Source organism: Pseudomonas sp. IT-196MI5 (assembly GCF_949767415.1).
In the GTDB taxonomy this organism is placed as follows: domain Bacteria; phylum Pseudomonadota; class Gammaproteobacteria; order Pseudomonadales; family Pseudomonadaceae; genus Aquipseudomonas.
Genome location: NZ_CATKPZ010000007.1, coordinates 1 through 115,343, shown reverse-complemented (window position 1 = coordinate 115,343; position 115,343 = coordinate 1). Strand labels below are relative to the sequence as shown.

Below are 115,343 nucleotides of genomic sequence, written 5' to 3'. Positions count from 1 at the left end.
GGACTGAAACCCGCGCTCTTTGCCGAAACGGTGGCGTCCCCTTCGCGGGCAAGCCCATTCCCACAGACTCTGTGACATGCACAAATTCTGTGGGAGCGAGCCTGCTCGCGAAGGCGGTCTACCTGCCGACGCTCAACTCAGCGCTTGGCGATGATGTACACCGCGTGCACGATCCCCGGAATGTAACCGCACAATGTCAGCAGAATATTCAGCCAGAACGCCCCGCCGAATCCTACTTGTAGAAACACCCCCAGTGGCGGCAACAGGATGGCGATAATGATGCGAATAAAGTCCATGGGGCAGCTCCTGATTGGGGTGGACCCGTTCGAGCCCTACAGCTAATCGACCTGTACCGTTTGTCAGGGTTCAGCCCGATTCCTCAGGCCAGTATCTCCAGACCGTGTTTGCGCACGATGCTCAGCAACTTCAACGCCATGCCACTGGGGTGCTTATCCCCTGCTTCCCATTGCTTGACCGTGGAAGCGCTGGTGTTCAGGTAGCGCGCGAACACCGGTTGACTGACATTGTTGCGCTCGCGCAGTGCCTTGATCTCCTGCGCGGGAATCGCATCCGGCACTCTTGCAAGACAGGATTCATCGAACTCACGCATGGTCGCCTTGCTGATTGCACCTATGGCGTACAAGGCACTGGCAGACTCATGTATCGACTCAAACGCTTCACTTTTGAACTTCTTACTCATCAGATATCTCCACAAACTCCTTCGTATCCAGCAAGTACTGGACTTGCACTTCTGTCAGCCCACAATAGGTCTTAGCCATCTTCCGAAATCCGATCAGTTCGGCCTGATTGATGTTGCTCTGGTCCTTCTTCGCATACAGGAACTGATAAATCCAGTAAGCACCGCCCTTGGCCAGGATAATCGAGCGATGGCGGTTGGCATTCAAACGCTTCTTCCAGACCCCGCCGCCCAAATTGTCAGCCTGACCATTGAGCATTGAGCATTTCGGTGAATGCCTCCCGGAGCTCGTCATTACCGATCCAGGCCTTGGCAGCCTGCATTGCGAAGCGCTTTGTCTTGAACAGCCTTGGTGACATCGGCATCCCTTCCACAAAACATACCACTTAGTGGTATAGAACTCAAAACCAACGCGACAGCAATACCGTTTCGCTGGCACCGGCACTCCCTGCCGATGCACGCTAGAAAGCCATTGATGTGTTAACCGCTCAAGCCGAAATTGCCTTTGGAAAAAACCGGCCACAAAAAAACGCCCCATGCCAAAAGAGTCAGGCATGAGGCGTGCGTATTACCGCGAGACGGTTCGGGAATGTGTGCGGGCGCGTCTGCTCAGACGGCAATACCTTTGCGGCACTGCAATTGCGCGGTGCGTACGCGGGAGAAGGCGCGCGCCAGGCGCAGGAGCATTTCATCGATGTTGGCGTTGCTGACATTCAGCGCCGGGGTAAAGCGCAGGCAGTCGGGTTGCGGGGCATTGAGCAGCAAGCCTTCGTACAGCGCGGCCTTGACCACTGCGTCAGCGGAACCGTCCGACAGCGTCAGCCCCCAAAGCAGCCCTTGCCCGCGCAACTCGCCGTGATCGTAACGATGGGCCAACCGCTCCAACCCTTCACGCAGGTGTTGACCGGCTTGTGCCACGTGCTTGAGGAAAGCCTTGTCCTGCACGGTATCGAGCACCGAAAGTCCTGCCGCGGTCATCAACGCATTACCGTGATGAGTGCCTGCCACCTCGCCAATGTCGAAGCAGCAAGCCTTGCCCCTCGCCAGCAATGCGGCCAATGGCACCCCGCCGCCCAAGCCTTTGCCAAGCACGACGATATCCGCCGTGACGCCGCAGGACTGTTCCGCGAGCAAGGTGCCACAACGGCCGATGCCGGTCTGCACTTCGTCAAGGATCAGCAAAATACCGAGTTCACGGCACAAGCGTTCGACGCCCTTGAGGTAATGCGCGGTGGCCGGGATCACGCCGGCTTCGCTCTGGATTGGCTCGAGCATGATCGCTACGGTCCGTTCATCCACGGCCGCATGCAGCGCTGGCAGGTCATTGAAAGGAACACGACTGAAGCCTGGCAATTGCGGCTCGAATCGGTTGATCAATGTCGAACTGTCCGACGCCGAAATCGTCGCCAGGCTGCGGCCATGGCAACCGTTGTTGGCCACAATGATTCGCGACGCACCGCCGCGATGCTGTTGACCCCACTTGCGCGCCAGTTTGATCGCCGCCTCACAGGCTTCGCTGCCGGTATTGAGCAGGTAGGCCTGATCACTGCCGGTGCTGGCACACAAGTGTTCGGCGAGGCTGAGCATTGCGCGGTTATGCAGGCCGAAACCCGGATTGATCAACGACTGAGCCTGGGCAGTGATTGCGTTGATAATTACCGAAGGGCTATGACCGAGACTGTTGGCCCCGCCGCCCTGGGAAAAATCCAGGTACGCACGGTCATCGCTGTCCCACAACCATGAACCCTGGCCACGCACAAACAGCTGTTTGGGCCGCTCGACACTGGGCATCAAGTACTCGCTGGAAAGGTTATCGCCTTGGGATGGCAGGGAGGCATCCATGACCAGATCATCAAGACAGGGAGGGCTGCGGCGCAGACTGAACAGATTCATTCGAAAAACACCCTTTTGAGGTTTTTTGTCTTACCTATGTAAACACCATCGAAGCAAAAGGTATTCATCGCACTCTGTGGCCCTGTAAGCCCTGTGAATGCGGTTAGACTAGGCTCAGGCGAGGCGTTCAGCCATTTCGATTTCCCAGCATTTTCGATAAGTAATACTTATGGATTTCAAGCAACTGCGTTATTTCGTCGCGGTCTATGAAGAAGGCCACGTGGGCCGGGCCGCCGAGCGCCTGTCCATCTCCCAGCCGGCGCTGTCCCAGCAAATCCGCCACCTCGAACAAAACCTCGATGTGAGTCTGTTTGAGCGCAGCAGCAAACGCCTGCTGCCGACCCTCGCGGCCCACACGCTGTACAACCACGCCCTGCCTCTGCTCGATGGCCTGCAACGGGCACGGGAAGCGCTCGGCAACTTCAAGGGTCAGGCGCTGCGCACCCTGGCCATCGGTGTGTTGCAGACCGTGCATACCAGCCTCGTTCCACAAATGCTCGAGCGGGTGCGCAAGGCGCAGCCGCATCTGGTGGTGCAGATCTATGAACTGACCGGCCTGGAAATCGAGCGGCGACTGCTCAACGGTTCTCTGGATATCGGCATCGGCTATCTGCCGCCCCGCCAACCTGGCTTGCATGGCGTGATGCTGTACGAAGATGAACTGACCCTGGTCATCCCCGCAGAGCATCCGCTGCGTGAATTCAAGAAAGTGTCCATGAGTCAGGCCGCCGAACTGCCGATGTTGCTGCTGGGCGAGGAATTTCAGATCAGGCAGATCTGGCAGGCACAGCTGACAAACCTCGGACGTCGCCCACAGGTGCAAGCCGAACTGAACAACATGGCCGGCATCCTCGACAGCCTGCCGCACACGCGCCTGGCGACGGTACTGCCCGGGCGTTCGCAAAAGACCCATGGCAATCACGAACTGCTGTGGAAACCACTGAGCGAACCACGCGTACCGCTGAAAGTCGGTTTGGTGTGTCGGGATGTGCAACGGCAGCAGGCCTCGCTGGCATTGCTGCGGACATTGCTGGAAGAAGTGATAAACGGCCCGGATGTACGCTTGGACAGCGCGCAGACTCTGGATGGGTTGGGCTAGAAACTTTTCTTTGGGCAAAAGAAAACCCCGCCGAAGCGGGGCTTTGCAGACTGTTTCCCTGACATCCATTTCACTCCGCCGTCCTGGCAGAATCCTACGTGTCCCTGTTGTTGCTTTGCGCTTCCTGCGCTACGTCCATGAGAAGTAGATTAGCTCTGGATCCAATTTGCATCTATGGGAGAACAGCAGCACGTTATGTAAGAGAATGCTTACAAAATACTACTGGCTCAGAATTGTCCTGCATCCAGCAGGAACAACGATTCGCTACCGGCCTTCACCGACGCGCTCAACGAGTGAATGCGTGGCAGCAGGCGAGCGAAATAGAACCGCGCCGTGCCCAGTTTGCTGGCATAGAAATCGTCTTGCGCTTCCTTGCCGAAAGCAGCCTTCGCCATCAGGGCCCACATGTAGGCGTACGCCACGTAACCGAACACCTGCAGATACTCGACCGACGCCGCGCCGATTTCGTTCGGATTGCTCTTCGCACGGTCCAGCAACCACGCGGTCAGTTCATCGAGGGTGGTCACCGCGTCGTTCAGCGGCTGGGTGAACTCGGCGAGGTCCGCACTGGCGGTCGCCGTGAAGTGACGAATCTCGTCGGCGAACAAGTTGTAGTACGCCCCGTCGCTACCCACGATCTTGCGTCCGACCAGGTCCAGCGCCTGAATGCCGTTGGTGCCTTCGTAGATCTGGGTGATGCGCACGTCACGCACCAGTTGCTCCTGGCCCCATTCACGGATGTAGCCGTGGCCGCCGAAAACCTGTTGGCCGTGTACGGTGGTTTCCAGGCCGAGGTCGGTCAGGAACGCCTTGGCCACCGGGGTCAGCAACGCCACCAGGTCTTCCGCACGCTTGCGGGTGGTTGCATCTTCGCTGAACTTGGCGGTGTCCAGTTGCATCGCCACGTAGGTGGAAAATGCACGGCCACCTTCGTTCGAGGCTTTCATGGTCAGCAGCATGCGACGCACGTCCGGGTGGACGATGATCGGGTCAGCCACTTTGTCCTTGTTCTGTGCGCCGGTTGGCGAACGGCTTTGCAGACGGTCGCGGGCGTATTCCACGGCGTTCTGGTACGAGCGCTCGCCCGTGGCCAGGCCCTGAATACCGACGCCCAGGCGCTCGTAGTTCATCATGGTGAACATCGCCGCCAGGCCTTTGTTCGGCTCGCCGACCAGGTAACCCACGGCCTCATCGAAGTTCATCACGCAGGTCGCGGACGCCTGGATGCCCATCTTGTGTTCGATCGAACCGCAGCTCAAAGGGTTGCGCGCGCCCAGGCTGCCATCGGCATTGACCATGAACTTCGGCACCAGGAACAGCGAAATGCCTTTCGGCCCCGCCGGTGCATCCGGCAGCTTGGCCAGCACCAGGTGGATGATGTTTTCGGTGAGGTCGTGTTCGCCACCGCTGATGAAGATCTTGGTGCCGCTGACCTTGTAGGAACCGTCGGCCTGAGGCTCGGCCTTGGTGCGAATGATCCCCAGGTCCGTACCGGCGTGTGGCTCGGTCAGGCACATGGAACCGGCCCATACTCCGGCATACATGTTCGGCAGATACGCGGCTTTCAGCTCTTCACTGGCGTGGGCGTTGATCGACAGGCAGGCGCCAGCGGTCAGCATCGGGTACAGGCCGAACGACAGGCTGGCGGAGTTGACCATTTCTTCGACCTGGGCCGAAACGGCTTTGGGCATGCCCATGCCGCCATAGGCCGGATCGCCACCGACACCGACCCAGCCGCCTTCAGCGTAGGTCTGATAGGCCTGTGGGAAACCTGCCGGCGTGGTGACGGCACCGTCCGCCCAATGGCAACCTTCTTCGTCAGCGGCACGGCTCAGCGGTGCGATGCTTTTGCTGGTGACTTTACCGGCTTCTTCCAGAATGGCTTCGACCGTTTCTGCATCCACAGTCTCGGCCAGTGCAGGCAGCTCGGCCCAGAGTCTGGTGACCTCGAAAACTTCATTGAGGACGAAGCGCATATCGCGCAGGGGCGCTTTGTAGTCAGCCATGGCAAACCTCGCAAGATCTATACAGGTGATTCACAGGAAGAGTGTTTTCGTTGGTTCGGAGTGTACCCCAACAACTTTTGCGACACATAGGGTCAACATGTGACGTTTTTGTTATTTTTAGTCACTGAAAAAAAGATCGCAGCCTCCGCCAGCTCCTACGCCATTTAAGGTCGGAGCTGCCGAAGGTTGCGATCTTTTAAGGATTGAAAATTAATAAAGCGCGAACAACTCCGCCGGCAGTTGCATCAGGCAATCACTACCCGCCTCTATGGCTGCCCGATGAGCGGCTGTGCGTGGCAATAGACGCTTGAAGTAAAACTCGTTGGTCGCCAGCTTGCCCCTGCAGAAGTCGCTATCGCCGCTACCCGCATCGAGCTGCGCTTGAGCCACCAGCGCCATGCGCAACCACAGGTAGCCGAGGATGATGTAACCGCTGTACATCAGGTAGTCCACCGACGCGGCACCGACTTCGTCCGGGTTTTTCATCGCCGCCATGCCGACCCTGGTGGTCAACTCACCCCACTGCTGGTTCAGTTGATTGAGCTGCGCCACATACCCGGCCAGTTGTGGATGCCCGGCGTTCGCCGCACAGAACTTGTGGACGATTTTGGTGAAACCGCGCAACAGCTTGCCCTGGCTGCCGAGGACCTTGCGCCCGAGCAGGTCCAGCGCCTGAATGCCGTTGGTGCCCTCATAGATCGGCGCGATCCGGCAGTCGCGAACCAGTTGCTCCATGCCCCATTCGCGAATGAACCCGTGGCCGCCAAACACCTGCATACCGTGGTTGGTCACCTCCAGCCCGGTGTCGGTCATGAAGGCTTTGCAGATCGGCGTGAGGAACGCCAGCAGGTCTTCGGCATCCTGACGCGCCGTTTCGTCCGCGCTCAGGTGTGCAACGTCGAGCAACTGCGCGGTGAAGTAGGTCAGCGCGCGATTGCCTTCGTTGAAGGCCTTCATGGTCAGCAGCATCCGCCGCACATCAGGGTGCACGATAATCGGGTCGGCGGCTTTTTCCGGGGCTTTCGGGCCGGTCAGCGCGCGCATCTGCAAACGGTCATTGGCGTATTTGATCGCGCCCTGGAAGCTCGCCTCCCCCAGACACAGCCCTTGCATGCCAGTGCCCAGCCGAGCGTGGTTCATCATGGTGAACATACAGTTGAGGCCCTTGTTCGGCTCGCCGATCAAAAAGCCCTTGGCCTCGTCGAAATTCAGCACGCAGGTGGCCGAGGCCTTGATGCCCATTTTGTGTTCGATCGAGCCGCAGGACACACCGTTGCGCTCGCCCGCTTCGCCCGTCGCATCGGGCAGGAACTTGGGCACGATGAACAGCGAAATGCCTTTGGTTCCGGCCGGAGCGTCCGGCAATTTGGCCAGCACCAGGTGAATGATGTTGGCGCTCATGTCGTGCTCACCGGCCGAGATGAAGATCTTGCTGCCGGAGATCGCGTAGCTGCCATCAGCCGCAGGCACGGCGCGGGTCTTGATGATGCCCAGGTCAGTGCCGCAATGGGCTTCGGTCAGGCACATGGTGCCGGTCCATTGGCCAGCGGTAAGCTTCTTCAAATAGGTCTGCTTCTGCGCCTCGGTGCCATGGGCGTGGATCGCCGACATGGCTCCGTGGGTCAGGCCGGGGTACATGCCCCATGAGGTGTTGCTGGAGCCCACCATCTCGCTGATCACCAGGCCCAAGGAGATCGGCAGCCCTTGACCGCCGTAAACCGGATCCGCCGCCAGGCCATGCCAGCCGCCCTCGACATATTGGGTGAAGGCCTGCTTGAAGCCCGCCGGCGTGGTGACCACGCCATTGTCGAAATGACAGCCTTCTTCATCGCCGCTGCGATTGAGCGGCGACAGTACGTTTTCGCAGAACTTCGCGCCCTCCTCGAGGATCGCATTGACCATGTCCGGGCTGGCATCGGTGGCCCCCAGCACGGCGTAGTTAGCGTGAAAGTCGAAGACGTGGTCGATCAGAAAGCGCATGTCGCGCAAGGGAGCTTTGTACTCGGGCATGGTCATTCTCCGTCGGCAGATTTCTTCAACCTACTGCCGCCAGCCGTGCCTCACAACCACCTACCACTCGCTGAATGCGCCATCATCACTCAACCGTAGCGGCGTCCATGCGTACGGCTCCACGGCGGTTCTGCCCGAACGCCATCACGCAGTTTCGCCCGGCACCCTTGGCGCTGTAGAGCGCCTGGTCAGCGGACTTGAGCACCTCTTCGGGGCTGCGTTGATCGATCCGTTCGGCAACGCCGATACTGACCGTCACCGACACACTCGACGCCCCGGAACCAGCACGCCACTGGCGCCCCTGATTATCGTCCTGCGGGCGATTTTCCTGATTGCGCAGCTGAATGTTGTAAGTGGCGATGGACTCACGGATGACTTCCAGATGCGGCAGGCACTCTTCGAGGGTCTTGCCGGCAAACACCAGAGCAAATTCCTCGCCGCCATAGCGATACGCCTTGCCACCACCGCCTATTTTCGACAGTTTGCTGGCCACCAGCCGCAGCACCTGGTCGCCGACATCGTGGCCGTGGGTGTCGTTGAATTTTTTGAAGTGGTCGACGTCGCTCATCGCCAGCACATAGTTGCGCCCCAGCCGCTGCATGCGTTCATTCAATGCACGACGGCCAGGCAGCCCGGTCAGTTCGTCGCGGAAGGCCATTTGATAGGCTTCGTGGGCAACGGCGGTGGCGATCATCAGCATCACCTGGCTGCACATGATGTTCAGCGTGAACGGCAGAATGAAGGTTTTCGGCAACATCCAGAACAGCCCGAGCAGCCCCACCAGTTGCGCGGCATGCAGAGGTCGCGGGTTGCGCCAGTATTGCCAGGCCAGCAGCACAAACGCAGCAATGAACACCGGATAGGACAACTGGATCAGGCTCATCCAGGCACCATGCAGGGCAGGCCAGCGAATCTCCGACAGCCAGTTCAGCAGCGCCTGCGGATAGCTTTGCTCAAGCCCCAGCGCCACGCTGCCAACGGCCAGCAGTACCGCGAAACGCGCCACCATGTCCTGGAACAGGTGGGTGCGTTCCTGCCACGCCGCGAACACGCCAAACAGCAGGGGCAGCAGCAGGCAACACAAATGAAAGACCACGGCGGCGTCGTCACGCACCTTGCCGTTGTCGCGGTAAAAGTCGGTCTGGGTGTCGAGCAGGAAGTAGGCGATGTATACCGTGACCATCAGGAACAGTTCACGCTGACGTCGGTAAACCGCGCAATAGGCGCCACCGAGCAACAGCACCAGAGTGGGCAGCACGTTGAACAGCGAGGTGAAGAAAACGTTCAGATCCTTGATGTATGCAGCCGCAAGCCCCGCCAGCAACAGCAGCAATGACGGCAGGAAATGACTGAAACGCACAGCGGAAGAGCGCGGCAAGGGTAAAGCTCCGACCGGTCAGATCAATAGATGGCAATGTGCCAACTACTGTAACGGCAGAACGCCCGAGTTGTTGAGTGAATTACTGAGGTACTTTTTAAAGGGCGTCACAAACATTTATTCCATTGGCAACCTTCTAAAGCAAAAAAGCCGCTGTTCCCGAAGGAGCAGCGGCTTTTTCAAGTGCTTCGTTAAGACTTAGTAGCCCAGGTCGAAGTTCTCTTCTTTCATGTCCATCAGGTTGTTGGCGCCCGACAGCATGGTGACAACGTGAGTGCGGGTACGCGGCAGGATGCGCTGGAAGTAGAAGCGCGCAGTCTGCAGCTTGGCGGTGTAGAACGCCTCTTCGGTGGTGCCGGCAGCCAGTTTCTCGGCAGCCAGACGCGCCATGTCAGCCCAGAAGTAGGCCAGACAGGCGTAACCGGAGTACATCAGGTAGTCCACGGAGGCCGCGCCGACTTCTTCGCGATCTTTCATGGCAGCCATACCGACCTTCATGGTCAGCTCGCCCCATTCCTTGTTCAGTGCCGCCAGCGGAGCGACGAACTCTTGAATCGCTTCGTTGCCTTCGTTGGTCTGGCAGAACTTGTGGACAATCTTGGTGAAGCCTTTCAGAGCCTCGCCCTGGGTCATCAGCACTTTACGGCCCAGCAGGTCGAGTGCCTGGATACCGGTGGTGCCTTCGTACAGCATCGAGATGCGGCTGTCGCGAACGTTCTGCTCCATGCCCCACTCGGCGATGAAGCCGTGGCCGCCGTAGATCTGCACGCCGTGGTTGGCCGATTCGAAACCGACTTCGGTCATGAAGGCCTTGGCGATTGGCGTCATGAAAGCCAGCAGCGCGTCGGCTTTCTTCTTCTCTTCTTCATCTACGCCGTACTTGACGATGTCGACCTGCTTGGCGGTGAAGTAAACCATCGCACGGTTGCCTTCGGCGAATGCCTTCATGGTCAACAGCATGCGGCGTACGTCAGGGTGAACGATGATCGGGTCAGCGGCTTTGTCCGGCGCTTTCGGGCCAGTCAGCGAGCGCATTTGCAGACGGTCACGAGCGTATTTCAAGCCACCCTGGAAACCGACTTCGGCGTGGGCCAGGCCTTGCAGCGCGGTACCCAGACGTGCGGTGTTCATGAAGGTGAACATGCAGTTCAGGCCTTTGTTCGCCGGGCCGATCAGGAAACCGGTGGCGCCGTCGAAGTTCATCACGCAAGTGGCGTTGCCATGGATGCCCATCTTGTGTTCCAGGGAACCGCAGGACACGGCGTTGCGCGCGCCGACCGAACCATCAGCGTTCGGCAGGAACTTCGGCACGATGAACAGGGAGATGCCTTTGGTGCCAGCCGGTGCATCCGGCAGGCGGGCCAGCACGATGTGGACGATGTTGTCGGCCATGTCGTGTTCACCGGCCGAGATGAAGATCTTGGTGCCGGAGACTTTGTAGGAACCGTCGGCCTGAGGCTCGGCCTTGGTGCGCAGCATGCCAAGGTCAGTGCCGCAGTGCGGCTCGGTCAGGCACATGGTGCCGGTCCATTCGCCGGAAACCAGCTTGGTCAGGTAAGCCTCTTGCTGCTCAGGGGTGCCGTGCTCGGAGATGGTGTTCATCGCACCGTGCGACAGGCCTGGGTACATGCCCCACGACCAGTTGGCTTCGCCGACCATTTCGCTGACCGCCAGACCCAGGGACTCTGGCAGGCCCTGGCCACCGTGCTCTACGTCGTGGGCCAGGCTTGGCCAGCCGCCTTCGACGAATTGCTTGTAGGCTTCCTTGAAGCCAGTCGGGGTCTTGACGCCGGACTCGCTCCAGGTACAACCCTCGATGTCGCCCACACGGTTCAGCGGAGCCAGTACCTGTTCACAAAACTTGGCACCCTCCTCAAGAATGGCGTCAACCATGTCCGGAGTTGCGTCGGCACAAGCCGGAAGGCTCTGATAGTGCGCTTCGTAGCCGAGCAGTTCGTCACGAACGAAGCGAATATCACGCAAGGGGGCCTTGTAGTCAGGCATAGCGATAAACCTCTGCTGATGTAACCGGGAATGAACGACCGCATTGATTCGTTGTTGCGATCAAACAGTTGTTTGAAACATACGTTTACGCCCAAATCTTGTCAAGCGTCGATCTTTTGCCGTTCGTCATCGCAGGCATGGACACACAGGCGCACGACAGCGCAGACGCGCTTTCGAAGCAGCCTGCAACACTGAAAAGATTAGTTGAGCAAGAAAGACTTACGCAGAAAAACGCCGCGAACAGGCGCGGCGCTGGGGGGGTGCGGATTCTTTAAAGAATCAAGCGAAGGTATCGATCAACGTTCCAAGCACTTCATCGGCTGCCTTGGCGACTTTCACGCCCAGCTCTGCCTGAATCTTGCCTTGGGCCATTTCGACCACGTTGCTGGCCAGGTCCGATTGCTGGCTGCGATCAACCGATCGCAGACGATCGACCTGCGCCTCGGAGGACTGGCTGGAGACCGATCGCTCGATCGTCATGTTGGCGATCTGCCCGGCGGCTTGATCGACACGGTTCTGCCCTGCCTGAAGGGTGCTCAGACCTGCATAAAAAGCGCTGTTTCCTGAGATTTCCATGGGAAAACTCGTCCTTTCAAAGGATCAACAGCGGCCATTGAAGCAGAGTGGCCGGCAAAACACCCGACAAAAACACTAATGGCATAGTGCCTCATCATAGGCAAAATCTGCATTGCAAAAACGTCAGTCCAACAGGTCCAGTTGCAAGTGCTCGGCCACTGCCTCGGCCGTAACGGCCTTGAGTTTAGGCACACGCCCCAGGCACGGCGCCGGGATGCGCTCGGCAAGGGTGGCCAGGTTTTCTTCCAGCCGCGACGTCTTCGGGTCGATGATGTTGGCCACCCATCCCGCCAGCTGCAAACCGTCCCGGGCAATCGCTTCGGCGGTCAACAAGGCATGGCTGATACACCCCAGGCGCACGCCGACCACCAGGATCACCGGCAACTGCAACGCGATGGCGAGATCCGACAGATTGTCCTGATCCGCCAACGGTACGCGCCAGCCGCCGGCGCCTTCGATCAGGGTGAAGTCCGCCTGCATGCTCAGAATCTGTCGCATCGGCGCCAGCAACGACTGCACCGTCAGCGCCACGCCCGCCTCTCGCGCCGCCAGGTGCGGTGCAATCGCAGGTTCAAAGGCCACCGGGTTGACCTGTGCATACGTCAGCGGCAGCGAACACTCCGCCAGCAAGGCCAGCGCATCGGCGTTGCGCAGGCCCTTGGGCGTCACGTCGCAACCGGAAGCGACCGGCTTGCCCGCCGCCGTGCTCAATCCCGCCGAACGCGCCGCATGCAGCAGCCCGGCAGCGACCGTGGTTTTACCGACATCGGTATCCGTGCCGGCGATGAAATAGGCTGCGCTCATAAGGGTTTCTCCAATACGGCGTACACCACTTGATAAGTCGCCGGCAGTCCCTGGGCCTGACGAAACCGCTCATAAGCCTCAATCAAACCCAAAATCCGCGCCCGGCCGGTCAAGCCACCCGGTCGACCGGGATTGAGGTTGTGCGCGCCCAGCGCCTTGAGCTCATGGGTCAGGCTGCGCACATCCGGGTAATGCAGCACATGCGGCTGGTTTTGCAGACTGACAACACGTAACCCACTGTCTGCGCACAACTGCTGATAAACACCAAACTCCCGGAAGCGGTTGACGTGCACCATGCCATCGACCTGCCGCCAGCTGTCGCGCAGTTCAAACAACGTCCCTGCACAAAGACTGGCAAAGGCGAAGATGCCGCCCGGTTTCAACACCCGAAAAGCCTCACCGAGCACCGAGTCGAAGTCCGCGCACCACTGCACCGCCAGGCTGGAAAAGATCAGGTCGCAGGTCGAATCCTGCAGCGGCAAACGCTCGGCATCGCCGGCCACGAAGTGCGTGGCACCGCCCAATGGTCGGGCGTGGTCAAGCATGCCTTCGGCAATGTCCAGCGCCACACCGTGACTGCCCGCAAACTGCTCACCCAGGGCGCGACTGAAATGCCCGGTGCCACAGCCCAGATCCAGCCAACGCTGCGGTACGAAGTCCTGCGGCAAGCGCCCGAGCAATTGACTGCCGACATCACGCTGCAACTCGGCCACGCTGTCGTAGCTTGCCGCCGCGCGGGAGAATGAGGCTGCTACCTGGCGCTTGTCAGGCAAACCGCCGGGCAGTTGGGGAAAGGATAAATCAGTCATCGCCGGACTCATGCAAAAAGGCCTGGATCGCCCCCGCCACACCGTGGGGATCCTCCAGAAGAAACGCGTGACCGGCCTGTTCAATCAGACCGATTTCGACATCCGGCAGCAATGCCAACAACTCGCCCGCCGCTTCCACCGGCACCAACCCGTCGAGGCCGGCGAACAGATGCAGTTGCGGACCGCGGAACGATTGCAATGCCTGCCGTGTATCCAGTTGCGTGAGCACCTGCAAACCACTGAGCAGCGCCGGCGCGGCGGTGTTCGGTGCGCCACCGAGCAACAACCGCGACAATCCGCGCGGGTCTTCGGCGCCTTGGGCGCAGAGCAGTGAAAAGCGCTTCAATGTCGCACGAGGGTCGGCTGCACACCCCGCCAGAAACGCATCGAAGGTTTCCCCGGGCATAGCGCTTGACCATTGTTCATGAGCGACAAAAGAAGCGTTGCTGGCCAGGGTGAACACACCACAACAATGATCGCCACGCCGGGCCGCCAACTCGCAGGCGAGCATGCCGCCCAATGACCAGCCACCAAGCCAGGCGTCCTGCGGCAAGGTCGAATCAAGCTCATCGAGCCACTCTTCAAGATCGCTCGACTCCAGCTCCGGCAACGGCTCGATCTCGACGAGCAGATGCTCATCCAGACCGCGCAAGGCTGCCGCCAAAGGCTCCAGCGGTGAAACGCCAAGGCCCCAGCCGGGCAGCAGAATCAGACGATCACGCATGGCTTGGCTCCGGCTGCAGCTGTTGAAAACAATCGGCCAGTGCGTTTAACAATAGCTGTACTTGGGCCTCGCTGTGGGCAGCGGTCAGCGTGACCCGCAGTCGGGCGCTGCCGGCGGGTACGGTCGGCGGGCGAATTGCGGTCACCATCAACCCGCGTTCGCGCAGCATTTGCGAAAGATGCACCGCGCGCCCGGCGTCGCCGATCATGATCGGCTGGATCGGCGTGGAACTGTCCATGAGTTCCAGGCCAATCTGTTCGGCACCGTGGCGGAACTGGCGGATCAGCGTCCGCAAATGCTCGCGGCGCCAGTGTTCGCTGCGCAGCAGTTCCAGGCTTTTCAACGTGGCGCAGGCCAGCGCCGGTGGCTGACTGGTGGTGTAGATGTAGGGGCGGGCGAACTGGATCAGGCTTTCGATCAGCTCTTCGCTGCCAGCCACAAACGCACCCGCCGTACCGAACGCTTTGCCGAGGGTGCCGACCAGCACCGGAACGTCATCCTGGCTCAAACCGAAATGTTCGACGATGCCGCCACCGTTGGCACCCAGCGGTCCGAAACCATGGGCATCGTCGACCATCAGCCAGGCGCCTTTGGCCTTGGCTTCTTGGGCCAGCGCAGGCAAGTCGGCGATATCGCCGTCCATGCTGAACACGCCGTCGGTGACCACCAGCGTATTACCGGTGGCTTTTTCCAGGCGCTTGGCCAGGCTCACCGGGTCGTTGTGCAGATAACGATTGAACCGCGCGCCGGACAGCAGCCCCGCGTCGAGCAGCGACGCATGATTGAGCCGGTCTTCGAGCACCGTATCGCCCTGCCCCACCAGCGCCGTGACCGCGCCGAGGTTGGCCATGTAACCGGTGGTGAACAGCAGCGCGCGAGGGCGACCGGTCAAGTCGGCCAATGCTTCTTCCAGGGCATGGTGCGGGGCGCTATGGCCGATGACCAGATGTGACGCCCCTCCGCCCACACCCCACTTCAAAGCGCCGGCTCGCCAGGCTTCGATCACTTGCGGATGATTGGCCAGGCCCAGGTAGTCGTTGCTACAGAACGCCAGCAACGGCTGGCCATCGACCACCACTTGCGGCCCCTGCGGGCTTTCGAGCAACGGGCGCTGGCGGTAGAGGTTTTCGGCACGACGGGCAGCAAGGCGTGCGGCGAGATCAAAAGACATGCAGGCCTCGACGTTCAGATCACAGGAATCAAAATGAATGCGATCCCTGTGGGAGCGAGCTTGCTCGCGATGACGGCGTCACATTCAACACTGATGTCGACGGACCTGACGCAATCGCGAGCAAGCTCGCTCCCACAGTGCTTTGCATTCCAACCAGAGAAGTCGGTGGAAGACTCAAACCGCCGCGTTATAGAACTGCTCGCTGCTCTTCTGCTCCACCAGCGCCTGCTCGATGGCGGCCTGATGCACTTCATCGGAGTGCTCTTCGCGGGCTTCCGGCAGGATGCCCAGGCGCGAGAACAGTTGCATGTCCTTGTCGGCCTGCGGGTTGGCGGTGGTCAGCAGTTTTTCGCCGTAGAAAATCGAGTTGGCACCGGCGAAGAACGCCAGGGCCTGCATCTGTTCGTTCATGGCTTCGCGGCCGGCGGACAGGCGCACGTGGGATTGCGGCATCAGGATGCGCGCGACGGCGAGCATGCGGATGAAATCGAACGGGTCGACGTCGTCGGCATTTTCCAGTGGCGTGCCGGCGACTTTCACCAGCATGTTGATCGGCACCGACTCCGGGTGCTCCGGCAGGTTGGCCAGCTGGATCAGCAGGTTGGCGCGGTCGTCCAGCGACTCGCCCATACCGAGAATGCCGCCGGAGCAGATCTTCATCCCCGATTCACGCACAAACGCCAGGGTTTGCAGGCGCTCGCCGTAGGTGCGGGTGGTGATGATGCTGCCGTAGAACTCCGGCGAGGTATCGAGGTTGTGGTTGTAGTAGTCGAGGCCGGCCTTGGCCAGCGCTTCGGTCTGCTCCTGATCCAGGCGCCCGAGGGTCATGCAGGTTTCCAGGCCAAGGGCTTTCACGCCTTCGACCATCTTCAGCACGTATGGCATGTCCTTGGCCGACGGATGCTTCCACGCCGCGCCCATGCAGAAACGGGTCGACCCGATAGCCTTGGCGCGCGCGGCCTCCTCGAGGACCTTCTGCACTTCCATCAGCTTTTCTTTTTCCAGGCCGGTGTTGTAGTGACCGGACTGCGGACAATATTTGCAATCTTCCGGGCAGGCGCCGGTTTTGATCGACAACAGAGTCGACACCTGGACACGGTTGGCGTCGAAATGCGCACGGTGCACCGTCTGCGCCTGGAACAGCAGGTCGTTGAATGGCTGAACGAAGAGTGCTTTGACTTCGGCCAAAGTCCAGTCATGACGCAGGGTTGCAGTGGTGCTGGCGCTCATGGGCGTTTCCTTTGAATTATGCTTTGGCAGGCGGCTGGGTAATGGAGTGTCACAGTCGCTTCACAGATGTTTCGGCATATTTAAGGAAGAGCGATGCGCTGTCAACCGCGATACAAAGGACCGGTTTACATCTGGTCAAAAAACAAACAGACATGTCTTTTGTGCGATGAAACGGCCGACGGCATCTCCCCTGTCTGCACGGCCTGCGAAACCGAGTTGCCCTGGCTCGGTGAACACTGCCAGACCTGCGCCCTGCCGCTCCCGGCGGCGGGACTGACCTGCGGCCATTGCTTGCAGCAGCCACCGGCCTTCGAACAAGTGATTACCCCCTGGACCTACAGCTTCCCGGTAGACAGCCTGATCACCCGTTTCAAACACAACGCAAAGTGGCCGTTTGGCCGCCTGCTCGCCGAACTTCTCGCTCAATACCTGCAACATCGCTTCGAAGACGACCTGGAGCGACCCGATTTGCTGATCCCGGTACCACTGGCCAACCGACGCCTGCGCCAGCGCGGGTTCAATCAGGCGGCGATGCTGGCTCAGTGGCTGGGTACGAGTCTCGATATCCCTTGCGACGAACGGCTGCTGCTACGCACCCAGGACACCGATGCCCAACAGGCCTTGAACGCCGAAGCGCGCCGAAAGAACCTGCGCAACGCTTTCGCCCTGGCGCCCGGCGCCGTCGTCAAAGACCAACACCTGGCCCTGGTCGACGACGTCCTGACCACGGGCGCTACGGCCCAGGCCCTGGCTCGCCTGCTGATGGACGCCGGTGCGGCGAGGGTCGACGTCTATTGCCTGGCCCGCACGCCAAAACCCGGCGAAACACCCTGACTTGACTCGCGCGGCCCAAGCGACCAACGTCCTCAGCATCGTCACCACCCAAAGCGACTTGTCATGTCTTTGCCCACCTTGCTGTCCCAGCACATCGTCCGCCGTCCGCAGCGCATCGCCCTGTTGCAGCACATCGCCGAACAAGGCTCGATCACCCGCGCGGCCAAAAGCGCGGGCATGAGCTACAAGGCCGCCTGGGATGCGATCGATGAGCTGAACAACCTGGCGCAGAAACCGCTGGTGGAGCGGATTGTCGGTGGCAAGGGCGGCGGCGGTGCGCGCCTGTCCAACGAAGGTGAACGGGTGTTGCGCCTGTACCAGAAGCTGCAAGCCTTGCAGGCCCAGGTGCTGGAAGCCGCTGAAGACGCGAGCGACCTCGACCTGCTCGGGCGCCTGATGCTGCGCACCAGCGCGCGCAATCAGTTGCACGGCAAGGTGATCGCAATCGAACCTCAGGGGCGCAACGACCTGATTCGCCTCGAAGTCGCCAAAGGCTTGATCGTCGCCGCGCAAATCACCCACGACAGCACCGAGCGCCTGGAACTGCAAATCGGCACCGACGTCGTGGCATTGATCAAGGCCGGTTGGCTCGACGTGCTGCAAATAGACTCTGTCGAAACGCCTGGAAACAATTGCCTCAGCGGCATCATCGAAAAAATTCTCGACGCCGACGACGGCCCCAGCGAAGTGCGCATCACCCTGCCCAACGGTCTGACCCTATGCGCCCTGGCCGAACCGAGTCATCTGCAAGCATCGCGGTTGACCTGCGGCAAACCGGTGCGCGTCGAGTTTTCGCCGTCCAGGGTTCTGCTGGGCACACCGCTATAAGCAAAACTGCAACAAAAGGTTCATTACTCACCATTAAGGTGTTTGCAAAATCCGCAGGGAGCCTGAAATGAGCCTATTAGAAGAAAACCAGTCCACCGACCTCGAAACCATGGTCGGCCTCAGTCGTCGCGGCTTCATCAGCGCAGGTGCCCTGTGCGGCGCCGCGATGTTCCTCGGCGGCAACCTGCTGAGCCGCAGCGTGATGGCTGCCAGCGTCAGCGCCGGTAACAGCCAGTTGCTGGGCTTTGACAGCATTGCCGCCGCCACCGCTGACTCCATCACCCTGCCACCGGGCTACAAGTCCTCGGTGCTGATCAGCTGGGGCCAGCCTTTGCACAAGGACGGCCCGGCGTTCGACCCGAGCGGCAACGGCAGCGCCGAACATCAGGAAGCCCAATTCGGCGACAACAACGACGGCATGAGCCTGTTCGAGTTTCCCGGGGAAAAAGACCGGGCGCTGATGGCGATCAACAACGAATACACCAACTACCGCTACCTCTACGCCCACGGCGGCATGCCGCAATCGGCGGAAGAAGTTCGCAAGGCCCTGGCCTGCGAAGGTGTGTCGGTGATTGAAGTGCAGCGCAAGAACGGCCAATGGCAATTCGTCCAGGGCTCGCGCTACAACCGCCGCATTCACGGCAACGCACCGATCAGCCTGAGCGGCCCGGCCGCCGGGCATGCCCTGCTGAAAACCAGTGCCGATCCCCACGGCAAGAACGTTCTGGGCACGTTCCAGAACTGCGCCAACGGCAAGACACCATGGGGCACCTATCTGACCTGTGAAGAGAACTTCACCGACTGCTTCGGCAGCAGCAACGTCGAGCAGAAATTCGACCCGGCGCAAAAACGCTACGGCGTGGTGGCCACCAGCAAAGAGATCAACTGGCACCCGCACGACGAGCGCTTCGACATGGCCAAGAACCCCAACGAACTCAACCGTCACGGCTGGGTGGTGGAGATCGATCCGTTCGATCCGAAATCGACGCCGGTCAAACGCACGGCCCTGGGTCGCTTCAAACACGAAAACGCCGCCCTGGCCGAAACCGGCGACGGTCATGCCGTGGTGTACATGGGCGACGATGAACGCGGTGAGTTCATCTACAAATTCGTCAGCCGCGACAAGATCGACCACAAGAACCCCAAGGCCAACCGCGACATTCTCGATCACGGCACCCTGTACGTGGCGCGTTTCGATACGGGGGACGGCAACGCCGATCACCCGAAAGGCCAGGGTGAATGGATCGAGCTGACCCACGGCAAAAACGGTATCGACGCCAGCAGCGGCTTTGCCGATCAGGCCGAAGTGCTGATCCACGCCCGTCTCGCCGCCAGCGTGGTGAAAGCCACGCGCATGGACCGCCCGGAATGGATCGTGGTCAGCCCCAAGGACGGCCAGGTCTACTGCACGCTGACCAACAACGCCAAACGTGGCGAAGACGGGCAACCGGTGGGCGGACCGAACCCGCGCGAGAAGAACGTCTACGGGCAGATCCTGCGCTGGCGCACCGAGCGTGACGATCACGGCTCGAAAACCTTTGCCTGGGACCTGTTCGTCGTCGCCGGTAATCCGGGGGTTCACGCCGGCACACCCAAAGGCGGATCGTCGAACATCACGCCGCAGAACATGTTCAACAGCCCGGACGGCCTGGGCTTCGACAAGGCCGGACGCTTGTGGATTCTCACCGACGGCGATTCGAGCAACGCCGGAGACTTTGCCGGCATGGGCAACAACCAGATGCTCTGCGCCGACCCGATCACTGGCGAGATTCGCCGCTTCATGGTTGGCCCGGTAGGATGTGAAGTGACCGGGATCAGCTTCTCGCCGGATCAGAAAACCCTGTTTGTCGGGATCCAGCACCCGGGTGAAAACGGTGGTTCGACCTTCCCCGAGCATCTGCCCAATGGCAAGCCGCGGTCTTCGGTGATGGCGATTTCGCGGGAAGATGGCGGGATCGTCGGCGCCTGACCCGGCCTCTTCGCGGGCAAGTCGAATCGTCGCACCGCCGCTCCCACAGGATTGCGCCGACTTGAAACCCGCGCATACCCCTGTAGGAGCGGGCTTGCCCGCGAAAGCGTCAGCACGGTCACCACCTATCCGCGCCCGTCTGCGCTACCATGCCTGGCCGGACGCAGCAGCCTGCTGCGCGCAGGAGTCAGCATGGCCCACCCGTTTGAAACCCTCACACCAGACCTCGTGCTCGATGCCGTCGAAAGCATCGGCTTTCTCAGCGACGCGCGCATCCTGGCGCTCAACAGCTACGAGAACCGCGTCTATCAGGTCGGTATCGAAGACGCCGAGCCACTGATCGCCAAGTTCTACCGGCCGCAACGCTGGAGCAACGAAGCGATTCTGGAAGAGCACCAGTTCACCGCCGAACTCGCCGACTGCGAGGTGCCGGTCGTGGCGCCGTTGATCCATAACGGTGAAACCCTGCACGAGCACAACGGTTTCCGTTTCACCCTGTTCCCCCGCCGTGGTGGCCGCGCACCGGAGCCGGGCAATCTCGACCAGTTGTATCGCCTGGGCCAGTTGCTCGGGCGCCTGCATGCGGTCGGCTCGACCCGGCCATTCGAGCACCGTGAAGCACTGGCGGTGAAAAATTTCGGCCATGATTCGCTGGCCACGTTGCTCGACGGCAATTTCATCCCCCGCAGCCTGTTGCCGGCCTACGAGTCAGTGGCCCGTGACCTGCTCAAGCGTGTGGAAGATGCCTACAGCAACACGCCGCACCAGAACATTCGCATGCACGGTGACTGCCACCCCGGCAACATGATGTGCCGCGACGAGATGTTCCATATCGTCGACCTCGACGACTGTCGCATGGGCCCGGCGGTGCAGGACATCTGGATGATGCTGGCCGGCGATCGTCAGGATTGCCTGAGCCAGTTGTCGGAACTGATGGACGGCTACAACGAATTCCACGACTTCAACCCCCGTGAACTGGCCTTGATCGAACCGTTGCGCGCCCTGCGCCTGATGCATTACAGCGCCTGGCTCGCCCGCCGCTGGGACGATCCGGCCTTCCCCCGCAGTTTTCCGTGGTTCGGCACCGAGCGTTATTGGGGTGATCAGGTGTTGGCGTTGCGTGAACAATTGGCCGCGCTCCAGGAAGAGCCACTAAAACTCTTCTGACCCATCCGGCCCCCCCTGTAGGAGCGAGCCTGCTCGCGATGGACGTCAACGATAACGCGTGCTGTCTGGTTAAACGCGTTGCCCATGCGTTCTTCGCGAGCAAGCTCGCTCCTACAGATACCGATGTTCACAAATACCCAACCTATTCAGTCAGGACATTCGTAGACAATTCTCCTTACAATCCCCCTCTTTGTGAGCTGCCTAAGCAAGGATTCTGCATGCAAGCCGCCAACCCGCGTCGCGGGTACATTCTGGGCCTGAGTGCCTACATCATCTGGGGACTTTTCCCCCTCTATTTCAAAGCCATCGCCAGCGTGCCCGCCGTGGAAATCATTATCCACCGGGTACTGTGGTCGGCGCTGTTCGGCGCCTTGTTGCTGATGGTCTGGAAGCATCCCGGCTGGTGGCGCGAACTGCGGGAGAACCCGCGAAGGATGGCAACCCTGGCCCTGAGCGGTACTCTGATTGCGGCCAACTGGCTGACCTACGTCTGGTCGGTGAACAACGGCCGCATGCTGGAGGCCAGCCTCGGTTACTACATCAACCCATTGGTGAACGTGTTGCTGGGCATGCTGATTCTTGGTGAGCGGCTGCGACGCATGCAGTGGATTGCCGTGGGTCTGGCGGCCGCGGGTGTGGCGCAACAGGTCTGGCAAGTGGGCAGCCTGCCATGGGTGTCGCTGGCGCTGGCACTGACCTTCGGTTTCTATGGCCTGATTCGCAAGCAGGCACCGGTCAAGGCGCTGCCGGGACTGGTGGTGGAAACCTGGATGCTGGTGCCGATCGCCCTCGGCTGGTTGCTGCTCAATCCGACGGCCAGCAGCGCCCAGGCCGAATTCTGGACCACCTCCCAGGCCTGGTGGCTGGTGGCCGCCGGCCCGATCACGCTGGTGCCGCTGGTCTGTTTCAACGCCGCTGCCCGGCATTTGCCCTACACGACACTGGGCTTTCTCCAGTATCTGGCGCCAACCCTGGTGCTGCTGCAAGCGGTCTTACTGTTTGGTGAGCACCTGTCGTCCAGCACCCTGGTAGCGTTCATGTTCATCTGGGCCGGCCTGGCGGTTTACAGCGTCGATGCGTGGATAAGTTTGCGCCGCCGCAGCTGATCAAAAAACACACAAAACTCTGCAGGCCACGTCTCCCGTGGCCTGCATCATTCCTTCCCAAGGTTATCCACAGCGTGATCCCCGCCGATTGTGCGCAAGTGGCTGAAACTGCTGGTTTTTTGATCAGATCCTGAAGAAGCCCGGCCGGTGTGGGTTGGCGGCGTGTCTCTACAGGTTATCCACAGGCGGGTGCACGTTTAACTTGGATAACCCGATCAGGGCTCACTGCGCAGCACCAGCTCGACCATCAGGTCGTCCGCCAAGGTTTCCAGGCGCGATTGCAGCACGTCCAGCGACAGCGTCAGCGGGACGGCAAGAATCGCTTCGGCATGGAACAACGGCTCGCTGCTCATCGGTGCCGGGCGCACTTCGGTGACCAGCCGCTCCAGGTTCACCCCCTGCTCGCTCAACAAGCGTGTGATGTCCCGCACGATCCCCGGACGATCATTGCCCACCAGCTCCATGGCGATCGGCTTCCAGGTGCAGGATTGTTCGATGCTACTTTCGGCGATCAACACGCGAATGCCCTGGACGGACAAGCCCTGCAGGGCATCGACCAATTCGTCGTAGGCCTCGGCCGGCACACCCACTCGAAGAATCCCGGCGAATTGTCCCGCCATGCGCGACATGCGGCTTTCCAGCCAGTTACCGCCGTGTTCAGCGATGCATTGGGCAATGCGCTCGACTTGCCCTGGCTTGTCCGGTGCGAATACGGTGAGTACGAGGTGGTCCATGGCGCAGCCCTCTGGTCATGACTTTTGTTATAGAGAACCAAGTATAGGCAAGGGCTGACTCGGTGTTGACCGGTCTGACGTCATCGCGAGCAAGCTCGCCCACAGGGATCGCGCAGGCCTTTGTGGGAGCGAGCTTGCTCGCGATAGGGTCGCAACCGATGAACCTGCGAACAACAAATCGTGTACAACTTTCAATATTTAACTGGAACAATCTACCGATTTTTTGAGAACATCCCGCTCCGCGCCGTGACCGCAATGCGTCATGGGGTCGCAGAACGACGTAATTAGTCTGATTTTCACAACCGCAATTCATCATGTAGTATGCCGCAGCGCGCACTACATAACGTTGGATCGATGTCTGCCGCAGGCACGTCCACAACCCTGAAAGCCCTGTCAGCAAGGCCCCAAGCCGTTGATCGGTCCCAGCCCAGCCGCCCGTAATGGGCATGTACTGGTAGAAGGGTTTGTGGTTTAAATGGCCAAAGGCTTCATTGTTAAATTGAAGAGCTGAAAAGCGAAATAGCTGAGCAGAGTGAGGCAAGCAATGACTGAACACGTTCAAGTCGGTGACCTGCAGGTCGCCAAAGTCCTGTTCGACTTCGTGAACAACGAAGCCATTCCCGGTACCGGCCTCACCGCCGATAAGTTCTGGGCCGGTGCCGACAAGGTCATCCATGACCTGGCGCCGAAGAACAAAGCCCTACTCGCCAAACGCGATGATTTCCAGGCTCGTATCGATGGCTGGCACCAGTCCCGTGCCAGTCAGCCACACGACGCCGTGGCCTATAAAGCCTTCCTGCAAGACATCGGTTATCTGCTGCCAGAAGCGGCCGATTTCCAGGCAACGACGCAAAACGTCGATGACGAAATCGCCCGCATGGCCGGCCCACAGCTCGTGGTACCGGTCATGAACGCCCGCTTCGCGCTCAATGCCTCGAACGCCCGCTGGGGCTCGCTGTACGATGCACTCTACGGCACTGACGCCATCAGCGAAGCCGATGGCGCGGAAAAAGGCAAAGGCTACAACAAGGTACGCGGTGACAAGGTCATCGCCTTCGCCCGTGCCTTCCTCGACGAATCGGCGCCTTTGGCAGCCGGCTCCCACGTCGACTCCACCGGCTACAAGATCGTCGACGGCAAACTGGTGGTCGCCCTTAAAGGCGGCAGCAACACCGGCCTGCGCAACGATGCGCAACTGATCGGTTTCCAGGGCGATGCCGCTGCACCGAGCGCGATCCTGCTGAAAAACAACGGCCTGCATTTCGAAATCCAGGTCGATGCCAGCACTCCGATTGGCCAGACCGACGCAGCCGGTGTCAAAGACATCCTGATGGAGGCCGCGCTGACCACCATCATGGACTGCGAAGACTCCGTTGCCGCTGTCGATGCCGATGACAAGGTGGTGATCTACCGCAACTGGCTCGGCCTGATGAAGGGCGATCTGTCGGAAAGCGTCGCCAAGGGCGGTCAGACCTTTACCCGCACCATGAACGCCGACCGCACCTATACCGCTGTCGATGGCAGTGAACTGAGCCTGCACGGTCGTTCGTTGCTATTCGTGCGTAACGTCGGTCACCTGATGACCATCGACGCGATCCTCGACAAAGACGGTAACGAAGTGCCGGAAGGCATTCTCGATGGCCTGGTGACTTGCCTGGCATCGATGCACAACCTGAACGGCAACACCTCGCGCAAAAACACCCGCACCGGCTCGATCTACATCGTGAAGCCGAAGATGCACGGCCCTGAAGAAGCGGCGTTCACCAATGAGCTGTTCGGTCGCATCGAAGACGTGCTGGGCCTGCCGCGCAATACCCTCAAAGTCGGGATCATGGACGAGGAGCGTCGTACCACGATCAACCTCAAGGCCTGCATCAAGGCGGCGAGCGAGCGCGTGGTGTTCATCAACACCGGTTTCCTCGACCGCACGGGCGATGAAATCCACACCTCCATGGAAGCCGGCCCGATGGTGCGCAAGGCGGACATGAAGGCGGAAAAATGGATCGGCGCCTACGAGAACTCCAACGTCGATATCGGTCTGAGCACCGGCCTGCAAGGTCGCGCTCAGATAGGTAAAGGCATGTGGGCCATGCCTGACCTGATGGCGGCGATGCTCGAACAGAAAATCGCCCACCCGCTGGCCGGTGCCAATACCGCCTGGGTACCGTCGCCGACTGCTGCTGCGTTGCACGCGCTGCACTACCACAAGGTTGACGTGTTCGCCCGTCAGGCCGAGCTGGCCAAACGTGCGCATGCCTCGGTAGACGACATCCTGACCATCCCGCTGGCGGTAAACCCGCAGTGGACCTTTGAGCAGATCAAGAACGAACTGGACAACAACAGCCAGGGCATTCTCGGTTATGTGGTGCGCTGGATCGACCAGGGCGTCGGCTGTTCGAAAGTGCCGGACATCAACGACGTCGGCCTGATGGAAGACCGTGCAACGCTGCGTATTTCCAGCCAGCACATCGCCAACTGGCTGCGCCATGGCATCGTCACCGAAGACCAGGTCATGGAAAGCCTCAAGCGCATGGCGCCAGTGGTTGACCGCCAGAACGCCGGCGACGCGCTGTACCGTCCGCTGGCCCCGAACTTCGACAGCAACATTGCCTTCCAGGCAGCCGTCGAACTCGTGGTCGAAGGCACCAAACAGCCGAACGGCTACACCGAGCCGGTCCTGCACCGTCGTCGTCGCGAGTTCAAGGCTGCCAATGGCCTGTAACTGAGCGTCTGCGCCGGACATGAAAAAGCCCTGATCGAAAGATCAGGGCTTTTTCTTTTTGGGCCGCCCGCGCTCTCACAGAGATTGTGCAAGGGCCGACACCTTTAAACTAAGGCTTTATCCCAAGTTCACGCTTGGCCAACTCAAGCAAATGCCCGACATCAATCGGCTTGAGCAAAAAATCCACCACGCTCAAATGCATCGCGGCGATTGCATCCTTCACGTCGGCGTCACCCGAGACAATGATGATCGGCAATGCCGCCCTTTCCGATTCACGTACCTGACGGATCAGATCCAAACCGTCGACGTGGCCCATTCGCAGGTCGGTGATCAGTAAACCGATCGTGGGCTTTTTGATCTCTGCCTCGGCCACCAGGATCTTGAGTGCCGATTCGCCACTGGCTGCTGTCTTGCAGCGAATACCCTCCGACGCGAGGATATCTGACAGCAGCTCGCGGGCGTCTTTATCGTCATCGACAATCAGCACCCGTTGCGGCGGCAGGTCAGGTTCCAGCATGACGGCGCTTAGCGCTTCGCGCTCGGCGTCACTCAAAATGTCGTGGTCAGGCATGGCTTTCCCTATATGTTCAATACAATTCCCTGGCACAGCGGTGAGACATCGCTCAGCGAACTATCAATGTGCACCCCGTCGGATATTTTTCCAATAGCAGGATAGAGAGGTTTTTCTCACAGTTGCGTAAGGTTTTTCCGACATTCCATCACCCTGATTGCCGACCTAGACTTACGTCCAATGGGCACCCCGACCGCAGGGGTCGACCATGTCCATGTCATCCGACTACAACAATTCAAAAAAGACTGCGGTAATGGTTATGAGTAAAGCGGACGCCTTCACACAGGCAGGGAAAACCGCGGTGTTGCAAAACATCCAGGGCACGTTGCAATTCCTTCAGCGTTTTCCGCCCTTCAACCAGATGGAACACGCTCACCTGGCGTATCTGGTCGAGCAATGTCAGCTGCGTTTTTACGCCCCCGGCGAGAGCATCATCAAACCCGCCGACGGCCCGGTCGAGCACTTCTATATCGTCAAGCAAGGCCGGGTCGTGGGCGAGCGTCCGCATACAGCAACAGGTGGCACCGAGACGGTCTTCGAGATCACCACTGGCGAATGCTTCCCCCTCGCGGCATTACTGGGTGAGCGGGCGACCCGCACAGAGCACCTGGCCGGCGAAGACACCTTCTGCCTGCAACTGAACAAACCGGCGTTCATCCGCCTGTTTTCGCTATCGGACACCTTCCGCAACTTCGCCCTGCGCTGCGTCAGCAGCCTGCTGGATCAGGTCAACCAGCAAGTGCAGCAAAAAGCCGTGGAAACCCTCGGCACCCAATATTCACTCAATACCCGACTGGGCGAATTGGCCATGCGCCACCCGGTGACATGCGCCCCGCACACGCCATTGCGCGAAGCCGTGACGTTGATGCACGAACAACAGGTCGGCAGCATCGTGGTGGTCGATGAACTCAAGGCGCCACTGGGGATTTTCACCCTGCGCGACCTGCGTCAGACAGTGGCCAATGGCAGCAGTGATTTCAGTGAAGCCATCGAAGGGTACATGACCCGGGCGCCGTTCTTCCTGTCGCCGGATCACAGTGCATTCGACGCGGCGATTGCCATGACCGAACGGCACATCGCCCATGTCTGCCTGGTCAAGGACCAACGCTTGTGCGGCGTGGTTTCCGAGCGCGACCTGTTTTCCCTGCAAAGGGTCGACCTGGTACACCTGGCGCGCACTATCCGCAATGCCCAGAAAGTGGAAAACCTGGTGGCGCTGCGGGGCGAAATCGGTCAACTGGTCGAGCGCATGCTGGCCCACGGCGCGTCTTCGACGCAGATCACCCACATCATCACCTTGCTCAACGACCACACCGTGTGCCGGGTGATCGAGCTGACCCTCGCCGAAAAAGGCGACCCCGGCGTGCCGTTCAGTTGGCTGTGTTTCGGCAGTGAAGGCCGTCGCGAGCAGACCCTGCACACCGATCAGGACAACGGTATTCTGTTTGAAGCCAGGGACGCGGCCCATGCTGCCGAGATTCGCGGCAAGCTGCTGCCCATCGCCCAGCAGATCAACCAGAGCCTGGCGCTGTGCGGCTTCACCTTGTGCAAGGGCAATATCATGGCCGGCAACCCCGAGCTGTGCCTGTCCCGGGCCGAATGGGCGCGACGCTTTGCGGCGTTTATCCGCGAGGCAACCCCGGAGAACCTGCTGGGTTCGAGCATCTATTTCGATTTGCGCGTGGTCTGGGGCAGCGAGCAAGGCTGTGAGCAGTTGCGCCGGGGCATTCTCGAGCAGGTCGGCGACAACCGTTTGTTCCAGCGCATGATGGCCGAGAATGCGCTGCGCAATCGCCCGCCCGTAGGGCGTTTCCGCGAGTTCGTGCTGGCGCGCAAAAATGGCGAGAAGGCCACCCTGGACCTGAAAATCCAGGGCCTGACACCCTTTGTCGACGGCGCCCGGTTGCTGGCCCTGGTCCACGGTATCGAAGCGAACAACACGCTGGAGCGTTTTCGCCAGTTGGTTGCCAAGGAGGTCATCGATCCCCTGGACGGCGCCGCGTACGAAGAGGCGTATCACTTCATCCAGCAAACCCGCATGCAGCAACATCAACTACAGACCCGGGAGAATTTTCCTTACTCAAACCGGGTCGATCCCGACAGCCTCAATCATCTGGACCGACGCATCCTGCGTGAGTCCCTGCGCCAGGCACAACGCCTGCAAAGCAGCCTGGCCTTGCGGTATCAGTTATGAGCCTGTTTTCATGGCTGCGCCCGGCGAGTCCCGCCCTCCCGGCTCATCTACAACATCGTCTGGACCAATTACCGACGGCTGCCGGCCTGTCTGAGTGCAGCCTGCGCGAGCAACGCTGGGTGGTGCTCGATCTGGAAACCACCGGCTTGAACCTGAACAAGGACCACGTGTTGTCCATTGGCGCGGTGGTGATCGAGGACGGGGCCATCGACTTTCGCCAGCAATTCGAACGCACCCTGCAGTATCCGCAAGTGAAACTCGGCCCCAGTGTGCTGATCCACGGCATTGGCCCCAGCGCCATTGCGGCGGGCAGCGACCCGGCAGAAGCGCTGCTCGACTTGATGGAGTACATCGCAGACAGTCCGGTGCTGGCCTTCCACGCGCCGTTTGACCAACACATGCTCGGCCGTGCGCTGAAAGATCATCTGGGCTTCAAGTTGCAGCATACGTTTCTGGACGTGGCGGACATTGCACCGCTGCTGTGCCCACAAGCGCACATTCGCGAGGCCGGGCTGGACGACTGGATCGACTGGTTCAAGCTCGAAGTCTTCGAACGCCACCACGCCAGCGCCGACGCCCTGGCCACCGCTGAACTGGCGCTGATTCTGTTCAGCCGCGCGCGGCAGCAGCAAATTCATAGCCCGTTGAATCTGCAACAGCGCTTGAGTCAGCGCAAACGACGGCAGCAGGCGCCGTCCTTCTAAAGCCTTGTGCAAACCTGTGGCGAGGGGGCTTGCCCCCTCGCCACAGGTTAGTGCGCTCCTACAGGGGCCATCGCCAAATTCCTACCCGACCAACGCCAATTGCTTACCTCCCTCGCCTCTGACACAATCGCGAACTGTTCTCGTTAGTTAATATTTCCCAATCGGTGTGCGGCGTGTCGTCAGTCCCAAGCCCTCAAAATGAGCTCATCGGTGCGTTATATCGCGACCACCGCAGTTGGCTATTGGCCTGGCTTCGACGCAACGTCGCCTGCCCGCAGCGGGCCGAAGACCTGAGCCAGGACACGTTCGTGCGCTTGCTGGGCCGCGAGGAACTGAAGGTTCCGCGCGAGCCCCGTGCATTCCTGGTGGCGATCGCCAAGGGCCTGCTGTTCGATTATTTCCGCCGCGCCGCGCTGGAGCAGGCTTATCTCACCGAGTTGATGCTGGTTCCCGAAGCCGAACAACCGTCGGTGCAAGAACAGCAAATGATCCTCGAAGACCTGAAAAACATCGATCGTTTACTCGGCAAGCTTTCCAGCAAGGCCCGGGCGGCGTTCCTCTACAACCGTCTCGACGGCCTCGGCCATGCAGACATCGCCGATCGCCTCGGGGTGTCGGTGCCGCGGGTGCGCCAGTACTTGGCCCAAGGCATTCGCCAGTGTTACATCGCACTCTATGGTGAGCCGACATGAGTCCGTTCAGTTCCAAACCGGTATCGGCCAACGTGCTGGACGCGGCGATTGCCTGGCAGTTGTCCATGGACTCTGCCAACCCGGTAGAGCGCGAAGAGTTCGCCAAGTGGCACGCGGCCCACGAAGAGCACGCCCGCGCGTGGCGCCAGTTGGGCATGCTCGACCAGCGTTTCGGCGTGGCCAGCGGCCCGGCCCGCACTGCCTTGCTGCAATCGCGCGAAGGCATTCGTCGGCGAGTGCGCACGCTGAGTAGCGGTGTTGCCAGTATCGTTGCCGTGATCGGCCTGGCCCTGTTCGCCGGGGATCGTTACCTGCCGATCGACTATTGGATGGCCGACCAGCGCACCGCCGTTGGCGAGCAGCGCACTCTGCGTCTGGCTGACGGCACGCTGATCAATCTCAATACCCACAGCGCGCTGGATCTGCGTTTCGATGAAAAGCAGCGCCGCATCGTGCTTCAGGAAGGCGAAATCCTGGTGGAAACCGGCCATGGTGATCCCCGGCCGTTCATCGTCGAAACCCGTGAAGGCAGCATGCGCGCGCTGGGTACGCGGTTTCTGGTCAAGCGCGAGAAAGACGGCACGCGCCTGAGTGTGTTGCAGTCGGCGGTGGCGGTTCACCCTGAATCCTCCCCGGACGAACAGATTCTGCGCGAAGGCCAGCAGGTACTGATCCGCGACAACGGCCTGGGCCCGGTTCAGGCGGTCAACCTCGGTGCGGATGCCTGGACCCGCGGCATGCTGGTGGTGGACAACACGCGGCTGGAAGATCTGGTGCATGAAATCGGCCGCTATCGAAACGGTTACGTCGGGGTTGCACCGGAGGTGGCCGACCTGCGCATCACCGGCAGCTTCCCGCTACGCGACACCGACCTGGCACTCAATGCCCTGCTGCCGACCCTGCCGGTGCAGATCGAACGGCACACGCAATGGTGGGTGAAGGTCGTGGCCAAGGCCGATGCCAAGCCCTGAAAAGCTTTGTGTCTGATCAACCGTCATCGCGAGCAATCGAGCGTCGACCGGCTGCTCCCACATTGGAATGCATTTCAACATGTGGGAGCGAGCTTGCTCGCGATGGCGGCGTTCGACTCCCCCGCAAAAAATCGGTTTGACCCAATACCCGCCGCAATCGACTTCTGAATCGAAATTATTTTCATCCAGCCCTATCACTTTTTGATTTTCGTTCGGCACACAGGCAATTGAGAAATATTTCCATTCAGGAGCCGCTGTATGCCCCGTTCGCTAGACTCCCTGTTGCGTCGCAGTTTGCTGGCGGTCGCCATTGCCCTTTGCACCCCGTTGGTCAGCAGCCAACTGGTCGCCGCTGAACAGGCGTCCAGCCTCCACGCCTACAACCTGCCGACCGCACCACTGGCCAACACCCTGAACCAGATCGCCAGCCAGGCCGGCTTGGCCCTGTCGTTGAATCCATCCTTGGCCGCAGGCAAGACCTCGGCGCCAGTCAAAGGCCAGTTCGACGCAGCCGGCGCCCTGCGCGAAGCCCTGCGTGGCACCGGGCTGCAACTGGAACAGAGCAGTGCAGGCACCTACAGCCTGGTGGCCGTGCCCGAGGGCGTGATGGACTTGCCGGCCACCAGCGTGATCGGTGTGCAAGACACTGAAAGCGCCTGGGGCCCGGTACAGGGCTACCTGGCCAAGCGCACCGCCGCCGGCACCAAGACAGACACCGCGCTGGTCGAGGCGCCACGTTCGATTTCGGTCGTCACTCGTGAGCAGATGGACGACCGCAACGCACACACCCTCGACGATGCCGTGCGCTACTTGCCGGGCATCACCTCCAGCAGCTTCGGCAGCGACACCCGCGCCGACTGGTTGCGCGTGCGGGGGTTCGAACCAACTCAATTCCTCGACGGCCTGCCACTGCCAAAAGGTGTGTACTCCAACCCGAAACAGGAAACCTGGAACCTCGACCGCCTGGCGCTGCTGCGCGGCCCGGCCTCCTCGGTGTACGGCCAGACCCCGCCGGGCGGCCTGCTGGACATGGTCAGCCGCCGCCCAAGCGCTGAAGCCAGCAGCGAGGTCCAACTGCAATACGGCAGCGACAATCATCGCCAGGTCAACTTCGCCAGCACCGGCAAGATCGATGACGAAGGCCAGTTCCTGTACAGCCTCAGCGGCGTACTGCGCGACGGCGGCACGCCCATCGACCACATCGATGACAAGCGCTACAACATTGCGCCAAGCCTGACCTGGAACATCGACGAAGACACCAGGTTCACCCTGCTCACGCAGTTCACCCGTGACGATACCGGTATCACCAGTCAGTTCTATCCGATCCAGGGCACCAAGATCGACATGCCGTTCGGCGAGATCTCCCACCACAAGAACCTGGGTGACCCGAACTACGACTTCTACGACCGCACCTACTACGCGCTGGGTTATGCCTTCGAACACCGCCTGAACGATGTCTGGCAGTTCCGGCAGAACCTGCGCTACACCAAGTCGGAGCTGTCGTTCCAGGCCGTGACCGTCAACAGCTACAACCCTGACTTTGCCAACCTCGGCTTTGTCGTCGACGATCAAGGCAACACCGGCCGTGGCACCACCAACGTCGACGAAGACATCGCCCAATTCGCCGTGGACAACAACTTCCAGGGCGACTTCGTCACCGGCGACGTCAGTCACACCTTGCTGATCGGCCTGGACCACCAGCGCAACACCACCAACTACCTCTCGATCTTCGGCACCGCGCCTGGCATCAACGTCAACGACCCGGTCTATGGCTTGCCGATCACCCGTCCGCCGCGTTCCACAGCCTTCTATGACTACGAACAGAAGACCCAGCAGACCGGCCTGTACATCCAGGACCAGATGGCCCTCGGCCAATGGCGCCTGACCCTCGGCGGTCGTGAAGACTGGGTCCACACCGGTACCACATTCTTCAACAAGGGCGATGCCACCAACACCGAACGCGACAAGAACTTCAGCGGCAACGCGGCGATCAGCTACGTGTTCGACTCGGGCTTCGTGCCCTACCTGTCCTACGCCGAATCGTTCCAGCCGACCAGCAATGCCGTTGCCTCGCCGACCGAGTCGTTCAAGCCGACCGAAGGCAAGCAATGGGAACTGGGGATCAAGTACCAGCCACCGGGCAGCAACACGCTGTTGACCGCGGCTGTGTATGACCTGACCCAGAAAAACGTTTCCGTGACCAACAACGTGGGCAACGTGACGGTCACCAGCCAGACCGGCGAAGTGAAAGTCAAAGGCCTGGAGCTGGAAGCCGTATCCGACGTGACCGAAAACCTCAAGGTCACTGCTGCTTACACCCTGGCCAAATCCGAAGTGCAAGAAGGCATTTACAAGGGCAATCGCCTACAACTGATGCCTAACCAGCAAGCATCGGTGTGGGGCGACTACACCTGGCACAACGGCGTGCTGAATGGCTTCGGCATCGGCGCTGGCGCGCGCTACACCGGCAACACCTACGGCGATCAGGCCAACACCTGGCTGGGCAAGGCCGGCGCCTACACGGTGTTCGACGCCGTGGTTCACTACGACCTCGGTCGCCTGGACAACAGCCTCAAAGGCGCTTCGCTGGCCGTTAATGCGACCAACCTGTTCGACAAGGACTACATCTCGACTTGCGACAGCTACTACTGCTACTACGGCGACCAGCGCAGTGTCGTCGCAAGTGCAACCTACAAGTGGTAACGCTTTGAGCTGACACGCCCAATGACCAGGCCGTCCTTCGTGGGCGGTTTTGGTTTTTCTGAAGGCTATGAAATGAAAAGTAAAACAATTCGCCGTTGGTCCGCTGTTCATACCTGGACCAGCCTGATTTGTACGGTGTTCCTGTTGCTGCTGGCACTGACCGGCCTGCCGTTGATCTTCCACCACGAGATCGACCACTTGCTGGGCGATGCGCCTGACGTGAAGGAAATGCCGGCAGACACCCCGCACCTGAATTTGCAGCAGTTGGTGCAGGCCGCCGAGAAGCATCGCCCCGGTGAAGTCATGCAGTATTTCGGCTTCGAGGACGATGAGCCCAACGCGGTGCTGACCATCATGGCCGCGACCGCTGGCACCGAGCCGAACTCGTCTCACACCTTCATGCTCGATGCCCGTACCGGCGAAGCGCTGGAGACGCCATCGGCCAACGGCGGTTTCATGCTGACCATGCTGCGCTTGCACGTGGACATGTTCGCCGGGCTACCGGGCAAGTTGCTGCTGGCGTTCATGGGGATTCTGTTCGTGGTGGCGATCGTTTCCGGCACGGTGTTGTACTTGCCGTTCATGCGCCGCTTGAAATTCGCCACCGTGCGCCAGGACAAATCCACGCGCCTGCGCTGGCTCGACCTGCATAACCTGATCGGTGTGGTGACTCTGACCTGGGCCCTGGTGGTCGGCGTGACCGGCGTGATCAGTGCCTGTGCCGACCTGATCATTGCCGCCTGGCGCAATGACAGCCTCAGTGCGATGGTCGCGCCATACCGCGATGCACCGCCGCTGACACAACGGGCGCCGGCCACCCGCTTGCTCGATATCGCCAAGGATGTCGCGCCGGGCATGCAGCCGGACTTCATCGCCTTCCCCGGCACCCGATTCTCCAGCGAGCACCATTACGCGGTGTTCATGAAAGGCAGCACGCACCTGACCTCGCACTTGCTAACGCCGGTACTGATCGACGCCAGCACCCTGCAAGTCACCGCCGTAGCCGAACGACCGTGGTACATGGACGCCATGGGCATGTCGCAACCGCTGCACTTCGGTGACTACGGCGGCATGCCGATGAAGATCCTCTGGGCGACCCTCGATGTGCTGACCATCATCGTGCTCGGCAGCGGGGTCTACCTGTGGGTGGTGCGGCGCAAGGCTGCAAGGCCTGTGCTGGAAAAAGCGGAGAGCATGGCATGAAGCCCCGGCAGTCGAACTTCTGGAAAGTCTTCGCCGTACCGACCGTCATCGCGGGGCTCAGCGCGACAGGGTTGTTTGCCGCGTTGCTCGGGGATGGTGTTTGGGATTCGTTGAGCTGGGTGGGGCTGGGTGTCCCCGCCGCTCTTGCCCTGCGCGGCCTCCTGCAACGCCGCTGATCCCTTGTGGGAGCGAGCTTGCTCGCGATGGGGCCGTGTCAATCACCATTGTTGTATCTGACACACCGCCATCGCGAGCAAGCTCGCTCCCACAGGGATTACGAAAACCTTTAACCCCCAACAGTCATACGACGACGCCATCCCCCACCCGTCGCCTCCCCCCGCAAATCCGCTGACATATCTGTTGACAGTTTTACCCTTGCGCTCCTATAAAGGTGCATGTTGTACGACAACCTACAACAACTGCAGCACCAAAAATAAATCCAAAAAATGATGGTGACGTGATGAAAGTCAAAGGTATCCGCTGGTGGATGGTCGGCCTGGTGACGGCCGGCCTGATGGTCAACTACCTGGCTCGCAATACCCTGTCAGTGGCCGCTCCGACCCTGATGAGTGAAATGAACATCTCCACCGAGCAGTACTCGCACATCGTGGTCGCGTGGCAGGTGTGCTATGCGCTGATGCAGCCGGTGGCCGGCTACATCATCGATGCCATCGGCACCAAAATGGGCTTTGCCATTTTTGCCTTCGCCTGGTCGATTGCCTGCGCGCTGGCTGCCCTGGCGACCGGTTGGCAGGGCCTGGCCTTTGTCCGCGGCCTGCTTGGCCTGACCGAAGCGGCGGGTTTGCCGGCGGCGGTCAAGACTTCCACAGAATGGTTCCCGGCCAAAGAACGCTCGGTGGCCATCGGCTGGTTCAACATTGGTTCGTCGATTGGTGCCGTACTGGCGCCGCCGCTGGTGGTCTGGGCGATTCTGCACAGCGGCTGGGAACTGGCGTTCCTGATCGTCGGCGGCCTGGGCGTGGCCTGGACTTTCCTGTGGATGATCCTCTACAAGCACCCACGGGATCAAAAACGCCTGAGCGACGAAGAACGCGACTACATCCTCAGCGGTCAGGAAGAGCACTTCAAAGACCCGGCGACGAAAAAAGGCAGCTGGAAAAAGATCATCGGCAACCGCAACTTCTACGCCATCGCCAGCGCGCGCATGCTCTCGGAACCGGCGTGGCAGACCTTCAACGCGTGGATTCCGCTGTACCTGATGACCGAACGGCACATGAACATCAAAGAGATCGCGATGTTTGCCTGGCTACCGTTCCTGGCCGCTGACCTTGGCTGCGTGCTCGGCGGTTACCTGAGCCCGTTCTTCCACAAGTACTGCAACGTGTCGTTGTTCACTTCGCGCAAGATGGTCCTGTTGTTCGGTGCCTCGTGCATGATCGGCCCGGCCTGCATCGGCCTGGTGGCCAGCCCATACACCGCGATTGCGCTGCTGTGCATCGGCGGCTTCGCTCACCAGACCCTGTCCGGTGCGCTGTATGCGATTACCTCCGACTCCTTCGGCAAAAACGAAGTGGCCACCGCCACCGGCATGGGCGGCATGTTCGGCTACCTGGGCGCAGCCGCGTTCACCCTGGTGTTTGGCGTGATGGTGACCAAAATCGGTTACAGCCCGCTGTTCGTGGTGCTGGCGATTTTCGACATCGTTGCCGCGTTCATCGTCTGGACGGTTGCCCGTGAGATCAAGCCGCAGGTGGCTCCAGCTTCTGAAGCGGGGCAGACACTGCAACCTGCCAGCTGAAATGCAAAACCTGTGGGAGCGAGCTTGCTCGCGATGGGGCCATGTCAGTCACCATTGTCGTATCTGACACACCGCCATCGCGAGCAAGCTCGCTCCCACAGGAGATCGTCATTTGAGCTACCAGGCCAACACGCTATGCTGCCCGTCACTGCCACCGATCGAGACGCTACCATGTCCGCCCCGAGCATGACCCTGTACCACAACCCGCTCTCTCCCTTCGTTCGCAAAGTCATGGTGCTGCTGCACGAAACCGGTCAACAGGACCGCGTGGCATTGCAGACCAGCGTGCTCACCCCGGTCAACCCGGACCTGACCCTGATCGACGACAACCCGCTGAGCAAAATCCCGGCGCTGCGTCTGGCCGATGGCAATGTCATCCATGACAGCCGGGTCATCCTCGACTACCTCGATCAGCAGCACGTCGGCAACCCGCTGATCCCCCGCGAAGGCTCGGCCCGCTGGCGGCGCCTGACCCTCGCGTCACTTGCCGACGGCATCATGGACGCGGCCGTGCTGGTGCGCTACGAAGTCGCCCTGCGCGCCCCGGAAAAACACTGGGACGAATGGCTCGACGGCCAGCGCGAAAAAATCCGCCGCGCCCTGGCATTGCTGGAGAAAGATGCGATTGCCGAGCTGACCTGCCACTTCGACGTCGCGGCAATCAGCGTGGCCTGTGCACTGGGTTACCTGGACTTGCGCCATCCGGATCTGGATTGGCGCACGGCGAATCCGCAACTGGCGGCGTGGTATTTCGAGGTGAGCCAGCGGCCTTCGATGATTGCGACGATGCCGAAGGTTTAAGCCTTCAAAAAATCAGCAATCCGGTTTGTCGGCCGTAAAACGCCGAGCCGGATTCACCGCCGCCCCGAACTCACGCAACGCCTTGGCGCCAATCAGCAACGGGTAGTTAAAGCTGCTGCGGTCAGTCAGGTTGACCTCCACGGTGCGCTTGACGTTACCCAGGCACAGCTCCAGATCGACCACTGGACGCTTCGTGGGCGCGACTACTTCGCTGTCATCTTCCTCCTCTTCGGAACGGGTTTTTATCTTGCTGACGCGCGCGACCTTGTGTTCGTAGACCTGGTTGCTCGCATTCTTGGTGCCGAGACGGAAGCGCACCCAGTCCTCACCGTCACGCTTGAAGGTTTCGATGTCCTTCGCCGACAGCGACGCGGTCAGGGCACCGGTGTCCATTTTGGCCTTGAGGACCTGCCCGCCGATTTCCGGCAGGGCAATGTATTCATAGCGCCCGTACAGGGTCGGCTCGGCGGCCATGACCGGCAGGGCGATGAGGGAGAACACTGCAAGGAGGGATTTCACGTAATGGGTTTCCATGAGAGTGTGCGGTCGGATTTTAGACCGTCGTTCGCTTGATCGTTCCCACAAGGTTAACGACCCGAAAGTGAAACATTCGTCAGCACCGGTTTGGCCTGCCGCCCGAAGCTGCTTATCATGGCGCGCCCAACCGCCTCCACGAGTGACTTATGCGCCGCCTGCTCACCGGCTGTTTCGTGACCCTGCTGCTTGTGCTCAACACCCTGGTCCTGATCGGACCACTGCTGGTGTTTGCCCTGCTCAAGCTGGTCCTGCCCGGCCGTTTTCGCGATTACGCCTCATGGGTGGTGATGTGGATCGCCGAGACCTGGTCCGGGATCGACAAGCTGATTTTCCGCCTGTGCATCCCCACCCAATGGGACATCCGCGGCGGCGACGATCTGCGCCGTGATACCTCGTACCTGGTGATCAGCAACCATCAATCCTGGGTCGACATCCCGGCGCTGATCCAGACGCTGAACCGGCGCACACCGTTCTTCAAATTCTTCCTCAAGAAAGAACTGATCTGGGTGCCCTTCCTGGGCCTGGCGTGGTGGGCGCTGGATTACCCGTTCATGAAGCGCTACAGCAAGGCATTCCTGGCCAAACACCCGGAACTGGCGGGCAAGGATCTGGAGATCACCAAACAGGCCTGCGAGCTGTTCAAGCGCCAACCGGTAACCGTGGTCAATTATCTGGAAGGCACGCGGTTCACGTCGGCCAAACGCGCTCAGCAGCAATCACCGTTCAACCACCTGCTCAAGCCCAAGGCTGGCGGCGTGGCGTTTGTACTGGCGGCGATGGGCGAACAGCTGGATGCGATTCTCGATGTGACGGTGGTTTACCCGCAGCAGAAGATTCCGGGGTTCTGGGACTTGATCAGCGGCGATGTGCCGAGGGTCATCATCGATATCCGAACCCGCGAACTCGACCCGGCGCTGTGGCAGGGCGACTACGAAAACGATCCGCTGTTTCGTGAAAAAACCCAGAACTGGGTCAACCAGCTCTGGATCGAGAAGGATCAGCGCATCGACGCCTTGCACGCCGAGCGCCGTTGAATCAGCTTCCCGCGCCAGCGCCCCAGATGCTGCCCAGGCTACTCAGCAGCGTACCGCCGACGCCCTGCTGACCGAAGTACTGCAGGAGCACCGGGGCAAACTGGCCGATCATGCCGCTGTCCATGCCCAGAGCGCTGAAGGCGTTGTTCAGGTCGTTGGCGTCCTTGACGTTACCCAGGGCATTGTCCAGCCCTGCCGCTTTGCCGCTGGAGCCGAGCAGACCGGCCAGCGCACCCAACTCGCCGCCACCCGAGAGCATGTTGATGCCCGGCACGCTTTTGGCCAGTTCCGAGTAGTCGGTCGAACTTAACTGATTCTTCGCCAGCCCCAGCATCGCCCCGGCACCGCCGATGGCTTGCTGTGGGGTGATGTTCAATTGAGTGAGCGTGCTCAGCAGGTCGGCTGTCTGCGGTGTTGGTGCGGCAGTCGCGGTCGCGTCACCGCCATTCATGCCCGAAATCGCATTGGCCGCGTCGTTCAGGCTGAACTGCGCAAAGGCCGGGCTGGCGGACAGTGCCAACAGCGAAGCCAATGCAATGCCGCGTGAAATATTCATCCAGACATCCTCTTGTGCCATGAAACCATCCGAAAACCGGCGGTAAAACTGCCGGTTTGACCAGGCATCCTCAATCATGTTCCTTGCCGCGCATCCGTTTTTACACAGGGCATGCATAAAAAACGTGGATCCCTGGATGCCACGCGATGAATAAAGCGTCAACGCAACCTATCAATACTGAGAGTACCTACCGCTGTTCCCTTTCCCCAACATGACGACTCCAATCCGTGCAAAGGAGTACATCATGATACGTAAAACACTCGCAGCAAGCGCCGTACTACTGTCAGTAGTAACATCAAACGCCCTGGCGGCAGTGACTGTGTGTCCATCGGCCGTCAGTATCGAACAAAAGAAAGAGGAGCAAGGCTACAGCTACTCCGCCCCTGGGCCGAACGGCCGCGTCTGGGTCGGCGAAAACCCCTTTGCCGAGGAGGGGGACCTGAAAACCTTCGTGTTCACCGGAGCGGTCTACCGCGATGTCAGTTCCGAAGGTAATACGGACGTAGTTTCGTGCGATTACGAGGGTGACGAATGGTATGCGTTTGCCAGGATGACGTTGTACTCGTTCAGAGGATGGGCCCCTGTCAACGGCACAAAATGGAAGCCCCAACCAACTGCAGGAAAGGCCGAAACCTTCAATAAAATCAAGTACGTTGAGTATTGCGATTCACGGACCGAAAAAGAATGTGAATTCAACTACAAATTCCTGACCACTCCACCAACAGGCCATTGAACACAAAAAAAAGGGCGACCACAGTCGCCCTTTTTCATTAGCTCTTTACGCCGCGCTGAACATCTTGTGCGGATCGATCACAAACTTCTTCGGCACGCCGGCATCGAACTCGCCGTAACCCTGCGGAGCCTGATCCAGGCTGATCACCTGAACGCCCACCACTTCGGCGATGTTGATACGGTCCCACATGATCGCCTGCATCAGTTGGCGGTTGTACTTCATTACCGGGGTCTGGCCGGTATGGAAGCTGTGGGACTTGGCCCAGCCCAGACCGAAGCGGATGCTCAGGCTGCCCATTTTCGCGGCAGCGTCGACAGCACCCGGATCTTCGGTCACGTAGAGGCCGGGGATGCCGATCTTGCCTGCCACACGCACCACGCCCATCAGCGAGTTGAGCACAGTGGCCGGGGCTTCGTGTTTCACGCCGGCATGGCCGTGGCCGCGGGCTTCGAAACCTACGGCGTCGACGGCGCAATCCACTTCTGGTTCACCGAGCAGTGCGGCGATCTGTTCGTGCAGCGGCGTTTCCAGGGACAGGTCGGCGATTTCGAAGCCCTGGGCCTTGGCGTGAGCCAGGCGAACGGTGTTGACGTCGCCGACGATCACCACTGCCGCACCCAACAGACGGGCCGAAGCGGCTGCAGCCAGGCCAACCGGACCGGCACCAGCGATGTACACGGTGCTGCCCGGGCCAACGCCAGCGGTCACGGCACCGTGATAGCCGGTCGGCAGGATGTCGGAAAGGCAGGTCAGGTCGCGGATTTTTTCCATGGCCCGGTCGCGATCCGGCAGTTTCAGCAGGTTGAAATCGGCGTACGGCACCATGGCGTATTCGGCCTGGCCACCGGTCCAGTCGCCCATGTCGACATAGCCATAAGCACCGCCCGGACGCGCCGGGTTGACGCTCAGGCACACGCCGGTATGCATCTCTTTGCAGGAGCGGCAGCGCCCGCAAGCCACGTTGAACGGAACGGACACCAGGTCGCCGATCTGCAGGTTTTCGACGTCGCTGCCCTTCTCGATCACTTCACCAGTGATCTCGTGGCCCAGTACCAGGCCGGTTTGCGCCGTGGTACGCCCGCGCACCATGTGCTGGTCGGAACCACAGATGTTGGTGGACACCACACGCAGGATGACAGCGTGTTCAATCTTCCTGCCGCGCGGGTCCTGCATTTTCGGATAGTCAATACTCTGCACTTCGACCTTGCCAGCGCCGAGATACACCACTCCACGATTACCAGACATGCTTTCACCTCGATGTTGTTTTTATGAAACCGCGTTACCCAGGCAGGCAGCGCGTTAAGTGCTCGGGTTATTGCCTATGTGTCTTGTGTTGTCTGTTAAGACCTCTTCGCTGGCAAGCCAGCTCCTACAGGGGAAACGCGATCAGCTGTAGGAGCGGCGATGCGGCGTTCCGACCTGCCAGCGAAAGCGATCTAAAGAACGACCGTACGATTGGCGTTCAAAAACACTCTTCTCTCGATGTGATACCCAACGGCCCGGGCCAACGTCAGCCCTTCGATATCCCGCCCCTTGGCAATCAGGTCTTCCGGGTAATGGCTGTGGTCCACTGCCTCCACGCCCTGGGCAATGATCGGGCCTTCATCGAGGTCGTTGTTGATGTAATGCGCCGTGGCGCCCACCAGTTTCACGCCCTTGTTGTAGGCCTGGTGATAAGGCTTCGCGCCCTTGAACCCGGGCAGCAGGGAGTGATGGATGTTGATCGCCTTGCCATCGAGTTTGCGGCACAGCTCCGGCGACAGTACTTGCATGTAGCGCGCAAGGATCACCAGCTCCGCACCGGACTCTTCGATGACCTGCCACACCTGACGCTCTTGGGACGGCTTGTCGTTCGGATCCAGCGGGAAGTGGTAGTACGGAATCTGGTGCCAGTCGGCCAGCGGCTTGAGGTCCGGGTGGTTGGAGACCACGGCAGCGACGTCCATCGATAACTGGCCGATGCGTTGGCGATAGAGCAAGTCGTTGAGGCAGTGATCGGCCTTGGAGACCATGATCACCACTTTCGGTCGGTAGTTCGGCGCGGTCAGTTCGAAGATCATGCCAAAGGCATCACCCCGCTCGGCCAGGCCCGCGCGGAACGACTGCTCGTCGAAGCCGTCGGGTTGGCGGAATTCCACACGAATGAAGAAACGGCCCGAGAGCCGGTCATCGAAGGAATGGTGCTCGGTGACGTAGCAGCCCTGCTCGAACAGAAAGCGGGTCACCACATCCACCGTGCCGAGCACGCTTGGGCAGTCGGCGGTCAGAATCCATGTGTCTGGGGCGCGGCTCATGGTGCGGTGACTCCTGAGAAATCGGTGGATGCCAACTGTAGGAGCGAGCCCTGCTCGCGATGGAGGCCAACGATGACGCGTACTTTCTGATTCAACGCGTTGCCTTGAAGTCCATCGCGAGCAGGCTCGCTCCTACAGTGACGGCGGTGATCAAGCCTGGACGCTCAGCCCGAACTCGGCAGAAGCATCCTGCAACCACAGCCACCAGTAATCCGAGAAGCTGCGACGAATCAACAGTTCCCAAGTGTCTTCAGCGGTGTGACGGATCATCAGTTGCGACTTGGCGAACACCGTGCCGACAGCTTTGCCCACCGGGAAGTTGTTCGGGTGCACGTCGTAGCTGGTGGACTTCATCAGCACCTGGCGCACGTTCGGGCCGCTCAGTTCGAGGAGTTGCTGGCCGCCGCTGACGTTGACGATTGCAATGTGCAGATCGCCCAGCGCTTTGCGCAGTTTTTGCTCGGCGGCAAGTTCTTCACCGCTCGGCACGATCAGCAGCCATTCATCCGGCCCCATCCATTGCAGGCTGGTTTCGCCTTTGACGATGACGCTCAGCGCACCCGGCAACTCGATACCGAGGGCCTTATGCACGCCAGCAGCGAATGCGGCGTCGTGGCCATTGCCACGGATGGTCAGGTGGCCGAGGAGTTTCTTCTCACGCACGGTCACACCGGCGTTCTTGCGACCCTTGCCCACCAGGCTGGCGAGGTCGGCGTGATGCAGCGACGACTCGGCCTTGGCCCCGGAGGTTGGGCGTTGTTGGTAAACATTGGCTGCGGTCATAAAGCACCTGTTCTGAATTCTGTTGGTTCCGACCCTTGTGCTGGCTGTTCTATCGCCATCGCGAGCAGGCTCGCTCCTACAGGGGTTACGCGATCTCCTGTGGGAGCGAGCTTGCTCGCGATGGCGGCAGCTCACACTCCACAGGACCCGAAGCCTTTACACGTTCTGGCGTTCGCCCTTCGGATCGAAGAACACCGAAGGAACGATTTCCGCCTCGATCACGCTGCCGTCGGCCAGCGGTGCGAATACACGCTCGCCCATGCGGTTCAGGCCACCCTTGACCACGCCCATGGCGAACGAATAGCCCAGGGAGTTGTGCAGGTAACTGGAGGTCACGTGACCCACCATGGTCATCGGGATCGCCTGCTTGGTGTTGAACACCAGTTGCGCGCCTTCCGGCAGCCATTTGTTCGGATCGATCGGCTTGAGGCCAACCAGCTGCTTGCGCTGATCACGCACGCAGTCTTCACGGTTCATGCCACGCCAGCCGATCCACGAGAACGGTTTGGTGCGACCGACACACCAGCCCATGTTCAGGTCGTCCGGAGTCATCGAGCTGTCAGTGTCCTGACCGACGATGATGAAGCCCTTCTCGGCCCGCAGCACGTGCATGGTTTCCGTGCCGTACGGCGTCAGGTTGTACTTCTTGCCGGCGTCGACGATTTTTTCCAGCACGCCCATCGCGTAGTCGGCCTGCACGTTGACTTCGTACGACAGCTCACCGGTAAACGAAATCCGGAATACCCGCGCCGGCACACCACCGACCAGACCTTCTTTCCAGGTCATGAACGGGAAGGCTTCGTTGCTCAGGTCGATGTCGGTGACTTCGCTGAGCAGCTTGCGGCTGTTCGGCCCGGACAAGGTCATGGTTGCCCAGTGGTCGGTCACGGAGGTGAAGTACACCTTCATGTCCGGCCATTCGGTCTGGTGGTACAGCTCCAGCCACTGCAGCACACGAGCTGCGCCGCCGGTGGTGGTGGTCATGACGAAATGGTTGTCGGCCAGGCAAGCCGTCACGCCGTCGTCGAACACCATGCCGTCTTCTTTGCACATCAGGCCGTAGCGCGCCTTGCCCACATCGAGCTTGGTCCAGGCGTTGGTGTAGACGCGGTTGAGGAACTCGCGCGTATCCGGGCCCTGGATGTCGATCTTGCCCAGGGTCGAAGCGTCGAGCAGACCGACGCTGTCGCGCACGGCTTTGCACTCACGCTTGACTGCCGCGTGCAGGTCTTCACCGGATTTCGGGAAGTACCACGGACGTTTCCACTGGCCGACGTCTTCGAACTCGGCGCCGCTCTTCAGGTGCCATTGATGCAGTGCGGTGTAGCGCACCGGCTCGAAGATGTGCCCACAGTGACGACCGGCCACGGCGCCAAAGGTCACCGGCGTGTAGTTCGGACGGAACATGGTGGTGCCCATCTGCGGGATGGTCACGTTCAGCGAGCGGGCAGCGATGGCCAGGCCATTGACGTTGCCGAGCTTGCCCTGATCGGTACCGAAGCCCAGCGCGGTGTAGCGCTTGACGTGCTCGACCGACTCGAAGCCTTCACGGGTCGCCAGTTCGATGGCGGCAGCGGTGACGTCGTTTTGCAGGTCGACGAATTGCTTCGGCGCCCGTGCGGTGTTCTTTTCATGCGGCACCTGGAACAGCGCCAGGGTCGGCTCTTCGAGACGGCTCAGGGCTTTGGGCAGTACGCCTTCGACGGTCTGGAACCCGGCTTCAGCGGCGGCGCGGGCGCCCCCTTCAAAACCGTCGGCCAGAGAATCGCCAAGGCCGTAGACGCCGTTGATGCCACCGACACACACGCGCTTCTGCGGTGCTTCGCCCGGTACGAAACCGAGGATGTCTTCGCGCCAGATCGGCTTGCCACCCAGGTGCGAAGCCAGGTGAACCACCGGGCTGTAACCACCGGAGCTCGCCACCACGTCGCAGTCGAGCCATTCGCCTGGGCTGGTCACGGTGTGGGCTTTGACATCGATGGCGGCCACACGGGCAGCGGTCACGCGCTTGCTGCCACGGGCCTCGATCACGGCGCTGCCGGTGAGAATGCGGATACCTTTGGCACGTGCTTCTTCCACCAGCGCACCACGCGGGTTGCTGCGGGCGTCGGCGATGGCCACCACTTGCAGGCTGGCATCGAGCCAATCCAGGGCAACGCGGTAGGCGTGGTCGTTGTTGGTCGACAGCACCAGCTTCTTGCCCGGTGCCACACCGTAACGGCGCACGTAGGTCGAGATGGCGCCGGCGAGCATGTTGCCTGGCACGTCGTTGTTGCCGTAGACCAGTGGACGCTCGTGAGCGCCGGTCGCCAGCACTACACGCTTGGCACGGACCCGGTGAATGCGCTGACGCACCTGGCCGATCGGTGCGCGGTCGCCGAGGTGATCGGTGAGGCGCTCGTGAATGGTCAGGAAGTTATGGTCGTGGTAGCCATTGACGGTGGCGCGCGGCAACAGCAGCACGTCCGGGGTGTTCTTCAGTTCGTCGATGACGCTGGCGACCCACTCGGTCGCAGGCTTGCCGTCGAGGCTTTCGCGGGAATCGAGCAGGCTGCCGCCGAACTCTTCCTGCTCATCGGCGAGGATCACCCGGGCACCGCTGCGCGCAGCCGCCAGGGCAGCCGCCAGACCGGCAGGGCCGGCACCGACGATCAGCACGTCGCAGTGCTGGTTCATGTAGTCGTAGGTGTCCGGATCGTTCTCGGTCGGCGAGCGACCCAGGCCGGCGGCCTTGCGGATGTACTTCTCGTAAGTCATCCAGAACGATTGCGGGTACATGAAGGTTTTGTAGTAGAAGCCCGGTGGCATCAGCTTGCCGCCGACCTTGCCGAGAATCCCCATCATGTCGTTGTTCACGCTCGGCCAGCCGTTGGTGCTGGTGGCGACCAGGCCCTGATACAGCGCCTGTTGCGTGGCGCGCACGTTCGGGATCTGCGTGGCTTCGGTGGCGCCGATCTGCAGCACCGCGTTCGGCTCTTCGGCACCGGCGGCGAAGATGCCGCGCGGACGGGAATACTTGAAGCTGCGACCGATGATGTCGACGCCGTTGGCCAGCAGTGCAGCGGCCAGGGAATCGCCTTCGAAGCCTTTGTAGTTCTGGCCGTTGAAGGTGAAGGTCAAGACTTTGTTGCGGTCGATCCGTCCGCCGTTGGACAGGCGATTGATCTGGCTCATACCTTCTCTCCCAGAGCCGTGCTGGCCGCTTTCGGGCTATCGGTCTTGTCGGTGAATTGTGGCTTGGTGCCGATCTTGTAGGTTTCGAGAATCTCGTAGGTCACGGTGTCGCGGGTGACGTTGAAGTACTGACGGCAACCGGCAACGTGATCCCACAGCTCGTGGTGCAGACCGCGCGGGTTGTCGCGGAAGAACATGTAGTCGCCCCACTCCTCGTCGGTGCAGGTGCTCGGATCCAGTGGACGCGGGATGTGCGCCTGGCCGGATGCATGGAATTCCTCTTCGGAGCGCAGTTCGCCACAGTGAGGACAGAAGATATGCAACATAGGGATTTCTCCTGTTAGTGGGCGACTGCTGCAGCGCCGTGTTCGTCGATCAACGCACCGTTGTGGAAACGGTCGATGGAGAAAGGTGCAGCCAATGGGTGCATTTCACCCTTGGCCAGGCTGGCGGCAAATACGTTGCCCGAGCCAGGTGTGGCCTTGAAGCCACCGGTACCCCAACCGCAGTTGAAGAACATGTTGGGTACCGGTGTTTTCGAAATGATCGGGCACGCATCCGGCGTGGTGTCGACGATGCCGCCCCACTGACGGTTCATGCGCACGCGGGACAACACCGGGAACATCTCGACGATGGCCTGGACGGTGTGTTCGATCACCGGGTAGGAACCGCGCTGACCGTAGCCGTTGTAACCGTCGATACCGGCCCCGATCACCAGGTCGCCCTTGTCGGACTGGCTGATGTAACCGTGTACGGCGTTGGACATGATCACGCTGTCGATAATCGGCTTGATCGGCTCGGACACAAGCGCTTGCAGCGGGTGCGATTCGATCGGCAGACGGAAACCGGCGAGTTTGGCCATGTGCCCGGAGTTACCGGCGGTGACCACACCGACGCGCTTGGCGCCGATGAAGCCCTTGTTGGTTTCAACGCCGATGCACACGCCGTTTTCCTTGCGGAAACCGATCACTTCGGTCTGCTGGATCAGGTCCACGCCGAGGGCGTCTGCGGCACGGGCAAAGCCCCAGGCCACGGCATCGTGACGGGCCACGCCGCCGCGACGCTGGACGGTTGCGCCCATCACCGGGTAGCGAGTGTTCTTGGAGCAGTCGAGGTACGGAATCTCGTCGGCAACCTGTTTGGCATCGAGCAGTTCACCGTCCACGCCATTGAGGCGGTTGGCGCTGACCCGACGCTCGGAATCACGAATGTCCTGCAGGGTGTGGCACAGGTTGTAGACGCCACGCTGGGAGAACATCACGTTGTAGTTCAGGTCCTGGGACAGGCCTTCCCACAGTTTCATCGCGTGTTCGTACAGGTGCGCCGACTCGTCCCACAGGTAGTTTGAGCGAACGATGGTGGTGTTGCGCGCGGTGTTACCGCCGCCCAGCCAGCCTTTCTCGACCACGGCCACGTTGGTGATACCGTGTTCCTTGGCCAGGTAGTAGGCGGTCGCCAGACCATGCCCGCCACCACCGACGATGACCACGTCGTAGACCTTTTTAGGGGTCGGCGTGCGCCACATTTTCTGCCAGTTTTCATGATGGCTGAGAGAGTGTTTGAAGAGGCCGAAGCCCGAGTAGCGTTGCATAGTCATTTACTCCAAAACCGCACTCAGCGATAAACCGGGAAGTCCGCGCACAGGGCTGCCACTTGCTGCGCGACATTGGCCTCTACATCGGCATCGCCGAGGTTGTCGAGGATGTCGCAGATCCAGCCTGCCAGCGTGACGCACTGGGTCACCTTGAAGCCGCGAGTGGTCACCGCCGGGGTGCCGATGCGCAGGCCGGAGGTCACGAACGGCGACTGCGGATCGTTCGGGACAGCGTTCTTGTTCACGGTGATATGGGCGCGACCGAGTGCTGCATCCGCCTCTTTGCCGGTGAGGCCCTGACGGATCAGGCTGACCAGAAACAGGTGGTTGTCGGTGCCGCCGGACACTACATCGTAGCCGCGTTTGATAAATACGCCGGCCATCGCCTGGGCGTTGTCGATCACTTGTTGCTGGTAAACCTTGAAGCCAGGCTCCAGCGCTTCCTTGAAGCACACCGCCTTGCCGGCGATCACGTGCATCAGCGGGCCGCCCTGGGCACCCGGGAAAACTGCCGCGTTGAGCTTCTTCTCGATTTCTTCGTTGGACTTGGCCAGGATCAAGCCGCCACGCGGACCGCGCAGGGTCTTGTGGGTAGTGGTGGTGACCACATCGGCGTAAGGCAGCGGGTTCGGGTACAGACCGGCAGCGACCAGACCGGCCACGTGGGCCATGTCGACGAACAGCAGCGCACCGACCTTGTCGGCGATCTGACGGAAGCGCGGGAAGTCGAGGGTCTTGGAGTAGGCCGAGAAGCCGGCAACGATCATCTTCGGCTTGCACTCGACGGCCAGGCGCTCGACTTCGTCGTAATCGATCAGGCCGGTTTTGGTGTCGATGCCGTACTGCACGGCGTTGTACAGCTTGCCCGAGGACGACACTTTGGCACCGTGGGTCAGGTGACCGCCGTGGGCCAGGCTCATGCCGAGGATGGTGTCGCCGGCTTGCAGCAGGGCCAGGTACACGGCGCTGTTGGCCGAGGAACCGGAGTGTGGCTGGACGTTGGCGTAATCGGCGCCGAACAGCTGCTTGGCGCGTTCGATGGCCAGCGCCTCAACTTTGTCGACGTGCTCGCAGCCACCGTAGTAGCGCTTGCCCGGATAACCTTCGGCGTATTTGTTGGTCAAGCCGCTGCCTTGCGCTTGCATCACGCGCTTGCTGGTGTAGTTCTCCGACGCGATCAGCTCGATGTGATCTTCCTGACGTTGCTCCTCGGCATTCATCGCCGCCAGCAGTGCATCGTCGTAACCCTGGATCTGGTCTTGCTTGCTGAACATCGCGTCTCTCCCAGCGGCGGCGGTGCGCCATTCGTCTCGGTGAGGCACTGGCTTTTCGGCAGTGCCCTTTGATAGCGATGGTATGACTGGCTTGGAGTCGTCAAATGCCTACGGGCGCCACGCAAAGGTGCGTTTACGACATGGGAAGTAATGGCAGGCCAAACACGACCGTCGATCCAGCGCAGATCCCCTGTGGGAGCGAGCTTGCTCGCGATAGCGGTGGATCAGCCACCATCATTGCCGGATGTGGCGCCGCCATCGCGAGCAAGCTCGCTCCCACAAGGTCATGCGATGGCCTGTCGTACTGCGAGCAACAGCAGGAAATGCACGGGATACAGCGCATACGCCCAGCGCCGCATCGGCGGTGGTTTTACGCCCCCGGCATGTCGCAACAAGAACAGCCCGAGCCATGGCGCAATCAGACAAGTGGCGACTGCCGCCATCGCCACGTGATTGCCCAATCGAACAGAGTAATACAGCACCTGCCATTGATTGGCCGCCAGGCACACCATCCCCGGCAACAGTGCGAAATACCAGGGCCGTTGCAGTACCAGCAGCATCGCCAGCGGCAACAGAACACCATAGAAACCGAACATCAAGCGCTGGGAGAAAAACACTGCCAGCAGTACCGCACCGACAGCCAGCAGTCTCGATGCAAGCGCCGGTTGCTGCCATCCACGAACCACCAGCAAGCCCAGGGCAAGGGTGGGCAGCACATTCAAGGTGTCGGGATCGGGAATGAACATTCGGTAAGGAATTTCGCTCACCGCGCTAAACAGCAGCAACCACCCCAGATAGCGCCACTGGCCACCGGTCGTCGCAGTCCGTACGCGCGCCAGATTGGCCGCCATCGCCAGGCAGAACCATGGAAACGCCAGGCGCCCCGGCACATACAGCAAATCGGCGGAATAACCGACATATCGCAGGTGATCGAGCACCATGCTCAAAAGCGCCAGCCACTTGAGCAAATCCAGTGCCCCGTCGCGCTGCTTTAAGTGCATGGCCTTGTGCATGCTCTTGTACATAGTCACGTGCATAATTGCCCTTCGACCGTGTATTTTCCCGACAGCGACATCCTGTGCGCTCCACCTGACGATCTTGGGTACGGTGCGCACCCTCATTGACCACGGGACGCTTCACCATAGGCATCTCGACCACGGAAGCAGGCCATGACCGACAAGAGCCAACAATTCGCCAGCGACAACTATTCCGGTATCTGCCCTGAAGCCTGGGCGGCCATGGAACAGGCCAACCACGGCCACCAGCGCGCATACGGCGACGACGAGTGGACCGCCCGCGCGTCCGACGATTTCCGCAAACTGTTTGCAACCGACTGCGAAGTGTTTTTCGCCTTCAACGGCACCGCCGCCAACTCGCTGGCGCTGTCGTCGCTGTGCCAGAGTTACCACAGCGTGATCTGCTCGGAAACCGCCCACGTCGAAACCGACGAATGTGGCGCCCCGGAATTCTTCTCCAACGGCTCCAAACTGCTGATCGCCCGCACCGAAAACGGCAAATTGACCCCGGAGTCGATCCGCGAGGTCGCGCTCAAGCGCCAGGATATCCACTACCCGAAACCTCGTGTGGTGACCCTGACCCAGGCCACCGAAGTCGGCAGCGTCTATACCCCGGACGAAATCCGCGCCATCAGCGCCACCTGCAAGGAACTGGGCCTGAACCTGCACATGGACGGCGCGCGCTTCTCCAACGCCTGCGCATTCCTCGGCTGTACCCCGGCCGACCTGACCTGGAAGGCCGGCGTCGACGTGTTGTGCTTCGGCGGTACGAAAAACGGCATGGCGGTGGGCGAGGCGATTCTGTTCTTCAACCACAAACTCGCCGAAGACTTCGATTACCGCTGCAAACAGGCCGGGCAACTGGCGTCGAAAATGCGCTTCCTGTCGGCGCCGTGGGTCGGCATCCTGGAAAACGACGCCTGGCTCAAATACGCCAACCACGCCAACCACTGCGCACAATTGCTGGCCGAACTGGTCAGCGACATTCCCGGCGTGGAGCTGATGTTCCCGGTACAGGCCAACGGCGTGTTCCTGCAACTGTCGGAGCCGGCCATCGCCGCACTGACCGCCAAGGGCTGGCGCTTCTACACCTTCATCGGCAACGGCGGCGCACGCTTCATGTGCTCGTGGGACACCGAGCAAGAGCGGGTGCGTGAATTGGCGAAGGACATCCGTGAAGTGATGTCTCACTAAAACTTTGGTTAACCCAGCCCCCTGTAGGAGCGAGCCTGCTCGCGATGAGGCCCGATCATTCACCAGATCTGTTGGATGAAAGACCGCTATCGCGAGCAGGCTCACTCCTACAAAAGCCATCCGCATCCCCTGACAGTCCGCACCTGAAGACATCGTCTACATTGTTTGTCGAGCCGATCCGCTCACATAACAACAATCAGGAGCGTCAGCATGTCATTGCAAGGCAAAACCCTGTTCATCACCGGTGCCAGCCGCGGCATCGGCCGCGAGATTGCGCTGCGGGCCGCACGCGATGGGGCCAACATTGTGATCGCTGCCAAAAGTGCCGAACCCCACGCCAAGCTGCCGGGCACGATTTTCAGCGTGGCCCGGGAAGTGGAAGCCGCAGGCGGCAAGGCTCTGGCCTTGCAGGTGGATGTGCGAGAAGAGGATGTCGTTCGTGAGGCGCTGGCCCAGGCCAACGAACACTTCGGCAGTATCGATGCACTGATCAACAACGCCGGGGCGATCAAGCTGACCGGGGTCCAGCACCTTGAACTCAAGCGCTTTGACCTGATGCATCAGATCAACACCCGCGCCGTCTTGCTGTGCAGCCAGGCCGCCCTGCCCTATCTGAAGAAGTCCGGCGGCCACATTCTCAACCTGTCCCCGCCCCTGAACCTGGCCACCAAGTGGTTTGCCCAGTACAGCCCGTACACCGTGACCAAATACGGCATGAGCATGCTGACCTTGGGCATGAGTGAGGAATTCAGGAATTACGGCATCAGCATCAACTCGCTGTGGCCACAGACGATGATTGCCACCGCTGCCATCGAGTTTCAGCTGGGGTCGAGGGAATCGTTCAAGCATGCGCGCACGCCTGCGATCATGGCGGATGCCGCCCATGTGATTCTGAGCAGCGCAAACCGCAGCTTGACCGGGCGTTTGCTGATTGATGAGGAGATTCTGCGGGAAAGCGGTGTAACGGAGTTCGAGCACTATCGGTTCGCGCCCGACAGCAGCGACAAGTTGATGACGGATCTGTTTATTGACTAAATACCTGTGGGAGCGAGCCTGCTCGCGATGGCGGTGTGTCAGTAACATTGATGTTGACTGACACCCCCTCTTCGCGAGCAGGCTCGCTCCCACAAGGGAACACCACTGCTTTCAGAGATATATTCCTACCCGAATCAATACTCGATACGCACGTCACCCTTCGGCACACTGCAGCACGACAAAATGTACCCTTCGGCTTCGTCTTCCTCGGTGATCCCGCCGTTGTGTTCCATTTCCACTTCGCCGCCCAGCTTCAGCACCTTGCAGGTGCCGCAGATGCCCATGCCGCACGCTTTCGGGATCATCAGGCCGACCTTGGCCGCCGCCGCATGCACGGTCTCGCCCGGAGCCACGCGAATGCTCTTGCCGGACGTTATGAACTCCACCTGGTGCAGATCCGCCTCGTCCACTTCCGCAGCTTCAGCCGCTTGTTCAGCGTGTTCCACAGCGTCGGCGCGGGCTTCTGGCGGAGTGGCGCCGAAGGACTCCTCGTGGTAGCGCGACATGTCGAAGCCAGCGCCTTCCAGCAAGCGCTTGACCGCGTTCATATACGGTGTCGGACCGCAGCAGAACACTTCGCGCTCAAGGAAATCCGGCGCCATCAATTCAAGCATTCTGTGGTTCAGGTAACCGCGATAACCGGCCCATGGCTCACCCATGCCATGTTTCTCGCAGATCAGGTGCAAGCTGAAGTTCTCGATCCGCGACGCCATGTGTTCCAGTTCGCGGTGGTAAATGATGTCCTTGGGCGAGCGGGCGCTGTGGATAAACGTCATGTCGACGTTGCCGTTGGTGTCGTAGAACCAGCGCGCCATGGACATGCAGGGCGTGATGCCGACGCCACCGCTGAGGTAGAGTACTTTCGGCGCAGGGAAGTCCATGGCATTGAACAGTCCGACCGGCCCGTGCACCGCCAGCTCCTGGCCTTCATGCAGAGTGTCGTGCAGCCAGTTGGACACCTTGCCCCCCGGCACGCGCTTGATGGTCACCGAAAAGCTGTACGGCACCGACGGCGAACTGGAAATGGTGTAGGAGCGCATGATCGGCACGCCGTCGATTTCCAGCTCCAGGGTGACGAATTGCCCGGGCTTGAAAAAGAACAGAATCGGCTGGTCGGCCATGAAGCAAAAGGTGCGCACATCCCAGGTTTCCTGGATGACTTTGACGCAACGGACAATGTGTCGGCCATTGGCCCAGGTCTGGGTGGTTACCGGGTTCAGGAAGCTGTTGGACATGCTGATCTCCACGGCCGACTGTCGGCCTTCATATTGGCGATTCTGCGTATAGCGCGAATCACCCATTTACCTATCTGCGACATTGACATGCTTATCGCGACCAGCCCCCAACGACCGGGGCCTGCGCGTCGGGAACAGATTGCACCATGTCGCCCATGGATAAGGTTCCGGGCAGCGCCGGCCCCACACTCGCCTCAACAGATAACTGCTGTTTTTTGTCTTGCGTCGCACAACCGTAGCCACTATTCGCCGGCCACACAGAATGGCCTTGAGGATTAAATGATGGACGTCACCACTACCCTGAGCCTGGGCGATCCGCTGGAACCCGCACGCAAGGCCACCGCGCAGATGCTGCAAGAGCGCGAGCGCACTTTCTCGCTGCCGCAGCCGTTTTACTCCGACGATCGCCTGTTTGATATCGACATGCAGGAAATCTTTCAGAAAGAGTGGTTGATCGCCGGCATGACCTGCGAAATCCCTACCAAGGGCAACTACCTGACCCTGCAGATCGGCAAGAACCCGATCATCGTGATCCGTGGCGCCGAGGGCGTGGTGCACGCGTTCCATAACGTCTGCCGCCACCGTGGCTCACGCCTGTGCACCAGTGACAAGGGCAAGGTCGCCAAGCTGGTCTGCCACTACCACCAGTGGACCTACGAACTCGACGGCCGCCTGCTGTTCGCCGGCACCGAAATGGGCGCCGACTTCGACATGAACCAGTACGGCCTCAAGCCGGTGAACGTGAAGACCGCCGGCGGTTACATCTTCATCAGTCTGTCGGAAAACCCGCCGGCCATCGATGACTTCCTGTCGACGCTGAACCATTACATGGAACCGTACGACATGGAGAACACCAAGGTGGCGATCCAGACCACCTTGTTCGAAAAAGCCAACTGGAAACTGGTGCTGGAAAACAACCGCGAGTGCTACCACTGCAACGCGTCGCACCCGGAACTGTTGAAAACCCTGCTGGAATGGGACGACGTCACCGACCCGCGCGCGGATCAGGCCTTCAAGGACCACGTCGCGGCTTCGGCCGCTGCCTGGGAAGCCGAGAAGATCCCTTACGCCCACGCCAGTTTCGGCCTGCGTAACCGCATCGTGCGCATGCCGCTGCTCAAGGGCACCGTGTCGATGACCCTGGACGGCAAACAGGGCTGCGCCAAGTTGATGGGCCGCATCAAGAACCCGGACCTGGGCTCGATGCGCATCCTGCACCTGCCGCACTCCTGGAACCACTGCATGGGCGACCACATCATCGTGTTCACCGTGTGGCCGATCAGCGCCCAGGAAACCATGGTCACCACCAAGTGGATCGTGCACAAGGACGCGGTCGAAGGCGTGGACTACGACGTGGAGCGCATGCGCCAGGTCTGGGATGCCACCAACGACCAGGACCGTCGCCTGGCCGAAGAGAACCAGCGCGGCATCAACTCCACCGCGTACCAGCCTGGCCCGTACTCCAAGACCTATGAGTTCGGCGTGGTGAACTTCGTGGACTGGTACAGCGAGCGGTTGCTGAACAACCTTGGGGCCGAGCCTGCGCCGTACCTCAAAGGGGTTCCGGTCCAAGGCTAAAAACAAAAGCATCGCGAGCAGGCTCGCTCCCACACTGGATCTATGTGCACTGAAGATCCCTTGTGGGAGCGAGCCTGCTCGCGATGGCGCCCTCAGCATCAACACACTCCTCACGGTAATTCCTCTCCTCATTAGAACTGTACGAAATATGACCTATCTCGTTCAGGCCTATGCCCGCCGCACCTCCCAGCCTTCCGCAAACAAGTTATCCACATCTCCACCCACAGCTATTGGGGACAACTGTGGAAAGATTGTAAAATTCCTCCACAAAAACCAAAGAAAAACCGTGACTTATCCAGAAGCATGCTTCTAATGGCAAGCTGGTCATTTTTTGATCAGAAGCCTAGAAGGCACGGACTGCGCAGCTTTCAGAGGATCGCAAACACCTTATCCACAGAAGCGCCAACAGACTTTGGGGTTAACTTCGAAGTCGCTGTGGAAAACCGCTATGACCCGCAAGAAACCGGTGTTTGCGTGGAATTCTACGGCTCACAATCATCAATTGATCACTTTTTGATCACGCTCATGAAAGCCCCTGTTTATAAGGCCTACAGCCGATAGCAAACATCTTATCCACAGAAGCGCCAACAGAGATTGGGGGCAAGTCTGCATCTCCAGCAGCACTTATCCCCTTGAAAAAGCTTGGAAAAACCACGAGCAAGGCTGGTTGCTTTTTGAGCAACGGCTTGCAGGGCTTTATTTATAAGGGGTGTAGCGAGGGGCGAACATGTTATCCACAGAACCACCAACAGGGATTGTGGGTAAACACCGAAGTTGTTCAAGCTTTATTGAGGCATGAGCGACCTGAATCCAGGTCCAGGTTCAATTCAAAGTCTTTGAAGGCGCGCCATCCGAGCAATATCGACGGGACATATTGTCCCGGTCACTGGCAAAGACCAGGACGCTCCTGAGCTCGCGGGTGCCGACTTTCAGCGACCCGGCCAAGCCCTTTTCGCCATAAAACGTGCTGCAGCGATCAAGCCTGTGAATAACCACATGGCTAATGCAAGGAGCGCCAGAAGAGCGAAAGTCATCATATTCAGGCCAGTCATAAAAACCGGGGTTTATGAGTCAGCGCTGAATATCTGAAAGCGCCCAAAAGTGTACCTCACTCTTGATCAGCGCATTGAAAACTGTAGCTCACCGCCTCGTCGGCGAGGGACGAGAACGAGGGTTCGTGGCGCTGTGGATAACCGTCGTCAGTCGACCCCTCGAGCAAGCTCAAGGCCTGTGCATTAGATAGGCGTCACCGGTGACGCGGATCATGGGATGAGGGGTGACCTGGCAGGTCTTGATGATCCCGAAACCGTGCCGTTCGTAAAAACGCCGGGCGCCAGTGTTGGCGGCGTAGTCGATCAGGCTCAGGCCATTGAGCCCCAGTTGGTCGGCGCGTTCTTGGGCATGGGCGAGAAACTGCACGCCCAACCCCCGGTTGCGCCAGCCTTCATGCAGGGCCAGGCTGGAGATGTACAGGGTATCGGGTACCTCCATGTCGGCGTAAGGCGCCAGTACCGGGTCGGTCGTCGGCACCGCCAGTGGATCGTGGCGCATCACGTAGCTGTGCATCATGCCAATGACCTGACCATCGGCCTCGGCAATCAGGCAGTTCTGGTAGGAGAAATCCACGTCGTCCCGGGCGTATCGAATGGCACCTACATCCAGCAAGTCCTGACCGGGCTCGGCTAACTGACTCCAGATGTAATCCGAAGCGCCCTCTGAGGAAATCTGGAACAGACGCGCAATCGCGCGCGCGTCTGCACGCACTGCCGAACGAAATTCAACTGCCATTGTTTTTTCTCTGCCAGATTTTATCCAGTCCACATGAAGGAGCAGCCTGTGGCAGCGCCTACAAAAAACGTTAGCGGACCACACCTTCCTCAATCAGCAATTTGAGGATGGCCTCAGCCCCGGCTTGCGCCGTAACGCCTTTGAGCACTTGTCCGCCTCCACCACTGGCCTTGGCCGTCGCGGCTTTCATGCGGTCGGCGCCGCTCTTGGCCTTGATCACCTTCAAGCGCTTGGGCCGTGGTTTGGCCGGTTGCAGGGTGGCGACCGCGAGCAGCTCATCGTCAATGACCTCTACGTCCTGTGCTTGCAGCACGCCGCGTCGGGCCGGGCCGTAAGCGCTCTGGCGAGGCTTGGGCGCGGCGTTATCCACCGTTGCCAGAAACGGCAGGCGCACCTTCAGCCGCCGACGTTGACCGCGCGGCAAGGCCTGCAGCACCAGCGCCGAACCGCCGTCGATGAACTCGACCTGCGCCAGCCCCACCACCAGCGGCCAGCCCAGGCTTTCGGCGAGCAGGAACGGCAACATGCCCGAGCCTTCGCCGGTTTCCGCCTGGCTGCCGGTCAACACCACCTGAGCACCGGCATCGCGCAGATACTCGGTCAGCGCCGGTAGCGCATCGGCGCCTTGCGGTTGCTCCAATACATGCAGTTGCTCCAGCCCCATGCCCAGGTAAGCACGCAATGCTGGCTCGGCGATGTCGCCGGCATGCAGCACTTGCAGGTTATCCCCAGCCAGTTGCAGGCCCAGTTCTACCGCCCGCGCATCCTGTTCCGCGCGACGCGGCCGACCGGACGTCGGGTGGGCGCCGATGGACACCAGGCTGATGATTTTCGTGCTCATAACCCTTTCCTTCCCTTAAGCCGCATCGCGCTTGGCGTCGTTGCGATAAGCCTCTACCGCCTCGATCAAGGCTTGAAGAATCTCCGCGCTCTCACCGATCACCGAGAGGTCGGCACGCTTGATCATGTCGCAGCCAGGGTCGAGGTTGATCGCCACCACCTTGTCGCAGGCACCGATGCCTTGCAGGTGCTGGATCGCCCCGGAAATCCCCACTGCCACATAGACCCGTGCAGTGACCCAGGTGCCGGACGCGCCGACCTGACGGTCGCGGGCCATGAAGCCGTCGTCCACCGCCACCCGCGAGGCGCCTTCGGTCGCGCCGAGGGCTTCGGCGGTCCTGTGGAAAAGTCCCCAGTCCTTGACCCCGTTGCCGCCAGAGAAGATGAACTCCGCTTCGGCCATCGGAATCGCCGCCGGGTCCACCGCCACCGCACCCAAGTCCTCGATGCGCGAGAGACTGCGGGCGACGGTTGTGGATAACTCCACCGGCAAGGCTTCGTGACGGGTTTCGCTGACCGGTTCGGCGCATTCGACAGCCGCCAGAATCAACCGCGCAAGAGGCCGCGCCAGGTCTTGCAAACCGGCACCGGCACGGCCGATGCATTCCTGATCCTTGACCTGCCAGACCCGCGTGGCCGGGCGTTCGCCCAGGGCGGCGGCAAAGCGCCGACCCAGTTCACCGCCACCGGTGCGACTGTCCGGCAGCAACCAGTGACGCGGGCTGAACTGGTTATCCACAGCCCGCAGGCCCTGGACCCGTTGCTCTGGCGCATAACCGCTGAATTCTTCACCGTCCAGCACCAGCAGGCGGTCGACACCCGCCGTGGCGAAAGCGTTTTCCTTGTGCTCGCCGAACACCACGGCCAGCACCGCACCGTCCTTGCCGGCCAGTTGATGGGCCAGGCCCAGCAGGTCGCGGTCGTGACTGCTCAAGCGACCACCGACCATGTCCGGCACCACGCTGATGTAAAACGCCGGCGCGGCCACCTGATGCAATGGCAACTGCACTTCAACAGCGGCAGAACGTTTAGTCGCCCCACCCTGCTGGGCGCCGCTACGGTCGATACGCTTGATGCCGTTGGGACCGATAAAGCCAATGCCGTGGGGATTCTTGCGGATGACGCCATTCGGCCCCATCCAGCTGTGTTGCGCCGGTTGCATGGCCGCGTGTAGCGGATGCAGGCGGTTGCGGGCGATCCATTCGGCCCGCGGGTCGCGGCGGATAATGTCGCTCATCAGTGCACCTCCGCAGGTTCACGTTTGGCCGGCGCGGCCGGCTTTGCCGCGTCGTCTTCCAGCAGCGCGTCGGCCACCAGCTCGGCAATGTCCTTGATCAGCGGACGGGGTTCGACCACGCCTTCGAGCATCGCCGTGCATTGTGGGCAACCCACGGCCACCAGTTCGGCGCCGGTTTCGCGGATGTCTTCCATGCGCATGTCAGGAATACGTTGCTTGCCGGGAATGTCGGTGATCGGCGCACCGCCACCGCCGCCGCAGCAGCGCGAACGGAAGCCTGAACGTTGCATCTCTTTCACTTCGATCCCGAGGGCGCGCAACACCTGACGCGGCGCCTCGTACTCACCGTTGTAGCGGCCGAGGTAGCACGGGTCGTGATAGGTCACGCTGTCGCCTTTGTGCTGACCGAGATTGAGCGCGCCAGCATCGATGATTTCCGCCATGTAGGTGCTGTGGTGCTGCACCAGGTAGTTGCCATCGAAAGCGCCGTACTCATTTTTCAGCACGTGGAAGCTGTGCGGATCGCAGGTAACGATGCGGTTGAAACTGTATTTGGCCAGTGTCTGGATGTTGCGCTTGGCCAACAGCTGGAAGGTCGCTTCGTCGCCCAGGCGCCGGGCCACGTCACCGCTGTCGCGTTCTTCGAGGCCGAGCACGGCGAAGTCGATTTTCGCCGCCTTGAGCACTTTGACGAACGCGCGCAGGGTGCGCTGGTTGCGCATGTCGAAGGCGCCGTCGCCGACCCAGAACAGCACGTCGGTGGATTTCTTTTCGCTGAGCAGATTGAGGTTCAAATCCGCCGCCCAGTTCATCCGCCCGCCCGGCGCGAAACCGCCCGGGTTGTCAGTGGCGATCAGGTTTTCCAGGACTTCGGCACCCTTGTTCGGGGTTGCGCCTTTTTCCAGGGTCAGATGGCGACGCATGTCGACGATGGCATCGACGTGCTCGATCATCATCGGGCATTCCTCGACACAGGCACGGCAGGTGGTGCACGACCACAGGGTTTCGGCGTCCACCAGACCGTTGACGATCGGTTGATGCGGATTGCCCGCGTGCTCACCGATGGCCTTGCCCGGATACGGACTGCCGGCGAACTTGGCATCGGTGCCGCCGGCCAGGCCGACGACCATGTCCTGAATCAGTTTTTTCGGGTTCAATGGCTGGCCGGCGGCGAACGCCGGGCACGCGGCTTCGCATTTACCGCACTGCACGCAGGCGTCGAAGCCGAGCAATTGGTTCCAGGTGAAATCCTTGGGTTTTTCCACGCCCAGTGGCGCGCTCGGGTCGTTCAGATCCAGCGGTTTCAAACCCGTGGAACGACCACCGCCAAAGCGCTCGGCGCGACGGTGCCAGGCCAGGTGCAAGGCACCGGCGAAGGCGTGCTTCATCGGCCCGCCCCAGGTCATGCCGAAGAACAGTTCCGACACGCCCCACAGCACGCCAACGCCGAGAACTGCTGCCAACAGCCAGCCACCGAAGTTTTCCGGGAGGATGCCCGCCACCGGCAGGGTCAACAGGAAGAACGAGGCCGAGAACGCCAGCAGGCTTTTCGGCAGACGCATCCACGGGCCTTTCGACAGGCGCGATGGAGGGTTGCGCCGGCGCAGGTAAACAAAGATCGCACCGACGAACATCACAGCCGTCATCAGCAGCAACGCATAGCCGAGGAAACGGTTATGCAGGCCGAAACCGTGCACCAGAATCGCCAGCACGATGGACGCCACCGCACCGCCAGCCGTGGCGACGTGGGTGTTGGCAATGTATTTGTCCCGCGCTACCACATGGTGCAAGTCGACCATGTAACGCTTGGGCATGGCGAACAGGCCGCCGATCAGGTCGACTTTCGAAGCCCGGCCCCGGCGCCACATATTCACCCGCCGCAAAGCACCGAGGACGCCAAGGCCCAGGGCAGCGAACAGCAGGATTGGAAGAAGGGTGTTCAACATAGGTGAAGCTCCCAAAGACCGCAGGGTCTTGCAGGCCAAACTACCTGGATGCCTTGCCCGATTCCTTGTAGGAGCGAGCTTGCTCGCGAAAAACCTGAGAACGTCGCGTTAAATCAGACTCCCCGCGTCATCGTTCACGTCCATCGCGAGCAAGCTCGCTCCTACAAGGGTTATCCACAAGCTCTTAGAAATCCTTGCACAACCGCAGCGCGTCGTAGATCGCGGCATGCACGTTGCGCTGTGCCACGCAGTCACCGATGCGGAACAGCAGGTAGCCGTCGCCGCTCTGCTCCAGGCAAGGTTGCGGCTTGATCGCGAACAAGGCTTCGACGTCGATCTGGCCTTTGTTGCGCGAGCCTTCCTTCAAGGCGTAGTAGATTTCCTCGTCCGGGCGCACACCGTTTTCGATGACCACCTGGTCCACCACCCGCTCCTCTTTGGCACCGGTGTATTCGTTTTCCAGCACTGCCACCAGCTTGTCGCCTTCGCGGTAGACCTTCTCCAGCATCATGTCGCCGGTCATGATCACTTCTTTCGGGTACATGCTGCGGTAGTACGTCGGGAACGACGTGCCGCCAATCGCTACGCCCGGCTTGATGTCGTCGGTGACGATTTCGACCTGGCTGCCCTTGTCCGCAATGAAGTCCGCGGTAGACATGCCGGTGAACTCGCAAATGGTGTCGTAAACCAGCACGTTCTTGCCTGGCGCCACCTTGCCGTCGAGCACATCCCAGCTGCTGACCACCAGGCCTTCAGCCGCACCCCAGTGTTCGTTCTGCTCGATGAACGGATGTCCACCGACGGCCAGCACCACCACGTCTGGACGCAGGTCCATGATGGTCGGCGCATCCGCCGCAGTGCCCAGGCGCAGATCGACTTTCAACCGAGCCAGTTCCAGCTGGTACCAGCGGGTGATACCGGCGATCTGGTCCCGTTGCGGTGCTTTCGAAGCGGTGGTGATTTGGCCGCCGATGAATTCTTTCTTCTCGAACAGGGTCACGTTGTGGCCACGTTCGGCGGCGACGCGAGCGGCTTCCATCCCCGCAGGGCCGGCACCAACGACCACCACTTTGCGTTTCACGCCGGTGGTTTTCTCGATGATGTGTGGCACGCCCATGTATTCACGGGAAGTTGCGGCGTTCTGGATGCACAACACATCCAGGCCCTGGTATTGACGGTCGATGCAGTAGTTGGCGCCGACGCACTGCTTGATCTGGTCGATCTGGCCCATCTTGATCTTGGCGATCAGGTGCGGATCGGCGATGTGCGCGCGGGTCATGCCGACCATGTCGACGTAGCCGCCCTCCAGAATGCGCGTGGCCTGGTTCGGGTCCTTGATGTTCTGCGCGTGCAGCACCGGAACCTTGACCACTTCCTTGATCCCGGCCGCCAGGTGCAGGAACGGCTCGGGCGGGTAACTCATGTTCGGAATCACGTTGGCCAGGGTGTTGTGAGTGTCGCAACCCGAGCCGACGACGCCGATGAAATCGAGCATGCCGGTGTCGTCGTAATACTTGGCGATCTGCTTCATGTCTTCGTGGGACAGACCGTCCGGGTGGAACTCATCACCGCAGATGCGCATGCCCACGCAGAAGTCGTCACCGACCTCGGCGCGCACGGCTTTCAAGACTTCCAGGCCGAATTTCATGCGGCCTTCGAAGGTACCGCCCCATTCGTCGGTACGCTTGTTGACGCGCGGGCTCCAGAACTGGTCGATCATGTGCTGGTGCACGGCCGACAATTCCACGCCGTCCAGGCCACCGGCCTTGGCACGACGCGCAGCCTGCGCATAGTTGCCGATCACCCGCCAGATTTCTTCCGGCTCGATGGTCTTGCAAGTGGCACGGTGCACCGGCTCACGCACGCCCGACGGCGACATCAACGTTGGCCAGTTAAAGCCGTCCCAACGCGAGCGACGACCCATGTGGGTAATCTGGATCATGATCTTGGCGCCGTGCTTGTGCATGGCATCGGCCAGATTCTGGAAGTGCGGAATGATGCGGTCGGTGGACAGGTTCACCGAGCTCCACCACTCCTGCGGGCTGTCGATCGCCACGACAGACGAGCCGCCACAAATCGCCAGGCCGATCCCGCCCTTGGCTTTCTCTTCGTAATACTTGACGTACCGGTCGGTGGTCATGCCGCCGTCGGTGGCATAAACCTCGGCGTGCGCGGTGCTGAGCACGCGGTTGCGGATGGTCAGTTTGCCAATTTGAATTGGCTGGAACATTGCTTCGAAAGCCATGGCGGGTTCCTCGACTTACAACGGCTTGACGGTGAACAAACCGTCTTCGTGGCCCTCTTCGGAGCCACCGTAGACTTGCTCGGCCACGGTGCGGATCTTGCTGCCGCGAGCGGCCAGGATCTGGTCCATCGCCCCTGCAAACCAGCCAGTGAACATGTAGTCGACCTTGCGCCCGACCTTGCCGTACACGTAAACGAACGCCGAGTGTTCGAGCTTGACGCTGGCGGTGCCTTTGTCGAGGTCGATGTCCTGGGTCTTGAACAGACCCCAGCCGCGCTGCGACAGGCGCTTCATGTAGTGTTCGAACACCGCGACGCCTTTCAGGCCGTGGCATTCGGCTTCTTTTTCACACCAGTGCCAAGCGGACTTGTAGCCGGCCTTGTAGAGGATTTCGGCATAAGCGTCAGCGCCCAGCACTTCCTCGATGCCCATGTGGTTGTTGACGAAGAAATGCCGTGGCACATACAGCATCGGCAGGGCGTCGGAGGTCCAGACACCGGTTTCGCTGTCGACTTCGATTGGCAATTGCGGGGCGATTTTGGCCATGAAAACTTGACTCCAGAAAATTCGTTGTGTTGCCCGCTGCACGGATGGCAGCGGGAAAGGATTCAGAGATGCGGCGGCTTATTCGCCCCAAACGTCCTTGAGAACATTCACCCAGTTCTCACCCATGATCTTGCGCACCACGCGCTCGGAGTGGCCGCGCTTGAGCAGGGTCTCGGTCAGGTTCGGGAACTCGCCCACGGTGCGAATGCCCAGCGGGTTGATGATCTTGCCGAAGCTGGTCAGGCGGCGGGCGTAGCCCTTGTCGTGGGTCAGGTATTCGAAAAAGTCCTGGCCATGCCCCTGGGTGAAGTCGGTGCCGATGCCGATGGCGTCTTCGCCAACCAGGTTCATGGTGTATTCGATCGCTTCGGCATAGTCGTCGATGGTCGAATCGATGCCCTTGGCCAGGAACGGCGCGAACATGGTCACCCCGACGAAACCGCCGTGGTCGGCAATGAACTTCAGTTCTTCATCGGACTTGTTGCGCGGGTGCTCCTTGAGCCCCGACGGCAGGCAGTGGGAGTAGCAGACCGGCTTTTTCGATTCGAGGATGACTTCTTCGGAAGTCTTGGAGCCAACGTGAGACAGGTCACACATTACGCCGACCCGGTTCATCTCGGCGACGATTTCACGACCGAAGCCCGACAGGCCGCCGTCACGCTCGTAGCAACCGGTACCGACCAGGTTCTGGGTGTTGTAGCACATCTGCACAATACCGACGCCGAGCTGCTTGAAGACCTCGACGTAGCCGATCTGGTCTTCAAACGCGTGAGCATTCTGGAAGCCAAAGAGGATGCCGGTCTTGCCCTGTTCCTTGGCCTTGCGGATATCGTCGGTGGTGCGCACCGGAATCACCAGGTCGCTGTTCTCGCGGATCAGCTTCTGGCTCGCAGCGATGTTGTTGACGGTGGCCTGAAAGCCCTCCCACACCGACACTGTACAGTTGGCCGCGGTCAAACCGCCCTTGCGCATGTCTTCGAACAGTTCACGGTTCCACTTGGCAATAATCAGCCCGTCGATAACGATGCTGTCGGCGTGCAATTCGGCTGGGCTCATCAGGCTGTCCCCTTGTTAGCGATTCATGCGCCGAATCGTCTGCCGGCGCTTTGGAGCCAGCATATGCCTCGGTGCCTAAGCAGCCGGGTGCAAAAACGACAGGGGAATTGCCGAAAGCGTCAATCCGCGACAAAGGGTCGCCGCCAGGCACTATCACCGACCTGTTCAAGGCCCTCGGCTTGGGCCAGAATTCGCCGCATCACTGGAATAGAGCGGCGACCTGAATGAAATCCATCCTTCTGGCTTTGGCACTGATTGCGACCGGCGTACACGCAGCCGAGGTGTCCGACGACAACCCGTGCGACAAAGTCGAAAACGACGTCCAGACCCTCGAGTGCTCGGCCTTCAGCAAAACCACCGCCGAAGACCTGCTCAAGGAAAACCTCCAGGGCCTGAACGACCGCATGCAGGCGCAGTACGGCAAAAACCCGTCGCAACTGGCCGACATCACCGCCAAGATCAAAGCCGCCCAACAGCAATGGCTGAAGACCCGCGACGCAGACTGCGCCGTCGAAGCCTTCCCGACTACCAGTGGCAGCAAGGCGTTCACCATTGCCCAGAACGATTGCATCGCACGGATGAGCGACGAGCGGTCGGAGTTTTTGGAGTCGATCGGGCAGGAGTAATCCGTTACCCAGCCAGCTTGAACTGTAAGCTGCACACCCTCTGTCACTAATGAGATTGAACATGAAAGTCTGCGGCATCGAAATCAAAGGCAGCGAAGCGATCATCGCCGTGGCCACCCTGGACGGTCAGGCGCTGGGCCATGTCGCGCTCGCCACCAAGAAAATTGCCCTGGACGATGACGATGATGCCGCCAACGTCAAAGTGTTCGCCGCTCAGGTCGCCTCGTTTGTCCGTGAGAACTCCATCGACCGCATCGCGATCAAGAAGCGCAGCAAGAAAGGCGAGTTCGCTGGCGGGCCGACCACGTTCAAGATCGAGGGGGTTTTCCAGTTGCTGGAAAATTGCGAGGTAGCCCTGCTGTCGCCGCAGACCATCAATGCCCAGGCCAAGAAGCACAGCTTCGAACTGCCGGGGACGCTGAACAAGTATCAGCATGAGGCGTACAAGGCAGCTTGCTCGGCGTTGGTGAAAAAGTAACCGATCAAACATGTGGGAGCGGGCTTGCTCGCGAAGGCGGTGTGTCAGTCAACATCAATGTTGAACTGACGGGCTTCTTCGCGAGCAAGCCCGCTCCCACATTGGTTTTGTGTTGGGTCAGGCTTTGGCGGTCCGGCGATCCTCCCGCGGGCACCGCTCATATTTCGCCCGATAACTGCGGGTGAAATACGACGGCGATTCAAACCCGCAGGCAATGCTCACTTCCAGCACACTCATGTCGGTCTGACGGAGCAACTGCCGGGCTTTTTCCAACCGTAACCGCAAGTAGAAATTGCTCGGCGTGTCGTTCAGGTGCAACCGAAAAAGGCGCTCCAGCTGCCGTCGTGTCACCTTGATCGATTCCGCCAGTTCCAGCGTGCTCAGCGGCGGTTCGCTGTGCTGCTCCATCTCGCCAATCACATGCACCAGCTTCTTGTTGCTGATGCCGTAGCGCGTGGCGACTTTCATGCGCTGGTGGTCTTTGCGCGGGCGGATACGGCCGAGCACGAATTGTTCGCTGACCTGGATCGCCAGGCCGGGACCGTGGGCCTGGGCGATCAGATCCAGCATCAAATCGATGGAAGCCGTGCCACCAGCGGAGGTGATGCGCCGACGGTCGATCTCGAACAGTTCCTGGGTGACGCTGAGCTGTGGATAAGACTCCTTGAACGCGTCGATAGCTTCCCAGTGCAGGGTCAGGCGATGGCCGTCGAGCAGGCCGGCTTCGGCGAGGATGAAGCTGCCGGTGTCGATGGCGCCGAGGGTCACGCCTTCGTTGTCCAGGCGGCGCAGCCAGTGTTCCAGCGCCGGGGTGGTGAACTTCAAGGGTTCGAAACCGGCGACCACCAACAGTGTCGCGCCTTTCTTCAGCGGCTCCAGCGCCGCATCGGCGTTGACCGACATGCCGTTGCTCGCCAGCACCGCCCCGCCATCCGCGCTCAGCACATGCCAGCGATAGAGCTCGCCGCGAAAGCGATTGGCGACCCGCAACGGCTCGATGGCCGAGATAAATCCGATGGCCGAGAAGCCCGGCATCAACAAGAAATAGAAATCCTGGGACATGGGACGCACTCGATTGGCAAGTAGCGAGACGGCGGGGAGCGTGAGGAAGTTGATACGCCACTTGCAAGCGGCATTCAAGAGCACAGGTCGCTGCAGTGCAAGAGCTGGTCGCCGCAGTGCGCTTTCACGGCCGCTTAGCTGCGTAACTTGGCATCACCGGCGCATCAGACACCGGAACTCACAATAAACGAACTGCCGAGGAACCTGAGAATGAAACGACTGATCAGCAGCTGTGTTCTAGCACTCAGTGGTACCGCTTTACTGAGCGCCAGTGTCATGGCCGCCGAACCCGCCGCGTGTCAGAACGTGCGCATGGGTGTAGTGAACTGGACCGACGTGATCGCCACCAGTGCCATGACCCAGGTATTGCTCGATGGCCTCGGCTACAACACCAAACAAACCAGCGCCTCCCAGCAAATCATCTTCGCCGGGATCCGCGACCAGCGTCTGGACCTGTTCCTCGGCTACTGGAACCCGCTGATGACCCAGACCATCACCCCGTTCATCGACGCCAAACAGGTCAAGGTGCTTGAAGCCCCAAGCCTGCAGGACGCCCGCGCGACCCTCGCCGTGCCGACCTACCTCGCGGACAAGGGCCTGAAAACCTTCGCTGACATCGCCAAGTTCGAAAAAGAACTGGGCGGCAAGATCTACGGGATCGAGCCTGGCTCGGGCGCCAACACCCAGATCAAGGCGATGATTTCCAAGAACCAGTTCGGCCTCGGCAAGTTCCAGCTGGTCGAGTCCAGCGAAGCCGGCATGCTCGCCGCCGTGGATCGCGCCGTACGTCGCAACGAAGCCGTGGTGTTCTTCGGCTGGGCGCCGCACCCGATGAACGTCAACGTGAAAATGACCTACCTCACCGGCAGTGAAAACGCCCTTGGGCCGGACGAAGGCAAGGCCACCGTGTGGACCGTCACCGCGCCGACATACGCCGAACAATGCCCGAACATCGGTCGCCTGCTGAGCAACCTGACCTTCACCGCCGAAGACGAGAGCCGGATGATGCAGCCGCTGCTGGATCACAAGGACGCTTTCGAGTCGGCCAAGCAATGGCTCAAGGATCACCCGCAGGACAAAAAACGCTGGCTTGAAGGTGTCACCACCTTCGATGGCAAACCGGCCGCTGAAAACCTGCAACTGACCAGTAAATAAACCCGATAGAACCACCGACTCGCAGCCCCGACGGGCTGCGAACGGGACCACCACGCCTGGCCAAAACCAAAAACTCGCCTGTAAGGAACCGCCTCATGAACCACGACGTCATCATCACCTGCGCACTCACCGGTGCTGGCGACACGACCGGCAAGAGCCCACACGTGCCGGTCACCCCGAAACAAATCGCCGCTGCCGCCGTGGAAGCCGCCAAGGCCGGCGCCACCGTGGTTCACTGCCATGTGCGCGACCCGCAAACCGGCAAGTTCAGCCGTGACGTGGCGCTGTACCGCGAAGTGATGGAGCGCATCCGCGAGGCGGACGTGGACATCATCGTCAACCTCACTGCCGGCATGGGCGGCGACCTGGAAATCGGCGGCGGCGAGAACCCGATGGAATTCGGCCCGAACACCGATCTGGTCGGCCCGCTGACCCGCCTGGCCCACGTCGAAGAGCTGCTGCCGGAAATCTGCACCCTCGATTGCGGCACCCTGAACTTCGGCGACGGTGACACCATTTATGTCTCCACCCCGGCGCAACTGCGCGCTGGCGCCAAACGCATCCAGGAGCTGGGCGTTAAAGCCGAGCTGGAAATCTTCGACACCGGTCATCTGTGGTTCGCCAAGCAGATGATCAAGGAAGGCCTGCTCGACAACCCGTTGTTTCAGCTATGCCTGGGCATCCCTTGGGGCGCGCCGGCGGACACCACCACCATGAAGGCCATGGTCGACAACCTGCCGGCCGACGCGGTCTGGGCCGGCTTCGGTATCGGTCGCATGCAGATGCCGATGGCGGCGCAAGCGGTGTTACTCGGCGGCAACGTACGGGTCGGGCTGGAAGACAACCTGTGGCTGGACAAGGGCGTGTTGGCGACCAACGGCCAACTGGTCGAGCGCGCCGGCGAAATCCTCAGCCGCCTCGGTGCCCGCGTCCTGACCCCGGCGGAAGGCCGGGCAAAAATGGGCCTGACCAAGCGCGGTTAACCCCACACACTTTTCCCCTGTAGGAGCGAGCTTGCTCGCGAAAAAGGTACAGCCGACGCCACTCAGCGCCTGGAATACCATCGCGAGCAAGCTCGCTCCTACAAGGACCACCGAACTCTTCAGGAAATCACCATGAGCTTTATCACCGAAATCAAAACCTTCGCAGCGTTAGGCAGCGGTGTCATCGGTAGCGGTTGGGTGTCCCGTGCCCTCGCCCATGGTCTGGATGTAGTGGCCTGGGACCCGGCCCCCGGCGCTGAAGCCGCCTTGCGCAAACGCGTCGCCAATGCCTGGGGCGCGCTGGAGAAACAAGGCCTGGCGCCGGGTGCATCGCAGGATCGCCTGCGCTTTGTCGCGACCATCGAAGAGTGCGTGCGCGATGCCGATTTCATCCAGGAAAGCGCCCCGGAGCGACTGGAGCTGAAACTGGACCTGCACAGCAAAATCAGCGCGGCAGCCAAGCCCAATGCATTGATCGGTTCCAGCACCTCTGGCCTGTTACCGAGTGAGTTCTACGAGAGCGCCACGCACCCGGAGCGCTGCGTGGTCGGTCACCCGTTCAACCCGGTTTACCTGCTGCCGTTGGTGGAAGTGGTCGGCGGCAAAAACACTGCCCCTGAAGCAGTGCAAGCCGCGATGAAGGTCTATGAATCCCTGGGGATGCGCCCGCTGCACGTGCGCAAGGAAGTGCCGGGCTTCATCGCCGACCGTCTGCTCGAGGCGCTGTGGCGTGAGGCCCTGCACCTGGTCAACGACGGTGTGGCGACTACCGGTGAAATCGACGATGCCATCCGCTTCGGCGCCGGTTTGCGCTGGTCGTTCATGGGCACGTTCCTGACTTACACCCTGGCCGGTGGCGATGCCGGCATGCGTCACTTCATGGCCCAGTTTGGCCCGGCGTTGCAATTGCCGTGGACCTACCTGCCGGCACCGGAGCTGACCGACAAGCTGATCGACGACGTGGTCGATGGCACCAGCGATCAACTGGGCAAACACAGCATTTCGGCGCTGGAGCGCTATCGTGATGACTGCCTGCTGGCCGTGCTGGAGGCGGTGAAGACCACCAAAGCCAAGCATGGGATGGCGTTCGCCGACTAAACACTGCTACCCCTGTAGGAGCTGGCTTGCCAGCGAAGACGCCCGTACATCCACCGCACTTTCTTTGCGGTCTGACATCGCCTTCGCCGGCAAGCCGGCTCCTACAGGTATTCATGACCTCAGGATTTGATGACATGCCCACCCTCACCACCTACCAAACCACCATCATCCCCGACTGGGTCGACTACAACGGCCACCTTCGCGACGCCTTCTACCTGCTGATTTTCAGCTACGCCACCGACGCGCTGATGGATCGCCTGGGCCTGGACAGCAGCAGCCGCGAAGCCAGCGGCAACTCGCTGTTCACCCTCGAACTGCACCTCAACTACCTGCACGAAGTGAAGCTCGACGCCCAAGTCGAAGTGCACACTCAAATCATTGCCCACGACAGCAAGCGCGTGCACCTCTATCACAGCCTGCATCTGGTCGGTGACGCCCAGGAACTGGCAGGCAACGAACAGATGCTGCTGCACGTGGATCTCGCCGGGCCGCGTTCGGCCCCGTTCAGTGAACAGTCCTTGAGCCGGCTGCAAGCCATCGTCGCCGAACAGGTGGACCTGCCAACACCCGAGTACATTGGCCGAGTGATCGCATTACCCCCAAAAAAATAACAAGGAGATCGCCATGAACACCGCCGCTGCATTTGCCGACTTTCGTACCTATCCGTTGATCAGCGCGCTGACTGGCGTGCAGACTCTGGCGGACCATGTTCTGGTGAAGTGGGCCGATAACCGTGTCAGCCCTTTCCACCATCAATGGCTGCGGGACAACTGCCCGTGCCCGCAATGCGTCTACACAGTGACCCGCGAGCAAGTGCTGGAAATCGTCGATGTGGCTCAAGACCTGATGCCCGATAACGCCCGTATAGACAGCGATGGCTGCCTGGCGGTGGATTGGCAGGACGGCCACGGCAGCCGCTTCGACCCCGGCTGGCTGCGTGCCCACGCCTATGACGATGAATCCCGCGCGGAGCGTCAGCAGCGCAAGCCGAAAGCCAGGCTCTGGTACAGCGATTTGCAGTTGCCGGTGTTCGAGTATCAAGCGCTGATGAACAACTCCGACGCCTTGTTGCAATGGTTGTTGGCGGTACGGGACGTCGGATTGACCCAGGTCCGTGGCGTGCCCACCGAGCCCGGCTCACTGAAACTGATCGCCCAACGGATTTCCTTCATCCGCGAGAGCAATTTCGGCGTGCTGTTCAACGTGCAATCCAAGGCCGACGCCGACAGCAATGCCTACACCGCCTTCAACCTGCCGCTGCACAGCGATTTGCCAACCCGTGAGTTGCAACCGGGGCTGCAGTTCCTGCATTGCCTGGTCAATGACGCCGAGGGTGGCGAGAGCATTTTTGTCGATGGTTTTGCCATCGCCGGCGCCTTGCGCCGGGAAGACCCCGAATCCTTCAGAAGCCTGTGTGAAATCCCCGTGGAGTTTCGCAACAAGGACCGTCACAGCGACTACCGCTGCCTGGCGCCGATCATTGCCGTGGATGTGTTGGGGCAGGTATCGGAAATCCGCATGGCGAACTTTCTGCGCGGACCGTTCGATGCGTCGGTGGAACAGATGCCCAGGCTCTATCGCGCCTACCGGCGCTTTATCACGATGACCCGCGAGCCTCGATTCAGGTTGATGCAGCGGCTCAATCCCGGCGAGCTGTGGTGCTTCGACAACCGCCGCACCCTGCATGCCCGCAACGCCTTCGACCCGGCCACCGGGGCGCGGCATTTCCAAGGCTGCTATGTCGACCGGGATGAGTTGTTGTCGCGCATCCTCGTGTTGCAACGCTAAACCGAGTCATCGTTCATCGCGAGCAAGCTCGCTCCCACATTCGATCGCATTCCTCTGGGAGAACTCGGTTAACTGTGGGAGCGAGCTTGCTCGCGATGGCGCCCGTACAGACACCTCATATTTCCCTGAATCACAGACAAAAAAAGCCCCGATCAAGCCGTGACAGGATCGAGGCAGAGGGTACTGTTGAGGAGCTGCCGTGCGAGGGTGACCAAACCTTCGTGAAGCGAGCTGAGTCCAGTGTGCCCACTACCCCGCGAGCCAGGTTAGCCGAAAACGACATGTTCATAACCAATTGAGCCATTGCGACAATTCGCCCTTGCCGACACCCGGCCCCCCCACCAGAATCGAACCACGACACCGTTCCCTGAAGAAGGATTGCGTCATGATGCACGCCGATTTGATAGACCAGGAAGACCTGTTGGGCCAGCTCAAGTCGTTGGGATTCAACGTACCCAATGGAGCCACCGCCGAGCAGGCTTGCGAGTGCGTGGTAAGGGGCCTGGACGATACTCGGGCGTATGAGCTTCGCAAGATGGTCAAGGAGATGTACACCAGCAGCGCGACGATCCTGCCGGCAGTGCGCCAGGCCATCGACAAACAATTGCTGCCGGCGTTGTCGGAGTACCAGCAAAGCCATCGCGGCTGACAGATCCAATCGCGAGCAAGCTCGCTCCCACAGGTTTTGTGTCGAGAACAAAATTGATGTTCTGACACAGAACCTGTGGGAGCGAGCTTGCTCGCGATGAAGGCGCTACGGTCTAGAGCCTTACACTGGCAAACGTCGACTCATTACGCGCCTGGCTCAGCGCCGACAACGGCCCGGACAACGGCGATAGCACCAACGCTTGCGGCAGCGGCATCATCGCCACTTGCTGGGTAGTGTTGGACCCTACGCGCTCGTCACGCGGTGGAATGCCGAAGTATTCGCGGTAGCACTTGGAGAAGTGCGGCGTGGACACGAAACCACAGACCGACGCCACTTCGATGATCGACATCGGCGTTTGCTTGAGCAATTGCCGGGCGCGGATCAGGCGCAGCTTGAGGTAATAGCGCGACGGTGAGCAGTGCAGGTACTTTTGGAATAGCCGCTCCAGCTGACGTCGCGAAACGGCGACGTACACCGCCAGTTCGTCGAGGTCGATCGGCTCTTCGAGGTTGGCTTCCATCAGCGCCACGATTTCCTGCAACTTCGGCTGGTTGGTGCCGAGCATGTGCTTGAGCGGCACACGCTGGTGATCCTGCTCGTTGCGGATGCGCTCGTAGACGAACATTTCCGAAATGGCCGCCGACAGTTCACGCCCGTGATCGCGGCTGATCAGGTGCAGCATCATGTCCAGCGGCGCGGTGCCGCCCGAGCTGGTGAAACGGTTACGGTCGAGGGTGAACAGACGGGTGCTCATGGCTACCCGTGGGAAAGCTTCCTGCATCGCGGCCAGGCATTCCCAGTGCACGCTGCAATCGAAACCGTCGAGCAAGCCGGCGCAGGCCAGGGCCCAGCTGCCGGTGCACACCGCGCCGAGGCGGCGGGACTGGCGGGCCTGGCTTTGCAGCCACGACACGTGTTCGCGGGTCACCGTGCGTTGAATGCCAATGCCACCGCAAACAATCACGGTGTCCATTGGCGGGGCTTTGTGCATGGAGGCGTCGGGGGTGATCTGCAAGCCGTCACTCGCCCAGACCTGACCGCCATCGACGGTGAGGGTGGTCCAGCGATACAGCTCGCGACCGGACAACTGGTTGGCCATGCGCAGGGGTTCCACTGCGGACGCCAGGGAAATCAGCGTGAAATTGTCCAGCAGCAGAAAGCCGATGGATTGAGGCGCACGGTTCTGGGGTTGGGCCCCGGAGTTGAACGTCGTCATCGCGGTATCTCCTCACACAAAGCGGGTGATGGCCTCAGGCGGAGGCTCTTTTTATGGCCATCGTTCTCGCGTGGGAGACGGGCTTTGTAATGACAGAGCAATTGCCATGCCTATTTTTGAATGCGCGTTCAATAACTCCTGAAAACGACGTCGGAATGTGTCTGCATATGTCTTGCAAGGCAGGGGGATTTAAATGGCCATCAGGGCTGGCAAGCGCCCTGGCCACAAGCTGTGAGCAATTCGGTAGCACTTGTGGGAACGGCGTTGCGCCGCGATGGAAAGGAGTGTCACCGCAGGCACGGGTGACGGGCGGTCGAAGGCCGGTTGGCCCTCGATCAGTGGCAAGACGATTTATCTGTGAGCGACGCGCCAAAAGGTGGCGCGTTTTAATTCGGGTGTTCACTTAGCGCGCAGTTTTGACTGGTCTGGCGCTATCGCGAGCAAGCTCGCTCCCACAGGGATCAGGGTGAACACAATTTTTGTGACCGACGCAAAACCTGTGGGAGCGAGCTTGCTCGCGATGAAGACGACTCGGTCTCAGCACTCCACCGCACTCACCGCCAACCCACCCCGCGATGTCTCCTTATATTTGTCATGCATGTCGGCACCGGTATCGCGCATGGTGCGGATCACCCGGTCCAGCGAAATAAAGTGCTGGCCATCACCGCGCAATGCCATTTGCGCCGCATTGATCGCCTTCACCGCAGCAATCGCGTTGCGCTCGATGCACGGCACCTGGACCAGCCCACCCACCGGGTCGCAGGTCAGGCCGAGGTTGTGCTCCAGACCGATCTCCGCCGCGTTGCACAGTTGCTCTGGTGTGGCGCCAAGAATTTCCGCCAGCCCGGCCGCCGCCATGGCGCAGGCCGAACCGACTTCGCCCTGGCAGCCGACTTCGGCACCGGAGATCGAGGCGTTCTTCTTGCACAGGATTCCCACTGCCGCCGCACTGAGGAAGTAATCCACGACATTGGCGTCGGTCACTGCTTCGCTGAACTTCATGAAGTAGTGCAGTACCGCCGGAATGATCCCCGCCGCGCCGTTGGTCGGTGCCGTGACCATGCGCCCGCCAGCGGCGTTTTCTTCGTTGACCGCCAGGGCGAACAGGTTGACCCACTCCATGGCGCTCAAGGTCGAGCCGATCACGTTGGGTTTGTTCAGTTCCTGCAGGCTACGGTGCAGCTTGGCCGCACGACGGCGCACGTTCAGCCCGCCGGGCAGGATGCCTTCGTGCTTCAGGCCTTGTTCGACGCAATCTTGCATGGCGCGCCAGAGCTTCATCAGGCCGCTGCGGATTTCGTCCTCGCTGCGCCACACCCTCTCGTTAGCCATCATTAACTCAGCCACGCGCAGCTTGTGCTTTTTGCACAGCTCCAGCAGCTCGGCCGCACTGGAAAAGTCATAAGGCAACACAGTGCGGTCGAGGTCGACGACACCGCTGGAGGCCTGAGCCTCATCGACGACAAAACCGCCGCCAACCGAATAGTAGGTGTCGCGATGCAACTCGCCGTCTTCACCCTCGACTATCAAGGTCATGGCGTTGGGATGGAATGGCAGGTTCTCGTCGATCAGGCGCATGTCCCGGGACCAGATGAAGGGCACCGGCAAGCGACTGTCGAGCAGCAGCGTATCGCTCTCGCGCAGGGTGGCGATGCGGATGCCGATTTGCGACGGATCGATCGCATCCGGCCACTCGCCCATCAGGCCCATGATCACGGCATTGTCGCTGCCGTGGCCGATACCGGTGGCCGACAAAGAGCCGAACAGCTGGACTTCGACACGCCGCACCTGCTCAAGCAACCCGCGCTCGCGCAGGCCCTGCACAAACAAAGCCGCCGCCCGCATGGGCCCCACGGTATGTGAACTGGAAGGGCCGATGCCGATTTTGAACAGGTCGAAAACACTGATAGCCATTACTGCCGAACTCCTGGATGGGCCCACTGCGTACGCAAAAGCGCACGGTGACGGAGCTGCTACGCTCAAGCTGCAATCCGCCGAGATGAGCGCATCATCAAGCTTTTATCCAGTTGTTCGACGTCTCTAACCGACGCACTCATGCCCAGCAGCGCCGCGTGTCTTTTACGCCGTGTTTTCGCCGCTTTTTTGCGGTTCAGAGGGGAAAATCGGGCGGAAAAAATCTGTAAACGACGTCACCGACACTGGATGCGACCATCCCTGTACTGGATACGACGCACCCTGTAGGCGTCAGATTTTCACTGGTACATGATCATATCGACTCGATTGCAAGGCGACGTGGTAGAGCTGTCTCCAGAACGCCACCCAACCGCAACCTATAAGTGCGGTGGTCCAGTCGGAACACTGCCAAAAAAAACACCAAGGAGTCCATCCATGAAAGGTTCCCCGTCGTTGTTGTTGGCCGCCATGCTTAGTCTGCCGGTTCTGGCGCAAGCTGCAGAACCGGCGCAGTGCAGCACCGTAAACTTCTCCGATGTCGGCTGGACCGATATCACCGCGACTACCGCGACCACCAGCGTCGTGCTCAATGCCCTTGGCTACAAGACCAAGACCACCATGATTTCCGTGCCCGTGACCTACAAGTCGCTGGCTGACGGCAAGAACATGGACGTGTTCCTGGGCAACTGGATGCCGACCATGGAAAACGACATCAAGGCTTACCGCGATGCCGGCACCGTGGAAACCGTGCGTACCAACCTCAAGGGCGCCAAGTACACCCTCGCCGTCCCTCAAGCGCTGTACGACAAGGGGCTGCATGACTTCGCCGATATCGCCAAATTCAAGAAGGAACTCGATGGCAAGATCTACGGCATCGAGCCTGGCAACGACGGCAACCGCCTGATCCAGTCGATGATCGACAAGAACGCCTTCGGCCTCAAGGACGCCGGCTTCAAGGTCGTCGAGTCCAGCGAAGCCGGCATGCTGTCGCAGGTCGACCGCGCGCAGAAACGCGACACCGCCGTGGTGTTCCTCGGCTGGGCGCCGCACCCGATGAACAAGCGCTTCAAGATTCAATACCTGACCGGTGGTGATGACTTCTTCGGCCCGGACTTCGGTGCCGCCACCGTGGCGACCAACACCCGCAAGGGTTATGCGCAGGAGTGCAGCAACGTCGGCCTGTTGCTGAAGAACCTGGAGTTCACCGTCGACATGGAAAGTGAACTGATGGGCAACATCCTGGACGACAAGATGAAGCCTGACGCGGCCGCCAAGGCCTGGCTGAAAAAGAATCCACAGGTGCTCGATACCTGGCTCGCTGGCGTGACCACCATTGACGGTAAACCTGGCCTGGAGGCCGTGAAAGCCAAACTGACGCCTTGAATTAGGGAGCATCGCTTATGCCGGACGGCCCACACCGTCCGGGCTGTTAATTACCTTGCATGCGGACGTTCACTACCATGCTGATTGATCAGAAAATACCCCTAGGCCAGTACATCGCGGGCTTTGTTGAATGGTTGACGCAACACGGCGCCAGCACCTTCGACGCAATCGCCGTGTCTCTGGAAACGATGATCCACGGCGTGACCTTTGCGCTGACCTGGTTCAACCCGCTGGCACTGATCGGCCTAATCGCACTACTGGCACATTTCATTCAACGTAAATGGGGTCTGACCGCGTTTGTCGTTGCCTCCTTTCTGCTGATCCTCAATCTGGGGTACTGGCAGGAAACCATGGAAACCCTCGCCCAGGTGATGTTCGCCACCCTGGTCTGCGTGGTCATCGGCGTGCCGCTGGGCATCGTCGCCGCGCACAAGCCGATGTTCTATACTTTAATGCGTCCGGTACTCGATCTGATGCAGACCGTACCGACTTTCGTGTACCTCATTCCTACCCTCACCCTCTTCGGGCTGGGTGTGGTCCCGGGCCTGATCTCCACGGTGGTGTTCGCGATTGCCGCGCCCATCCGCCTGACTTACCTGGGTATCCGCGATGTACCGGAAGAGTTGATGGACGCCGGCAAGGCCTTTGGCTGCTCGCGCCGTCAGCTGCTCTCGCGGATCGAACTGCCCCACGCCATGCCAAGCATTGCGGCAGGCATCACCCAGTGCATCATGCTGTCCCTTTCGATGGTGGTGATCGCCGCACTGGTGGGCGCCGATGGCCTGGGCAAACCGGTGGTCAACGCACTGAACACTGCTGATATCGCCCTGGGCTTCGAAGCAGGCCTGGCGATCGTACTGCTGGCGATCATGCTCGACCGTATCTGCAAACAACCCGACGCCAAAGTAGGGGGTGACGCATGAGCATTATTCGCTTCGATAACGTTGACGTTATCTTCTCCAAGGATCCACGCGAGGCGCTCAAGCTGCTGGATCAGGGCATGACCCGTAACGAGATCCTGAAAAAGACCGGGCAGATTGTCGGCGTTGAAAAAGCCAGCCTGGATATCGAAAAAGGTGAAATCTGCGTACTGATGGGCCTGTCCGGCTCCGGCAAGTCCAGCCTGTTGCGCTGCATCAACGGCCTCAACACTGTCAGCCGCGGCAAGTTGTTCGTCGAGCACGAAGGCAAGCAGATCGACATCGCGTCCTGCAGCCCCGCCGAACTGAAAATGATGCGCACCAAGCGCATTGCGATGGTGTTCCAGAAGTTCGCCCTGATGCCCTGGTTGACCGTTCGCGAAAACATCAGCTTCGGCCTGGAAATGCAGGGTCGTCCCGAGAAAGAACGACGCAAACTGGTGGACGAAAAGCTTGAGCTGGTGGGCCTGGCCCAGTGGCGCAACAAGAAACCCGATGAGCTGTCCGGTGGTATGCAGCAACGCGTGGGCCTGGCCCGTGCCCTGGCGATGGACGCTGACATTCTGCTGATGGACGAACCGTTCTCGGCACTCGACCCGCTGATCCGCCAGGGCCTGCAAGACGAACTGCTGGAACTGCAACGCAAACTGCACAAGACCATCGTCTTCGTGAGCCACGACCTCGATGAAGCGCTGAAACTCGGCAGCCGTATCGCGATCATGAAAGACGGCCGGATCATCCAGTACAGCAAGCCGGAAGAAATCGTCCTCAACCCTGCGGACGACTATGTGCGGACCTTCGTGGCCCACACCAACCCGCTGAACGTACTGTGCGGTCGCAGCCTGATGCGCACCCTGGACAACTGCAAACGCATCAACGGTTCGGTATGCCTCGATCCGGGCGGCGATTCGTGGCTGGACCTGGCCGAGGGCAACACCATCAAGGGCGCTCGCCAGAACGGGTCTGCCCTGGACTTGCAGAACTGGGTACCGGGTCAAGCCGTTGAAGGCCTGGGTCGTCGACCAACCCTGGTGGACTCGAACATCGGCATGCGCGATGCGCTGCAGATTCGTTATCAGACCGGCAACAAACTGGTGCTGCACGACAACAACAACAAGGTGGTGGGGATTCTCGGCGACAGCGAGCTGTATCACGCGCTGCTCGGCAAGAACCTGGGGTAAGGCAACAGAAACGAAAACGCCGCGAGAGATCGCGGCGTTTTCGTTTGAGCAGGTTATTTGTATCGACGCCATCTCTGTAGGAGCCGGCTTGCCGGCGAAGGCGGTGCGTCAGACACACCGCGGTGGATCCTTCGCTGGCAAGCCAGCTCCTACAAAAGCTATGCGGTGCAACAGGTTTCGTTCACTCAGCTATAGACGCGGCCAAGGAGCTGCCGATGGCTTTCAAACTGATCGAGCACGTCACGGGTGATCTGATCCTGGGTGAAGCCCATCAAGTCGTAGTCCTGGCTGCCGTTGTGCAGGTACACCTCGGCACGGTAGTAACGCTGACGCGCCTCATCGGACTGAGCCGATTCGGTCGGCGTGGCCAGGTAACCGTCCAGGCTCACTTCGTAGACAAACGGGTTGCCCTCTTCCATCTCGATCCGCAGGCCCATGCAACGCTTGGACTTGCCCAGAAGTGTCTGGACTTCCAGACCTTGAGCACGCATTTGCGTCGATGCGTCCTGCAATGCCGGGCTCACATGCTTGTCCATGAAGCGTTGAACGACCGACTGGCTCGGTTGCAGGTCCAGTTGGGTCAAACGCTCGCTGAAACCACGGCGACCGCGTGCTGCCAACTCGGCTTGTTCCTGTTCGATCTGCACGTCCTGGCGCATGGCCTTGTGCAAGCCGAACATGAAGAATACCAGCACCACCGAGAACGGCAGGCCAGCCAGCACCACCATGGTTTGCATGGCTTCGAAGTTGCCGGCGAACAGCAGGCCGATGGTCACCAGGGTGATCACCGCCGACCAGAAGATCCGCAGCCAGTGCGGTGCGTCTTCATCGACGGTGCCGCCCTTGCAGGACAGGTTGGCCATCATCACCGCGCCGGAATCCGCCGGGGTCAGGAACAGCACAAAACCGACAAAGATCGACACACCGATCACTACTTTCGACGCCGGGTAATGCTCAAGCAACTGGTAGATCGCCATGGACGGCTGTTCCAGCGCCGTCTTCCCGAGTTCTACCGCCCCGTGGTTCATCACCAGGTCCAGGGCCGAGTTGCCGAAGATCGACAGCCACGCCAGAGTGAAGCCCAGCGGAATCAGCAGCACGCCGGCGACCAGCTCGCGCACCGTGCGGCCACGGGAAATACGCGCGATGAACATGCCCACGAATGGCGCCCAGGAAATCCACCAGGCCCAGTAGAACAGGGTCCACAGGCCCAGCCAGCGGTCGGATTTCTCACTGTCGCCTTCGTACACATAGAGGTCGAAAGTCTTCAGCACCACGCCGTTCAGGTAATCACCGACGTTCTGCACGAAGCCGTTGAGCAGGTGCAGGGTCGGGCCAAACAACAGGACGAAAATCAGCAGGCCGCTGAACAGCACGATGTTGAGGTTGGACAGACGGCGGATGCCGTTTTCCACACCCGACACGGCAGCGATGGTCGCCACGGTGCTCATCACAATGATCACGATCAACAGGTTGGTGTTGCTGTGCTCCATACCGAACAGGTTTTCCAGCCCCGACGACACTTGCAGCGAACCAATCCCCAGGTTGGTCACCAGACCCAGCAGGGTCACGAACATGCCAAAACCGTCCACCGCATGCCCGGCCGCGCCCTTGACCCAACGCTCGCCCACCAGCGGATACAGCGCCGAACGCAACGCCAACGGCTGGTTATGACGGTAAGCAAAGTAGGCAACGGCCAGACCGACCAGTGCGTAAATCGCCCAGCCGTGCAGGCCCCAGTGCAGGAATGTCAGCTGCACGGCCTGACGGGCGGCAAGGTTGCTGCCGGCCACGCCTTCCGGTGGGTTGAAGTAGTGGTCGAGCGGCTCGGAAGCACCGAAGTACAGCAACGAGATGCCGATACCCGACGAAAACAGCATCCCCGCCCAGGCGCCGTAGCTGAAGTCCGGGGTGTCGTCCTTGCTGCCGAGCTTGAGTTTGCCGTAGGTCGAAAACGCCAGGCCGACCACAAAAACCAGATAAGCAGCGATCACCACCATGTAGTACCAGCCGAAGCTGCGGGACAACCAGGCCTGGGCAATGCCGAGCATTCTGCCGGCCTCTTGCGGGGCGATGATCAGAATGGCGGTCAACAACAGAATCAACGCGGTAGAGGTGTAGAACACCCAACCGTTGACCGTCACCTTCTCGGGTGGGGTCTTTATTAGCGAGGCAGAACTCATGGCACAGATGCTCCGGGCAGTGCGAGAGAAGAACGCAAGACAAACGGGTTACCCGACCAATCGGTTAGTGGGCAGCCGACCGGCGGGTGATATAAAGACAGCCCGAAAAAAGCCCGAAACCCCTGGAGCGCCGCAGCGCGTAGGTTTCGAGCAGTTTCGGAAGTCGTTTTTTCCGTCGCTACATGTAGGAAAAATCTGTAGGCAGCGACGATTTGTCGCAGATCTTATTCTTTGTTGATTGAACGTTCAATCAAAACAAAATAGACTGGCCTTCAACCCGGTAGCCGTCCTGCGTCCACCGGAAGGCCTAAGGAGATGTGCAAGATGCCCAAGGTCGGTATGCAACCCATCCGCCGCCAGCAATTGATCGAAGCCACTTTGCAGGCCGTCGATCGGGTCGGAATGGGGGACGCCAGCATTGCGCTGATCGCCCGTTTGGCCGGTGTCTCGAACGGCATCATCAGTCACTACTTTCAGGACAAGAATGGCCTGATCGCCGCCACCATGGGGCACCTGATGACGGTCCTGAGCGAGAGCGTCACCGCGCGCCGACAGGCGCTGAAAGATGACAGCCCCCGGGCGCATCTGCAGGTGATCATCGAAGGCAACTTCGACGCCAGCCAGGTCAATGGCCCGGCAATGAAAACCTGGCTGGCCTTCTGGGCCACCAGCATGCACCAGCCGTCTTTGCACAGGTTGCAGCGGATCAACGATCACCGTCTGTATTCCAACCTGTGCTGCCAGTTCCGCCGTGTGCTGCCGCTCAATGATGCGCGCAGTGCCGCCCGGGGCCTGGCAGCGTTGATCGACGGTTTGTGGTTGCGCGGCGCGCTGTCGGGAGATGCTTTCGACACTGAGCAGGCGCAACGGATCGCTTACGAATACATGGATACACAACTGGCCAAGCGGGTGAGTTAGAGCACACATAAACGCTCAACCACCGGACCGTGCCAACCACTTAATGCTCTTGCGAGGACTCTATGGCCCGTTTCGAACTGCAAAAACTCTACATCGATGGCGCTTACAGTGACGCCAGCAGCGACGCCACTTTCGAAGCCATCAACCCGGCTAACGGTGAAGTCCTCGCAACAGTACAACGTGCGACCAAGGAAGACGTCGAGCGCGCGGTGGTCAGTGCCGAAAAGGGCCAGAAAATCTGGGCTGCAATGACCGCGATGGAGCGTTCGCGCATCCTGCGTCGTGCCGTGGAAATCCTGCGCGAGCGCAACGACGAACTGGCTGCCCTGGAAACCCTGGACACCGGCAAGGCCTACTCCGAAACCCGCTACGTCGACATCGTCACCGGTGCTGACGTGCTGGAGTACTACGCAGGCCTGGTACCGGCCATCGAAGGCGAGCAGATCCCGCTGCGCACCACTTCGTTCGTCTACACCCGTCGCGAGCCGCTGGGCATCGTGGCCGGTATCGGCGCGTGGAACTACCCGATCCAGATCGCTCTGTGGAAATCCGCACCTGCCCTGGCGGCCGGTAACGCGATGATCTTCAAGCCAAGTGAAGTTACCTCGCTGACCACCCTGAAACTGGCCGAGATCTACACCGAAGCCGGCGTGCCGGCTGGCGTGTTCAACGTCCTGACCGGCAGCGGCCGCGAAGTCGGCACCTGGCTGACCGAGCACCCGCGCATCGAGAAAGTCTCGTTCACCGGCGGCACCGACACCGGCAAGAAAGTCATGGCCAGTGCTTCGGCTTCGTCGCTCAAGGACGTGACCATGGAACTGGGCGGCAAATCCCCGCTGATCATCTGCGACGACGCCGACCTCGATCGCGCTGCCGACACCGCGATGATGGCCAACTTCTACAGCTCCGGCCAGGTCTGCACCAACGGCACTCGCGTGTTCGTACCGGCCCATCTGAAAGCCGCTTTCGAAGCCAAGATCGTTGAACGCGTTGCACGCATCCGCGTCGGCAACCCGCAAGACGAGAACACCAACTTCGGCCCGCTGGTCAGCTTCGCCCACATGGAAAGCGTGCTGGGTTACATCGCCAAGGGCAAGGAAGAAGGCGCCCGCGTCCTGTGCGGCGGCGAACGCCTGACCGACGGCGAATTCGCCAAAGGTGCATTCGTGGCCCCGACCGTGTTCACCGACTGCACCGACGACATGACCATCGTGCGTGAAGAAATCTTTGGCCCGGTGATGGCGATCCTCACCTACGAAACCGAAGAAGAAGTGATCCGTCGCGCCAACGACACCGACTTCGGCCTGGCCGCCGGTATCGTCACCCGCGACCTGAACCGCGCGCACCGCGTGATTCATCAACTGGAAGCCGGTATCTGCTGGATCAACGCCTGGGGCGAGTCCGACGCGAAGATGCCGGTCGGCGGCTACAAGCAGTCGGGTGTCGGCCGTGAGAACGGCATCAGCTCGCTGAACAACTTCACCCGCATCAAATCGGTACAGGTCGAGCTGGGCGATTACGTCTCGGTGTTCTAACTCCGAGTCTTGTATTGCCTGCGAGGGCCTCTTCGCGGGCAAGCCCGTTCCTACAAAGGGCAGCGCATGACCTGTAGGAGCTGGCTTGCCAGCGAATCGAGTGCGCAGCGCTCGCCAAGGCGCGACCTGACCAACTTCAAAGAGGGTGCATTCAATGTCCCAAGAATTCGATTACATCATCATTGGTGCCGGCTCGGCCGGTAACACCCTGGCGACCCGTCTGACCGAAGACGCCGGCGTCACCGTCCTGCTGCTCGAAGCGGGCGGCCCGGACTACCGCTTGGACTTCCGCACGCAAATGCCGGCCGCCCTGGCGTTCCCGCTGCAAGGCCGTCGCTACAACTGGGCCTACGAAACCGATCCTGAGCCACACATGGACGGCCGCCGGATGGAATGCGGTCGCGGCAAGGGCCTGGGCGGTTCCTCGCTGATCAACGGCATGTGCTACATCCGCGGCAATGCCATGGACTACGACGGCTGGGCGAAACTGCCAGGCCTGGAAGACTGGTCGTACCTGGACTGCCTGCCGTATTTCCGTAAAGCGGAAACCCGTGACATCGGCCCGAACGACTACCACGGTGGCGACGGCCCGGTCAGCGTGACCACGCCTAAAGCCGGCAACAACCCGCTGTTCCACGCCATGGTTGAAGCCGGCGTGCAGGCCGGTTACCCGCGTACCGAAGACTTGAACGGCTACCAGCAGGAAGGCTTCGGCCCGATGGACCGCACCGTAACGCCCAAGGGTCGTCGTGCCTCCACCGCCCGCGGTTACCTGGACGTCGCCAAGAAGCGTTCGACCCTGACCATCGTCACTCATGCCCTGACCGACAAGATACTGTTCGAAGGCAAGCGTGCGGTCGGCGTGCGTTACCTGGTCGGCGCCGCTGAAGAGCGTGTTGAAGTCAAGGCACGCAAGGAAGTGCTGCTGTGCTCCGGCGCCATCGCTTCGCCGCAGATCCTGCAACGCTCCGGCGTCGGTCCGGCCGAGTTGCTGAACAAGCTCGACATTCCGGTGGTCCACGACCTGCCGGGCGTCGGTGAAAACCTGCAGGATCACCTTGAGCTGTACCTGCAATACGCTTGCACTCAACCGGTCTCGCTGTACCCGTCGCTGCTCTTGCACAACCAGCCGGCCATCGGTGCCGAATGGCTGTTCAACGGCACCGGCATCGGCGCCAGCAACCAGTTCGAAGCCGGCGGTTTCATTCGCACCCGTCCGGAATTCGAATGGCCGAACATCCAGTACCACTTCCTGCCGGTGGCGATTAACTACAACGGCAGCAACGGTGTGAAAGAGCACGGTTTCCAGGCGCACATGGGCTCCATGCGTTCGCCAAGCCGTGGTCGCATCCAGGCCAAGTCCAAGGACCCGCGCCAGTACCCGAGCATCCTGTTCAACTACATGGCCACCGAGCAGGACTGGCAGGAATTCCGCGACGGCATCCGCCTGACCCGTGAAATCATGCAGCAGCCTGCGCTGGACGCCTTCCGTGGCCGCGAGATCAGCCCGGGCATCGACGTGCAAAGCGACGAGCAGCTGGACAAGTTCATCCGCGAGCACGCCGAAACCGCGTTCCACCCGTCCTGCTCGTGCAAGATGGGCACCGACGAGATGGCCGTGGTCGATAGCGAAGGTCGCGTGCATGGCATGCAAGGCCTGCGTGTGGTCGATGCCTCGATTATGCCGATCATCACCACCGGCAACCTCAACGCACCCACGATCATGATGGCCGAGAAAATCGCCGACAAGATCCGTGGCCGCAAACCGTTGCCGCGCAGCACTGCCACTTACTATGTGGCGGGTGAAGCGCCGGTGAAGGGCAAACCGGTGCGGGAAGTGAGCCAGACTGCTGCGTAACAGTTCACGCACTTGCTTCAAACAAAACCGTCAACCTTTCCGGGTTGGCGGTTTTTTTCGGCTAACACAAGCTGCTTACAACAAACAACAATCTTCACACCAAGTAACTAAAAACAATTACAAGCTCTCAACAAAACTCGTTACACATGTATTCACACGAACTTAAAAACCTCCATTACTATCCGCGCCCCGTTTCAGCCGGACGCGAGCAGTTTCAATGGAGATCAAGGACATGCCTGACATCGACCTAGCCAAGGACCTAAGTTACTTTCGAGACAGAATATCCAAAGAAAAAACAATCACCCTGGACTTCAGCTATTTGGCTGGCGTCGTTGAGTCATGGTGGAAAAAAAACAGCCACCACGATACGCACGTCTTAAAAACACAACTGGTTAACCTTTTTCTAACTTACCTGCGTACCGAAGACACTTTCTACTTTGACAAAGTAGGGCTGGCAAATGGATGCGCGGCCGTCTGCATCAAAAGTGTATTCAGCCTTGACTCGCCAAAACTCGCTTTAACGGTGCACGAGGCTTTGTCGGACCTGTTTCATCTCACTGACATTAAATACGAATACGAAGAACACAAAGCACTGTATCTAAAGCCCTCTGCTGAGAAATATCGGGAATGGGGCAATGGCCATGGCGATATCACACCGCACTCCGATGACTTATATGAAAACCTGAATGTCGATTTCCTGGCCCTGACCGTTTGCCGTGACGTCACGAAAACCCCCACCGCCTATTATTTCCCAAGCGATCTACTTTGCGATTTAAACGACGAGGAGATGCGCGAATTATTGACGATGCAAGCAACGTTCATTTCCGGCAAAAACGTCAGCGGCTTAAAGGAACGGGTTCGTCACGTAGTTGAGTTTTCCGAACTCTACGGTTTTCATTTTTCGCTGGATTTCCGCATTGATTCGGAGAACGGTGAGCGGATGCGCGCAAAAAATGGCGGCCAGCACGTCCTGGACAAAATCCGCGCTGGCCTGCCAAGCGCAAAACACCATGTTTCAACAGCTGAAACCGGTACGTTCCTGATCGTAGCCAACCACAAGATACTGCATGCCCGCCCGATGCTGAACATCGATACCAACGAGGCTCGCGAACAAGCGCACAACTCGACATTCAACACAACGCCTCGATTACTGTTCCGAAGCAAGGGCCCTAGAAAGCACTACTTCCCACTGGATGAAACAACCTATACGCGGGTGGCCCATTGATGGTGACTCCAGATACATCCACTCGATCTTCGGCTGCCAACGTTTTTATTGAAGGTGCACGCGACGCAATCACGTTTGGCGTCGCGTTCATTTTCCTGTACTTATCCATAGGAATTTTAAGCGCGACGCAATCGTTATCATTAAGCCAAGCGCTTGCAACGACCCTGTTGATATTCTCCACTCCACTGCAGTTTCTGCTAATACAAAGCTATAACGACGGATGGATATTGCTCCCCATCATCGTGGCGCTCAACGCGCGCTTCGTACTGCTTTCCGCAACACTTGCCCCCTATATAAGAAACACTTCCACCACGAAAACCATGGTTTCCTTGATTCTGATCACACCCTCGATATTCACAGGGTGCGTCACTCGATTCAAGCGTAAAGCCGACCACCCCTTCACTTACATGATCGGCCTTGGTCTTCCAATATTTGGCGTATCGATTATCTGCACCTATATCGGCTTCATCGCCGGTGCAGAACTCACCTCACCGGTCATCTATGCAGCGATGACACTTCTGCTACCGCTGCAATTTACCGCTTTGGCCGGCAAGCACTGGCCTCATTATTCGGAAGTATCGAGTTACTGGCTAGGCTTTGTCGGCGCACCATTACTGGTCTATCTATTCAAGGATTACAGCTTGCTCTGCACGCCTTTTATAATCGGCGGATTGATCGTGCTAATTGAAAACAATTACAAAAAACGAGGTGGCGTAGCTCCATGACAATCTGGCTTCTTATTGCATTTTCCGCCCTTACCGCTTTTGCATTTCGTGCCCTTCCCTTTGCCTTCAAAAACAGCACCGCACTTACGCAAACCCAAGGTTCCTTTTATCGGTTTATCAGCTACAGCGCACAAGCAATGTTGGGAGTCATCATTTACGACACTGCATTCAACAAGAAGGATGCGCTGACACTGATACAGCAATTTGAAACGCTGGATGCACTGAAGCTGTTCTTGCTAGTCGGCACCTTCATCGCGGTGGCCAAAACAAGAAAAATTCTGCCTGCTTTTTTTGCAAGCCTATCCATTTATGTTGCAGCTTTCGTTTATCTGAACGGCTGAATGCAGTACTTTGCCTGACAGTGGAATTGTTCGCGAGCAAGCTGCAATGGCTGTTCGCGAACTCAATCATCAGCCAATTCGTCACGCGCCCTCTGCACTTCCTAATCTTTTGCGCCACTGCTCCGCCCTTGATCCGCCCCCCTTCGCAGGCCTAATCTAGCGCCACGCAATCGTTTCACCCCTCCCCTCGCAGCACCGCTCCACCGCCACTCCATACCCAGGAGGTTCACGAATGTTCGATTTCCATCCCCAGCTCAAGCAGCGCTTCGCTGCCTTGCGCACGGGTGCTGAATTCTTTTCCCTGCGTTATGTGCGCGAATCCGGGCAGTACCTGTCGGTGCGCAAGAACGTCGCCGAACCGCCGAGCCTGAGCCGTGACGAAGGGGCGATGCTGACCGTGTGGGTCAATGGCGTCGAGGCCTATGCGGCCACCAACGATCTGTCGCAACAGGGCCTGCAGGCCGCCCTCGAACGCGCCGAACTCCAGGCCCGTCGACTCAAGCCCCACGCCTTGCTGGACCTGCGCGAGCAGGCTGTTTCCAGCGACCACGCCGATTACTTTTCGCCCAACCTCGACCAGGCCTTTCCGTCCCTGAGCGACTGCTACCAGTTGCTCGGCACCGAGTCGGCCGCCGTGCCCAAGGACGAGCGCCTGGTGAACTGGCAGGTCAGCCTCGGCATCACCCACGTCGAGCAGATTTACCTCAACAGCGCCGGTGCCGAACTGCGCCAGGCCCAACGCTTTGTCTACCCTGGCCTGGACGTCACGGCCTACGACGGCAACGACAGCCAGACCCGCAGCCTTGGCCGCGAGAATTTCGGCCAGCAAGGCGCGGCGGACGTCATCAGCCGCTGCGGCCTGATCGGTGCCGGTGCCCAGGTGGCCGATCAGGCCCTGCAATTGCTCCTGGCGCCGAACACCCCGCAAGGCAAGCGCGACCTGCTGCTGATGCCCGACCAGATGATGCTGCAAATCCACGAGTCCATCGGCCATCCGCTGGAGCTGGACCGCATCCTCGGCGACGAGCGCAACTACGCCGGCACCAGTTTCGTCAAAGCCAGCGACTTCGGCCGCCTGCAATACGGTTCCCGCCTGCTCAACGTGACCTTCGACCCGGACATCCCCGAGGAACTCGCCAGCTACGGCCATGACGACGACGGCACGCCCGCCAGCAAACAGTTCCTGATCCGTGAAGGCCTGTTGCTGCGGCCGCTGGGTGGTGCGTTGTCGCAATTCCGTGCCGGCATGGACGGCGTCGCCAACAGCCGTGCCTGCGGCTGGAACCGCCCGCCCATCGACCGCATGGCCAACCTCAACATCGAGCCTGGCGATCAGTCCATCGAGCATCTGATCGGCGGTATCGAACACGGCGTGCTGATGTCGACCAACCGTTCATGGTCGATCGACGATGCGCGCAACAAATTCCAGTTCGGCTGCGAATGGGGCCAAATTATCGAAAACGGCGAACTCAAGGGCGTGGTCAAGAACCCCAATTACCGAGGCATCTCCGCGCAGTTCTGGAAGAGCCTCAGCGCTGTCGGCGATGCCAGTACCTTCAAGGTCCTCGGCACACCGAACTGCGGCAAGGGCGAACCGAACCAGGTGATCCGCGTCGGCCACGCATCACCGGCCTGCGTATTCAGCAATGTCGATGTATTCGGAGGAGACGCCTGATGAATCCTTCAATCAGCCAGTCCACGTCGTTCAAGGCGCTGGTCAACAGTTTGCGTGAGGCGCTTCTCGAGCCCGAGCAGTTCACCCTCAGCTACGCCGCCGAGTCGTCGGCCTTCGTCCGTTTCAACCACGCCAAGGTGCGTCAGGCCGGTCAGGTGCAACAGGCAAGTATCGGCCTGAAGCTGATCAACGAAGGCCGCCATGCCGACCTGCACATCACCCTGGCCGGCGATCCACAGGTGGATGCGCAGCGCCTGAGCGAAGGTCTGCAACAGTTGCGTGAAACTCTGCCACTGCTGCCAGCGGACCCGTTCTTGCTGCTCAACCACAATGGCTGGCAGAGCAGCAACGTGCAGTCGCACCCGCTGCCGGACACCGAGCAGGTCGTCGCGCAAATCACCCAGGCCGCCGAAGGCCTGGATCTGGTCGGGTTCTATGCTGCAGGGCCTATCAGTCGTGGCTTTGCCAGTTCTTCGGGCGCCTTCGGCTGGCATCAGGCCAACAGTTTCAATTTCGACTTCAGCCTGTTCCACGAGAATGGCCAGGCTGTGAAAGCCAGCTACGCCGGACACGACTGGAGCAGCGAAGGCTTTGCCAAACGCTTCCAGCAAGCCCGCGAACAGCTTGAGTTTCTGGGTCGGCCGCTGCGCACCTTGGCGCCCGGCCAGTACCGCGCCTACCTGGCACCGGCGGCGCTGGAAGAAATCATGGGCATGCTGTGCTGGGGTGGTTTCTCGGCACAGTCGATTGCCAGCAAAAGCAGTCCGCTGCAAAAGCTCTACGGTGGCGACAGCGCGTTCAGCTCGCTGGTCTCGCTGGATGAAAAAGTCAGCGGTTCGCTGAGCCCGGCGTTTTCCGATGAGGGTTATCCACGCAGCGACCTGGCGTTGATCATCGACGGCAAGGCCGGGGCGCAACTGGTCGGCTCGCGCAGCGCCGCCGAATACGGTTTGACTGCCAATGGCGCCAGCGGCGGTGAATCACCGAGCGCACTGAACATGAAAGCCGGGGTATTGCCTGACGCGGACATCCTCAAGCAATTGGGCACGGGGCTGTACATCAGCAACCTGTGGTACCTGAACTTCTCGGATCAACCAGCCGCACGCCTGACCGGCATGACCCGCTTTGCCACGTTCTGGGTCGAGAACGGCGAGATCCAGGCACCGGTCAGCACCATGCGTTTTGATGACAGCGCTTTCAGCCTGCTCGGTTCGCAACTGGAAGCGTTGACCGAGGAGCGGGAGTTGTTGCTGTCGGCCAGTACCTACAGCCAGCGGGCGACGGCTTCGGCGTTGTTGCCGGGGGCGCTGGTCAGCCGATTGACCCTGACCCTGTAAACACAACACCCTGTAGGAGCTGGCTTGCCAGCGAAGGGGCCGTCAAGGCCGCCAAAAGCTTCGCTGGCAAGCCAGCTCAATGTCGATGAAACCCTGCCAAGAGGTCCCATGCCCAACCGCCCGCCTCTCGACGCTGTCACCGCCCGTTGGGTGCCGTGGGTCGTCGCCATCGCCTTCTTCATGCAGTCCCTCGACGGGACGATTCTCAACACTGCCCTGCCAGCCATGGCCCGCGACTTGGCCGAAGACCCATTGCGCATGCAGGGCGTGATCATCGCCTACATGCTCACGGTCGCGTTGCTGATCCCGGCTTCGGGCTGGATTGCCGATCGCTTCGGCACCCGAAAGATCTTCTTCAGCGCGATACTGTTGTTCAGCTTCGGTTCGCTGCTCTGCGCGCTGTCGAGCAGCTTGAGCATGCTGATCGGTGCCCGGGTGATTCAGGGCCTGGGTGGCGCGTTGATGCTGCCGGTCGGGCGGCTGGTGGTGTTGCGCGCCTACCCGCGTTCGGAACTGGTGCGGATCATGGGTTTCATCACCATTCCCGGGTTGCTCGGCCCTTTGATCGGTCCGACCATGGGCGGCTGGATGGTGCAATACCTGACCTGGCACTGGATCTTCCTGATTAACCTGCCCGTCGGCGTCGTCGGTTGCTACGCCGTGTGGAAATTCATCCCCGACCTTCGCGGTACCGAGCGCACCCGTTTCGATAGCCTGGGATTCGTGCTGTTCGGCGCGGCGATGATTCTGATCACCATCGCCATGGAAGGCCTGGGCGAGCTACACCTGCCGCATTTGCGGGTAATGTTGCTGCTGTTTGGCGGCATGGCTTGCCTGGCGGCGTATTGGCTGCGTGCCGGGCATATCGAGAACCCGCTGTTCGCGCCGTCGCTGTTCAAGACCCGGACCTTTGCCGTGGGCATTCTCGGCAACCTATTCGCCCGCCTCGGCAGCGGCGCCCTGCCCTTTCTGGTGCCATTGCTGTTGCAAGTGGCGCTGGGCTATTCGCCGTCCCAGGCCGGGATGAGCATGCTGCCGCTGGCGGCGGCGGCGATGATCGCCAAGTGGGTCGCGCGGCCGCTGATCGAGCGTTGGGGTTATCGCATCGTGCTCACCGGCAACACCCTGGCGCTGGGGATCATGCTGGCGAGCATGGGCCTGGTCAGCGAGCAGACGCCGTACTGGCTGCTGCTGTGCCTGCTGGCGATCCTCGGGGCGATCAACTCCTTGCAGTTCACCGCGATGAACACCGTGACCCTGATCGACCTCGACGACGCCAGCGCCAGCAGCGGCAACAGCCTGCTGTCGGTGGTCGCGCAACTGTCCCTGAGCCTGGGGGTTGCGTGTGCGGGTGCGTTACTCGGCGGGTTTACTGCCGAGATCGGAAACGACGGCGTGCAGACAGTTCTGGGCGCGTTTCAACTGACGTTTGTGACGGTGGGAATCATGGCCATGCTCGCCGCAACCATCTTCTCCCAGCTCTCGAAGCAAGACGGACGGCGTGTCAAACGTCCGGAACAGCACATCGAACCTTAGGGCGAATGGCCACCGGGCTGGTACACTGCGCGACATTTTGTTTTGCAGGCCAGTCCCGTGACCACCATCGCCACCGAATTTAATACTTTGCCGCTGTCCGCCGCCATGCTGGCTAACCTCGACTCCCTCGGTTATGCCCAGATGACGCCGATTCAGGCGCAAAGCTTGCCGGTGATCCTCAAGGGGATGGACCTGATCGCCCAGGCCAAGACCGGCAGCGGCAAGACCGCCGCGTTCGGCATCGGCCTGCTGAACCCGATCAACCCGCGCTACTTCGGTTGCCAGGCGCTGATCCTGTGCCCTACCCGCGAGCTGGCTGACCAGGTCGCCAAGGAAATCCGTCGCCTGGCCCGTGCCGAAGACAACATCAAGGTCCTGACCCTGTGCGGCGGCGTGTCCCTCGGCCCGCAGATCGCTTCGCTGGAACATGGCGCGCACATCATCGTCGGCACCCCGGGCCGTATTCAGCAGCACCTGCGCAAGGGCTCGCTGGTACTCCACGGCCTCAACACCCTGATCCTCGACGAAGCCGACCGCATGCTCGACATGGGCTTCTACGATTCCATCGAAGAAATCATCATGCAGGCCCCGGAGCGTCGCCAGACCCTGCTGTTCTCCGCCACCTACCCGGTAGGCATCAAGCAGTTGGCCTCGAAGTTCATGCGTAACCCGCAGCAAGTGAAGGCCGAAGCGTTCCACGACGACACGCAGATCGAGCAGCGCTTCTACGAGATTTCCCCGGACGACCGCATGAGTGCGGTGACCAAGGTGCTTGGCCACTTCCGCCCGGCCTCCTGCGTGGCCTTCTGCTACACCAAGCAGCAGGTTCAGGAAACCGTCGACCACCTGACCGCCAAAGGCATTTCCGCCGTCGGCCTGCACGGCGATCTGGAACAGCGTGACCGCGACCAGGTGCTGGCGATGTTCGCCAACCGCAGTACTTCGGTGCTGGTTGCCACCGACGTCGCGGCCCGTGGCCTCGACATCGATTCCCTGGACATGGTGATCAACGTCGAACTGGCCCGTGATTCGGAAATCCACATCCACCGTGTCGGCCGTACCGGTCGTGCCGGTGAGAAAGGCCTCGCGATCAGCCTTGTCGCGCCGTCCGAAGCACAGCGCGCACAAGCCATTGAGCAATTGCAGCAGACGCCGCTGACCTGGGATCAGGTCGACAACCTCACCTCCAAAGGCGGTGGCCCGCTGCTGCCGCAGATGAGCACGCTGTGCATCGCTGCCGGCCGTAAGGACAAGGTTCGTCCGGGCGACATTCTCGGCGCACTGACCGGTGACGCCGGCATCCCCGGTGCCCAGGTCGGCAAGATCGCGATTTTCGACTTCCAGGCCTATGTGGCCGTGGAGCGCGGCGTCGCCAAGCAGGCCTTGCAGCGCCTGAACGACGGCAAGATCAAGGGCCGTTCGTTGCGCGTGCGTATTTTGTAAGCGATCTTCCAACCAAAGAAGATCCCCCTGTGGGAGCGAGCCTGCTCGCGAATGCATTCTGTCTGTTAGCCGATGGTTGACTGACACACCGCTTTCGCAAGCAGGCTCGCTCCCACAGTTAGTTTTGTGGTGAAACACTGAGAGGACACCGTTTTGCGCTCTACCGAAGTCGTGATCATTGGCGCTGGCGCCGCAGGGTTGATGTGTGCGCTGACCGCCGCCGGGCGCGGGCGGAAGGTGTTGCTGCTGGACCATGCCAACAAGGCCGGCAAGAAAATCCTGATGTCGGGCGGTGGCCGCTGCAATTTCACCAACATGTACACAGAACCTGGCAATTTTCTCTCGCAGAACGCGCACTTCTGCAAATCCGCCCTGGCCCGCTACACCCAGTGGGATTTCATCGGCATGGTCGCCAAGCATGGCGTGCCGTACCACGAGAAAAAACTCGGCCAGTTGTTCTGCGATAACAAATCCAGCGACATCCTGGAAATGCTCCTGAATGAGTGCGACCAGGTCGGCGTCAGCCTGCACCTGGACACGTCGATCCAGACCATCGAGAAGCTCGAAAAGGGCTATTTGCTGGACACGACGCTCGACCAGATAACGTGCGAATCCCTGGTGATCGCCACCGGTGGCCTGTCGATCCCGACCCTGGGCGCCACCGGCTTCGGTTACCAGGTGGCCAAACAGTTTGGCCACGAACTGCTGCCAACCCGCGCCGGTCTGGTGCCATTCACTATCACCGATCAGCTCAAGGCCTTGTGCACCGAGTTGTCTGGCACGTCGGTGGATTGCCTGGTGAGCTGCAATGACCAGAGCTTTCGCGAGAACATCCTGTTCACCCACCGCGGCCTCAGCGGCCCGGCGATTTTGCAGATTTCGTCGTTCTGGGAATCCGGCGATACCGTCGAGATCAACCTGTTGCCGGATCACGACGTACCGGACTGGCTGCAACAGCAACAGGCCGAACGCCCCAATAGCGAGCTGAAAACCCTGCTCGGGGAAATCTTCACCAAGAAGATGGCCAACCTGCTGGCGGACAACTGGTTCGTGTCCAAACCGATGAAGCAGTACACCCACGCTGAACTGGCCGATATCGCGGAAAAACTGGCGAGCTGGAAAGTCGTGCCGGCGGGCACCGAAGGCTATCGCACCGCCGAGGTGACCCTGGGTGGCGTCAACACCAACGAAGTGTCGTCCAAGACCATGGAATCGCTGAAAAGCCCGGGGCTGTACTTCATCGGTGAAGTGCTGGACGTGACCGGGCATCTGGGCGGGTTCAATTTCCAGTGGGCCTGGGCATCCGGTTACGCCGCTGCGCAGTACGTCTGATTCAAAAATCAACACACCCCCTGTGGGAGCGAGCTTGCTCGCGATGGCGGCCTATCAGTCAACATCTCTGTTGAATGTTGCGACCTCATCGCGAGCAAGCTCGCTCCCACAGGTTTCTCGGCCAGCCACAAAATTTGTGATCAACCCAGATCACAATGCTCAAAGGAACAGATTTTGCTGTCTGATGTGATCGACGCCATTGCGTCGGCGTCATTAGTGGCTCAATTTAGCGTCATTGCCTCGGAAGGCCTTCGCATTTCATGTCATCGACTTCGTTCCGCCAGTCTCTGCGTCGCCTCTGGGCGCTGGATAAATTCAGCTATAGCGTGCGGGTATTCATTGCCCTGACCGGCACCATGGCGCTGTGTTGGTATCAGGATGAAATGGGCCTGCTGATCCCGTTGTTCCTGGGGATTATCGCCAGTGCCCTGGCCGAGACCGACGACAGCTGGCAGGGCCGTCTCAACGCGCTGGCGGTGACGCTGGTGTGTTTCGCGGTTGCCGCCCTGTCCGTCGAGCTGCTCTTCCCCTACCCCTCGCTGTTTATCATCGCCTTCGCCCTGGCCGCGTTCTGCCTGACCATGCTCGGCGCCCTGGGCGAGCGCTATGGCGCGATTGCCTCGGCAACACTGATTCTGTCGGTCTACACCATGATCGGCGTGGACCAACGCGGCGGCGCGGTCATCGATGTCTGGCACGAGCCGGTGCTGCTGGTGGCCGGTGCCGCCTGGTATGGCCTGCTCTCGGTGTTGTGGCAGGCGCTGTTTTCCAATCAACCGGTGCAGCAGAGCCTGGCGCGCCTGTTTCGCGAACTGGGCTTTTACCTGAAGCTCAAATCCTCGCTGTTCGAGCCCATCCGGCAGATGGACGTGGAGGCGCGGCGCCTGGAGCTGGCCCAGCAGAACGGCCGGGTAGTGGCGGCATTGAACGCCGCCAAGGAGATCATCCTGCACCGGGTCGGCAACGGTCGCCCGGGGTCGAAAGTCAGCCGCTACCTGAAACTGTACTTCCTCGCCCAAGACATTCACGAACGCGCCAGCTCATCGCACTATCCATACAACGCCCTGGCCGATGCCTTTTTCCACAGCGACGTAATGTTCCGCTGTCAGCGCCTGTTGCGCCAGCAAGGCAAAGCCTGTCGGGCTCTGGCCGAATCGATCCAGATGCGCCAGCCGTTCACCTACGACGCCAGTTTCGCCGAGGCCCTGAGCGACCTGGATGCCTCCCTGGAACACCTGCGCATCCAGAGCAACCCGGCCTGGCGTGGTTTGCTGCGTTCACTGCGGGCACTGGCGGCCAACCTTGGCACTCTCGACCGCTTGCTCAGCGATGCCAGCAACCCCGACGCCCTGGCCGACGCCACCGACAGCAGCTTGCTCGACCGTTCGCCGCGCAGCCTCAAGGACGTGTGGCTGCGCTTGCGCACGCAGCTGACACCGACCTCGCTGCTGTTCCGCCATGCCCTGCGATTGCCCCTGGCCTTGAGCATTGGCTACGCCATGGTGCATTTGATTCACCCGTCCCAAGGCTACTGGATCATCCTCACCACGCTGTTCGTCTGCCAACCGAACTACGGCGCCACCCGCCGCAAACTCGGTCAACGGATCATCGGCACTGCCATCGGCCTGACCCTGGCCTGGGCGTTGTTCGACCTGTTCCCGAACCCGCTGATCCAGTCGTGTTTCGCCATCGCCGCCGGAGTGGTGTTCTTTACCAACCGCACCACCCGCTACACCCTGGCGACGGCGGCGATCACCCTGATGGTGCTGTTCTGCTTCAACCAGGTGGGTGACGGATACGGGCTGTTCCTGCCACGGCTGTTCGATACCTTGCTCGGCAGCCTGATCGCCGGGCTCGCGGTGTTCCTGTTCCTGCCGGACTGGCAGGGCCGACGCCTGAACAAAGTGCTGGCCAACACCCTGGCCTGCAACAGCATTTACTTGCGCCAGATCATGCAGCAATACGCGGCGGGCAAAAGCGACGACCTGGCTTACCGCCTGGCCCGCCGCAACGCGCACAACGCCGACGCAGCGCTGTCGACCACACTGGCCAATATGCTGATGGAGCCTGGGCATTTCCGTAAGGAAGCAGATGTCGGATTCCGCTTCCTGGTGCTGTCGCACACGCTACTCAGCTACCTGTCAGGCCTGGGCGCACACCGGGAAACCCAACTGCCAGCGGGTGTGCATGAACATTTGATCGACGGAGCCGGGGTGAAACTGGCGGCGAGCATCGACGAAATCGCCCATGGGCTGGCGAGCAAATCCTCAATTGCGATTCAAAGCGATGAGGAAGAAGCATTGGCCTATGGACTGGAACAGATGCCCGATGAAATCGATGAGGGGCAGCGGTTGGTGCAGACGCAACTGGCGCTGATTTGTCGTCAGCTCGGGCCGTTGCGGACGTTGGCGGCGCATCTGATCAAGGACACCAGTGAGGATTGAGATCTGTGGTGTCCGGGCTGGCCCCATCGCGAGCAAGCTCGCTCCCACAGGGGGCTCTGGTGTTCACAAAATTTGTGTCGACTGAAGATCTACTGTGGGAGCGAGCTTGCTCGCGATGAGGCCATCGGCAACAACACAGAAACTGGCTCAACCCACTCACATCCCATGCTGTTTCATCAAATTGTCATAACTCCCGTCCACCTTCATCGCCGCAATCTCCCGGTCGAAACTGGCGACGATCTGCTCATGCTGTGGATTCTTCAGGCTGACCAGAATGTGCAGGCTGTTCTCGCTCAATGCCCTGGGCAGGAATTCCACGGCGTTTCGAACCTTGGATGACTCACGGGACAGGTAGTAGCGGGCGACGTACTCATCTTCCAGTGTCAGTTTGACTCGGTCGGCCGCGACCATGCGCACAGCCATGGCGAAGCTGTGCACCGGAATTTTCTGCAATGAGTCGTCGTTGTCGAACGCGGGCGAATAGGCGTAACCGCGCACGATGGCAATCGGATACGTGTGCAATTGCTGCAGGTCGTTGAACTCGATGGGCGCGTCTTTACGCTTGAGAAACCGTACGCGATTGAGCAGGTATTCGCCGGAAAACTGGCCGAATTTTGTACGCTCGTCGTTGTACCAGGCGTTGACCAGCACGTCGTAGCGGCCCTCGCCCACCCCCATCAAGGCCCGCGCCCAGGGCACCTGTTCAAACTCACTGGCATAGCCGGCCCTGGCGAGCGCGGTACTGACAATATCCGTGGCCAAACCACCGTTGAGGAGCGTGGAATCGGTAAAAGGGGGCCAGGCATCAGCGACCAACCGCAGTTTTTCTGCCGCTGCTCCCTGAACCAGCAACAGCAATCCAATCAAAGCAAAAGCTCGATGCAATCGCGGCATGCCAGAAATCCTTAGCGGGCGGATTGCCCTACGTGTTTTCAGCCAAATCCCCAAGGCCTTGTACTGACAAGACCCGGTTATGAAACATCAGCTCATCGAAGCCACAGCACAGCGCTTCGATCCAGATTACACAAAGAAGACATCCGCGCGAGAAATGAATGATGGCATTTTGGCCTATGTCACAGATTCTTCCGCCATAAAGACTTCTGGCGTGACTGCGCTTAGTATCGGAACGACGTTTTCAGGGAATCAAAACATGACAGTCGATTGGATCTGCAAACACCACAGCGACCTGGGCAAGGAGCAGCTGTACGCCATTTTGCAGTTGCGCGCCGAGGTGTTCGTCGTCGAGCAGCAATGCGCTTATCAAGACGTGGATGGCCAGGACCTGGAAGGTGACACTTGTCACTTGATGGCCTGGGACGGCAATCAACTGGTGGCCTATCTGCGGCTGCTCGACCCGGAACTGCAAGGCGGGGACGTAGTGATCGGTCGGGTGGTCATTGCTCCACACGCACGAGGCGCCGGGCTTGGACATGCGTTGATGGACCAGGCGTTGGAGCAGATTGAAGAGCGCTGGCCGCAAACGCCGATCTACCTTTCGGCCCAGACGCATTTGCAGGGGTATTACGGGCGGTACGGGTTTGTCGTGACGGGCGAGGAGTTTGTCGAGGATGGCATTCCGCACATTGGCATGCGTCGCTCCTGAAGGCCCTATCGCGAGCAAGCTCGCTCCCACATTTGATCTCTATCGCACACAAAATCTGTGTTCGCTGCTGATCTAATGTGGGAGCGAGCTTGCTCCGGGCGGCGTTCCGACGATGGCGTCAGCTCAGGCAACGCAAATCTCAGGGATACTCCAGCACTGCCTTGATCTGCCGCAGATTACGCTCGATCCACCCGCGATCGATCGCACCCCACTCGCGAATCCGATAGCGCCCCGCATGGTTGCGCGCGCCCTCTTCCTGCTCGAATTCACAGACAATATCCAGATCCGCCAACGCCGCGATGGTGTCCTGTGCCGTGCGCCGGGGCATGCCGGTGACCTCGGTCAGCGCCGGGACACTGCTGGCCAGCCCGCTGTCGATCAGGTACGCCACGTACAACCGGCGGTAGAAGCTGCTCTTGGTCTTGCTCACGCCCATCCATTGCTCCTTAAAAGATCGCAGCCTGCGGCAGCGCCTACAGATCCCGCCACGTCAGGTACACCCGCACATCAAATTCCACCTGGTGGTAACCCGGCAGCATGTGCTCGCACAGTTTGTAGAAGGCCTTGTTGTGGTCCGACTCCTTGAAGTGCGCCAGCTCATGCACCACGATCATTTTCAGGAATTCGCAAGGCGCTTCCTTGAACAGCGAAGCGATGCGGATTTCCTTCTTGGACTTGAGTTTTGCGCCTTGCACTCTGGAGATTGTGGTGTGCAGGCCAAGGGCACGGTGAGTCAGGTCCAGGCGGTTGTCGAACAGCACCTTGTCGATGGCCGGCGCATTACGCAGGTATTCCTGCTTGAGGTCCAGGGCATAGGTGTACAACGCCTTGTCGCTCTGCACCGCGTGTTTTTGCGGGTAACGCTGGCTCAGGTAATCGCCCAGCCGACCGTCGGCGATCAGCTGGCGCACCTGATCCTGCAAGGTAGCGGGATAAGCCTGGAGATATTTCAACACGGTCATCGGGGCGGCAATACACGTCACTAAAAGGTCGCCAGTGTAGCGAATTCAGCGGGGCAGCGCGCTCCAGTCAAACGGCTGGACAAAGACCCCGGTGTCTTCGGCCATCATCGGCCGGGCCACCAGAAAACCTTGCACATATTCACAACCGTTGGCCTGCAGCCATTCATACTGCGCGACGGTTTCCACTCCTTCGGCAATCACCAGCATCCCGAACTGTTTACACAGGTCGATCACACTGCGCACCAGCGCCGCGTCCCGTACCGACTCCGGCAACCGGGCGATCAAATGCCGGTCGAGCTTGAGGGTGTCCAGTTCCAGGTCGCGCAAGTGCGTCAGGGAGCAGGGGCCGGCCCCGAAGTCATCCAGTGCCACTCGTACACCCAGATTGTGCAGCAGGCGCAATTGCTTGCGGGTTTCTTCGGGGTTGTGCATCAAGGCCTCTTCCGTGACCTCGACTTCCAGATGACGCGGTTGCAAGCCATGGCGCTCAAGCACCTGGCGCAACTCAGTGACCAGGTTGGGCATGCCGAACTGCGTACTGCTCAAACTGACGCCGAGCACCAGGCCCTCGGTAAACAGGGACTCCCAGGCTTTGCGTTGCCCGATGCTGCGATGGTAGATCCAGCTGCCCAGGCGACTGATCAGCCGCGCCTCCTCCAGCAATGGCAAAAACAGCCCCGGGGGTACATCGCCAACGCTCGGATGCTGCCAGCGCAACAAGGCCTCGAAGCCACGAATCCGCCCGTCGGCAATCGCCACCTGAGGCTGATACACCAGATTGAAATCCCGATTCTCAATGGCGGTTCGCACACTTTCTTCCAGCATCAACCGCGAGCGCGCCCGGCCGTTCATTTCGTGATCGTAGAAGCGATATTGCTGGCGACCGGCACGCTTGGCTTCGTACATGGCAATGTCGGCCGCCCGCAGCATCCCGTCGAGATTGGCGCCACAATCAGGGAACGTAGCGATGCCGATGCTGGCACCCAGCACGATATCGAGGCCATCGATCTGCTGACAGATCGACACTCGCTCGATGAGCTTCTCGGCAATCTTCGCCGCCTGCTCGGGGAACTCCAGATCCAGCAGCGCGGTGAATTCGTCGCCGCCCATCCGCGCCAGAATGTCGAAGGGCCGCAGGCAGGCCTTCAACTGTTCGCAGACCCAGCGCAGCACCCGATCGCCGGCATCGTGCCCGAGCGAATCATTGACGCGCTTGAAGCCGTCGAGGTCCAGGTACATCAAGACCCAGCAACTGTCGGAGCGCTCACCGCGCAACAGCAGGTTCTCCACGGTCTGGTAGAAACCCCGACGGTTGAGCAATCCGGTCAGCGGATCGGTGACCGCTTGAAATTCCAGTTGCTGATGCAGATGGCGCACTACCGACATGTCCAGCACGGTGACCACCATCGCATGCTGCTCGGCAGGCAACGGCGCGCAGGACAAGGCCACCGGCACCTGCTGGCCGGGCGCCGTACGTAGCAGGGCATCGTGCAGGCGCAGGGTTTCGCCGCGTTTATATCCGGCCAGCAACTCGGAATCGGCCCAGATCGGGATATGCGGTTTTTGCAGGTAGTCCAGAAACTCCTTGCCTTGCAATTCCTGCACCGTGGCATTGAGCAGCCGTGACATCGCCGGATTGGCAAAACGAATCAGACCGTCCTCACCCAATACCAGAATGCCTTCGGCAGCGTTATCCAGCACCGACGCATTAAAGGCACGAGCGGATTCCAGATCTTGACTCAGGCGCTGCAAGGCCCGGCGGTTACGCTGGTGCTCGAGCAACGCCTGGACCTTGGGCGTGAAGATCCGGGGGTCGAACGGCTTGAACAGGTAATCCACCGCACCACTGGCATAGCCCTTGATCACCGCGTCCTGGGACTGCTCGTTGGCGGTCAGGAAAATGATCGGCGTGAGACGGGTCCGCTGGCTACCGCGCATCAGGCGCGCCACTTCATAGCCGTCCATGCCCGGCATCTGCACATCCAGCAGCACCAGGTCGATATCGTGTTCAAGTAACAAGCCGAGGGCCTCGAAACCCGAGGCGGCAGTCATGACCCGCCAGCCCTGGCGCTGTAACAACGCACGCATGCTGATCAGGTTTTCAGGGTAATCGTCGACGACTAAAAGGGTTGAGCCGCCTTCTACTGGCGTGGGTTGCGCGCATTCCATGCTGCTTCTCTAATTGCGGGGGTGTCAGGCCGGCTTCTCGTGAAAACCGGACAAATACTGTGCCATCACTCTAGACCCGGTTCTGCAAAAGCAGAAGGTGTCAGTGAGCCATCATTCATTATTGTGTCTTTTTACCGACTAACGGTCGATGGTTCAGACTCATGAAACCGGGACAGATGGCATTCCGACAGGATGTTGACGTCAACCACCCGTCCGACGAGCGTTAACAAAATATCCCGCTACGCTTATAAAGGCACCCCCTAAAGGTGCGGTCTAGAGCTTCTGGCACGCCCGTTCAGCATGAATCGAGTGGAAGAACCGACATGATCGATCTCGCAAGCTGGAACCTCAGCGTTCCCGTTGGCAGCCCGCCGTACACCGTCGAAACCGCCAAACTGGTGGATGGTTTCAAGGATCAATACTTCCATTCCGACACCGGCACATTGTTTTTCTGGGCACCCGTGACCGGTTCCCGTACCGAAAACGCGATCTATCCGCGCACTGAATTGCGTGAAACCTACAGCAATGGCACGTTGAAAAACTGGTACTACCCCGACGCTGACAATTCCCTGCATGCGACCCTTTCGGTCAGCCAGGTACCCAGCTCGGGCAAGATCGTCATTGGCCAGATCCACGCCTATAACAGCCAGAAGCCCATGGTGAAGGTCGAGTATCAATACAAAACCGACAGCGCGACCGGCAACATCGTCGCCAAAGTCCGTATGCACCCCGACGACACCCCTCGAGTCATCACCATCGCCACCGGCGTGAAACTCAATCAGGAATTCTCCTACCTCATCCACCTCAGCCCCGGCGGTGCATTGGGCATCAGTGCGGCGGGCTATCAGTGGAATACCGATATCAGCACGATGTGGCGTGATAAGCCCCTGTACTTCAAGGCCGGCGTCTATGTGCAGGACAATACGGGGTACACAAGCGAAGGCGGGGAAGTGACGTTCAGCAAGCTGGATATCGATCACAATCAATGATGTCGAGGCATCGTTCCTCTTGTGGGAGCGAGCCTGCTCGCGAAAGCGGTGGGTCATTCAACATCAATGTCGCCCGACACTACGCCTTCGCGAGCAAGCTCGCTCCCACACTTGACCACGCCGGCCTTAGATCATTGCCCACAAAAAACCCGCCTCTCGGCGGGTTTTTCATCAAGGCAGTTTAACGCTCAGGTTTAGTTGACCTTGGCGTTCAACTCACCTTTCAGGTAACGCTGATACATGCCTTCCAGCGAGATCGCCTTGATCTTCGAAGCGTTGCCGGCAGTACCGAAGGCTTCGTAGCGAGCAATACACACATCGCGCATGGCGGTCACGGTAGCGCCGAAGAATTTACGCGGGTCGAACTCGCTCGGGTTGGTGGCCATCAGGCGACGCATTGCGCCAGTGGATGCCAGGCGCAGGTCGGTGTCGATGTTGACCTTGCGCACGCCGTGCTTGATACCTTCGACGATTTCTTCAACCGGTACGCCGTAGGTTTCCTTGATGTCGCCGCCGTACTGGTTGATGATCGCCAGCCACTCTTGCGGAACCGAAGACGAACCGTGCATCACCAGGTGAGTGTTCGGAATGCGCTTGTGGATTTCCTTGATGCGGTCGATGGCCAGCACGTCGCCGGTAGGCGGCTTGGTGAACTTGTAGGCGCCGTGGCTGGTGCCGATGGCGATGGCCAGGGCATCGACCTGAGTGCGTTTTACGAAGTCAGCGGCTTCTTCCGGGTCGGTCAGCATCTGGCTGTGATCCAGAACGCCTTCGGCGCCGATACCGTCTTCTTCACCGGCCATGCCGGTTTCCAGCGAACCCAGGCAGCCCAGCTCGCCTTCAACCGAAACGCCGCAGGCGTGAGCCATGGCCACGGTTTGTTGGGTCACACGCACGTTGTAGTCATAGTCGGTCGGGGTCTTGCCGTCTTCGCCCAGGGAACCGTCCATCATCACCGAGCTGAAGCCCAGTTGAATGGAGCGCTGGCAGACGTCAGGGCTGGTGCCGTGGTCCTGGTGCATGCACACCGGGATGTGCGGGAATTCTTCGATTGCCGCCAGGATCAGGTGACGCAGGAACGGGGCGCCGGCGTATTTGCGAGCACCGGCCGAAGCCTGGACGATCACCGGGGAGTCAGTCTTGTCAGCGGCTTCCATGATGGCGCGCATCTGCTCAAGGTTGTTGACGTTGAAGGCTGGAACGCCGTAGCCGAACTCGGCTGCGTGGTCCAGCATCTGGCGCATGCTGATAAGTGCCATTGTGTATATCTCTCCCGGTTGAGGGTCGTTAATCGTGCCAGCCTGCCGTAGCGGCGGCGGCTATTCAAGTTATTGCAGATCGGGGGTTGAGCCCGGGCTGCGGATTCAGGTGTTACCAAAACCTTAAATACGACACAGAAACCCTGTGGGAGCGAGCTTGCTCGCGATGGGGGCGGCACATTCAGCATTGATGTGACTGTGATACCGCTATCGCGAGCAAGCTCGCTCCCACAATTGAATCTCTGTACATCAAATGAATCGTGTTAGTGCGCCTTGCAACCACGGCCAATCAAATCATTGGTGGCGACCCAGTAAACCAGGCCTTCCTCACCTTTTATGTGAAACGCCAGCATGTCATTGCTGTACAGCGAACCCGACGCACCCGGTTCTTGCTTCAAGCGGTAGACCTGATCGGCACCGCCCAGGCGCACGTCGACTTCCCTAAGGCTGTCGTCGGTGTAGCGCCACAGCACTTTGGCCTGGCTGTCGCAGGTCCAGGTGGTCCAGTTATCCACAGGCGCGGACGAATGGAACAGGTTCAACTGAGCACAACCGGCCAACAACGCCAATGCCGCAACTGCGATAAAACCTTTCATCCGTGTCCCTCGGCTGACGGCGCACGCTGCCAGCCCTGAGTAAAGAGTCAGACCCGTCAAGGGCAGCCATGTTCCTTGGCGGGTGCCTGGGTCTCGTATTTGTCCAGACCCTCGGGACCTGCGCGCTTGTTGAGCACCGGGTTGGTTTCGGCCTGCCAGTCAGCCTGGTAGCAACCTTTTTCCGACTCGGAGGGCACAGGTTCCGGTGTGGCCTTCGGGTTACTCCCGCACGCCACCAGTGAACCCGCGACGATCAACAGCGCTAACGTCTTGACCATATAAACACTCCCTTGCCTGGCCAAACGGGCGACCCTCAGGCCTTGGCCCGGCTTTCCAGGACTTCAACGGCTGGCAGAACCTTGCCTTCGACGAATTCGAGGAACGCACCACCACCGGTAGAAATGTAGGAGATCTGCTCGGCCACGCCATACTTGTCGATGGCAGCCAGAGTGTCGCCACCGCCAGCAATGGAAAACGCCGCGCTGTCTGCGATGGCCTGGGCCAGCACTTTGGTGCCATTACCGAACTGATCGAACTCGAACACGCCGACCGGGCCGTTCCACAGGATAGTCCTGGACGACTTCAGCAGCTCGGCGAAATTCGCCGCGGTTTGCGGGCCGATGTCCAGGATCATGTCGTCGGCAGCGACGTCAGCGATCAGCTTGACGGTCGCAGCGGCGCTTTCAGCGAATTCCTTGGCAACCACCACGTCCACTGGCAGCGGCACGCTGACCTTGGCGGCAATGGCGCGAGCGGTATCCAGCAGATCCGGCTCGTACAGCGACTTGCCGACCGGGTGACCGGCAGCAGCCAGGAAGGTGTTGGCAATGCCGCCGCCAACGATCAACTGGTTGCAGATCTGGCTCAGGCTGTTCAGAACGTCGAGTTTGGTCGACACCTTGGAGCCGGCAACAATGGCAGCCATTGGCTGGGCCGGAGCGCCCAGGGCCTTGCCCAGTGCGTCCAGCTCAGCGGCCAGCAACGGGCCGGCAGCGGCGATTTTGGCGAACTTGGCCACGCCGTGGGTCGAGCCCTCGGCACGGTGAGCGGTGCCGAAGGCGTCCATCACGAACACATCGCACAGGGCGGCGTACTGCCGGGCCAGTTCGTCGGCGTTCTTTTTCTCGCCCTTGTTGAAGCGCACGTTTTCGAACAGCACGATGTCGCCGGCCTTGACGTCGACGCCGCCCAGGTAGTCGGCCACCAGCGGCACTTCACGGCCCAGAGCCTTGCTCAGGTAGTCGGCGACTGGCTTGAGGCTGTTCTCGGCCGAGAACTCGCCTTCGGTCGGACGGCCAAGGTGCGAGCAGACCATCACGGCCGCGCCTTTTTCCAGGGCCAGCTTGATGGTCGGCAGCGAGGCCAGGATACGCGCATCGCTGGTGACAACACCGTCCTTGACTGGGACGTTGAGGTCTTCGCGGATCAATACGCGCTTACCTTGCAGATCGAGGTCGGACATCTTCAACACGGTCATGGGTCGCATTTCCTGAGTAGCTGATCTTAGAGAGCAGGTTTTTTTGAAGTCGCTGTTTGCAGATAGTGCTCTGCAACGTCCAGCATTCGGTTGGCAAAACCCCATTCGTTGTCGAACCAGGCCAGGATGTTCACCAGCCGTGGGCCGGAAACGCGGGTCTGACTGGCATCGACGATCGCCGAATGTGGGTCATGGTTGAAATCACAACTGGCGTGAGGCAACTCGGTGTAGGCCAGCAGGCCTTTGAGCGGGCCGCTGGTGGCGGCTTCGCGCAGGATTCGGTTGACCTCGGTGGCGTCGGTCGCGGTGGCGGTCTGCATCGTGATATCGAGGCAGGACACGTTGACCGTCGGCACCCGCACGGCTTTGGCCTGAATTCGGCCGGCAAGTTCCGGCAACAAGCGTTCGATACCACGCGCCAGACCGGTGGACACCGGGATCACCGACTGGAACGCCGAACGGGTGCGGCGCAGGTCTTCGTGGTGATAGGCATCGATGACCGGCTGATCGTTCATCGCCGAGTGAATGGTGGTGATCGACACGTAATCCAGGCCAATGGCCTGATTCAGCAGGCGCAACAGCGGCACGCCGCAGTTGGTGGTGCAGGACGCGTTGGACACCAGCAGCTCGTCGCCGGTCAGGCAATCCTGGTTCACGCCGTAGACGATAGTGGCGTCGACATCGGTCTCGCTGGCCATCGGCTGGGAAAACAGCACGCGCGGTGCGCCGGCGTCGAGGAAACGCTGGCCATCTTCGCGAGTGTGATAAGCACCGGAGCACTCCAGCACCAGATCGACGCCCAGGGACGCCCAATCGATGCCTTCGGGGGTGGCACTGCGCAGGACCTTCACGCAGTCACCATTGATATGCAGACAATCGCCGTCGACCTTCACTTCGCCGGGAAAACGCCCGTGGGTGGAGTCAAAGCGTGTCAGGTATTCGATGCTGGCCATGTCGGCCAGATCGTTGATCGCGACAATCTCGAACCCGGCCTTGTCGCCTCGCTCGAACAACGCACGCAAGACGCAACGACCAATCCGGCCGTAGCCGTTGAGTGCAACTTTGTAGGGACGCGGTTGAGGCATGGGGTTCTCGATTACCGTGGTGAATCCGTTAGTGCAGTGTTGAATGTTCCATTGTCATCGCGAGCAAGCTCGCTCCCACAGGGTGTACACCGTCCATGTGGGAGCGAGCTTGCTCGCGATTGCGTCAGTTCAGACAACCCGACTTCCGGACTTAGTCTTCCAGCAGCTCTTCAGCCTGACCCAGGATGTTTTCCAGGGTGAAGCCGAACTCTTCGAACAAGGCCGGCGCAGGCGCCGACTCGCCGTAGGTGGTCATGCCGATCACGCGGCCTTCCAGGCCCACGTACTTGTACCAGTAGTCGGCATGGGAAGCCTCGATGGCGATACGCGCGCTGACCTGCAACGGCAGGACCGCTTGCTTGTAGCCGGCGTCCTGCGCATCGAACACGCTGGTGCAAGGCATGGAAACCACGCGCACCTTGCGGCCCTGCTCGGTCAGTTTGTCGAAGGCCTGTACGGCCAGACCGACTTCCGAACCGGTGGCGATCAGGATCAGCTCAGGCTCGCCTGAGCAGTCCTTCAACACGTAGCCGCCACGGCTGATGTCGGCGATCTGCAGGGCGCTGCGGGTCTGGTGCTGCAGGTTCTGACGGGAGAAGATCAGAGCCGAAGGACCGTCCTTGCGCTCCAGTGCGTACTTCCAGCTCACCGCCGATTCAACGGCGTCGGCTGGACGCCAGGTATCGAGGTTCGGCGTGCAGCGCAGGCTGGCCAGTTGCTCGATTGGCTGGTGAGTCGGGCCGTCTTCGCCCAGACCGATGGAGTCGTGGGTGTAGACGTGGATCACGCGCTGCTTCATCAGTGCCGACATGCGTACCGCGTTACGGGCGTATTCCATGAACATCAGGAAGGTCGCGCCGTAAGGCACCAGGCCGCCATGCAGGGCTACGCCGTTCATGATCGCGGTCATGCCGAATTCGCGCACGCCGTAGTACATGTAGTTGCCGCTGGCGTCTTCGGCGGTGACGCCTTTACAACCTTTCCACAGGGTCAGGTTGGAACCGGCCAGGTCAGCCGAGCCGCCAAGGAACTCGGGTAGCAGCGGGCCGAACGCGTTCAGGGCGTTCTGGCTGGCTTTACGGCTGGCGATGGTTTCGCCCTTGGCCGCCACTTCGGCGATGTAGGCATCGGCCTTCTCGGCGAAGTCGACTGGCAGGTCACCGCTCAGGCGACGTACCAATTCGTTGGCTTCGGTCGGGAAAGCGGCAGAGTAGGCAGCGAAACGCTGATCCCACTCGGCTTCCACGGCGCGACCGGTTTCCTTGGCGTCCCACTCGGCGTAGATGTCGGCCGGAATTTCGAACGGGCCGTGATCCCATTTCAGCGCCGCACGGGTCAGGGCGATTTCCGCGTCACCCAGCGGGGCGCCGTGGCAATCTTCCTTGCCTTGCTTGTTCGGCGAACCGAAACCGATGGTGGTCTTGCAGCAGATCAGGGTTGGCTGCTCGCTTTTGCGTGCAGTGTCGATCGCCGTCTTGATCTCTTCCGGGTCGTGACCGTCGACATTACGGATCACTTGCCAGTTGTAGGACTCAAAGCGCTTCGGCGTGTCGTCGGTGAACCAGCCTTCGACTTCGCCATCGATGGAGATGCCGTTGTCATCGTAGAAGGCGATCAGTTTACCCAGGCCCAGGGTGCCGGCCAGGGAAGCGACTTCGTGGGAAATGCCTTCCATCATGCAGCCATCACCCAGGAATACGTAGGTGTGGTGGTCGATAATGTTGTGGCCGGGACGGTTGAACTGCGCTGCCATGACTTTTTCAGCCAGGGCAAAGCCCACGGCGTTGGCCAGGCCCTGGCCCAGTGGACCGGTGGTGGTTTCTACGCCCGGGGTGTAGCCGAGCTCCGGGTGGCCCGGGGTGCGGCTGTGCAGCTGGCGGAATTGCTTCAGGTCATCGATCGACAGGTCATAGCCGGTCAGGTGCAGCAGCGAGTAGATCAGCATCGAGCCATGGCCGTTGGACAGTACGAAGCGGTCACGGTCGGCGAACGATGGATTGCTCGGGTTGTGCTTGAGGTAGTCGCGCCAAAGTACCTCGGCGATATCTGCCATACCCATAGGGGCACCGGGATGGCCGCTGTTGGCTTTTTGCACGGCATCCATGCTGAGGGCACGAATGGCGTTGGCACGCTCACGACGGCTAGGCATCGCTGTTCTCCTGGGATTCTGAAACAAGAGTGAGTAAATCGAAACGGAAAAAAGGCGAGCATTTTCCCTCACCGGGCCGCCTCGGGGCAATGACAGATAGTCATCTGGAGGCGTTTTTCCAATGGATAACGACGTATTAACGTGATGAAACCTTTCTGCTCTGGCTTTGTTGACTGAACCTAACGTCAAGAAGTGCCATCTATCGAGCAATATCAAAACTTTTTGATATTGCTCTTGCGATGCCTTCGACCCATGACTAGACTGCCGGCCTTATGAATTTACGTGTGCCCTCCATTCAGCATGACGATTGCGATGAGCTGGCGGCCTTGTGCAAGGCTGGCGGCGATCCCCTGCGGTTGAATGTCTTGCGCGCACTGGCCAACGACTCGTTTGGCGTACTGGAACTGGCGCAGATCTTCGGCATTGGCCAGTCAGGCATGAGCCATCACCTCAAGGTACTGGCCCAGGCCGGCCTGGTGGCGACGCGCCGCGAAGGCAACGCGATTTTCTACCGTCGCGCCCTGCCCCATACCGAACTGCTGGGCGGCAAACTGCACGCAGCCCTGCTCGAAGAAGTGGACAACCTGACGCTGCCGACCGACGTACAGTCGCGCATCGCCCAGGTCCATGGGCAACGTGCGGCGGCCAGCCAGGACTTTTTCTCACGGGTTGCGGAGAAGTTTCGCGCCCAGCAAGACTTGATTGCCGGCCTGCCGCAATACCGCGAAAGCGTGGTGGCCCTGCTCGACAAGTTGAGCTTCGACAAAGACGCCACGGCGATTGAAGTCGGCCCCGGCGATGGCGCATTCCTGCCGGAACTGGCGCGCCGCTTCTCGCAAGTCACGGCGCTGGATAACAGCACCGCGATGCTCGAACTGGCGCGCCAGGTCTGCGAACGCGACAAGCTGACTAACGTTAGCCTGCAACTGGCCGATGCATTGAACGGCGTCAGCCTCAAGGCCGATTGCGTGGTACTGAACATGGTGCTGCACCATTTTGCCGCGCCGGCCGATGCGCTCAAGCATATGGCCAATTTGCTGCAATCAGGCGGTAGCCTGCTAGTGACAGAGTTATGTAGCCACAACCAGAGTTGGGCCAGGGAGGCCTGCGGTGATCTCTGGTTGGGGTTTGAACAGGACGATCTGGCCCGTTGGGCCACCGCTGCGGGACTCGTTCCCGGGGAAAGCCTCTATGTAGGCTTACGTAATGGTTTCCAGATCCAGGTCCGCCATTTTCAGCGACCGGCTGGCGACACTCACCATCGGTAATTTCAGGAAAACATCGAGATGAGCGAATACTCCCTTTTCACCTCCGAGTCCGTGTCTGAAGGGCATCCGGACAAAATCGCCGACCAGATTTCTGATGCGGTGCTGGACGCCATCATTGCTGAAGACAAGTTCGCCCGTGTGGCGTGCGAGACTCTGGTGAAAACGGGCGTGGCGATCATCGCTGGCGAAGTCACCACCTCGGCCTGGGTCGACCTGGAACAGATCGTTCGTGACGTGATCCTGGGCATTGGCTACAACAGCTCCAACGTCGGCTTCGACGGTGCGACCTGCGGCGTGATGAACATCATCGGCAAGCAGTCCCCTGACATCAACCAGGGTGTCGACCGTGCCAGGCCTGAAGATCAGGGTGCCGGCGACCAGGGCCTGATGTTCGGCTACGCCAGCAACGAAACCGACGTGCTGATGCCAGCACCGATCACCTTCTCGCACCAGCTGGTACAGCGCCAGGCCGAAGCCCGCAAATCCGGCCTGCTGCCTTGGCTGCGTCCGGACGCCAAGTCGCAAGTGACCTGCCGCTATGAAAACGGCAAGGTTGTCGGCATCGACGCCGTTGTCCTGTCGACCCAGCACAACCCGGAAGTGTCGTACAACGACCTGCGCGAAGGCGTGATGGAGCTGATCGTCAAGCACGTGCTGCCTGCCGAACTGCTGAGCAAGGACACCCAGTTCCACATCAACCCGACCGGCCAGTTCATCATCGGCGGCCCGGTGGGTGACTGCGGCCTGACCGGTCGCAAGATCATCGTCGACAGCTACGGCGGCATGGCCCGTCACGGCGGTGGCGCGTTCTCCGGTAAAGATCCATCGAAGGTTGACCGTTCGGCAGCCTACGCCGGTCGTTACGTGGCCAAGAACATTGTTGCCGCCGGCCTGGCCGAGCGTTGCGAAATTCAGGTGTCCTACGCCATCGGCGTTGCCCAGCCGACTTCGATCTCGCTGAACACCTTCGGCACCGGCAAGATCAGCGATGACAAGATCGTCAAACTGGTCCGCGAAGTGTTCGACCTGCGTCCATACGCGATCACCACCATGCTCGACCTGCTGCACCCGATGTATCAGGAAACCGCTGCGTACGGCCACTTCGGTCGCACCCCGGCAACCAAGACCGTGGGTGACGACACCTTCACCACGTTCACCTGGGAAAAAACCGACCGCGCCGACGCTCTGCGTTCTGCTGCCGGCCTGTAAGATTTCCCCGCAACACCCGAAGCCCCGCACGGTTCGCGCCTTGCGGGGCTTTTTATTGCCTTGCGCTTGAGACCGTATGGCGGCCTTCGCGAGCAGGCTCGCTCCCACAGTTGATCTTTGGCATGACTGATATCTGTGGGCAAACGCAACTCCCTGTGGGAGCGAGCCCGCTCGCGAAGAGGCCAGCACAGCCACCGGAAATACCCGGCAAAATACCCCCTCTCCGCGCCACCCCATACTGACCTAGCCTTCACGCACCTCACCGAGCAAGGACGCTCAAGATGCTTCCCGACCTGCGCCTGTTTTTCGCCTTTCTACTGACCTTTGCCCACCTGACCGCCAATGCCACCGAGTGCCCGGACTGGCCATCCGAACGCGCCCTGAGCGAAGTCAACAAACTGCAACAGCAAATCGACCTCTGGGACGACAGCTATCACCGCCAGGGACGCTCACTGGTCGCCGATGAACTCTATGACCAGTCACGTGCGCGACTCACCCAATGGCGCCACTGCTTCAACCTGGGCCCGTCCGCAGATCCCTTGCGCACTGCGCGCGGCACGCTGCCCCACCCCATCGCCCACACCGGCCTGAACAAACTGCATGATCGTCCCGCCGTGGAAAAATGGCTGCGTGACCGGGTGGACGTCTGGGTCCAGCCTAAAATCGATGGTGTGGCGGTGACCCTGGTTTACCGTAACGGCCTGTTGGCCCAGGCAATCAGCCGTGGTGACGGCGAAAGCGGTCAGGACTGGACGGCTCCGGCACGGCAGATTCCGGCCATCCCGCAACGGCTGTCGCAGGCCCGGGACGTGATTGTGCAAGGCGAACTGTATTGGCGCCTGACCGATCACGTTCAGGCCCAGGCCGGCAGCCTCAATGCTCGCGCCTCGGTGGCCGGCCTGATGGCGCGCAAGTTCTTGAGCGCCGAACAGGCCGCCGGCATCGACCTGTTTGTCTGGGATTGGCCCCAGGGACCGGCAAGCGTGCCCGAACGTGCCGCGGCGCTGACTGCACTGGGCTTCCCGAGTACCACGGCATACAGCCAGCCGATCGCCTCCGTCGTCGATGCCGAACGCTGGCGCGAACACTGGTATCGCTCCCCCCTGCCCTTTGCCAGCGACGGCATTGTCCTGCGCCAGAACCAGCGCCCGGCCGCGGAACGCTGGCAGGCCAGGTCACCTTACTGGGCCATCGCCTGGAAATACCCCTTCGCCCAGGCACTGGCCGAAGTCCGCCAGGTTCATTTCAAAATCGGCCGGACCGGGCGGATCACTCCGGTACTTGAACTGACCCCGGTGAAGCTCGATGACCGGCAGATCAAACACGTCAGCGTCGGTTCGTTGCAACGCTGGCAGGCGCTGGACATACGTCCGGGTGACCAGGTCGCCATCAGCCTGGCCGGGCTGACCATTCCCAGGCTCGATAGCGTTGTATCGCGCAGCAGCGAACGCGCCGAATTGACCGCGCCGCTGGCAGCGGACTTTCATTCATTGAGCTGCTGGCGACCGACTCCGGGCTGTGAGAGCCAGTTCCTCGCGCGCCTGACCTGGCTCAGCAGCAAACAGGGCCTGGCGCTGCCCAATGTGGGTCCGGGCACTTGGGAAAAACTTCTTGCAACAGGTCGCTTGAACGGTCTGCTGGATTGGTTGACCCTCGATGCTCAAGAGCTTGCTACCATTGACGGTTTCGGCGAGCGCAGCGCGGCTCGCCTCGCAGACAGCTTCAACCGAGCCCGGCAACGCCCGTTCGCGCACTGGCTGAAAGCCTTGGGATTGCCGCCGACAGGTCAGGTGCACCTCGGCAACTCGTGGCAGGCACTGGCGCAGCGAGACATTGAACAATGGCGGGCCGAGACCGGTATCGGGCCAGGACGCGCGGCGCAACTGAACGCTTTTTTCCGCGATCCGCAGGTCCTGGTCTTGAGTGAAACGTTACGTGATGCGGGGATTGACGGCTTTTAGCGGTCAGCCTTGCGCCCAGCGGGAACCCCAGGGGACCGCCGGGCTCCAACAAGCCGTTGCCACACCGGCCCGCTTGTCTTCTTACATGGAGCTTTTATGAAATTTCTTTCACCGCTCGTCCTGTTGGCCCTTTGCAGCGTGCTGGCCAGCCCGTTGATGGCGGACGAGGAAGCGCCGGGGCTGACCGGTTGCGCGGCCAGGAAGCAAGGTATCGTCAACCAGATCGAATTGGCCAAGGTCCACGGCAACGCCGACCAGCAGGCAGGTCTGGAAAAAGCCCTGAGCGAAGTCGAGGCGAACTGCACCGACGCCTCGCTGAAGAAGGAACGGGAAAACAAGGTGCTCGACGCCAGGCACGAGGTCAGCAAGCGTCAGGCGGACCTCGACAAGGCCATGAGCAAAGGCGACTCCGACAAGATCAACAAACGCAAAGACAAACTCGCCGATGCCCGCAAGGAATTGCAGGACGCATTGGATGAGCTGGACAAGTAAGAACAGATAACGAACAAATAACTTTGGTGTTGCCGAAGCAGTCTTCGCGAGCCGGCGCGCAACCC

The 115,343-nt window shown here is 60.3% G+C and carries 98 protein-coding genes and 1 pseudogene (1 of these 99 running past the window's edge); 51 read left to right on the top strand and 48 right to left on the bottom strand.

The window, feature by feature from the left end; genetic code table 11:
* On the top strand, positions 1 to 7 hold the final stretch of the coding sequence (locus tag ACM6IK_RS05265) for a S9 family peptidase (protein ID WP_414873448.1). Its footprint begins 1,820 nt before the window's first position; only the last 7 of its 1,827 coding nucleotides appear in the window; the start codon falls outside the window, past its left edge; its stop codon occupies positions 5 to 7.
* 130 nt (positions 8 to 137) lie between these two features.
* Here ACM6IK_RS05265 and ACM6IK_RS05260 read toward each other — a convergent pair whose 3' ends face one another.
* The 4 genes and pseudogenes from ACM6IK_RS05260 to ACM6IK_RS05245 form a co-directional block, all read right to left on the bottom strand.
* A complete protein-coding gene (locus tag ACM6IK_RS05260) occupies positions 138 to 296 on the bottom strand; it encodes a YqaE/Pmp3 family membrane protein (RefSeq protein ID WP_003228885.1) in 159 nt (52 codons plus the stop codon).
* An 83-nt stretch (positions 297 to 379) separates the two neighbouring features.
* Positions 380 to 700 carry a helix-turn-helix domain-containing protein gene (locus ACM6IK_RS05255; RefSeq protein ID WP_150672021.1) on the bottom strand — a complete coding sequence of 107 codons (321 nt, stop codon included), beginning with the start codon at positions 698 to 700 and terminating at the stop codon, positions 380 to 382.
* A pseudogene (locus ACM6IK_RS05250) lies at positions 693 to 1,056 on the bottom strand (type II toxin-antitoxin system RelE/ParE family toxin). The gene ACM6IK_RS05255 and the pseudogene ACM6IK_RS05250 overlap by 8 nt, the downstream one beginning before the upstream one ends.
* 250 nt (positions 1,057 to 1,306) lie before the next feature.
* Positions 1,307 to 2,590 (bottom strand): aspartate aminotransferase family protein, encoded by a 1,284-nt coding sequence (locus ACM6IK_RS05245; protein WP_414873447.1) that lies wholly within the window; start codon positions 2,588 to 2,590, stop codon positions 1,307 to 1,309.
* 169 nt (positions 2,591 to 2,759) lie between these two features.
* Between ACM6IK_RS05245 and ACM6IK_RS05240 the strand changes: the two genes are divergently transcribed.
* Positions 2,760 to 3,689: a LysR family transcriptional regulator gene (locus ACM6IK_RS05240; protein WP_414873446.1), complete on the top strand. Its 930-nt coding sequence runs from the start codon at positions 2,760 to 2,762 to the stop codon at positions 3,687 to 3,689.
* A gap of 227 nt (positions 3,690 to 3,916) precedes the next feature.
* On the opposite strand, the gene ACM6IK_RS05235 is transcribed toward ACM6IK_RS05240, so the two are convergent.
* The 10 genes from ACM6IK_RS05235 to bioB all read right to left on the bottom strand — a co-directional run bounded on the left by ACM6IK_RS05235 (position 3,917) and on the right by bioB (position 16,401).
* Positions 3,917 to 5,695 carry an acyl-CoA dehydrogenase C-terminal domain-containing protein gene (locus ACM6IK_RS05235; protein ID WP_414873445.1) on the bottom strand — a complete coding sequence of 593 codons (1,779 nt, stop codon included), beginning with the start codon at positions 5,693 to 5,695 and terminating at the stop codon, positions 3,917 to 3,919.
* A gap of 210 nt (positions 5,696 to 5,905) precedes the next feature.
* Positions 5,906 to 7,705 carry an acyl-CoA dehydrogenase C-terminal domain-containing protein gene (locus ACM6IK_RS05230; protein ID WP_414873444.1) on the bottom strand — a complete coding sequence of 600 codons (1,800 nt, stop codon included), beginning with the start codon at positions 7,703 to 7,705 and terminating at the stop codon, positions 5,906 to 5,908.
* A gap of 85 nt (positions 7,706 to 7,790) precedes the next feature.
* Positions 7,791 to 9,083, bottom strand: a complete 1,293-nt coding sequence (locus ACM6IK_RS05225) for a GGDEF domain-containing protein (protein ID WP_414873443.1) — start codon at positions 9,081 to 9,083, stop codon at positions 7,791 to 7,793.
* A gap of 198 nt (positions 9,084 to 9,281) precedes the next feature.
* On the bottom strand, positions 9,282 to 11,087 hold the full coding sequence (locus ACM6IK_RS05220; RefSeq protein ID WP_414873442.1) for a phenylacyl-CoA dehydrogenase: 1,806 nt from the start codon (positions 11,085 to 11,087) through the stop codon (positions 9,282 to 9,284).
* 279 nt (positions 11,088 to 11,366) lie between these two features.
* A complete protein-coding gene (locus tag ACM6IK_RS05215) occupies positions 11,367 to 11,663 on the bottom strand; it encodes a pyrroloquinoline quinone biosynthesis protein PqqE (protein ID WP_414873441.1) in 297 nt (98 codons plus the stop codon).
* Between the two features lie 123 nt (positions 11,664 to 11,786).
* Entirely contained in the window at positions 11,787 to 12,467 is a 681-nt protein-coding gene (gene bioD / locus ACM6IK_RS05210; protein WP_414873440.1) for a dethiobiotin synthase, read from the bottom strand.
* A complete protein-coding gene (gene bioC, locus ACM6IK_RS05205; RefSeq protein WP_414873439.1) occupies positions 12,464 to 13,276 on the bottom strand; it encodes a malonyl-ACP O-methyltransferase BioC in 813 nt (270 codons plus the stop codon). Before bioC ends, bioD begins: the two co-directional genes overlap by 4 nt.
* Positions 13,269 to 14,000 carry an alpha/beta fold hydrolase gene (locus ACM6IK_RS05200; RefSeq protein ID WP_414873438.1) on the bottom strand — a complete coding sequence of 244 codons (732 nt, stop codon included), beginning with the start codon at positions 13,998 to 14,000 and terminating at the stop codon, positions 13,269 to 13,271. Before ACM6IK_RS05200 ends, bioC begins: the two co-directional genes overlap by 8 nt.
* Positions 13,993 to 15,171: an 8-amino-7-oxononanoate synthase gene (gene bioF, locus ACM6IK_RS05195; protein WP_414873437.1), complete on the bottom strand. Its 1,179-nt coding sequence runs from the start codon at positions 15,169 to 15,171 to the stop codon at positions 13,993 to 13,995. The genes ACM6IK_RS05200 and bioF overlap by 8 nt, the downstream gene beginning before the upstream one ends.
* 174 nt (positions 15,172 to 15,345) lie before the next feature.
* Positions 15,346 to 16,401, bottom strand: a complete 1,056-nt coding sequence (gene bioB, locus ACM6IK_RS05190) for a biotin synthase BioB (protein ID WP_414873436.1) — start codon at positions 16,399 to 16,401, stop codon at positions 15,346 to 15,348.
* A gap of 93 nt (positions 16,402 to 16,494) precedes the next feature.
* Between bioB and ACM6IK_RS05185 the strand changes: the two genes are divergently transcribed.
* The 5 genes from ACM6IK_RS05185 (at position 16,495) to rarD (ending at position 22,305) form a co-directional block, all read left to right on the top strand.
* A complete protein-coding gene (locus ACM6IK_RS05185; protein ID WP_414873435.1) occupies positions 16,495 to 17,235 on the top strand; it encodes a ComF family protein in 741 nt (246 codons plus the stop codon).
* Positions 17,236 to 17,298: 63 nt separating this feature from the next.
* Positions 17,299 to 18,063: a TOBE domain-containing protein gene (locus ACM6IK_RS05180; RefSeq protein ID WP_414873434.1), complete on the top strand. Its 765-nt coding sequence runs from the start codon at positions 17,299 to 17,301 to the stop codon at positions 18,061 to 18,063.
* A gap of 67 nt (positions 18,064 to 18,130) precedes the next feature.
* Positions 18,131 to 20,032, top strand: a complete 1,902-nt coding sequence (locus ACM6IK_RS05175; protein ID WP_414873433.1) for a PhoX family protein — start codon at positions 18,131 to 18,133, stop codon at positions 20,030 to 20,032.
* Positions 20,033 to 20,224: 192 nt separating this feature from the next.
* Complete coding sequence (locus tag ACM6IK_RS05170) at positions 20,225 to 21,199, top strand: serine/threonine protein kinase (RefSeq protein ID WP_414873432.1); 975 nt, start codon at positions 20,225 to 20,227, stop codon at positions 21,197 to 21,199.
* A gap of 218 nt (positions 21,200 to 21,417) precedes the next feature.
* The gene (gene rarD, locus ACM6IK_RS05165; protein WP_414873431.1) at positions 21,418 to 22,305 is read left to right on the top strand and encodes an EamA family transporter RarD; all 888 of its coding nucleotides are present in this window, start codon (positions 21,418 to 21,420) and stop codon (positions 22,303 to 22,305) included.
* A gap of 215 nt (positions 22,306 to 22,520) precedes the next feature.
* On the opposite strand, the gene ACM6IK_RS05160 is transcribed toward rarD, so the two are convergent.
* Positions 22,521 to 23,039 (bottom strand): glycine cleavage system protein R, encoded by a 519-nt coding sequence (locus ACM6IK_RS05160; RefSeq protein ID WP_414873430.1) that lies wholly within the window; start codon positions 23,037 to 23,039, stop codon positions 22,521 to 22,523.
* Between the two features lie 544 nt (positions 23,040 to 23,583).
* Between ACM6IK_RS05160 and ACM6IK_RS05155 the strand changes: the two genes are divergently transcribed.
* Positions 23,584 to 25,761 carry a malate synthase G gene (locus ACM6IK_RS05155; RefSeq protein ID WP_414873429.1) on the top strand — a complete coding sequence of 726 codons (2,178 nt, stop codon included), beginning with the start codon at positions 23,584 to 23,586 and terminating at the stop codon, positions 25,759 to 25,761.
* A gap of 109 nt (positions 25,762 to 25,870) precedes the next feature.
* On the opposite strand, the gene ACM6IK_RS05150 is transcribed toward ACM6IK_RS05155, so the two are convergent.
* Entirely contained in the window at positions 25,871 to 26,332 is a 462-nt protein-coding gene (locus tag ACM6IK_RS05150) for a response regulator (protein WP_414873428.1), read from the bottom strand.
* Between the two features lie 253 nt (positions 26,333 to 26,585).
* Here ACM6IK_RS05150 and ACM6IK_RS05145 point away from each other — a divergent pair, with 253 nt between their 5' ends.
* From ACM6IK_RS05145 to ACM6IK_RS05105, 9 genes are all read left to right on the top strand, one after another.
* The gene (locus tag ACM6IK_RS05145) at positions 26,586 to 28,526 is read left to right on the top strand and encodes a putative nucleotidyltransferase substrate binding domain-containing protein (protein ID WP_414873427.1); all 1,941 of its coding nucleotides are present in this window, start codon (positions 26,586 to 26,588) and stop codon (positions 28,524 to 28,526) included.
* Positions 28,523 to 29,230 (top strand): PolC-type DNA polymerase III, encoded by a 708-nt coding sequence (locus tag ACM6IK_RS05140; protein WP_414873426.1) that lies wholly within the window; start codon positions 28,523 to 28,525, stop codon positions 29,228 to 29,230. The genes ACM6IK_RS05145 and ACM6IK_RS05140 overlap by 4 nt, the downstream gene beginning before the upstream one ends.
* A gap of 173 nt (positions 29,231 to 29,403) precedes the next feature.
* Entirely contained in the window at positions 29,404 to 29,922 is a 519-nt protein-coding gene (locus tag ACM6IK_RS05135; RefSeq protein ID WP_414873425.1) for an RNA polymerase sigma factor, read from the top strand.
* Positions 29,919 to 30,893: a FecR domain-containing protein gene (locus tag ACM6IK_RS05130; protein ID WP_414873424.1), complete on the top strand. Its 975-nt coding sequence runs from the start codon at positions 29,919 to 29,921 to the stop codon at positions 30,891 to 30,893. Before ACM6IK_RS05135 ends, ACM6IK_RS05130 begins: the two co-directional genes overlap by 4 nt.
* Positions 30,894 to 31,151: 258 nt before the next feature.
* Entirely contained in the window at positions 31,152 to 33,596 is a 2,445-nt protein-coding gene (locus tag ACM6IK_RS05125; RefSeq protein ID WP_414873423.1) for a TonB-dependent siderophore receptor, read from the top strand.
* A gap of 72 nt (positions 33,597 to 33,668) precedes the next feature.
* Positions 33,669 to 34,799: a PepSY-associated TM helix domain-containing protein gene (locus ACM6IK_RS05120; protein WP_414873422.1), complete on the top strand. Its 1,131-nt coding sequence runs from the start codon at positions 33,669 to 33,671 to the stop codon at positions 34,797 to 34,799.
* The gene (locus tag ACM6IK_RS05115) at positions 34,796 to 34,975 is read left to right on the top strand and encodes a hypothetical protein (RefSeq protein ID WP_414873421.1); all 180 of its coding nucleotides are present in this window, start codon (positions 34,796 to 34,798) and stop codon (positions 34,973 to 34,975) included. The genes ACM6IK_RS05120 and ACM6IK_RS05115 overlap by 4 nt, the downstream gene beginning before the upstream one ends.
* A gap of 284 nt (positions 34,976 to 35,259) precedes the next feature.
* The gene (locus tag ACM6IK_RS05110) at positions 35,260 to 36,558 is read left to right on the top strand and encodes an MFS transporter (protein ID WP_414873420.1); all 1,299 of its coding nucleotides are present in this window, start codon (positions 35,260 to 35,262) and stop codon (positions 36,556 to 36,558) included.
* Between the two features lie 171 nt (positions 36,559 to 36,729).
* Positions 36,730 to 37,359: a glutathione S-transferase gene (locus tag ACM6IK_RS05105; protein WP_414873419.1), complete on the top strand. Its 630-nt coding sequence runs from the start codon at positions 36,730 to 36,732 to the stop codon at positions 37,357 to 37,359.
* Between the two features lie 12 nt (positions 37,360 to 37,371).
* On the opposite strand, the gene ACM6IK_RS05100 is transcribed toward ACM6IK_RS05105, so the two are convergent.
* Entirely contained in the window at positions 37,372 to 37,878 is a 507-nt protein-coding gene (locus tag ACM6IK_RS05100) for an ATP-dependent zinc protease (protein ID WP_414873418.1), read from the bottom strand.
* 164 nt (positions 37,879 to 38,042) lie between these two features.
* Between ACM6IK_RS05100 and ACM6IK_RS05095 the strand changes: the two genes are divergently transcribed.
* Positions 38,043 to 38,930, top strand: a complete 888-nt coding sequence (locus tag ACM6IK_RS05095) for an acyltransferase (protein WP_414873417.1) — start codon at positions 38,043 to 38,045, stop codon at positions 38,928 to 38,930.
* 1 nt (position 38,931) lies between these two features.
* Here ACM6IK_RS05095 and ACM6IK_RS05090 read toward each other — a convergent pair whose 3' ends face one another.
* A complete protein-coding gene (locus ACM6IK_RS05090) occupies positions 38,932 to 39,486 on the bottom strand; it encodes a DUF2780 domain-containing protein (RefSeq protein WP_414873416.1) in 555 nt (184 codons plus the stop codon).
* Positions 39,487 to 39,730: 244 nt separating this feature from the next.
* Here ACM6IK_RS05090 and ACM6IK_RS05085 point away from each other — a divergent pair, with 244 nt between their 5' ends.
* Positions 39,731 to 40,219 (top strand): hypothetical protein, encoded by a 489-nt coding sequence (locus ACM6IK_RS05085; RefSeq protein ID WP_414873415.1) that lies wholly within the window; start codon positions 39,731 to 39,733, stop codon positions 40,217 to 40,219.
* Between the two features lie 45 nt (positions 40,220 to 40,264).
* On the opposite strand, the gene fdhA is transcribed toward ACM6IK_RS05085, so the two are convergent.
* The 8 genes from fdhA to ACM6IK_RS05045 all read right to left on the bottom strand — a co-directional run bounded on the left by fdhA (position 40,265) and on the right by ACM6IK_RS05045 (position 50,375).
* On the bottom strand, positions 40,265 to 41,464 hold the full coding sequence (fdhA, locus tag ACM6IK_RS05080) for a formaldehyde dehydrogenase, glutathione-independent (protein WP_223551234.1): 1,200 nt from the start codon (positions 41,462 to 41,464) through the stop codon (positions 40,265 to 40,267).
* A gap of 191 nt (positions 41,465 to 41,655) precedes the next feature.
* Positions 41,656 to 42,513: a formyltetrahydrofolate deformylase gene (purU, locus tag ACM6IK_RS05075; RefSeq protein ID WP_414873414.1), complete on the bottom strand. Its 858-nt coding sequence runs from the start codon at positions 42,511 to 42,513 to the stop codon at positions 41,656 to 41,658.
* 150 nt (positions 42,514 to 42,663) lie between these two features.
* A complete protein-coding gene (locus tag ACM6IK_RS05070; protein ID WP_414873413.1) occupies positions 42,664 to 43,296 on the bottom strand; it encodes a sarcosine oxidase subunit gamma in 633 nt (210 codons plus the stop codon).
* Positions 43,297 to 43,452: 156 nt separating this feature from the next.
* Complete coding sequence (locus tag ACM6IK_RS05065; protein WP_108216959.1) at positions 43,453 to 46,470, bottom strand: sarcosine oxidase subunit alpha; 3,018 nt, start codon at positions 46,468 to 46,470, stop codon at positions 43,453 to 43,455.
* Positions 46,467 to 46,796: a sarcosine oxidase subunit delta gene (locus ACM6IK_RS05060; RefSeq protein ID WP_157713649.1), complete on the bottom strand. Its 330-nt coding sequence runs from the start codon at positions 46,794 to 46,796 to the stop codon at positions 46,467 to 46,469. Before ACM6IK_RS05060 ends, ACM6IK_RS05065 begins: the two co-directional genes overlap by 4 nt.
* A gap of 14 nt (positions 46,797 to 46,810) precedes the next feature.
* On the bottom strand, positions 46,811 to 48,061 hold the full coding sequence (locus tag ACM6IK_RS05055; RefSeq protein ID WP_038981138.1) for a sarcosine oxidase subunit beta: 1,251 nt from the start codon (positions 48,059 to 48,061) through the stop codon (positions 46,811 to 46,813).
* Positions 48,062 to 48,084: 23 nt separating this feature from the next.
* Positions 48,085 to 49,338, bottom strand: a complete 1,254-nt coding sequence (gene glyA / locus ACM6IK_RS05050; RefSeq protein ID WP_414873412.1) for a serine hydroxymethyltransferase — start codon at positions 49,336 to 49,338, stop codon at positions 48,085 to 48,087.
* Positions 49,339 to 49,622: 284 nt separating this feature from the next.
* The gene (locus tag ACM6IK_RS05045) at positions 49,623 to 50,375 is read right to left on the bottom strand and encodes a TraX family protein (RefSeq protein ID WP_414873411.1); all 753 of its coding nucleotides are present in this window, start codon (positions 50,373 to 50,375) and stop codon (positions 49,623 to 49,625) included.
* Between the two features lie 132 nt (positions 50,376 to 50,507).
* Here ACM6IK_RS05045 and ACM6IK_RS05040 point away from each other — a divergent pair, with 132 nt between their 5' ends.
* Both ACM6IK_RS05040 and ACM6IK_RS05035 read left to right on the top strand, forming a co-directional pair.
* Positions 50,508 to 51,548 (top strand): low specificity L-threonine aldolase, encoded by a 1,041-nt coding sequence (locus ACM6IK_RS05040; RefSeq protein ID WP_414873410.1) that lies wholly within the window; start codon positions 50,508 to 50,510, stop codon positions 51,546 to 51,548.
* A 210-nt stretch (positions 51,549 to 51,758) separates the two neighbouring features.
* The gene (locus ACM6IK_RS05035) at positions 51,759 to 52,583 is read left to right on the top strand and encodes an SDR family oxidoreductase (protein WP_414873409.1); all 825 of its coding nucleotides are present in this window, start codon (positions 51,759 to 51,761) and stop codon (positions 52,581 to 52,583) included.
* A 134-nt stretch (positions 52,584 to 52,717) separates the two neighbouring features.
* Here the strand turns inward: ACM6IK_RS05035 and gbcB are convergent, their stop codons facing one another.
* Entirely contained in the window at positions 52,718 to 53,818 is a 1,101-nt protein-coding gene (gene gbcB / locus ACM6IK_RS05030; RefSeq protein WP_414873408.1) for a glycine-betaine demethylase subunit GbcB, read from the bottom strand.
* Positions 53,819 to 54,100: 282 nt separating this feature from the next.
* Here gbcB and gbcA point away from each other — a divergent pair, with 282 nt between their 5' ends.
* Positions 54,101 to 55,396 carry a glycine-betaine demethylase subunit GbcA gene (gene gbcA, locus ACM6IK_RS05025; protein ID WP_414873407.1) on the top strand — a complete coding sequence of 432 codons (1,296 nt, stop codon included), beginning with the start codon at positions 54,101 to 54,103 and terminating at the stop codon, positions 55,394 to 55,396.
* 1,221 nt (positions 55,397 to 56,617) lie between these two features.
* Here the strand turns inward: gbcA and ACM6IK_RS05020 are convergent.
* From ACM6IK_RS05020 to ACM6IK_RS04990, 7 genes are all read right to left on the bottom strand, one after another.
* A complete protein-coding gene (locus ACM6IK_RS05020; RefSeq protein ID WP_414873406.1) occupies positions 56,618 to 57,184 on the bottom strand; it encodes a GNAT family N-acetyltransferase in 567 nt (188 codons plus the stop codon).
* A 70-nt stretch (positions 57,185 to 57,254) separates the two neighbouring features.
* Positions 57,255 to 58,025, bottom strand: a complete 771-nt coding sequence (locus ACM6IK_RS05015; protein WP_414873405.1) for an electron transfer flavoprotein subunit beta — start codon at positions 58,023 to 58,025, stop codon at positions 57,255 to 57,257.
* A gap of 15 nt (positions 58,026 to 58,040) precedes the next feature.
* Positions 58,041 to 59,261: an electron transfer flavoprotein subunit alpha/FixB family protein gene (locus ACM6IK_RS05010; RefSeq protein ID WP_414873404.1), complete on the bottom strand. Its 1,221-nt coding sequence runs from the start codon at positions 59,259 to 59,261 to the stop codon at positions 58,041 to 58,043.
* Positions 59,261 to 61,207, bottom strand: coding sequence for a dimethylglycine demethylation protein DgcB (dgcB, locus tag ACM6IK_RS05005; protein WP_414873403.1), 1,947 nt, complete (start codon positions 61,205 to 61,207; stop codon positions 59,261 to 59,263). Before dgcB ends, ACM6IK_RS05010 begins: the two co-directional genes overlap by 1 nt.
* Positions 61,208 to 61,391: 184 nt before the next feature.
* Complete coding sequence (gene dgcA, locus ACM6IK_RS05000) at positions 61,392 to 63,452, bottom strand: dimethylglycine demethylation protein DgcA (protein WP_414873402.1); 2,061 nt, start codon at positions 63,450 to 63,452, stop codon at positions 61,392 to 61,394.
* 15 nt (positions 63,453 to 63,467) lie between these two features.
* Positions 63,468 to 63,998, bottom strand: a complete 531-nt coding sequence (locus ACM6IK_RS04995) for a DUF5943 domain-containing protein (RefSeq protein ID WP_414873401.1) — start codon at positions 63,996 to 63,998, stop codon at positions 63,468 to 63,470.
* A gap of 78 nt (positions 63,999 to 64,076) precedes the next feature.
* Positions 64,077 to 65,054: a dipeptidase gene (locus ACM6IK_RS04990; RefSeq protein WP_223546979.1), complete on the bottom strand. Its 978-nt coding sequence runs from the start codon at positions 65,052 to 65,054 to the stop codon at positions 64,077 to 64,079.
* Between the two features lie 224 nt (positions 65,055 to 65,278).
* Between ACM6IK_RS04990 and ACM6IK_RS04985 the strand changes: the two genes are divergently transcribed.
* On the top strand, positions 65,279 to 65,680 hold the full coding sequence (locus ACM6IK_RS04985; protein WP_414873400.1) for a lysozyme inhibitor LprI family protein: 402 nt from the start codon (positions 65,279 to 65,281) through the stop codon (positions 65,678 to 65,680).
* A gap of 61 nt (positions 65,681 to 65,741) precedes the next feature.
* Positions 65,742 to 66,158, top strand: a complete 417-nt coding sequence (locus tag ACM6IK_RS04980) for a DUF3010 family protein (RefSeq protein WP_414873399.1) — start codon at positions 65,742 to 65,744, stop codon at positions 66,156 to 66,158.
* Between the two features lie 117 nt (positions 66,159 to 66,275).
* On the opposite strand, the gene ACM6IK_RS04975 is transcribed toward ACM6IK_RS04980, so the two are convergent.
* On the bottom strand, positions 66,276 to 67,220 hold the full coding sequence (locus ACM6IK_RS04975) for a GlxA family transcriptional regulator (protein WP_414873398.1): 945 nt from the start codon (positions 67,218 to 67,220) through the stop codon (positions 66,276 to 66,278).
* 210 nt (positions 67,221 to 67,430) lie between these two features.
* On the opposite strand from ACM6IK_RS04975, the gene ACM6IK_RS04970 reads away from it, so the two are divergent.
* From ACM6IK_RS04970 to ACM6IK_RS04945, 6 genes are all read left to right on the top strand, one after another.
* A complete protein-coding gene (locus ACM6IK_RS04970; RefSeq protein WP_414873397.1) occupies positions 67,431 to 68,375 on the top strand; it encodes a choline ABC transporter substrate-binding protein in 945 nt (314 codons plus the stop codon).
* 95 nt (positions 68,376 to 68,470) lie between these two features.
* Positions 68,471 to 69,358 (top strand): 3-keto-5-aminohexanoate cleavage protein, encoded by an 888-nt coding sequence (locus ACM6IK_RS04965; RefSeq protein WP_414873396.1) that lies wholly within the window; start codon positions 68,471 to 68,473, stop codon positions 69,356 to 69,358.
* Between the two features lie 132 nt (positions 69,359 to 69,490).
* A complete protein-coding gene (locus tag ACM6IK_RS04960) occupies positions 69,491 to 70,456 on the top strand; it encodes an L-carnitine dehydrogenase (protein WP_223546975.1) in 966 nt (321 codons plus the stop codon).
* 134 nt (positions 70,457 to 70,590) lie between these two features.
* Positions 70,591 to 71,067, top strand: a complete 477-nt coding sequence (locus tag ACM6IK_RS04955; protein WP_414873395.1) for a thioesterase family protein — start codon at positions 70,591 to 70,593, stop codon at positions 71,065 to 71,067.
* 13 nt (positions 71,068 to 71,080) lie between these two features.
* On the top strand, positions 71,081 to 72,244 hold the full coding sequence (locus tag ACM6IK_RS04950) for a gamma-butyrobetaine dioxygenase (protein WP_414873394.1): 1,164 nt from the start codon (positions 71,081 to 71,083) through the stop codon (positions 72,242 to 72,244).
* Positions 72,245 to 72,629: 385 nt separating this feature from the next.
* Positions 72,630 to 72,893 (top strand): hypothetical protein, encoded by a 264-nt coding sequence (locus ACM6IK_RS04945; protein ID WP_414873393.1) that lies wholly within the window; start codon positions 72,630 to 72,632, stop codon positions 72,891 to 72,893.
* A 112-nt stretch (positions 72,894 to 73,005) separates the two neighbouring features.
* Here ACM6IK_RS04945 and ACM6IK_RS04940 read toward each other — a convergent pair whose 3' ends face one another.
* A complete protein-coding gene (locus tag ACM6IK_RS04940; RefSeq protein WP_007975492.1) occupies positions 73,006 to 74,109 on the bottom strand; it encodes a GlxA family transcriptional regulator in 1,104 nt (367 codons plus the stop codon).
* 537 nt (positions 74,110 to 74,646) lie between these two features.
* Positions 74,647 to 76,023 (bottom strand): L-serine ammonia-lyase, encoded by a 1,377-nt coding sequence (locus ACM6IK_RS04935; RefSeq protein WP_414873392.1) that lies wholly within the window; start codon positions 76,021 to 76,023, stop codon positions 74,647 to 74,649.
* Between the two features lie 435 nt (positions 76,024 to 76,458).
* Here ACM6IK_RS04935 and ACM6IK_RS04930 point away from each other — a divergent pair, with 435 nt between their 5' ends.
* From ACM6IK_RS04930 to choV, 3 genes are all read left to right on the top strand, one after another.
* On the top strand, positions 76,459 to 77,406 hold the full coding sequence (locus tag ACM6IK_RS04930) for a choline ABC transporter substrate-binding protein (protein WP_223531479.1): 948 nt from the start codon (positions 76,459 to 76,461) through the stop codon (positions 77,404 to 77,406).
* 77 nt (positions 77,407 to 77,483) lie between these two features.
* Positions 77,484 to 78,329, top strand: coding sequence for a choline ABC transporter permease subunit (gene choW / locus ACM6IK_RS04925; RefSeq protein ID WP_108216985.1), 846 nt, complete (start codon positions 77,484 to 77,486; stop codon positions 78,327 to 78,329).
* Positions 78,326 to 79,507, top strand: a complete 1,182-nt coding sequence (gene choV, locus ACM6IK_RS04920; RefSeq protein WP_108216986.1) for a choline ABC transporter ATP-binding protein — start codon at positions 78,326 to 78,328, stop codon at positions 79,505 to 79,507. Before choW ends, choV begins: the two co-directional genes overlap by 4 nt.
* A 185-nt stretch (positions 79,508 to 79,692) precedes the next feature.
* On the opposite strand, the gene ACM6IK_RS04915 is transcribed toward choV, so the two are convergent.
* Complete coding sequence (locus ACM6IK_RS04915; protein WP_414873473.1) at positions 79,693 to 81,633, bottom strand: BCCT family transporter; 1,941 nt, start codon at positions 81,631 to 81,633, stop codon at positions 79,693 to 79,695.
* Positions 81,634 to 82,014: 381 nt separating this feature from the next.
* Between ACM6IK_RS04915 and betI the strand changes: the two genes are divergently transcribed.
* The 12 genes from betI to yccS all read left to right on the top strand — a co-directional run bounded on the left by betI (position 82,015) and on the right by yccS (position 98,059).
* Positions 82,015 to 82,608, top strand: a complete 594-nt coding sequence (gene betI, locus ACM6IK_RS04910; RefSeq protein WP_108216988.1) for a transcriptional regulator BetI — start codon at positions 82,015 to 82,017, stop codon at positions 82,606 to 82,608.
* A gap of 62 nt (positions 82,609 to 82,670) precedes the next feature.
* Positions 82,671 to 84,143 carry a betaine-aldehyde dehydrogenase gene (gene betB, locus ACM6IK_RS04905; RefSeq protein ID WP_414873391.1) on the top strand — a complete coding sequence of 491 codons (1,473 nt, stop codon included), beginning with the start codon at positions 82,671 to 82,673 and terminating at the stop codon, positions 84,141 to 84,143.
* A gap of 154 nt (positions 84,144 to 84,297) precedes the next feature.
* Positions 84,298 to 86,001 (top strand): choline dehydrogenase, encoded by a 1,704-nt coding sequence (gene betA, locus ACM6IK_RS04900; protein WP_414873390.1) that lies wholly within the window; start codon positions 84,298 to 84,300, stop codon positions 85,999 to 86,001.
* Positions 86,002 to 86,233: 232 nt separating this feature from the next.
* The gene (locus ACM6IK_RS04895) at positions 86,234 to 87,226 is read left to right on the top strand and encodes a hypothetical protein (RefSeq protein ID WP_414873389.1); all 993 of its coding nucleotides are present in this window, start codon (positions 86,234 to 86,236) and stop codon (positions 87,224 to 87,226) included.
* Entirely contained in the window at positions 87,226 to 87,951 is a 726-nt protein-coding gene (locus ACM6IK_RS04890) for an AzlC family ABC transporter permease (protein WP_414873388.1), read from the top strand. The genes ACM6IK_RS04895 and ACM6IK_RS04890 overlap by 1 nt, the downstream gene beginning before the upstream one ends.
* Positions 87,948 to 88,292 carry an AzlD domain-containing protein gene (locus tag ACM6IK_RS04885; protein ID WP_414873387.1) on the top strand — a complete coding sequence of 115 codons (345 nt, stop codon included), beginning with the start codon at positions 87,948 to 87,950 and terminating at the stop codon, positions 88,290 to 88,292. Before ACM6IK_RS04890 ends, ACM6IK_RS04885 begins: the two co-directional genes overlap by 4 nt.
* A gap of 232 nt (positions 88,293 to 88,524) precedes the next feature.
* Positions 88,525 to 89,967 (top strand): TldD/PmbA family protein, encoded by a 1,443-nt coding sequence (locus tag ACM6IK_RS04880; RefSeq protein ID WP_414873386.1) that lies wholly within the window; start codon positions 88,525 to 88,527, stop codon positions 89,965 to 89,967.
* Positions 89,967 to 91,304 carry a TldD/PmbA family protein gene (locus ACM6IK_RS04875; protein WP_414873385.1) on the top strand — a complete coding sequence of 446 codons (1,338 nt, stop codon included), beginning with the start codon at positions 89,967 to 89,969 and terminating at the stop codon, positions 91,302 to 91,304. Before ACM6IK_RS04880 ends, ACM6IK_RS04875 begins: the two co-directional genes overlap by 1 nt.
* 108 nt (positions 91,305 to 91,412) lie before the next feature.
* Entirely contained in the window at positions 91,413 to 92,840 is a 1,428-nt protein-coding gene (mdtD, locus tag ACM6IK_RS04870) for a multidrug transporter subunit MdtD (RefSeq protein ID WP_414873384.1), read from the top strand.
* Positions 92,841 to 92,945: 105 nt separating this feature from the next.
* Positions 92,946 to 94,283, top strand: a complete 1,338-nt coding sequence (gene dbpA, locus ACM6IK_RS04865) for an ATP-dependent RNA helicase DbpA (RefSeq protein ID WP_256678226.1) — start codon at positions 92,946 to 92,948, stop codon at positions 94,281 to 94,283.
* 153 nt (positions 94,284 to 94,436) lie between these two features.
* Positions 94,437 to 95,615 (top strand): NAD(P)/FAD-dependent oxidoreductase, encoded by a 1,179-nt coding sequence (locus ACM6IK_RS04860; protein ID WP_108216995.1) that lies wholly within the window; start codon positions 94,437 to 94,439, stop codon positions 95,613 to 95,615.
* Between the two features lie 260 nt (positions 95,616 to 95,875).
* Positions 95,876 to 98,059, top strand: a complete 2,184-nt coding sequence (gene yccS / locus ACM6IK_RS04855; RefSeq protein WP_414873383.1) for a YccS family putative transporter — start codon at positions 95,876 to 95,878, stop codon at positions 98,057 to 98,059.
* 156 nt (positions 98,060 to 98,215) lie between these two features.
* Here the strand turns inward: yccS and ACM6IK_RS04850 are convergent, their stop codons facing one another.
* Positions 98,216 to 98,953: a substrate-binding periplasmic protein gene (locus tag ACM6IK_RS04850; RefSeq protein WP_414873382.1), complete on the bottom strand. Its 738-nt coding sequence runs from the start codon at positions 98,951 to 98,953 to the stop codon at positions 98,216 to 98,218.
* A gap of 256 nt (positions 98,954 to 99,209) precedes the next feature.
* On the opposite strand from ACM6IK_RS04850, the gene ACM6IK_RS04845 reads away from it, so the two are divergent.
* On the top strand, positions 99,210 to 99,662 hold the full coding sequence (locus ACM6IK_RS04845) for a GNAT family N-acetyltransferase (RefSeq protein ID WP_108216998.1): 453 nt from the start codon (positions 99,210 to 99,212) through the stop codon (positions 99,660 to 99,662).
* A gap of 139 nt (positions 99,663 to 99,801) precedes the next feature.
* On the opposite strand, the gene ACM6IK_RS04840 is transcribed toward ACM6IK_RS04845, so the two are convergent.
* From ACM6IK_RS04840 to ACM6IK_RS04830, 3 genes are read right to left on the bottom strand one after another with little or no spacing between them, the layout of a single operon-like run.
* The gene (locus ACM6IK_RS04840; RefSeq protein WP_414873381.1) at positions 99,802 to 100,098 is read right to left on the bottom strand and encodes a winged helix-turn-helix domain-containing protein; all 297 of its coding nucleotides are present in this window, start codon (positions 100,096 to 100,098) and stop codon (positions 99,802 to 99,804) included.
* A gap of 37 nt (positions 100,099 to 100,135) precedes the next feature.
* A complete protein-coding gene (locus tag ACM6IK_RS04835) occupies positions 100,136 to 100,624 on the bottom strand; it encodes a YgjP-like metallopeptidase domain-containing protein (RefSeq protein ID WP_414873380.1) in 489 nt (162 codons plus the stop codon).
* A gap of 45 nt (positions 100,625 to 100,669) precedes the next feature.
* On the bottom strand, positions 100,670 to 102,793 hold the full coding sequence (locus ACM6IK_RS04830) for a putative bifunctional diguanylate cyclase/phosphodiesterase (protein WP_414873379.1): 2,124 nt from the start codon (positions 102,791 to 102,793) through the stop codon (positions 100,670 to 100,672).
* Between the two features lie 323 nt (positions 102,794 to 103,116).
* On the opposite strand from ACM6IK_RS04830, the gene ACM6IK_RS04825 reads away from it, so the two are divergent.
* Positions 103,117 to 103,782, top strand: coding sequence for a polysaccharide lyase family 7 protein (locus ACM6IK_RS04825; RefSeq protein ID WP_414873378.1), 666 nt, complete (start codon positions 103,117 to 103,119; stop codon positions 103,780 to 103,782).
* 194 nt (positions 103,783 to 103,976) lie between these two features.
* Here ACM6IK_RS04825 and fba read toward each other — a convergent pair whose 3' ends face one another.
* The 6 genes from fba to tkt all read right to left on the bottom strand — a co-directional run bounded on the left by fba (position 103,977) and on the right by tkt (position 110,348).
* Positions 103,977 to 105,041: a class II fructose-bisphosphate aldolase gene (gene fba, locus ACM6IK_RS04820; protein WP_007981624.1), complete on the bottom strand. Its 1,065-nt coding sequence runs from the start codon at positions 105,039 to 105,041 to the stop codon at positions 103,977 to 103,979.
* Between the two features lie 263 nt (positions 105,042 to 105,304).
* Positions 105,305 to 105,637: an MliC family protein gene (locus ACM6IK_RS04815; protein WP_414873377.1), complete on the bottom strand. Its 333-nt coding sequence runs from the start codon at positions 105,635 to 105,637 to the stop codon at positions 105,305 to 105,307.
* A 56-nt stretch (positions 105,638 to 105,693) separates the two neighbouring features.
* Positions 105,694 to 105,915, bottom strand: coding sequence for a hypothetical protein (locus ACM6IK_RS04810; RefSeq protein ID WP_414873376.1), 222 nt, complete (start codon positions 105,913 to 105,915; stop codon positions 105,694 to 105,696).
* A 35-nt stretch (positions 105,916 to 105,950) separates the two neighbouring features.
* Positions 105,951 to 107,114 (bottom strand): phosphoglycerate kinase, encoded by a 1,164-nt coding sequence (locus ACM6IK_RS04805; RefSeq protein WP_414873375.1) that lies wholly within the window; start codon positions 107,112 to 107,114, stop codon positions 105,951 to 105,953.
* 26 nt (positions 107,115 to 107,140) lie between these two features.
* Positions 107,141 to 108,199, bottom strand: coding sequence for an erythrose-4-phosphate dehydrogenase (epd, locus tag ACM6IK_RS04800; protein ID WP_108229589.1), 1,059 nt, complete (start codon positions 108,197 to 108,199; stop codon positions 107,141 to 107,143).
* 151 nt (positions 108,200 to 108,350) lie between these two features.
* Positions 108,351 to 110,348: a transketolase gene (gene tkt / locus ACM6IK_RS04795; RefSeq protein ID WP_414873374.1), complete on the bottom strand. Its 1,998-nt coding sequence runs from the start codon at positions 110,346 to 110,348 to the stop codon at positions 108,351 to 108,353.
* Positions 110,349 to 110,620: 272 nt separating this feature from the next.
* Between tkt and ACM6IK_RS04790 the strand changes: the two genes are divergently transcribed.
* The 4 genes from ACM6IK_RS04790 to ACM6IK_RS04775 all read left to right on the top strand — a co-directional run bounded on the left by ACM6IK_RS04790 (position 110,621) and on the right by ACM6IK_RS04775 (position 115,278).
* Positions 110,621 to 111,616 (top strand): ArsR/SmtB family transcription factor, encoded by a 996-nt coding sequence (locus ACM6IK_RS04790; RefSeq protein ID WP_414873373.1) that lies wholly within the window; start codon positions 110,621 to 110,623, stop codon positions 111,614 to 111,616.
* Positions 111,617 to 111,634: 18 nt separating this feature from the next.
* Positions 111,635 to 112,825, top strand: a complete 1,191-nt coding sequence (gene metK / locus ACM6IK_RS04785) for a methionine adenosyltransferase (RefSeq protein WP_218431177.1) — start codon at positions 111,635 to 111,637, stop codon at positions 112,823 to 112,825.
* A gap of 281 nt (positions 112,826 to 113,106) precedes the next feature.
* Positions 113,107 to 114,786, top strand: a complete 1,680-nt coding sequence (gene ligB, locus ACM6IK_RS04780; RefSeq protein ID WP_414873372.1) for an NAD-dependent DNA ligase LigB — start codon at positions 113,107 to 113,109, stop codon at positions 114,784 to 114,786.
* Positions 114,787 to 114,882: 96 nt separating this feature from the next.
* Positions 114,883 to 115,278: a DUF1090 domain-containing protein gene (locus ACM6IK_RS04775; protein WP_414873371.1), complete on the top strand. Its 396-nt coding sequence runs from the start codon at positions 114,883 to 114,885 to the stop codon at positions 115,276 to 115,278.
* Positions 115,279 to 115,343 lie beyond the last annotated feature (65 nt).

Coding starts and splice junctions, on each gene's coding strand:
- ACM6IK_RS05260 (WP_003228885.1), bottom strand. CDS start 296: ATGGACTTTATTCGCATCATTATCGCCATCCTGTTGCCGCCACTGGGG.
- ACM6IK_RS05255 (WP_150672021.1), bottom strand. CDS start 700: ATGAGTAAGAAGTTCAAAAGTGAAGCGTTTGAGTCGATACATGAGTCT.
- ACM6IK_RS05245 (WP_414873447.1), bottom strand. CDS start 2,590: ATGAATCTGTTCAGTCTGCGCCGCAGCCCTCCCTGTCTTGATGATCTG.
- ACM6IK_RS05240 (WP_414873446.1), top strand. CDS start 2,760: ATGGATTTCAAGCAACTGCGTTATTTCGTCGCGGTCTATGAAGAAGGC.
- ACM6IK_RS05235 (WP_414873445.1), bottom strand. CDS start 5,695: ATGGCTGACTACAAAGCGCCCCTGCGCGATATGCGCTTCGTCCTCAAT.
- ACM6IK_RS05230 (WP_414873444.1), bottom strand. CDS start 7,705: ATGCCCGAGTACAAAGCTCCCTTGCGCGACATGCGCTTTCTGATCGAC.
- ACM6IK_RS05220 (WP_414873442.1), bottom strand. CDS start 11,087: ATGCCTGACTACAAGGCCCCCTTGCGTGATATTCGCTTCGTTCGTGAC.
- ACM6IK_RS05215 (WP_414873441.1), bottom strand. CDS start 11,663: ATGGAAATCTCAGGAAACAGCGCTTTTTATGCAGGTCTGAGCACCCTT.
- bioD (WP_414873440.1), bottom strand. CDS start 12,467: ATGAGCGCAGCCTATTTCATCGCCGGCACGGATACCGATGTCGGTAAA.
- bioC (WP_414873439.1), bottom strand. CDS start 13,276: ATGACTGATTTATCCTTTCCCCAACTGCCCGGCGGTTTGCCTGACAAG.
- ACM6IK_RS05200 (WP_414873438.1), bottom strand. CDS start 14,000: ATGCGTGATCGTCTGATTCTGCTGCCCGGCTGGGGCCTTGGCGTTTCA.
- bioF (WP_414873437.1), bottom strand. CDS start 15,171: ATGTCTTTTGATCTCGCCGCACGCCTTGCTGCCCGTCGTGCCGAAAAC.
- bioB (WP_414873436.1), bottom strand. CDS start 16,401: ATGAGCGCCAGCACCACTGCAACCCTGCGTCATGACTGGACTTTGGCC.
- ACM6IK_RS05185 (WP_414873435.1), top strand. CDS start 16,495: ATGCGCTGTCAACCGCGATACAAAGGACCGGTTTACATCTGGTCAAAA.
- ACM6IK_RS05180 (WP_414873434.1), top strand. CDS start 17,299: ATGTCTTTGCCCACCTTGCTGTCCCAGCACATCGTCCGCCGTCCGCAG.
- ACM6IK_RS05175 (WP_414873433.1), top strand. CDS start 18,131: ATGAGCCTATTAGAAGAAAACCAGTCCACCGACCTCGAAACCATGGTC.
- ACM6IK_RS05170 (WP_414873432.1), top strand. CDS start 20,225: ATGGCCCACCCGTTTGAAACCCTCACACCAGACCTCGTGCTCGATGCC.
- rarD (WP_414873431.1), top strand. CDS start 21,418: ATGCAAGCCGCCAACCCGCGTCGCGGGTACATTCTGGGCCTGAGTGCC.
- ACM6IK_RS05160 (WP_414873430.1), bottom strand. CDS start 23,039: ATGGACCACCTCGTACTCACCGTATTCGCACCGGACAAGCCAGGGCAA.
- ACM6IK_RS05155 (WP_414873429.1), top strand. CDS start 23,584: ATGACTGAACACGTTCAAGTCGGTGACCTGCAGGTCGCCAAAGTCCTG.
- ACM6IK_RS05150 (WP_414873428.1), bottom strand. CDS start 26,332: ATGCCTGACCACGACATTTTGAGTGACGCCGAGCGCGAAGCGCTAAGC.
- ACM6IK_RS05145 (WP_414873427.1), top strand. CDS start 26,586: ATGGTTATGAGTAAAGCGGACGCCTTCACACAGGCAGGGAAAACCGCG.
- ACM6IK_RS05140 (WP_414873426.1), top strand. CDS start 28,523: ATGAGCCTGTTTTCATGGCTGCGCCCGGCGAGTCCCGCCCTCCCGGCT.
- ACM6IK_RS05130 (WP_414873424.1), top strand. CDS start 29,919: ATGAGTCCGTTCAGTTCCAAACCGGTATCGGCCAACGTGCTGGACGCG.
- ACM6IK_RS05125 (WP_414873423.1), top strand. CDS start 31,152: ATGCCCCGTTCGCTAGACTCCCTGTTGCGTCGCAGTTTGCTGGCGGTC.
- ACM6IK_RS05120 (WP_414873422.1), top strand. CDS start 33,669: ATGAAAAGTAAAACAATTCGCCGTTGGTCCGCTGTTCATACCTGGACC.
- ACM6IK_RS05115 (WP_414873421.1), top strand. CDS start 34,796: ATGAAGCCCCGGCAGTCGAACTTCTGGAAAGTCTTCGCCGTACCGACC.
- ACM6IK_RS05110 (WP_414873420.1), top strand. CDS start 35,260: ATGAAAGTCAAAGGTATCCGCTGGTGGATGGTCGGCCTGGTGACGGCC.
- ACM6IK_RS05105 (WP_414873419.1), top strand. CDS start 36,730: ATGTCCGCCCCGAGCATGACCCTGTACCACAACCCGCTCTCTCCCTTC.
- ACM6IK_RS05095 (WP_414873417.1), top strand. CDS start 38,043: ATGCGCCGCCTGCTCACCGGCTGTTTCGTGACCCTGCTGCTTGTGCTC.
- ACM6IK_RS05090 (WP_414873416.1), bottom strand. CDS start 39,486: ATGAATATTTCACGCGGCATTGCATTGGCTTCGCTGTTGGCACTGTCC.
- ACM6IK_RS05085 (WP_414873415.1), top strand. CDS start 39,731: ATGATACGTAAAACACTCGCAGCAAGCGCCGTACTACTGTCAGTAGTA.
- fdhA (WP_223551234.1), bottom strand. CDS start 41,464: ATGTCTGGTAATCGTGGAGTGGTGTATCTCGGCGCTGGCAAGGTCGAA.
- purU (WP_414873414.1), bottom strand. CDS start 42,513: ATGAGCCGCGCCCCAGACACATGGATTCTGACCGCCGACTGCCCAAGC.
- ACM6IK_RS05070 (WP_414873413.1), bottom strand. CDS start 43,296: ATGACCGCAGCCAATGTTTACCAACAACGCCCAACCTCCGGGGCCAAG.
- ACM6IK_RS05065 (WP_108216959.1), bottom strand. CDS start 46,470: ATGAGCCAGATCAATCGCCTGTCCAACGGCGGACGGATCGACCGCAAC.
- ACM6IK_RS05060 (WP_157713649.1), bottom strand. CDS start 46,796: ATGTTGCATATCTTCTGTCCTCACTGTGGCGAACTGCGCTCCGAAGAG.
- ACM6IK_RS05055 (WP_038981138.1), bottom strand. CDS start 48,061: ATGCAACGCTACTCGGGCTTCGGCCTCTTCAAACACTCTCTCAGCCAT.
- glyA (WP_414873412.1), bottom strand. CDS start 49,338: ATGTTCAGCAAGCAAGACCAGATCCAGGGTTACGACGATGCACTGCTG.
- ACM6IK_RS05045 (WP_414873411.1), bottom strand. CDS start 50,375: ATGCACGTGACTATGTACAAGAGCATGCACAAGGCCATGCACTTAAAG.
- ACM6IK_RS05040 (WP_414873410.1), top strand. CDS start 50,508: ATGACCGACAAGAGCCAACAATTCGCCAGCGACAACTATTCCGGTATC.
- ACM6IK_RS05035 (WP_414873409.1), top strand. CDS start 51,759: ATGTCATTGCAAGGCAAAACCCTGTTCATCACCGGTGCCAGCCGCGGC.
- gbcB (WP_414873408.1), bottom strand. CDS start 53,818: ATGTCCAACAGCTTCCTGAACCCGGTAACCACCCAGACCTGGGCCAAT.
- gbcA (WP_414873407.1), top strand. CDS start 54,101: ATGGACGTCACCACTACCCTGAGCCTGGGCGATCCGCTGGAACCCGCA.
- ACM6IK_RS05020 (WP_414873406.1), bottom strand. CDS start 57,184: ATGGCAGTTGAATTTCGTTCGGCAGTGCGTGCAGACGCGCGCGCGATT.
- ACM6IK_RS05015 (WP_414873405.1), bottom strand. CDS start 58,025: ATGAGCACGAAAATCATCAGCCTGGTGTCCATCGGCGCCCACCCGACG.
- ACM6IK_RS05010 (WP_414873404.1), bottom strand. CDS start 59,261: ATGAGCGACATTATCCGCCGCGACCCGCGGGCCGAATGGATCGCCCGC.
- dgcB (WP_414873403.1), bottom strand. CDS start 61,207: ATGTTGAACACCCTTCTTCCAATCCTGCTGTTCGCTGCCCTGGGCCTT.
- dgcA (WP_414873402.1), bottom strand. CDS start 63,452: ATGGCTTTCGAAGCAATGTTCCAGCCAATTCAAATTGGCAAACTGACC.
- ACM6IK_RS04995 (WP_414873401.1), bottom strand. CDS start 63,998: ATGGCCAAAATCGCCCCGCAATTGCCAATCGAAGTCGACAGCGAAACC.
- ACM6IK_RS04990 (WP_223546979.1), bottom strand. CDS start 65,054: ATGAGCCCAGCCGAATTGCACGCCGACAGCATCGTTATCGACGGGCTG.
- ACM6IK_RS04985 (WP_414873400.1), top strand. CDS start 65,279: ATGAAATCCATCCTTCTGGCTTTGGCACTGATTGCGACCGGCGTACAC.
- ACM6IK_RS04980 (WP_414873399.1), top strand. CDS start 65,742: ATGAAAGTCTGCGGCATCGAAATCAAAGGCAGCGAAGCGATCATCGCC.
- ACM6IK_RS04975 (WP_414873398.1), bottom strand. CDS start 67,220: ATGTCCCAGGATTTCTATTTCTTGTTGATGCCGGGCTTCTCGGCCATC.
- ACM6IK_RS04970 (WP_414873397.1), top strand. CDS start 67,431: ATGAAACGACTGATCAGCAGCTGTGTTCTAGCACTCAGTGGTACCGCT.
- ACM6IK_RS04965 (WP_414873396.1), top strand. CDS start 68,471: ATGAACCACGACGTCATCATCACCTGCGCACTCACCGGTGCTGGCGAC.
- ACM6IK_RS04960 (WP_223546975.1), top strand. CDS start 69,491: ATGAGCTTTATCACCGAAATCAAAACCTTCGCAGCGTTAGGCAGCGGT.
- ACM6IK_RS04955 (WP_414873395.1), top strand. CDS start 70,591: ATGCCCACCCTCACCACCTACCAAACCACCATCATCCCCGACTGGGTC.
- ACM6IK_RS04950 (WP_414873394.1), top strand. CDS start 71,081: ATGAACACCGCCGCTGCATTTGCCGACTTTCGTACCTATCCGTTGATC.
- ACM6IK_RS04945 (WP_414873393.1), top strand. CDS start 72,630: ATGATGCACGCCGATTTGATAGACCAGGAAGACCTGTTGGGCCAGCTC.
- ACM6IK_RS04940 (WP_007975492.1), bottom strand. CDS start 74,109: ATGACGACGTTCAACTCCGGGGCCCAACCCCAGAACCGTGCGCCTCAA.
- ACM6IK_RS04935 (WP_414873392.1), bottom strand. CDS start 76,023: ATGGCTATCAGTGTTTTCGACCTGTTCAAAATCGGCATCGGCCCTTCC.
- ACM6IK_RS04930 (WP_223531479.1), top strand. CDS start 76,459: ATGAAAGGTTCCCCGTCGTTGTTGTTGGCCGCCATGCTTAGTCTGCCG.
- choW (WP_108216985.1), top strand. CDS start 77,484: ATGCTGATTGATCAGAAAATACCCCTAGGCCAGTACATCGCGGGCTTT.
- choV (WP_108216986.1), top strand. CDS start 78,326: ATGAGCATTATTCGCTTCGATAACGTTGACGTTATCTTCTCCAAGGAT.
- betI (WP_108216988.1), top strand. CDS start 82,015: ATGCCCAAGGTCGGTATGCAACCCATCCGCCGCCAGCAATTGATCGAA.
- betB (WP_414873391.1), top strand. CDS start 82,671: ATGGCCCGTTTCGAACTGCAAAAACTCTACATCGATGGCGCTTACAGT.
- betA (WP_414873390.1), top strand. CDS start 84,298: ATGTCCCAAGAATTCGATTACATCATCATTGGTGCCGGCTCGGCCGGT.
- ACM6IK_RS04895 (WP_414873389.1), top strand. CDS start 86,234: ATGCCTGACATCGACCTAGCCAAGGACCTAAGTTACTTTCGAGACAGA.
- ACM6IK_RS04890 (WP_414873388.1), top strand. CDS start 87,226: ATGGTGACTCCAGATACATCCACTCGATCTTCGGCTGCCAACGTTTTT.
- ACM6IK_RS04885 (WP_414873387.1), top strand. CDS start 87,948: ATGACAATCTGGCTTCTTATTGCATTTTCCGCCCTTACCGCTTTTGCA.
- ACM6IK_RS04880 (WP_414873386.1), top strand. CDS start 88,525: ATGTTCGATTTCCATCCCCAGCTCAAGCAGCGCTTCGCTGCCTTGCGC.
- ACM6IK_RS04875 (WP_414873385.1), top strand. CDS start 89,967: ATGAATCCTTCAATCAGCCAGTCCACGTCGTTCAAGGCGCTGGTCAAC.
- mdtD (WP_414873384.1), top strand. CDS start 91,413: ATGCCCAACCGCCCGCCTCTCGACGCTGTCACCGCCCGTTGGGTGCCG.
- dbpA (WP_256678226.1), top strand. CDS start 92,946: ATGCTGGCTAACCTCGACTCCCTCGGTTATGCCCAGATGACGCCGATT.
- yccS (WP_414873383.1), top strand. CDS start 95,876: ATGTCATCGACTTCGTTCCGCCAGTCTCTGCGTCGCCTCTGGGCGCTG.
- ACM6IK_RS04850 (WP_414873382.1), bottom strand. CDS start 98,953: ATGCCGCGATTGCATCGAGCTTTTGCTTTGATTGGATTGCTGTTGCTG.
- ACM6IK_RS04845 (WP_108216998.1), top strand. CDS start 99,210: ATGACAGTCGATTGGATCTGCAAACACCACAGCGACCTGGGCAAGGAG.
- ACM6IK_RS04840 (WP_414873381.1), bottom strand. CDS start 100,098: ATGGGCGTGAGCAAGACCAAGAGCAGCTTCTACCGCCGGTTGTACGTG.
- ACM6IK_RS04835 (WP_414873380.1), bottom strand. CDS start 100,624: ATGACCGTGTTGAAATATCTCCAGGCTTATCCCGCTACCTTGCAGGAT.
- ACM6IK_RS04830 (WP_414873379.1), bottom strand. CDS start 102,793: ATGGAATGCGCGCAACCCACGCCAGTAGAAGGCGGCTCAACCCTTTTA.
- ACM6IK_RS04825 (WP_414873378.1), top strand. CDS start 103,117: ATGATCGATCTCGCAAGCTGGAACCTCAGCGTTCCCGTTGGCAGCCCG.
- fba (WP_007981624.1), bottom strand. CDS start 105,041: ATGGCACTTATCAGCATGCGCCAGATGCTGGACCACGCAGCCGAGTTC.
- ACM6IK_RS04815 (WP_414873377.1), bottom strand. CDS start 105,637: ATGAAAGGTTTTATCGCAGTTGCGGCATTGGCGTTGTTGGCCGGTTGT.
- ACM6IK_RS04810 (WP_414873376.1), bottom strand. CDS start 105,915: ATGGTCAAGACGTTAGCGCTGTTGATCGTCGCGGGTTCACTGGTGGCG.
- ACM6IK_RS04805 (WP_414873375.1), bottom strand. CDS start 107,114: ATGACCGTGTTGAAGATGTCCGACCTCGATCTGCAAGGTAAGCGCGTA.
- epd (WP_108229589.1), bottom strand. CDS start 108,199: ATGCCTCAACCGCGTCCCTACAAAGTTGCACTCAACGGCTACGGCCGG.
- tkt (WP_414873374.1), bottom strand. CDS start 110,348: ATGCCTAGCCGTCGTGAGCGTGCCAACGCCATTCGTGCCCTCAGCATG.
- ACM6IK_RS04790 (WP_414873373.1), top strand. CDS start 110,621: ATGAATTTACGTGTGCCCTCCATTCAGCATGACGATTGCGATGAGCTG.
- metK (WP_218431177.1), top strand. CDS start 111,635: ATGAGCGAATACTCCCTTTTCACCTCCGAGTCCGTGTCTGAAGGGCAT.
- ligB (WP_414873372.1), top strand. CDS start 113,107: ATGCTTCCCGACCTGCGCCTGTTTTTCGCCTTTCTACTGACCTTTGCC.
- ACM6IK_RS04775 (WP_414873371.1), top strand. CDS start 114,883: ATGAAATTTCTTTCACCGCTCGTCCTGTTGGCCCTTTGCAGCGTGCTG.